The sequence below is a fragment of the Streptomyces sp. CA-249302 genome, from assembly GCF_050936785.1.
Classification (GTDB): domain Bacteria; phylum Actinomycetota; class Actinomycetes; order Streptomycetales; family Streptomycetaceae; genus Streptomyces.
In genome coordinates this window covers 3,929,204-4,043,311 of the sequence record NZ_JBNJMG010000001.1, presented here as the reverse complement: position 1 = coordinate 4,043,311, position 114,108 = coordinate 3,929,204, and the positions used below count along the sequence as shown (strand labels likewise).

The 114,108-nt window shown below is 71.0% G+C and carries 102 protein-coding genes and 1 pseudogene (2 of these 103 only partly in view); 54 read left to right on the top strand and 49 right to left on the bottom strand.

Translation table 11 applies throughout. From position 1 onward, the window contains the following. The 3 genes in view from ACQEWB_RS18085 to ACQEWB_RS18075 are tightly spaced (at most 6 nt apart) and all read right to left on the bottom strand, a layout consistent with a single transcriptional unit that may run on beyond the window. Positions 1-646: the 5' portion of a hydroxymethylglutaryl-CoA lyase gene (locus ACQEWB_RS18085; RefSeq protein WP_432832137.1), read on the bottom strand. 278 nt of this gene lie to the left of the window's left edge; only the first 646 of its 924 coding nucleotides appear in the window; its start codon is at positions 644-646; its stop codon lies beyond the left edge, outside the window. Beyond that, a complete protein-coding gene (locus ACQEWB_RS18080) occupies positions 643-2,571 on the bottom strand; it encodes an acetyl/propionyl/methylcrotonyl-CoA carboxylase subunit alpha (protein WP_432832135.1) in 1,929 nt (642 codons plus the stop codon). The genes ACQEWB_RS18085 and ACQEWB_RS18080 overlap by 4 nt, the downstream gene beginning before the upstream one ends. 6 nt (positions 2,572-2,577) lie before the next feature. Next, positions 2,578-4,194 (bottom strand): carboxyl transferase domain-containing protein, encoded by a 1,617-nt coding sequence (locus tag ACQEWB_RS18075; protein ID WP_432832133.1) that lies wholly within the window; start codon positions 4,192-4,194, stop codon positions 2,578-2,580. 95 nt (positions 4,195-4,289) lie between these two features. Between ACQEWB_RS18075 and ACQEWB_RS18070 the strand changes: the two genes are divergently transcribed. From ACQEWB_RS18070 to ACQEWB_RS18050, 5 genes are all read left to right on the top strand, one after another. Then, a complete protein-coding gene (locus ACQEWB_RS18070; protein WP_432832131.1) occupies positions 4,290-4,883 on the top strand; it encodes an SACE_7040 family transcriptional regulator in 594 nt (197 codons plus the stop codon). Positions 4,884-4,981: 98 nt separating this feature from the next. Beyond that, complete coding sequence (locus ACQEWB_RS18065) at positions 4,982-6,139, top strand: acyl-CoA dehydrogenase family protein (RefSeq protein WP_432832129.1); 1,158 nt, start codon at positions 4,982-4,984, stop codon at positions 6,137-6,139. Positions 6,140-6,174: 35 nt separating this feature from the next. Beyond that, positions 6,175-7,047 carry an acyl-CoA thioesterase gene (locus ACQEWB_RS18060; protein ID WP_432832127.1) on the top strand — a complete coding sequence of 291 codons (873 nt, stop codon included), beginning with the start codon at positions 6,175-6,177 and terminating at the stop codon, positions 7,045-7,047. A gap of 5 nt (positions 7,048-7,052) precedes the next feature. Continuing rightward, entirely contained in the window at positions 7,053-8,018 is a 966-nt protein-coding gene (locus tag ACQEWB_RS18055) for a cation diffusion facilitator family transporter (protein WP_432832125.1), read from the top strand. Positions 8,019-8,088: 70 nt separating this feature from the next. Then, entirely contained in the window at positions 8,089-8,937 is an 849-nt protein-coding gene (locus ACQEWB_RS18050; protein ID WP_432832123.1) for a DUF1963 domain-containing protein, read from the top strand. A 1-nt stretch (position 8,938) separates the two neighbouring features. On the opposite strand, the gene ACQEWB_RS18045 is transcribed toward ACQEWB_RS18050, so the two are convergent. Together ACQEWB_RS18045 and ACQEWB_RS18040 are read right to left on the bottom strand one after the other, a co-directional pair. Then, positions 8,939-9,727 (bottom strand): phosphatase, encoded by a 789-nt coding sequence (locus tag ACQEWB_RS18045; RefSeq protein WP_432832121.1) that lies wholly within the window; start codon positions 9,725-9,727, stop codon positions 8,939-8,941. Between the two features lie 92 nt (positions 9,728-9,819). Further along, positions 9,820-11,436, bottom strand: a complete 1,617-nt coding sequence (locus ACQEWB_RS18040) for a PucR family transcriptional regulator ligand-binding domain-containing protein (protein ID WP_432832119.1) — start codon at positions 11,434-11,436, stop codon at positions 9,820-9,822. Between the two features lie 136 nt (positions 11,437-11,572). Between ACQEWB_RS18040 and ACQEWB_RS18035 the strand changes: the two genes are divergently transcribed. The 5 genes from ACQEWB_RS18035 to ACQEWB_RS18015 all read left to right on the top strand — a co-directional run bounded on the left by ACQEWB_RS18035 (position 11,573) and on the right by ACQEWB_RS18015 (position 18,877). Further along, positions 11,573-13,030: a sodium:solute symporter gene (locus ACQEWB_RS18035; RefSeq protein WP_432832117.1), complete on the top strand. Its 1,458-nt coding sequence runs from the start codon at positions 11,573-11,575 to the stop codon at positions 13,028-13,030. Positions 13,031-13,044: 14 nt separating this feature from the next. Beyond that, the gene (speB, locus tag ACQEWB_RS18030; RefSeq protein WP_432832115.1) at positions 13,045-14,028 is read left to right on the top strand and encodes an agmatinase; all 984 of its coding nucleotides are present in this window, start codon (positions 13,045-13,047) and stop codon (positions 14,026-14,028) included. Then, positions 14,025-15,710: a thiamine pyrophosphate-binding protein gene (locus tag ACQEWB_RS18025; RefSeq protein WP_432832113.1), complete on the top strand. Its 1,686-nt coding sequence runs from the start codon at positions 14,025-14,027 to the stop codon at positions 15,708-15,710. The genes speB and ACQEWB_RS18025 overlap by 4 nt, the downstream gene beginning before the upstream one ends. 76 nt (positions 15,711-15,786) lie before the next feature. Then, positions 15,787-16,149: an effector-associated constant component EACC1 gene (locus ACQEWB_RS18020; RefSeq protein WP_432832111.1), complete on the top strand. Its 363-nt coding sequence runs from the start codon at positions 15,787-15,789 to the stop codon at positions 16,147-16,149. Continuing rightward, complete coding sequence (locus ACQEWB_RS18015; protein WP_432832109.1) at positions 16,136-18,877, top strand: caspase, EACC1-associated type; 2,742 nt, start codon at positions 16,136-16,138, stop codon at positions 18,875-18,877. Before ACQEWB_RS18020 ends, ACQEWB_RS18015 begins: the two co-directional genes overlap by 14 nt. A gap of 37 nt (positions 18,878-18,914) precedes the next feature. Here ACQEWB_RS18015 and ACQEWB_RS18010 read toward each other — a convergent pair whose 3' ends face one another. Both ACQEWB_RS18010 and ACQEWB_RS18005 read right to left on the bottom strand, forming a co-directional pair. After that, entirely contained in the window at positions 18,915-19,718 is an 804-nt protein-coding gene (locus ACQEWB_RS18010) for an endonuclease I family protein (protein WP_432832107.1), read from the bottom strand. Positions 19,719-19,861: 143 nt separating this feature from the next. Beyond that, the gene (locus tag ACQEWB_RS18005) at positions 19,862-22,138 is read right to left on the bottom strand and encodes an ArnT family glycosyltransferase (RefSeq protein ID WP_432832105.1); all 2,277 of its coding nucleotides are present in this window, start codon (positions 22,136-22,138) and stop codon (positions 19,862-19,864) included. 316 nt (positions 22,139-22,454) lie between these two features. Between ACQEWB_RS18005 and ACQEWB_RS18000 the strand changes: the two genes are divergently transcribed. From ACQEWB_RS18000 to ACQEWB_RS17990, 3 genes are all read left to right on the top strand, one after another. Next, positions 22,455-23,684, top strand: a complete 1,230-nt coding sequence (locus tag ACQEWB_RS18000; RefSeq protein ID WP_432832103.1) for a hypothetical protein — start codon at positions 22,455-22,457, stop codon at positions 23,682-23,684. 116 nt (positions 23,685-23,800) lie between these two features. Next, positions 23,801-24,670, top strand: coding sequence for a serine hydrolase (locus ACQEWB_RS17995; RefSeq protein WP_432832101.1), 870 nt, complete (start codon positions 23,801-23,803; stop codon positions 24,668-24,670). A gap of 53 nt (positions 24,671-24,723) precedes the next feature. Beyond that, positions 24,724-25,776, top strand: coding sequence for an esterase-like activity of phytase family protein (locus ACQEWB_RS17990; protein ID WP_432832099.1), 1,053 nt, complete (start codon positions 24,724-24,726; stop codon positions 25,774-25,776). A 27-nt stretch (positions 25,777-25,803) separates the two neighbouring features. Here the strand turns inward: ACQEWB_RS17990 and ACQEWB_RS17985 are convergent, their stop codons facing one another. Then, positions 25,804-27,006 (bottom strand): serine hydrolase domain-containing protein, encoded by a 1,203-nt coding sequence (locus ACQEWB_RS17985; protein ID WP_432832097.1) that lies wholly within the window; start codon positions 27,004-27,006, stop codon positions 25,804-25,806. Positions 27,007-27,124: 118 nt separating this feature from the next. Between ACQEWB_RS17985 and ACQEWB_RS17980 the strand changes: the two genes are divergently transcribed. Beyond that, positions 27,125-27,781 (top strand): response regulator transcription factor, encoded by a 657-nt coding sequence (locus tag ACQEWB_RS17980; protein WP_432832094.1) that lies wholly within the window; start codon positions 27,125-27,127, stop codon positions 27,779-27,781. Between the two features lie 7 nt (positions 27,782-27,788). Further along, positions 27,789-28,940, top strand: a complete 1,152-nt coding sequence (locus ACQEWB_RS17975; protein ID WP_432832092.1) for a sensor histidine kinase — start codon at positions 27,789-27,791, stop codon at positions 28,938-28,940. Between the two features lie 11 nt (positions 28,941-28,951). Here the strand turns inward: ACQEWB_RS17975 and ACQEWB_RS17970 are convergent, their stop codons facing one another. Next, positions 28,952-29,959, bottom strand: a complete 1,008-nt coding sequence (locus ACQEWB_RS17970; protein WP_432832090.1) for a terpene synthase family protein — start codon at positions 29,957-29,959, stop codon at positions 28,952-28,954. 234 nt (positions 29,960-30,193) lie between these two features. Here ACQEWB_RS17970 and ACQEWB_RS17965 point away from each other — a divergent pair, with 234 nt between their 5' ends. After that, positions 30,194-33,925, top strand: a complete 3,732-nt coding sequence (locus ACQEWB_RS17965) for an ABC transporter ATP-binding protein (RefSeq protein WP_432832088.1) — start codon at positions 30,194-30,196, stop codon at positions 33,923-33,925. A gap of 4 nt (positions 33,926-33,929) precedes the next feature. On the opposite strand, the gene ACQEWB_RS17960 is transcribed toward ACQEWB_RS17965, so the two are convergent. Further along, positions 33,930-35,429 carry an eCIS core domain-containing protein gene (locus ACQEWB_RS17960; RefSeq protein WP_432832085.1) on the bottom strand — a complete coding sequence of 500 codons (1,500 nt, stop codon included), beginning with the start codon at positions 35,427-35,429 and terminating at the stop codon, positions 33,930-33,932. A 161-nt stretch (positions 35,430-35,590) separates the two neighbouring features. Here ACQEWB_RS17960 and ACQEWB_RS17955 point away from each other — a divergent pair, with 161 nt between their 5' ends. Together ACQEWB_RS17955 and ACQEWB_RS17950 are read left to right on the top strand one after the other, a co-directional pair. After that, positions 35,591-35,986: a hypothetical protein gene (locus ACQEWB_RS17955; RefSeq protein WP_432832083.1), complete on the top strand. Its 396-nt coding sequence runs from the start codon at positions 35,591-35,593 to the stop codon at positions 35,984-35,986. Positions 35,987-36,059: 73 nt separating this feature from the next. Further along, entirely contained in the window at positions 36,060-37,478 is a 1,419-nt protein-coding gene (locus ACQEWB_RS17950) for a S28 family serine protease (RefSeq protein WP_432832081.1), read from the top strand. 35 nt (positions 37,479-37,513) lie between these two features. Here the strand turns inward: ACQEWB_RS17950 and ACQEWB_RS17945 are convergent, their stop codons facing one another. The 3 genes from ACQEWB_RS17945 to ACQEWB_RS17935 all read right to left on the bottom strand — a co-directional run bounded on the left by ACQEWB_RS17945 (position 37,514) and on the right by ACQEWB_RS17935 (position 41,344). After that, on the bottom strand, positions 37,514-38,149 hold the full coding sequence (locus tag ACQEWB_RS17945; protein ID WP_432832079.1) for a hypothetical protein: 636 nt from the start codon (positions 38,147-38,149) through the stop codon (positions 37,514-37,516). A gap of 140 nt (positions 38,150-38,289) precedes the next feature. Continuing rightward, a complete protein-coding gene (locus ACQEWB_RS17940) occupies positions 38,290-40,086 on the bottom strand; it encodes a glycoside hydrolase family 3 protein (RefSeq protein WP_432832077.1) in 1,797 nt (598 codons plus the stop codon). Positions 40,087-40,426: 340 nt separating this feature from the next. Then, positions 40,427-41,344 carry a LysR family transcriptional regulator gene (locus tag ACQEWB_RS17935; protein WP_432832075.1) on the bottom strand — a complete coding sequence of 306 codons (918 nt, stop codon included), beginning with the start codon at positions 41,342-41,344 and terminating at the stop codon, positions 40,427-40,429. An 89-nt stretch (positions 41,345-41,433) separates the two neighbouring features. Here ACQEWB_RS17935 and ACQEWB_RS17930 point away from each other — a divergent pair, with 89 nt between their 5' ends. Next, on the top strand, positions 41,434-42,348 hold the full coding sequence (locus tag ACQEWB_RS17930; RefSeq protein WP_432832073.1) for an EamA family transporter: 915 nt from the start codon (positions 41,434-41,436) through the stop codon (positions 42,346-42,348). A 4-nt stretch (positions 42,349-42,352) separates the two neighbouring features. Further along, the gene (gene aroA, locus ACQEWB_RS17925; protein WP_432832071.1) at positions 42,353-43,597 is read left to right on the top strand and encodes a 3-phosphoshikimate 1-carboxyvinyltransferase; all 1,245 of its coding nucleotides are present in this window, start codon (positions 42,353-42,355) and stop codon (positions 43,595-43,597) included. Positions 43,598-43,607: 10 nt separating this feature from the next. On the opposite strand, the gene ACQEWB_RS17920 is transcribed toward aroA, so the two are convergent. Both ACQEWB_RS17920 and ACQEWB_RS17915 read right to left on the bottom strand, forming a co-directional pair. Further along, positions 43,608-45,137, bottom strand: coding sequence for a caspase, EACC1-associated type (locus tag ACQEWB_RS17920; RefSeq protein ID WP_432832069.1), 1,530 nt, complete (start codon positions 45,135-45,137; stop codon positions 43,608-43,610). A gap of 16 nt (positions 45,138-45,153) precedes the next feature. Beyond that, on the bottom strand, positions 45,154-45,570 hold the full coding sequence (locus ACQEWB_RS17915; RefSeq protein ID WP_432832067.1) for a hypothetical protein: 417 nt from the start codon (positions 45,568-45,570) through the stop codon (positions 45,154-45,156). Positions 45,571-45,678: 108 nt separating this feature from the next. On the opposite strand from ACQEWB_RS17915, the gene ACQEWB_RS17910 reads away from it, so the two are divergent. Then, positions 45,679-46,326 (top strand): GNAT family N-acetyltransferase, encoded by a 648-nt coding sequence (locus tag ACQEWB_RS17910; RefSeq protein WP_432832065.1) that lies wholly within the window; start codon positions 45,679-45,681, stop codon positions 46,324-46,326. Here the strand turns inward: ACQEWB_RS17910 and ACQEWB_RS17905 are convergent. Together ACQEWB_RS17905 and ACQEWB_RS17900 are read right to left on the bottom strand one after the other, a co-directional pair. Next, entirely contained in the window at positions 46,297-46,539 is a 243-nt protein-coding gene (locus ACQEWB_RS17905; protein ID WP_432832063.1) for a DUF397 domain-containing protein, read from the bottom strand. The two genes, ACQEWB_RS17910 and ACQEWB_RS17905, sit on opposite strands and share 30 nt — an antisense overlap. After that, complete coding sequence (locus ACQEWB_RS17900; protein WP_432832061.1) at positions 46,536-47,354, bottom strand: helix-turn-helix domain-containing protein; 819 nt, start codon at positions 47,352-47,354, stop codon at positions 46,536-46,538. Before ACQEWB_RS17900 ends, ACQEWB_RS17905 begins: the two co-directional genes overlap by 4 nt. Before the next feature lie 121 nt (positions 47,355-47,475). Between ACQEWB_RS17900 and ACQEWB_RS17895 the strand changes: the two genes are divergently transcribed. Then, positions 47,476-47,883 (top strand): ATP-binding protein, encoded by a 408-nt coding sequence (locus ACQEWB_RS17895; RefSeq protein ID WP_432832059.1) that lies wholly within the window; start codon positions 47,476-47,478, stop codon positions 47,881-47,883. A 4-nt stretch (positions 47,884-47,887) separates the two neighbouring features. Here the strand turns inward: ACQEWB_RS17895 and ACQEWB_RS17890 are convergent, their stop codons facing one another. Next, on the bottom strand, positions 47,888-48,256 hold the full coding sequence (locus tag ACQEWB_RS17890; RefSeq protein ID WP_432832057.1) for a VOC family protein: 369 nt from the start codon (positions 48,254-48,256) through the stop codon (positions 47,888-47,890). A gap of 77 nt (positions 48,257-48,333) precedes the next feature. Here ACQEWB_RS17890 and ACQEWB_RS17885 point away from each other — a divergent pair, with 77 nt between their 5' ends. Continuing rightward, positions 48,334-48,792: a MarR family winged helix-turn-helix transcriptional regulator gene (locus tag ACQEWB_RS17885; RefSeq protein ID WP_432832055.1), complete on the top strand. Its 459-nt coding sequence runs from the start codon at positions 48,334-48,336 to the stop codon at positions 48,790-48,792. Between the two features lie 21 nt (positions 48,793-48,813). On the opposite strand, the gene ACQEWB_RS17880 is transcribed toward ACQEWB_RS17885, so the two are convergent. The 4 genes from ACQEWB_RS17880 to ACQEWB_RS17865 all read right to left on the bottom strand — a co-directional run bounded on the left by ACQEWB_RS17880 (position 48,814) and on the right by ACQEWB_RS17865 (position 52,056). After that, the gene (locus ACQEWB_RS17880) at positions 48,814-49,221 is read right to left on the bottom strand and encodes a hypothetical protein (RefSeq protein WP_432832053.1); all 408 of its coding nucleotides are present in this window, start codon (positions 49,219-49,221) and stop codon (positions 48,814-48,816) included. Between the two features lie 66 nt (positions 49,222-49,287). Continuing rightward, on the bottom strand, positions 49,288-50,484 hold the full coding sequence (locus tag ACQEWB_RS17875; protein WP_432832051.1) for an acyltransferase family protein: 1,197 nt from the start codon (positions 50,482-50,484) through the stop codon (positions 49,288-49,290). 61 nt (positions 50,485-50,545) lie between these two features. After that, positions 50,546-51,085 (bottom strand): GNAT family N-acetyltransferase, encoded by a 540-nt coding sequence (locus ACQEWB_RS17870; RefSeq protein WP_432832049.1) that lies wholly within the window; start codon positions 51,083-51,085, stop codon positions 50,546-50,548. Beyond that, positions 51,079-52,056, bottom strand: a complete 978-nt coding sequence (locus ACQEWB_RS17865) for a LysR family transcriptional regulator (protein ID WP_432832047.1) — start codon at positions 52,054-52,056, stop codon at positions 51,079-51,081. Before ACQEWB_RS17865 ends, ACQEWB_RS17870 begins: the two co-directional genes overlap by 7 nt. Positions 52,057-52,106: 50 nt before the next feature. Here ACQEWB_RS17865 and ACQEWB_RS17860 point away from each other — a divergent pair, with 50 nt between their 5' ends. Then, positions 52,107-52,697, top strand: coding sequence for an RBBP9/YdeN family alpha/beta hydrolase (locus ACQEWB_RS17860; protein WP_432832045.1), 591 nt, complete (start codon positions 52,107-52,109; stop codon positions 52,695-52,697). Here ACQEWB_RS17860 and ACQEWB_RS17855 read toward each other — a convergent pair. The 4 genes and pseudogenes from ACQEWB_RS17855 to ACQEWB_RS17840 all read right to left on the bottom strand — a co-directional run. Continuing rightward, positions 52,663-53,901, bottom strand: a complete 1,239-nt coding sequence (locus ACQEWB_RS17855) for an MFS transporter (protein ID WP_432832043.1) — start codon at positions 53,899-53,901, stop codon at positions 52,663-52,665. The genes ACQEWB_RS17860 and ACQEWB_RS17855 overlap by 35 nt on opposite strands. Before the next feature lie 110 nt (positions 53,902-54,011). Beyond that, the gene (locus tag ACQEWB_RS17850) at positions 54,012-54,812 is read right to left on the bottom strand and encodes a sugar phosphate isomerase/epimerase family protein (RefSeq protein ID WP_432832041.1); all 801 of its coding nucleotides are present in this window, start codon (positions 54,810-54,812) and stop codon (positions 54,012-54,014) included. Between the two features lie 46 nt (positions 54,813-54,858). Beyond that, complete coding sequence (locus ACQEWB_RS17845) at positions 54,859-55,794, bottom strand: bifunctional helix-turn-helix transcriptional regulator/GNAT family N-acetyltransferase (RefSeq protein ID WP_432832039.1); 936 nt, start codon at positions 55,792-55,794, stop codon at positions 54,859-54,861. A gap of 80 nt (positions 55,795-55,874) precedes the next feature. Next, positions 55,875-56,015, bottom strand: a pseudogene (locus ACQEWB_RS17840) (dihydrofolate reductase family protein); the annotation flags it as partial. A gap of 102 nt (positions 56,016-56,117) precedes the next feature. Here ACQEWB_RS17840 and ACQEWB_RS17835 point away from each other — a divergent pair. Together ACQEWB_RS17835 and ACQEWB_RS17830 are read left to right on the top strand one after the other, a co-directional pair. Continuing rightward, the gene (locus ACQEWB_RS17835) at positions 56,118-56,903 is read left to right on the top strand and encodes a class I SAM-dependent methyltransferase (RefSeq protein WP_432832037.1); all 786 of its coding nucleotides are present in this window, start codon (positions 56,118-56,120) and stop codon (positions 56,901-56,903) included. A gap of 4 nt (positions 56,904-56,907) precedes the next feature. Further along, the gene (locus ACQEWB_RS17830) at positions 56,908-57,501 is read left to right on the top strand and encodes a DinB family protein (RefSeq protein ID WP_432832035.1); all 594 of its coding nucleotides are present in this window, start codon (positions 56,908-56,910) and stop codon (positions 57,499-57,501) included. A gap of 35 nt (positions 57,502-57,536) precedes the next feature. On the opposite strand, the gene ACQEWB_RS17825 is transcribed toward ACQEWB_RS17830, so the two are convergent. The 4 genes from ACQEWB_RS17825 to ACQEWB_RS17810 all read right to left on the bottom strand — a co-directional run bounded on the left by ACQEWB_RS17825 (position 57,537) and on the right by ACQEWB_RS17810 (position 63,898). Further along, entirely contained in the window at positions 57,537-59,654 is a 2,118-nt protein-coding gene (locus tag ACQEWB_RS17825) for a protein kinase domain-containing protein (protein ID WP_432832033.1), read from the bottom strand. A gap of 27 nt (positions 59,655-59,681) precedes the next feature. Next, positions 59,682-61,859 carry a bifunctional serine/threonine-protein kinase/ABC transporter substrate-binding protein gene (locus ACQEWB_RS17820; protein WP_432832031.1) on the bottom strand — a complete coding sequence of 726 codons (2,178 nt, stop codon included), beginning with the start codon at positions 61,857-61,859 and terminating at the stop codon, positions 59,682-59,684. Further along, on the bottom strand, positions 61,856-62,710 hold the full coding sequence (locus ACQEWB_RS17815) for a hypothetical protein (RefSeq protein WP_432832029.1): 855 nt from the start codon (positions 62,708-62,710) through the stop codon (positions 61,856-61,858). Before ACQEWB_RS17815 ends, ACQEWB_RS17820 begins: the two co-directional genes overlap by 4 nt. A gap of 141 nt (positions 62,711-62,851) precedes the next feature. Next, on the bottom strand, positions 62,852-63,898 hold the full coding sequence (locus tag ACQEWB_RS17810) for a LacI family DNA-binding transcriptional regulator (RefSeq protein ID WP_432832027.1): 1,047 nt from the start codon (positions 63,896-63,898) through the stop codon (positions 62,852-62,854). A 247-nt stretch (positions 63,899-64,145) separates the two neighbouring features. On the opposite strand from ACQEWB_RS17810, the gene ACQEWB_RS17805 reads away from it, so the two are divergent. The 5 genes from ACQEWB_RS17805 (at position 64,146) to ACQEWB_RS17785 (ending at position 68,851) form a co-directional block, all read left to right on the top strand. Beyond that, positions 64,146-65,303: a Gfo/Idh/MocA family protein gene (locus tag ACQEWB_RS17805; protein WP_432832025.1), complete on the top strand. Its 1,158-nt coding sequence runs from the start codon at positions 64,146-64,148 to the stop codon at positions 65,301-65,303. Continuing rightward, positions 65,300-66,454, top strand: coding sequence for a dihydrodipicolinate synthase family protein (locus tag ACQEWB_RS17800; RefSeq protein ID WP_432832023.1), 1,155 nt, complete (start codon positions 65,300-65,302; stop codon positions 66,452-66,454). Before ACQEWB_RS17805 ends, ACQEWB_RS17800 begins: the two co-directional genes overlap by 4 nt. Positions 66,455-66,489: 35 nt before the next feature. Then, positions 66,490-67,287: a sugar phosphate isomerase/epimerase family protein gene (locus ACQEWB_RS17795; protein WP_432843873.1), complete on the top strand. Its 798-nt coding sequence runs from the start codon at positions 66,490-66,492 to the stop codon at positions 67,285-67,287. Positions 67,288-67,526: 239 nt separating this feature from the next. Beyond that, entirely contained in the window at positions 67,527-67,877 is a 351-nt protein-coding gene (locus ACQEWB_RS17790) for a hypothetical protein (RefSeq protein WP_432832021.1), read from the top strand. A 128-nt stretch (positions 67,878-68,005) separates the two neighbouring features. Beyond that, positions 68,006-68,851 carry an MOSC domain-containing protein gene (locus tag ACQEWB_RS17785; protein ID WP_432832019.1) on the top strand — a complete coding sequence of 282 codons (846 nt, stop codon included), beginning with the start codon at positions 68,006-68,008 and terminating at the stop codon, positions 68,849-68,851. A 42-nt stretch (positions 68,852-68,893) separates the two neighbouring features. Here ACQEWB_RS17785 and ACQEWB_RS17780 read toward each other — a convergent pair whose 3' ends face one another. The 8 genes from ACQEWB_RS17780 to ACQEWB_RS17745 form a co-directional block, all read right to left on the bottom strand. After that, positions 68,894-69,682 carry a type VII secretion protein gene (locus ACQEWB_RS17780; RefSeq protein WP_432832017.1) on the bottom strand — a complete coding sequence of 263 codons (789 nt, stop codon included), beginning with the start codon at positions 69,680-69,682 and terminating at the stop codon, positions 68,894-68,896. Positions 69,683-69,945: 263 nt separating this feature from the next. Next, positions 69,946-70,551 carry a hypothetical protein gene (locus tag ACQEWB_RS17775; protein ID WP_432832015.1) on the bottom strand — a complete coding sequence of 202 codons (606 nt, stop codon included), beginning with the start codon at positions 70,549-70,551 and terminating at the stop codon, positions 69,946-69,948. Positions 70,552-70,564: 13 nt separating this feature from the next. Next, entirely contained in the window at positions 70,565-71,890 is a 1,326-nt protein-coding gene (locus ACQEWB_RS17770; protein ID WP_432832013.1) for an EsaB/YukD family protein, read from the bottom strand. Positions 71,891-72,128: 238 nt separating this feature from the next. After that, positions 72,129-72,518 (bottom strand): D-ribose pyranase, encoded by a 390-nt coding sequence (rbsD, locus tag ACQEWB_RS17765; RefSeq protein ID WP_432832011.1) that lies wholly within the window; start codon positions 72,516-72,518, stop codon positions 72,129-72,131. After that, entirely contained in the window at positions 72,515-73,417 is a 903-nt protein-coding gene (locus ACQEWB_RS17760) for a ribokinase (RefSeq protein WP_432832009.1), read from the bottom strand. The genes rbsD and ACQEWB_RS17760 overlap by 4 nt, the downstream gene beginning before the upstream one ends. A 68-nt stretch (positions 73,418-73,485) precedes the next feature. Further along, positions 73,486-75,435 (bottom strand): ABC transporter permease/substrate-binding protein, encoded by a 1,950-nt coding sequence (locus tag ACQEWB_RS17755; RefSeq protein WP_432832007.1) that lies wholly within the window; start codon positions 75,433-75,435, stop codon positions 73,486-73,488. Continuing rightward, entirely contained in the window at positions 75,425-76,954 is a 1,530-nt protein-coding gene (locus tag ACQEWB_RS17750; protein WP_432832005.1) for a sugar ABC transporter ATP-binding protein, read from the bottom strand. Before ACQEWB_RS17750 ends, ACQEWB_RS17755 begins: the two co-directional genes overlap by 11 nt. Continuing rightward, a complete protein-coding gene (locus ACQEWB_RS17745) occupies positions 76,951-77,970 on the bottom strand; it encodes a LacI family DNA-binding transcriptional regulator (RefSeq protein ID WP_432832003.1) in 1,020 nt (339 codons plus the stop codon). The genes ACQEWB_RS17750 and ACQEWB_RS17745 overlap by 4 nt, the downstream gene beginning before the upstream one ends. A 200-nt stretch (positions 77,971-78,170) precedes the next feature. On the opposite strand from ACQEWB_RS17745, the gene ACQEWB_RS17740 reads away from it, so the two are divergent. The 3 genes from ACQEWB_RS17740 (at position 78,171) to ACQEWB_RS17730 (ending at position 79,789) form a co-directional block, all read left to right on the top strand. Continuing rightward, positions 78,171-78,944 (top strand): DUF5995 family protein, encoded by a 774-nt coding sequence (locus tag ACQEWB_RS17740; RefSeq protein WP_432832001.1) that lies wholly within the window; start codon positions 78,171-78,173, stop codon positions 78,942-78,944. 84 nt (positions 78,945-79,028) lie between these two features. After that, positions 79,029-79,520: a DUF2975 domain-containing protein gene (locus ACQEWB_RS17735; protein WP_432831999.1), complete on the top strand. Its 492-nt coding sequence runs from the start codon at positions 79,029-79,031 to the stop codon at positions 79,518-79,520. Further along, positions 79,520-79,789, top strand: a complete 270-nt coding sequence (locus ACQEWB_RS17730; protein ID WP_432831997.1) for a helix-turn-helix domain-containing protein — start codon at positions 79,520-79,522, stop codon at positions 79,787-79,789. Before ACQEWB_RS17735 ends, ACQEWB_RS17730 begins: the two co-directional genes overlap by 1 nt. Here the strand turns inward: ACQEWB_RS17730 and ACQEWB_RS17725 are convergent. Next, positions 79,748-80,425 carry a DUF1707 SHOCT-like domain-containing protein gene (locus ACQEWB_RS17725; protein ID WP_432831995.1) on the bottom strand — a complete coding sequence of 226 codons (678 nt, stop codon included), beginning with the start codon at positions 80,423-80,425 and terminating at the stop codon, positions 79,748-79,750. The two genes, ACQEWB_RS17730 and ACQEWB_RS17725, sit on opposite strands and share 42 nt — an antisense overlap. A 131-nt stretch (positions 80,426-80,556) precedes the next feature. Continuing rightward, entirely contained in the window at positions 80,557-81,741 is a 1,185-nt protein-coding gene (locus tag ACQEWB_RS17720; protein ID WP_432831993.1) for an MFS transporter, read from the bottom strand. A 99-nt stretch (positions 81,742-81,840) separates the two neighbouring features. On the opposite strand from ACQEWB_RS17720, the gene ACQEWB_RS17715 reads away from it, so the two are divergent. Beyond that, on the top strand, positions 81,841-82,926 hold the full coding sequence (locus ACQEWB_RS17715) for a DUF5937 family protein (protein ID WP_432831991.1): 1,086 nt from the start codon (positions 81,841-81,843) through the stop codon (positions 82,924-82,926). On the opposite strand, the gene ACQEWB_RS17710 is transcribed toward ACQEWB_RS17715, so the two are convergent. Then, entirely contained in the window at positions 82,903-83,340 is a 438-nt protein-coding gene (locus tag ACQEWB_RS17710; RefSeq protein ID WP_432831989.1) for an ATP-binding protein, read from the bottom strand. The genes ACQEWB_RS17715 and ACQEWB_RS17710 overlap by 24 nt on opposite strands. A 174-nt stretch (positions 83,341-83,514) precedes the next feature. Between ACQEWB_RS17710 and ACQEWB_RS17705 the strand changes: the two genes are divergently transcribed. Continuing rightward, positions 83,515-84,351 carry a helix-turn-helix domain-containing protein gene (locus ACQEWB_RS17705; protein ID WP_432831987.1) on the top strand — a complete coding sequence of 279 codons (837 nt, stop codon included), beginning with the start codon at positions 83,515-83,517 and terminating at the stop codon, positions 84,349-84,351. Positions 84,352-84,359: 8 nt separating this feature from the next. Then, positions 84,360-84,551 (top strand): DUF397 domain-containing protein, encoded by a 192-nt coding sequence (locus ACQEWB_RS17700; RefSeq protein WP_432831985.1) that lies wholly within the window; start codon positions 84,360-84,362, stop codon positions 84,549-84,551. A 6-nt stretch (positions 84,552-84,557) separates the two neighbouring features. Here the strand turns inward: ACQEWB_RS17700 and ACQEWB_RS17695 are convergent, their stop codons facing one another. Next, positions 84,558-85,370: an IclR family transcriptional regulator gene (locus ACQEWB_RS17695; RefSeq protein ID WP_432831983.1), complete on the bottom strand. Its 813-nt coding sequence runs from the start codon at positions 85,368-85,370 to the stop codon at positions 84,558-84,560. A gap of 261 nt (positions 85,371-85,631) precedes the next feature. On the opposite strand from ACQEWB_RS17695, the gene ACQEWB_RS17690 reads away from it, so the two are divergent. The 7 genes from ACQEWB_RS17690 to ACQEWB_RS17660 all read left to right on the top strand — a co-directional run bounded on the left by ACQEWB_RS17690 (position 85,632) and on the right by ACQEWB_RS17660 (position 93,441). Further along, complete coding sequence (locus tag ACQEWB_RS17690) at positions 85,632-86,429, top strand: transporter substrate-binding domain-containing protein (RefSeq protein ID WP_432831981.1); 798 nt, start codon at positions 85,632-85,634, stop codon at positions 86,427-86,429. A 92-nt stretch (positions 86,430-86,521) separates the two neighbouring features. Then, the gene (locus tag ACQEWB_RS17685; protein WP_432831979.1) at positions 86,522-87,265 is read left to right on the top strand and encodes an amino acid ABC transporter permease; all 744 of its coding nucleotides are present in this window, start codon (positions 86,522-86,524) and stop codon (positions 87,263-87,265) included. 1 nt (position 87,266) lies between these two features. Then, complete coding sequence (locus ACQEWB_RS17680; protein ID WP_432831977.1) at positions 87,267-87,917, top strand: amino acid ABC transporter permease; 651 nt, start codon at positions 87,267-87,269, stop codon at positions 87,915-87,917. Continuing rightward, positions 87,917-88,687, top strand: a complete 771-nt coding sequence (locus tag ACQEWB_RS17675; protein WP_432843871.1) for an amino acid ABC transporter ATP-binding protein — start codon at positions 87,917-87,919, stop codon at positions 88,685-88,687. Before ACQEWB_RS17680 ends, ACQEWB_RS17675 begins: the two co-directional genes overlap by 1 nt. Then, positions 88,684-89,706 carry a sugar kinase gene (locus tag ACQEWB_RS17670; RefSeq protein ID WP_432831975.1) on the top strand — a complete coding sequence of 341 codons (1,023 nt, stop codon included), beginning with the start codon at positions 88,684-88,686 and terminating at the stop codon, positions 89,704-89,706. The genes ACQEWB_RS17675 and ACQEWB_RS17670 overlap by 4 nt, the downstream gene beginning before the upstream one ends. Then, a complete protein-coding gene (gene recD2 / locus ACQEWB_RS17665) occupies positions 89,675-91,936 on the top strand; it encodes an SF1B family DNA helicase RecD2 (protein ID WP_432831973.1) in 2,262 nt (753 codons plus the stop codon). The genes ACQEWB_RS17670 and recD2 overlap by 32 nt, the downstream gene beginning before the upstream one ends. A gap of 215 nt (positions 91,937-92,151) precedes the next feature. Continuing rightward, complete coding sequence (locus ACQEWB_RS17660) at positions 92,152-93,441, top strand: citrate synthase (protein ID WP_432831971.1); 1,290 nt, start codon at positions 92,152-92,154, stop codon at positions 93,439-93,441. A gap of 629 nt (positions 93,442-94,070) precedes the next feature. On the opposite strand, the gene ACQEWB_RS17655 is transcribed toward ACQEWB_RS17660, so the two are convergent. The 4 genes from ACQEWB_RS17655 to ACQEWB_RS17640 all read right to left on the bottom strand — a co-directional run bounded on the left by ACQEWB_RS17655 (position 94,071) and on the right by ACQEWB_RS17640 (position 97,956). Further along, positions 94,071-96,311 carry a heavy metal translocating P-type ATPase gene (locus ACQEWB_RS17655; RefSeq protein ID WP_432831969.1) on the bottom strand — a complete coding sequence of 747 codons (2,241 nt, stop codon included), beginning with the start codon at positions 96,309-96,311 and terminating at the stop codon, positions 94,071-94,073. Positions 96,312-96,389: 78 nt separating this feature from the next. Continuing rightward, positions 96,390-96,629 (bottom strand): heavy-metal-associated domain-containing protein, encoded by a 240-nt coding sequence (locus tag ACQEWB_RS17650; protein ID WP_432831967.1) that lies wholly within the window; start codon positions 96,627-96,629, stop codon positions 96,390-96,392. A gap of 73 nt (positions 96,630-96,702) precedes the next feature. Next, positions 96,703-97,089 carry a PrsW family glutamic-type intramembrane protease gene (locus tag ACQEWB_RS17645; protein WP_432831965.1) on the bottom strand — a complete coding sequence of 129 codons (387 nt, stop codon included), beginning with the start codon at positions 97,087-97,089 and terminating at the stop codon, positions 96,703-96,705. Between the two features lie 201 nt (positions 97,090-97,290). After that, a complete protein-coding gene (locus tag ACQEWB_RS17640; protein WP_432831963.1) occupies positions 97,291-97,956 on the bottom strand; it encodes a TetR/AcrR family transcriptional regulator in 666 nt (221 codons plus the stop codon). Positions 97,957-98,086: 130 nt separating this feature from the next. Here ACQEWB_RS17640 and ACQEWB_RS17635 point away from each other — a divergent pair, with 130 nt between their 5' ends. The 3 genes from ACQEWB_RS17635 (at position 98,087) to ACQEWB_RS17625 (ending at position 101,802) form a co-directional block, all read left to right on the top strand. After that, positions 98,087-100,360: an MMPL family transporter gene (locus ACQEWB_RS17635; RefSeq protein ID WP_432831961.1), complete on the top strand. Its 2,274-nt coding sequence runs from the start codon at positions 98,087-98,089 to the stop codon at positions 100,358-100,360. Next, positions 100,320-101,363 carry a zinc-dependent alcohol dehydrogenase family protein gene (locus tag ACQEWB_RS17630; RefSeq protein WP_432843869.1) on the top strand — a complete coding sequence of 348 codons (1,044 nt, stop codon included), beginning with the start codon at positions 100,320-100,322 and terminating at the stop codon, positions 101,361-101,363. Before ACQEWB_RS17635 ends, ACQEWB_RS17630 begins: the two co-directional genes overlap by 41 nt. Positions 101,364-101,550: 187 nt before the next feature. Further along, positions 101,551-101,802: an AMP-binding protein gene (locus tag ACQEWB_RS17625; protein ID WP_432831959.1), complete on the top strand. Its 252-nt coding sequence runs from the start codon at positions 101,551-101,553 to the stop codon at positions 101,800-101,802. A 117-nt stretch (positions 101,803-101,919) separates the two neighbouring features. Here the strand turns inward: ACQEWB_RS17625 and ACQEWB_RS17620 are convergent, their stop codons facing one another. The 3 genes from ACQEWB_RS17620 to ACQEWB_RS17610 all read right to left on the bottom strand — a co-directional run bounded on the left by ACQEWB_RS17620 (position 101,920) and on the right by ACQEWB_RS17610 (position 104,493). Next, positions 101,920-102,120, bottom strand: coding sequence for a helix-turn-helix transcriptional regulator (locus ACQEWB_RS17620; RefSeq protein ID WP_432831957.1), 201 nt, complete (start codon positions 102,118-102,120; stop codon positions 101,920-101,922). A 358-nt stretch (positions 102,121-102,478) separates the two neighbouring features. Continuing rightward, positions 102,479-103,468: a helix-turn-helix domain-containing protein gene (locus tag ACQEWB_RS17615; protein WP_432831955.1), complete on the bottom strand. Its 990-nt coding sequence runs from the start codon at positions 103,466-103,468 to the stop codon at positions 102,479-102,481. Between the two features lie 107 nt (positions 103,469-103,575). Then, on the bottom strand, positions 103,576-104,493 hold the full coding sequence (locus ACQEWB_RS17610) for a sugar phosphate isomerase/epimerase family protein (RefSeq protein WP_432831953.1): 918 nt from the start codon (positions 104,491-104,493) through the stop codon (positions 103,576-103,578). A 126-nt stretch (positions 104,494-104,619) separates the two neighbouring features. Between ACQEWB_RS17610 and iolC the strand changes: the two genes are divergently transcribed. The 7 genes from iolC to ACQEWB_RS17575 all read left to right on the top strand — a co-directional run. Continuing rightward, positions 104,620-105,570, top strand: a complete 951-nt coding sequence (iolC, locus tag ACQEWB_RS17605) for a 5-dehydro-2-deoxygluconokinase (protein ID WP_432831951.1) — start codon at positions 104,620-104,622, stop codon at positions 105,568-105,570. A 56-nt stretch (positions 105,571-105,626) separates the two neighbouring features. Further along, a complete protein-coding gene (locus tag ACQEWB_RS17600) occupies positions 105,627-106,526 on the top strand; it encodes a Cgl0159 family (beta/alpha)8-fold protein (RefSeq protein WP_432843867.1) in 900 nt (299 codons plus the stop codon). A gap of 7 nt (positions 106,527-106,533) precedes the next feature. Then, a complete protein-coding gene (gene iolB, locus ACQEWB_RS17595) occupies positions 106,534-107,349 on the top strand; it encodes a 5-deoxy-glucuronate isomerase (RefSeq protein WP_432831949.1) in 816 nt (271 codons plus the stop codon). Then, positions 107,346-109,232, top strand: coding sequence for a 3D-(3,5/4)-trihydroxycyclohexane-1,2-dione acylhydrolase (decyclizing) (iolD, locus tag ACQEWB_RS17590; protein WP_432831947.1), 1,887 nt, complete (start codon positions 107,346-107,348; stop codon positions 109,230-109,232). The genes iolB and iolD overlap by 4 nt, the downstream gene beginning before the upstream one ends. Before the next feature lie 15 nt (positions 109,233-109,247). Beyond that, positions 109,248-110,750, top strand: coding sequence for a CoA-acylating methylmalonate-semialdehyde dehydrogenase (gene mmsA / locus ACQEWB_RS17585; RefSeq protein WP_432831945.1), 1,503 nt, complete (start codon positions 109,248-109,250; stop codon positions 110,748-110,750). Positions 110,751-111,053: 303 nt separating this feature from the next. Continuing rightward, complete coding sequence (locus tag ACQEWB_RS17580) at positions 111,054-112,454, top strand: APC family permease (RefSeq protein ID WP_432831944.1); 1,401 nt, start codon at positions 111,054-111,056, stop codon at positions 112,452-112,454. A gap of 113 nt (positions 112,455-112,567) precedes the next feature. Then, on the top strand, positions 112,568-114,108 hold the 5' portion of the coding sequence (locus tag ACQEWB_RS17575) for a CocE/NonD family hydrolase (RefSeq protein ID WP_432831942.1). It continues 1,192 nt past the right edge of the window; only the first 1,541 of its 2,733 coding nucleotides appear in the window; its start codon is at positions 112,568-112,570; its stop codon lies off the right edge, out of view.

The following is a 114,108-nucleotide window of genomic DNA, read 5'->3' as shown; positions in this document are numbered from 1 at the left end:
CGTGGAAGTGCACGCCCAACTTCTCGACGGGTACGTCCAGTTCGGTCAGCAGGGCCTGTACGTGACCCGGTGTCGCCACCCCGATCGTGTCGCCGAGGCTCAGCTCGTCGCAGCCCATGTCCAGCAGCGCCCGGCAGACCCGCACCACCTGGGGGACCGGGACCGCCCCCTCCCACGGGTCGCCGAAGCACATGGACAGATAGCCGCGGACATGCCCGCCGGCCGCCTTCGCCCGGCCGACCACCGGCTCGAACATGGCCAGCGCCTCGTCCACGGTCCGGTTGAGGTTGGCCTTGGCGAAGGACTCGGTGGCGCTGGCGAAGACGGCGACCCGGCGGGCGCCGAGGGCGAGGGCACGGTCCAGCCCGCGCTCGTTCGGCACCAGCACCGGAAGGTCGACGGGAAGGCCGGTGATCTGCGGGAACAGGTCCTCGGCGTCGGCGAGTTGGGGCACCCACTTCGGGTGTACGAAGCTCGTCGCCTCGATCGTGGTCAGTCCGGCATCCGCCAGCCGCCGCACGAACTCCGCCTTCACCTCCGTCGGTACGGTCGACTTCTCGTTCTGCAGACCGTCCCGCGCGCCGACCTCGTGGATCCGTACCCGCGCGGGCAGGTCCGGGGCCGGTACGACCATGGGCAGTGTCACTGGTCCTCCTCCGCTGCCGCGATGACGGCGAGCACCTGGTCCATGGCGACCGTCGTCCCGGGCGTGACGTCCAGCTCGGCGACGGTGCCCGCGTGCGGGGCGGAGACGACGTGCTCCATCTTCATCGCCTCGACCACCAACAGGCTCTGCCCGGCGGCCACTTCGTCCCCCACGGCCACCTTCACCACGGTCACCGTCCCCGGCATCGGTGCGGTCAGCGAGTCGGCCCCCGCATGCCCCGCGCCGGTGAGGGACGCGGCGACCGGGTCGTGGTCCCGCACCTGCCAGGCGTCACCGTCCCGCCCGATCCAGTCGGCGGCCCGGTGGAAGGTGTGCCGGACGCCGTCGAGGGTGACGGAGACGCCGTCGGGGGTGACGGCGTGGGTGCCGCGTGGCACGTACTCGACCGGATCCTGCACACGCAGATGGAATCCGACCGCCCGGGGAACACCCCCCAGCCGCCAGCCGCTCGGCACCGAGAAGGGGTCGACCCAGCCACTGTCGCGCGGCCTCAACCCGTCCAGCCGTACGGCCGCCGCAGCCTCGTACACCTCCTCCGGTACGTCCGTGGAGACCAGCCCGTCGACCTCCCGCTCCACCAGCCCGGTGTCCAACTCGCCCGCCACGACCGCCGGATGGGCGAGCAGCCGTCGCAGGAAGCCGGCGTTCGTCTGCACGCCCAGCGTCACCGTCTCCGCGAGCGCGGCCCGCAGCTTCCGGATCGCCGTCTCCCGGTCCGGCCCGTACGCGATCACCTTGGACAGCATCGGGTCGTACAGCGAACCGACCTCGGTGCCCTCGCTGAGCCCGGAGTCGGTGCGCACCCCGTCGCCCTGCGGCTCGTGCAGCCGCAGCACCGTGCCGCCGGAGGGGAGGAATCCACGCGCGCCCTCTTTGATGGACACAGTCTCGGCACACACGCGTGCCTCGATGGCGTGCCCGGTGAGGCTGATGTCGCCCTGCTGGTAAGGCAGTCGCTCACCCGCCGCCACTCGCAGCTGCCACTCCACCAGGTCGAGGCCGGTGATCAGCTCGGTGACCGGATGCTCCACCTGGAGCCGCGTGTTCATCTCCATGAAGTAGTACGACGACGGGTCGCCGCCGGGGACGATGAACTCCACCGTGCCCGCGCCCCGGTACCCGCAGGAGCGGGCGGCCTGGACGGCGGCCTCGCCCATGGCGGCCCTGGTCCCCTCGTCGAGGAGCACGCTCGGCGCCTCCTCGATGATCTTCTGGTGCCGGCGTTGCAGCGAGCACTCGCGCTCGCCGAGGTGGACGACGTTCCCGTGGCCGTCGGCCAGCACCTGGATCTCGATGTGCCGGGGCCGGTCCACCCACCGCTCCACGAGGAGCGTGTCGTCGCCGAAGGAGGCGCGGGCCTCGCGGCGGGCGGCGGCGATCTCCTCGGACAGCACGGCGAGGTCCCGGACCAGCCGCATGCCCTTGCCGCCACCGCCGGCCGACGGCTTGAGCAGCACCGGTGCGCCCAACTCGCGGGCCGCCCGCTCCAGTTCCGGGTCACGGCCGCCCGGCACGACCGGCACCCCGGCCGCCTCCACCGTCTCCTTGGCCCGGATCTTGTCGCCCATCAGGGAGATGGCCTCGGCGGGCGGCCCGATGAAGACCAGTCCGGCGTCGGCGCAGGCACGCGCGAAGCCGGCGTTCTCGGCGAGGAAGCCGTATCCCGGGTGCACCGCCTGGGCGCCGGTGCGGGCCGCCGCCTCCAGCAGCCGCTCCACCGACAGATAGCTCTCGGCCGCCGGCGCCGGACCGATCCGTACCGCCGTGTCGGCCTCCCGGACGTGCCGGGCGTCCGCGTCCGCGTCGGAGAAGACGGCCACCGAGCGCACGCCCAGCGAGCGGAGCGTACGGATCACACGGACGGCGATCTCACCGCGGTTGGCGACCAGCACTGTGTCGAACATCGGCCCTCACATCCGGAAGACGCCGAACTGAGGCTCACTCAGTGGCGCGTTGGCACAGGCGGTCAGTGCGAGACCCAGCACCTGGCGGGTCTCCAGCGGGTCGATGACCCCGTCGTCCCAGAGGCGGGCCGTCGCGTAGTAGGCGTTGCCCTGGCGCTCGTACTGCCGGCGGATCGGCGCCTTGAAGGCCTCTTCCTCGTCCGCCGGCCAGGAGTCCCCACGCCCCTCCAACTGGTCGCGCTTGACGGTCGCGAGGACGGACGCGGCCTGTTCGCCGCCCATGACGGAGATCTTGGCGCCGGGCCACATCCACAGGAAGCGGGGGGAGTAGGCGCGGCCGCACATCGAGTAGTTGCCCGCGCCGTACGAGCCGCCGACCACCACCGTCAGCTTCGGCACGCGCGTGCAGGCGACCGCCGTCACCATCTTGGCGCCGTGCTTGGCGATGCCGCCCGCCTCGTAGTCCTTGCCGACCATGAAGCCGGAGATGTTCTGGAGGAAGAGGAGCGGGATGCCGCGCTGGTCGCACAGCTCGATGAAGTGGGCGCCCTTCTGGGCGGATTCGGAGAACAGGATGCCGTTGTTGGCGACGATGCCGACCGGGTGGCCGTGGATCCGGGCGAAGCCGGTGACCAGGGTCTGCCCGAACTCGGCCTTGAACTCGGCGAAACGCGAACCGTCGACCACGCGCGCGATGACCTCGCGGACGTCATAGGGGGTGCGCGGGTCGACCGGCACCGCGCCGTACAGCCCGTACGGATCCATCTTCGGCTCGGCGACCGGCGCGACCTCCCAGGGCAGCGGTCCGCGCGCGGGGAGCGTAGAGACGATGTTCCGCACGATGCGCAGGGCGTGGGCGTCGTCCTCGGCCAGGTGGTCGGTGACGCCGGAGACGCGGGAGTGGACCTCGCCGCCGCCGAGCTCCTCGGCGGTCACCACCTCACCGGTGGCGGCCTTCACCAAAGGGGGCCCGCCCAGGAAGATCGTCCCCTGGTTGCGGACGATCACGGCCTCGTCGCTCATCGCGGGCACATACGCCCCGCCCGCCGTGCACGACCCGAGCACCGCCGCGACCTGCGGGATCCCGGCGCCGGACATCCGCGCCTGGTTGTAGAAGATCCGCCCGAAGTGCTCGCGGTCCGGGAACACCTCGTCCTGCATCGGCAGGAAGGCGCCGCCGGAGTCGACCAGGTAGACGCAGGGGAGGCGGTTCTCCAGGGCCACCTCCTGGGCCCGGAGGTGCTTCTTCACCGTCATCGGGTAGTACGTGCCGCCCTTGACGGTCGCGTCATTGGCGACGATCACGCACTCGCGCCCGCTGACCCGCCCGATCCCGGCGATCACACCGGCGGCCGGGGCCGCCCCGTCGTACATCCCGTCGGCCGCGAGGGGCGCCAGCTCCAGGAAGGGCGAGCCCGGGTCGAGGAGCGTGTCCACGCGGTCGCGCGGCAGCAGCTTGCCGCGCGCGGTGTGCCTGGCCCGCGCCTTCTCGCCGCCGCCGAGGCGCGCCGCGGCCAGCTTGCCGTGCAGCTCCCCGACCAGCGCGCGGTGCGCCGCCTCGTTGGCCCGCCAGGCCTCCGACGCGGGGTCTGCCGCGCTCGTCAGCTCCGGTGCCTCGTGCATCCTGCGGTCCCCTCACCCAGTGGTCGACTGTTAATGAGCGTTAACCATCTCCTTCAGGTTAACGACCGCTAACCTCCCTGTCTAGAATTACTTCCATGGCCACCAGAACCGACGCCCCCACCCGCCGCGAGCAGATCCTCAAGGAGGCCGCGCGGCTGTTCGCCGAGCGCGGTTTCCACGGGGTCGGCGTCGACGAGATAGGTGCCGCGGTCGGCATCAGCGGCCCCGGTCTCTACCGCCACTTCGCGGGCAAGGACGCGATGCTCGCCGAGCTGCTGGTCGGCATCAGCGGGCAGCTGCTGACGGGGGCGAAACGGCGGCTGCAGGAGGCCGACGGGAGCGCCGCCGACACGGTGCTCGACTCGCTCATCGAGGGGCACATCGACTTCGCGCTCGACGACCGCCCCCTGATCACCCTGCACGACCGCGAGCTGGACCGCCTCCGGGACAGCGACCGCAAGCTCGTACGGCAGCTCCAGCGGCAGTACGTCGAGCTGTGGGTGGAGGTGGTCCGCGAGGTCTATCCGGGCCTGGCCGAACCGGCGGCCCGCTCGGCCGTCCACTCGGTCTTCGGCCTCCTGAACTCCACCCCCCACCTGGGCCGCCCGGGCTCCCTCCCGGGCCGCGCGGGCACGGCGGAGCTGCTGCACCGGATGGCCAGGGGCGCCTTCGCGGCCGCGGGGGCGTGACGAGCGTTACGGGGGTTGGCCACTGGACGGCCTTGCCTACTCGCCGGTACCTTTGAGTCTGAGCAAGCGCTTAGACAGAGGACCCAGGAGGTAGCGCGGTGCGTCGTACGGTGTTCAACGAGGATCACGAGGCGTTCCGGGAGACCCTCCGGGCCTTCATCGAGGCCGAGGTCGTACCGGTCTACGACGAGTGGTTCGCCGCCGGCCAGGCGCCGCGCGAGTTCTACTACAAGCTCGCCGAGCTGGGCCTCTTCGGCATCAACGTGCCGGAGGAGTTCGGCGGCGCCGGCATCGACTCGTACAAGTTCGAGGCCGTGATGTACGAGGAGACGGCCCGCGCGGGCGTCCACTTCGGCGGCTCCGGCGTGCACGTGCTGCTCGCCCTGCCGTACATCAAGATGCTCGCCACCGACGAGCAGAAGAAGCGGTACCTGGAGAAGTTCGTCACCGCCGAGGAGATGTGGGCCCTCGCGATGACCGAGCCGGGCACCGGCTCCGACCTCGCGGGCATGAAGACCACCGCGAAGCTCTCCGAGGACGGCACGCACTACGTCCTCAACGGCTCCAAGACCTTCATCACGGGTGGCGTGCACGCCGACCGCGTGATCGTCTGCGCCCGCACCGCCGCGCCGACCGCCGAGGACCGCCGCCACGGCATCTCCCTCTTCGCCGTGGACACCAAGTCCGAGGGCTACTCCATCGGCCGCAAGCTCGACAAGCTCGGCCTGCGCACGTCCGACACCGCCGAGCTCGCCTTCGTCGACGTCAAGGTGCCGGTCGAGGACCTGCTCGGCGAGGAGAACAAGGGCTTCTACTACCTCGGCCACAACCTCGCCTCCGAGCGCTGGGGCATCGCCTTCGGCGCCTACGCGCAGGCCAAGGCCGCCGTCCGGTTCGCCCAGCAGTACGTCACGGACCGCACCGTCTTCGGCAAGACCGTCGCGTCCTTCCAGAACACCAAGTTCGAGCTGGCCGCCTGCAAGGCCGAGGTGGACGCCGCGGAGGCCGTCGCCGACCGCGCCCTGGAGGCCCTGGACGCCGGTGAGCTGACCCCCGCCGAGGCCGCCTCCGCCAAGCTGTTCACCACCGAGGTCGCGCACCGCGTCATCGACCGCTGCCTCCAGCTGCACGGCGGCTACGGCTTCATGAACGAGTACCCGATCGCCCGCCTGTACGCGGACAACCGCGTCAACCGCATCTACGGCGGCACCAGCGAGATCATGAAGACGATCATCGCGAAGGACATGGGTCTGTAAGCCGTCCGCAATTACCGGCCGGTACAACAGTTCTCATGAGCCAGGCACTACAGGATCTCCTCGATCTGCTCGACCTGGAGCAGATCGAGGAGAACATCTTCCGCGGCCAGTCGCGGTCCGCCGTCGTCCCGCGCGTCTTCGGCGGACAGGTGGCGGCCCAGGCGCTGGTCGCCGCCGGGCGTACGGTCCCCGCGGACCGGCACGCCCACTCCCTGCACGCGTACTTCCTGCGCCCCGGCGACCCGGGCGCGCCCATCGTGTACACGGTCGAGCGGATCCGCGACGGCCGTTCCTTCACCACCCGGCGGGCCGTCGCGGTCCAGCACGGCCGGCCGATCTTCGCGCTCTCGGCGTCCTTCCAGACGTACGAGGAAGGCCTCGACCACCAGGCGCCGATGCCGCCCGCGCCCGACCCGGTCAGCCTGCCCACCTCCCAGGAGCGGCTGCGCGGCTACGACCACCTCCCGGCCGAGATCACCGAGAGGTTCCTGGAGGCCCGCGAGGCCGTCGACCTGCGCTACGCCGAGGAGCCGCCGTACGGGAAGTACGGCGAGCCGCGCGAGCCGCACTCGCAGGTGTGGTTCCGCACCAACGGCAAACTGGCCGACGACCCTCTCCTGCACGTCGTCCTCGCCACCTATGTCTCCGACATGACCCTGCTCGACTCGATCCTGCTCGCGCACGGCCGCGGCGGCTGGGCGGTCGGTGACGTGGTCGGGGCCTCGCTGGACCACGCGATGTGGTTCCACCGCCCGTTCCGCGCCGACGAATGGCTGCTGTACGACCAGGAGTCGCCGTCGGCGCACGGCGGCCGGGGCCTGGGCCAGGCCCGGATCTACACGCAGGACGGAAAGCTGGCCGTCTCGGTCGTACAGGAAGGCGTGGTGCGCGTCCCTCGGGAAGACTGAGGGGCATGACCTCAGCAGCGGAGAGCGGCGGCGAGAGCACCTTCACGGTGATCGTCGCCGCCGTCGCCAACCTCGGGATCGCGGTCGCCAAGGCGGTCGCCGGCGTCATCAGCGGCTCCAGCGCGATGCTCTCCGAGGCCGCGCACTCGGTCGCCGACACGGTCACCGAGGTGCTCCTGCTCACCGCCCTCAAGCGCAGCGAGAAGCCCGCCGACGAGGAACACCCGCTGGGCTACGGCCCCGAGCGGTACATCTGGGCCATGCTGGCCGCCGTAGCCACCTTCGTCGGTGGCGCGGTCTTCTCGGTCTACGACGGGATCCACACCCTCGTCGCGGGGGAGGAGCTGGGCGATCCGCTCGTCTCGTACGTCGTCCTCGGCGTCGCCTTCCTGCTGGAGGGCTACTCGCTGCGGACGGGACTGCGGCAGGCGCGCGGGGAGGCGGCCCGGTTCAAGGCGCCGTTCAGGCTCTATCTGCGGCACACCCCCGACACCGCCGTGAAGGCCGTCGTGCTGGAGGACTCGGCCGCGCTGATCGGCCTGGTGCTGGCGGCCGGCGGTCTGCTCGGCGGACAGCTCACCGGCTCCGGCGTCTGGGACGGCATCGCCTCGCTCCTCATCGGCCTGCTTCTGCTCGTCGTCGCCTGGGTGCTGGGGCGCTCCAACGCCGAACTGCTCATCGGGCGGCCGCTGCCGGGGCCCATGCGGGAGCGGATCCGGGCCGAACTGCTGGCGATCGAGCACGTCGAGGCCGTACTGGAACTGACGACGCTCGTGCAGGGGCCGCGGGAGGCGCTGGTGGCCGCGAAGGTGGACTTCCGGGACGTGTCCACGGCGGCACAGATCGAGTGGGCCTGCGAGCAGGCCGAGCTGCGGATCCGCGAGGTGTACCCCGCGGTGAGCCGGGTGTACCTGGACCCGACGCCGGGGTTCGCGCAGCGGCGCGAGGAGGGGCTGAATCCCTGGCCGTGAAAGTCGGTCCAGGGGGTTCGCGGCGGGCACATCCCCACCTGGGGCGACCGGTCCCCTCTACGGTGTGCGCATGACTCCTGAGACGTGGGACCGCTTAAGTCCCTTTCGTGACAAGGCCATCGCGCAGGGCATACCGGCCGAGGACGTGGAGCGGTGGCTGTCCGCCGCCGCCCGTCCGTGCGCGACGCTGACCCTGGACGGGGACGGGCCGGTCGTGGGCGAGTTCGGCGGTCCGCTGCTGCTCCCGGCCGACACCCCGGACCCGAAACACCCCTACCTCGGCTCCGTCGACCTCGCGGCCCTGCCCGCCGACGCCACGGACCTGCCCCTGCCGCCCGACGGCCGGCTGCTGTTCTTCGCCTTCCCCGAGAGCGACGGTTACGACAGCCAGGGCAGCGTGGTGTACCTCCCCGCCGGCACGGCCGTGGTCGAACGGGACAAGAACGCCTGGGACCCCTTCGAGTGGGACGACAACTTGGCGATGTTCGCGAAGTACCCGCAGGGGCCGATGCGGATGACGGCCCAGGTGTCGCTGCCCTTCCACGAAGAGGTCGTGCTGCCCGGCCCGCCGCTGCCCGGACCGGACCGCTCCGAGGAGTTCGTCGCGGTCTGGGACGGCACCCGTGACGACATCGCCCCCGCGGGGACGCTGCAGCTCGGCGGGTACGCCGACGAGGAGTGCATCGACGGCGACCCGGTCGCCACCGCGGTCGAGTGGGTCACCCACGCCGCGCAGGCGGGCCACTGGGACGGACCCGTCTCGGACGACGTCGCGGACTGGGTGCTCCTGGCCGACTGGCAGGCCCGCGAGGACGTGGAGGGCTGGGAGAGCTCCTCCGTCCACTTCGTGATCCAGCGCGACGACCTGGCCGCCCGGCGCTTCGACCGCGCCTACACCAGCGTCTTCTGGAATCCCTGACCTAGCCCAGTTCGGCTTCCGCCAGCAGGAACGCCGTCATCGGGTCGTAGTACCGGGGGCTGACCACGTGGTCGTCGAGCGGGACCGTCACCTGGACGGTCCCCTCGGCCTCGGCGAGGAACAGCGCCGGGTCGTTGCAGTCGGCGTAACCGACCGAGTCGACACCGTGCTGACCGGCGTAGCCCGCCCAGCCGTGGTCGGCGACGACGAGGTCCGGCAGCGGGCGGCCCTCGCGCTCAAGTCCCGTCAGGATGGCCTTCATCGGCTCGCCCGAGTGGGTGTGCCACAGCGTGGCGCCGTGCTCGAGGACAGCCACGTCCGCGAACTGCATGACGTACCCCTCGTCCGTCTGCAGCCCGTCCGGAATGACCACGATCTCGCAGCCTGCGGCCCGCAGCGCGACCGCCGTCGCCCGGTGCACGTCCAGCAGGCCGCCCGGGTGGCCGGTGGCGAACAGCACCCGCTGCCGGCCCTCGGCCGCCTTGCGCAGCCGCCCGGCCAGCCGCTCCAGGGCGGCGACCGTCAGCTCGGGGTCGATGGTGTCCTGGCCGTACCGGTACTCCGGGTCGTCGTTCACGCCCACCCGCTCCGCCATCACCGCGAGCACGTCCTGCTCGTCGCTCCAGCGGTCGCCGAGCTCCAGGCCGAGCCAGTAGTGGCGGTCGCCGTTCGCCAGCTTGCGGTAGTGGTTCAGGTTGTTCTCGCGGGGCGTCGCGACGTCGCCCGCGATGCGGGTCCGTACGAGGTGGTCGACGAGCTCGGCGCGGCTGGGTGTCCCGGGTATCGGCATGAAACCCATTGTGAGGCAGCGGACTGTGCACGTCCCTGGCGTCCCGGACGCTGCGACGTGGGTCACGTACTCATGGCGTTGAGCCGCGGTACCTATTGCCGGCGCAGGACCTGTGGCTGCCGCAGCGCGAACCACAACTCCATGCGTACGTCGGGGTCGTCGAGGTCGGTGTCGAGCAGCGCGGCGCAACGGGCGATCCGCTGGCGGACGGTGTTGCGGTGGACGGCCAGGGCGACGGCGGTACGGTCCCAACTCCCGTGCAGCGACAGCCAGGTGCGCAGCGTCTCGGTGAGCGCCGGGGAGTCGCCGATCGGCGCGAGGAGGGTACGGGCGTGCGCGGCGGCCTCGTCCGGCGACAGCAGGTCGGCGAGCCCGGCGCGGTCGCTGTGCCGGACCAGGGCGGTACGGGTGGCACAGGCACGGGCCAGCGCACGCGCGGCCTGGGTGTCGGCGGACGCCCAGGCATCGGGAGTGACGGCGGCACTGATGCCGAGGGTCCAGCCGGGGGGCGGGGCGGGGTCACGGTCGGCGGGGAGGAGGACGCGGACGATGTCGCCGGCCAGATCGACGAGGGGGGATCCGAGGGCGGCGCCGAGGGCGGAGGCGGACACCGGGTCGGGGGTGGGCGAGGGGCGGGCGGCCGGGCCCGCGGAGGCGGCCCTCGCGCCGGAAGCCTGCGCGTCGAGGCCTTGGGCGGGGCGGGTGGCACCCGGCCCGGCGGATGCGGCCGCCGCACCGCCCGTCTGCGCGTCCGGCCGCGCGTGCACCACCAGCCACCGGCCCGCGCCGCCCTCGCCCGCCCCGAGCAGCGGCGCCACCTCCTCCGGCGCCGCCCCCAGCAGCACCCGTACCAGCGCCGAGGACCGGGCCGCACCCGTGCCGCTCTGGTGCTCGCCGGTCAACAGGGACAGCAGTACCGCTGCCACCGAGGCGATCGTGTGGTCGCCCGGTTCGCGGTGCGGGGAGGCGACGGCGAGGACGAAGCCCTGGCCGGCGCCGAGGGCGTAGGCGGCGAGGTGGGTGCCGGCGGCGGAGTCGGTCGCGGAGGTGGGGGTGCCGGGGCCCGACGGGCGTACCACCTCGGCGAGTTCGGCGAGGGATTCCCGGATGGCGGCGCCCGCCAGGCGGCCCGCCGCCGCGACCTCCACGCCCTCCGGGCCGTACAGCACCGCCCGGCCGCCGACCCGCTGGGCCAGCTGCCGCAGTACCGACGGGACCGGGTCCGGGCGGGAGGCCGCGGCCGCCAGGCTCTGCTGGGCCTCCGTCACCCGGCGCAGCTCCGCGAGGCGGGCCTGGGCCATCAGCTGCCAGACCGCGCGGGCCACGCCGGAGAAGGTCGTCTGCGGCGGCACCTCGATCAGCGGCAGCTCGTAGGTGTCGCAGGCCGCCACCAGCGCCCGCGGCACCGTGTCGTGCACCGGCGCCACCCCGAAGCCGAGGGCCGCGCCGCCCGCCGCCACGATCCGCGAGACGTAGTCGTCGAAGTAGGCACCGGTACCGGCGGCCTCCGGGACATGCACCCCGGCGGTGAGCAGCAGCTCGCCGCCGAGCAGATACGGGTACGGGTCGGCCATCTCCGAGGTGTGCGCCCAGTGGACGACGACGTCGGGGTCGACGGGGCCCGCGATCTGCTTCAGGGCCAGGTCCTCACGGGCCAGGAGCGCCGCGAGGGGCACGGGTGGCGTAGGGGGAACCGTGGGTTCCGGCATGGTGTGCGTTCCCTCCATCCCGTACGGCTCGAATGGATGAAACGTACACTTCGCAGTCGCTTTCCGGCCACCTAGTGTCGTGCCACGTCACCCGCCGGCGAACCCACTGCGACTTCGAAGCGAAGGAGGCCCTCCCATGGCCGTCGACTACACAGTGATCGTCGTCTATCTGGCCGGCATGCTGGCCATGGGCTGGTGGGGCATGCGCCGCGCCAGGTCGAAGAGCGACTTCCTGGTCGCCGGGCGCCGCCTCGGGCCCGCGATGTACTCCGGCACCATGGCCGCGATCGTCCTCGGCGGCGCGTCCACCATCGGCGGCGTCGGCCTGGGCTACCAGTACGGGCTCTCGGGCGCCTGGATGGTCTTCACCATCGGCCTCGGCCTGCTCGCCCTCTCCGTCTTCTTCTCCGCCCGCATCGCCCGCCTCAAGGTCTACACCGTCTCCGAGATGCTGGACCTGAGGTACGGCGGCCGCGCGGGCGTCATCTCCGGCGTCGTCATGTGGGCGTACACCCTCATGCTCGCCGTCACCTCGACCATCGCGTACGCCACCATCTTCGACGTCCTCTTCGACATGAACCGGACCGTCGCGATCATCCTCGGCGGTTCGATCGTCGTCGCGTACTCGACGCTCGGCGGCATGTGGTCGATCACCCTGACCGACATGGTGCAGTTCGTGGTCAAGACGATCGGTGTGCTGCTGCTCCTGCTCCCTATCGCGGTCGTCAAGGCCGGCGGCTTCAGCGAGATGAAGGCCAAGCTGCCCACCGAGTACTTCGACCCGCTGGGCATCGGCGGCGAGACGATCTTCACCTACGTCCTGATCTACACCTTCGGCATGCTCATCGGCCAGGACATCTGGCAGCGCGTGTTCACCGCCCGCAGCGACCGGACGGCGAGGTGGGGCGGCACGGTCGCCGGTACGTACTGTCTGGCGTACGCCCTCGCCGGTGCCGTCATCGGTACGGCCGCCCGGGTGCTCTACCCCAGGCTCGGCAGCCCCGACGACGCCTTCGCGACCATCGTCAAGGACGAACTCCCCGTCGGTGTACGAGGGTTGGTGCTGGCCGCCGCCCTGGCCGCCGTGATGTCGACCTCCTCCGGTGCGCTGATCGCCTGCGCCACCGTCGCCAACAACGACATCTGGTCCCGGCTGCGGGGGAAGGCCACCTCGGGTGACCATGATGAGGTGCAGGGCAACCGGGTGTTCATCCTGATCATGGGCCTGGGGGTGATCGGTACGGCGATCACGCTGAACAACGTCGTGGAGGCGCTGACGGTGGCGTACAACCTGTTGGTCGGCGGTCTCCTCGTCCCGATCCTCGGCGGACTGCTGTGGAAGCGCGGCACGGTTCAGGGGGCACTGGCCGCCGTGACCGTCGGCAGCCTGGCGGTGATCGGCCTGATGGCGGGTTACGGCATCCTCGCCAACGAACCCGTCTACTACGGCCTGCTGGCGTCCCTGGCCGCCTACGCCGTCGTGTCCCTCGTGACGAAGCCGACCGACGCGACCGTGCTGGCCACCTGGCGTGAACGGCTCGCCGGCCACGCGGCTCCCGAACCCACATCCGAAGCGATCCCGGCTTCCCACTAGAAAGGTACTCCACCATGAGCAGCAACGAGACGCCCCGCGGCCCCGTCGACTCCTCCCGCGTCCCGCGGTACGCCGGGCCGGCGACCTTCGCCCGGCTGCCCCGCCTCGACGAGGTCGGCCGCGCCGACGTCGCCGTGGTGGGCGTGCCGTTCGACTCGGGCGTCTCGTACCGGCCGGGCGCCCGCTTCGGCGGCAACGCGATCCGCGAGGCGTCCCGGCTGCTGCGGCCCTACAACCCGGCGCAGGACGCGTCCCCGTTCGCCCTCGCCCAGGTGGCGGACGGCGGGGACATCGCGGTCAACCCCTTCAACATCAACGAGGCCGTCGAGACCGTCGAGGCGGCCGCCGACGAACTGCTCGGCACCGGCGCCCGGTTGATGACCCTGGGCGGCGACCACACCATCGCCCTGCCGCTGCTGCGGTCCGTGGCGAAGAAGCACGGCCCGGTCGCGCTGCTCCACTTCGACGCCCATCTCGACACCTGGGACACGTACTTCGGCGCGGAGTACACGCACGGCACCCCGTTCCGGCGGGCGGTCGAGGAGGGCATCCTCGACACGTCGGCGCTGTCCCACGTGGGTACGCGCGGGCCCCTCTACGGCAAGCAGGACCTCACCGACGACGAGAAGATGGGCTTCGGCATCGTCACCTCGGCGGACATCTACCGCCGCGGGGCCGACGAGGTCGCCGACCAGCTGCGTCAGCGCATCGGCGACCGCCCGCTGTACATCTCGATCGACATCGACTGCCTTGACCCGGCCCACGCGCCCGGCACGGGTACGCCGGAGGCGGGCGGCATGACCTCCCGCGAGCTGCTGGAGATCCTCCGCGGTCTGGCGGGGTGCAACCTCGTCTCGGCCGACGTCGTCGAGGTGGCCCCCGCGTACGATCACGCGGAGATCACGTCGGTGGCCGCGTCCCACACGGCGTACGAACTGACCACCATCATGTCCCGCCAGATCGCAGAGGCGAGGACTCAGGAGAAGGCTGCGAAGTGACCCACGACCACGACCTGGAACTGCGTCCGACGGCCGCCCAGACGGAGGCGGCACTGAATCCCCCTCCGGGCCGCAACGGCGGAGACCTGGTGGTGGAGACACTGGCCGGGCTCGGCGCGACGACCGTCTTCGGCCTGCCCGGCCAGCACGCCCTCGGCATGTTCGACGCCCTGCGCCGCTCCTCGCTGCGGTACATCGGCCTGCGGGTGGAGAACAACGCGGGGTTCGCGGCGGACGCGTACGGCCGGGTGACGGGCGAGGCGGCCCCGCTGCTGCTGTCCACCGGCCCCGGCGCGCTGACCTCCCTGGCCGCGCTCCAGGAGGCGGCCGCGGCCTCCGCCCCCGTGCTCGCGATCAGCAGCCAGATCCCGACGCCCGGGCTCGGCGGCGGCCGCCACGGCTACCTGCACGAACTCCCGGACCAGTCGGCCTCGTTCAGAGGGGTCGTCAAGTCGGTCCACACGGTCCGCACCCAGTCCCAGATCCCGTCCGCGATCGCGGCGGCCTGGAAGTCGGCGCTCACGGCTCCGCACGGCCCGGTGTGGGTGGAGATCCCGCAGGACGTGCTGCTGGCCGAGACGTCGATCCCGGTCGTGACCGGCGGCGACGCCTTCCCCGAGGACCTGCCCCCGCGCCCCGAACTCACCGCCGTGGCCGCCGACTTGCTGTCCCGCGCCGAGCGCCCGGCGATCATCGCGGGCGGGGGAGTGGTACGGGCGGACGCGAGCGGCAAGCTGCGACGGCTGGCGGAGCTGCTGCGGGCGCCGGTCGTGACGACACCGGGCGGCAAGGGGGCCTTCCCGTGGCAGCACCCGCTGTCCCTTCAGTCCTGGATCGAGGACCGGCACACCACGGACTTCCTGGAGGACGCCGACGTACTGCTGGTCGTCGGCTCCGGCCTGGGTGAACTCTCCTCCAACTACCACACGTTCAAGCCGCGCGGCCGGGTGATCCAGATCGAGGCGGACCTGGGCAAACTGGAGTCCAACCACCCGGCGCTGGGCATCCACGCGGACGCGCGGCCGGCCCTGCAGGCGCTGCTGGAGACGGTTTCGCCCCGCGAGGACGAGTCGGCCCCGGAGCGCGTACGGGCAGTGCTCACCCGCGTCGCCGACCGCATCGCCGCCCAGGAACTCACCCTGGAACAGGACGTGTTGGCCTCGGTCCGTCGCGCCCTCCCCGCCGACTCCCCGTCCTTCTGGGACATGACCATCCTGGCCTACTGGGCCTGGTCCGCCTTCGACGCCAAGGGCCCCAACCTGCTCCACTCCGCCCAGGGCGCCGGCGGCCTCGGCTACGGCTTCCCGGCGGCCCTCGGCGCGGCGGCGGCCGACCCGACCCGCCCGGTCCTCGCGGTCTCCGGCGACGGCGGAGCCCTGTACTCCATCGCGGAGTTGGCGACGGCGAAGCAGTACGGGCTCGACGTCACCTGGCTGATCGTCGACGACGGCGGCTACGGCATCCTCCGCGAGTACATGACGGACGCCTTCGGCGAGCCGACGGCGACGGAACTGACCCGCCCCGACTACGTGGCCCTGGCCGAGTCCTTCGGGGTACCCGGTGTCCGGACGACACCGGAGACCCTGGAGACGGACCTGACCAAGGCGCTTACGACGCCGGGGCCCTGCGTGGTCGTACTCCCCGCGGTGCTGCGGATGTTCGCGCCTACGCACCTTGGCTGACCGTGCCCTGGACTGACGCCGTGTGACGATCTAACCTCGATGCGCATCTACGCTTCGGGGGAAGTTGCTACTGCGCATGACAGTCGAACTGCGTGTTTACGTGAACGGCGTCGGGCGGCTCGACGGGCTGCGCGACTGGATGGGTGGACATCCGGGCGTCGAGGTGGACGTCGTGGAGCCGCCGCCCGAGCGCAACAGCCAGGGCACCGTGTGGGACTTCCTGTCGGTGGTGTGTGCCGCCGGCGGGCCGATCGTCGCCGCGGTGAGCGCCCTCCAGCTGTGGATCGGGGCCCAGACCACCGAGATCGAGGTCGAGGTCGGCGGCAAGCGCTTCCGGGTGAACGGGCGCAACGCCGAGGTCAAGCTCCGCGAGGTCATGGAGGCGGCCAGGGCCCTGGAGACACCGGCACCGGCGGAGGCTCCGGATGACCCGGCGTGACGACATCGACTTCGGTCGGTCGCGCGCCATCCTGCTGGGCACCTCGAAGTACACGGCCGGCTTCCAGGACCGCAGCCCCATGCCCGCGGCGCTCAAGAGCCTGGAGGAGATGCGCCGGGTGCTGACCGGGCCTGCGGAGTGGCCCGCGAAGCGCATCACCTCCTTCGCGGACCGGCGCGACAGCAGCAAGGTCCTGAGGGACATGGCCAAGCTGATCGACGACGTCGACGACGTGCTGCTGTTCTACTACGTCGGCCACGGCCAGCTGCTGACGAGCAACAGCGGCCGTTACGACCTCGGGCTCGCCCTCACCGACACCAGCGAGGACCCCGCGCAGCGCGCCCTGACCTCGCTCCGCTTCCGCGAGGTGCGGGAGCTGCTGGAACGCGGCAACGCCCGCATGAAGATCTTCGTCCTCGACTGCTGCTGCGCCGGCATCGCCACCCGCTACGCCGAGCCCTCCGCCGGCCTCACCGGCCACGCCGACGGCTCCAGCCCGACGCGCGGCGCCGGCACCTACATCTGGACCGCCTGCAAGCACACCCAGAAGACGTACTTCGAGGAGAAGCCGGGCGGCCTGACCTACTTCACCAAGTTCCTGTCGGAGGTGGTCCGCGAGGCACACGCCGAGGACTCCCTTGGGGCGACCGTGGCCGACCTGCACGACGACGTCAGGAGCCGGCTGCGCGGCACGAGCCTGCCGGACGTGAGCACTCCGCCGATGCCGGATCTGCACTACAGCGGGCGGCCGGACCAGTTCCTGTTCGTGCGCGGCCAGGCCGCGGTGCGGGCCGCCGACGAGTTCCGCTTCGAGCCGCTCAAAGACGTCGACCCCCGCAAGATAGGCCCGTACGTCCTCAAGGCGCGGCTCGGGGAGGGCGGGGCCGGCCGGGTCTTCCTGGCGTTCACGCCCGGCGGGCAGCCCCTCGCCGTCAAGGTCCTGCACGCCGACCTGGCCCAGGACCCGGAGTTCGCGAAACGCTTCGCCCGCGAGGTCGACATCGCCCAGCGGGTGCGCGGCAACCATGTCGCCCAACTCGTGGCCGCCGACCCCTGGTCGGACCCGCCCTGGCTGGCCGGCACCTATGTGTGCGGGCCGTCCCTGCTCGAACTCGTCAGGGAAGCCGGTCCGCTGCCCACCCGGGACGTGATGCTGATCGCCTCGGGGATGGCCCGGGGACTCGGTGACATCCACGCGGTCGGCGCCATCCACCGCGACCTGAAGCCGGCCAACGTCATGCTGGACGAGACCGGGCCCAAGGTCATCGACTTCGGCATCGCCAAGTCCGTCACGGCCACCCGCATGACCCACACGAACACGCAGCTGGGCACGCCGGCCTACCGGTCCCCGGAGCAGGCGACGGGACGGCAGCCGGTCACCCCCAAGTCGGACATCTTCACGCTGGGCGCCACGATCTACCACCTCGCCACCGGCAAGGACGCCTTCGCGGCCGAGGACCCGCTCGGCGTCATCAACCTCATCGCGCACGAAGAGCCCGACCTCGACGCCCTGGACCCGGTGGTCCGCGACCTCGTCCGGCAGTGCCTGGCCAAGGACCCCGACCAACGGCCCACCGCGGCACGGGTGGTGGAGATCTGCGCGGCGGCCACCGGCCCGGTCAAGCCCGGCGCCTACCTGCCCGTCGAGAAGGCGGCACCCGGCATCCACGCCCGCAACCAGTCGCTGCGCCGCCTCATGCAGAACGAGGCCGTCAAACGACCACCGGTCGCCACCCCGCCGCCGCGGCCCCCCGACCCGGGCTCCGGCACCCCTCCGCTGCCCCCGCCACCCCCGCCGCCGTCCCCACCGGCGGGACGCGGCGCCCTGGTCGCCCTGCTGGCACTGGTCTGCCTGGCGCTCCTGATCTGGCTGCCGGTCCACTTCGCCGACGCGGGTTCGAGCGACGACAACCGCAGCTCCGGTTCCACCCGGTCGGCGCCGGACACACCCTCGTACACCGAACCGGAACCGGATCCGACGACGTCCGACAGCGAGACACCGGACGATCCCACGACGGAGCCCGAGGACACCCCGACGCCGAGTCCCAGTCCGACGAGTTTCTGGGAGACGACGGGTACCGGCGACTGCCTCGCCAACGAGGGCACGTACGAGAAACCGGTGCTGCGGAAGGTCGGTTGCACGGGCGGGGACTTCAAGGTGGTGCAGGCGTTCGACGACACCACGGATTCCGGGGAGTGCTCCGGTACCGCGGACAGCGACTACAACGTGAGCAACGCCTACTACGACCGGGTGCTCTGTCTCTCCTACAAGGCCACCAGCGCCTATCACGCGCGGGTCGGCGAGTGCGTCTTCGGCCCCAACTCGGCGGCCAGCGCCTGGTACCGGCAGTCCTGCGCCACGGGCAACTTCACCGTGAAAGCGCGGCTCACCGGCACGGACGACTCGTCCCGCTGCCAGTCGTACGCCAATGTCGAGGAGACCATCAGGACCACCACCAAGTGGAGCCAACTGAACGTCGTGCACTGCCTGTCGATGAACTACCCCGACGCAGCCGGTCGCGCCCCGGTCGGGTCCTGTCTGCTGATGACCGGCTCCGGGCAGCAGCACACCTTCCAGGCGGCCTCGTGCAGTGTCGCCAACGTCGTGGTCACCGGCCGCGTTTCCGCGTACGACGACACCGCCTACTGCGGCTCCAACGGCTGGACCACCTGGCGGTCCAACGCCTTCCCGTCGATCGCCTACACCGTGTGTTTCAGGCGCAACTGAGCGGTCCGCCCGCCCAGTTGCGCCCGACGCGCGGTGCCTACCAGATCGCCTCGACCCACTCCGGGTGGTCGATGAACGGGTTGCGGTTGTGCTGGTAGGTGTCGTAGATGACCTGGTTGCGGTTCTCCTCGAAGGCGCTCGGCGGGTCCGCCTCGTTCCAGGCCTTGAGGACGGAGAGCTTGCCCATGTAGGGGTTGGAGCCGTTGTTGACCTTCTCGTTGGGCTCCAGGTCGGCGAAGCCGTCGTCGCCCTCGTAGCGCACGGCCATGTAGAGGATCATGCGGGCCACGTCGCCCCGGTCCGCGGCGCGCGGCGCGAAGGAGTCGGAGTCGACGGTGCTGCCGCCGCCGTTGGTGACCGCGCTGCCGCCGTTGTCGAAGTCCAGGTTGCCGCGGATGCTGTTGACCTGGACGTCGGCCGGGCGCAGGTGGTGCAGGTCGGTGCCGGGGCCGGTCACCTCGCCGAAGTCGCCGTGGGACTTGGCCCACACGTGCTCGCGGTTCCAGTCGCCGACGTCGCCGCCGTTCAGGGACTTGGCACGGGAGACGCCGCTGTACAGCAGGATCACGTTGTTGCTGTTGTTCGGATCCTGGTCGGTGACCTTCAGCGCGTTCCAGACCGCGGAGTACGAGATCTTGGTCTGGCTGCTGATGATTGTGTGCAGGGCCGACTTGAGGCTCGTGCCCGACTTGCCGATCGCGTTCTTGTAGTACGTCGAGTCGTAGTCGGTCGTCGTGGCGGCGGCCGGGGTCGCGGAAACGGCCGGGACGGCGAGGCCCACCAGGACGGCTGCCGTGGCCAGGGCCACCGACTTCCAGCGCCGTATGCGTGTCGCCAGCATAAAGGTTGTCCCATCTACGCGGGTTGAATGGAGGCGGCAAGAGGGAGGGTGACATGGACATGAGGTCTTGGAGGTTAACGGGATGTTAAAAAAGGCCCCCGACCGTGTGGTCGGGGGCCTTTGGCCGGATGCCTACGTCGGGGTCACTTCACGTCCGACGGGTCCAGGCGGTAGATCGAGGCGGTCGTGCTCGTGCTCGACGACGAAGCCGAGGAACTCGACGAACTCGACGTCGAACTCTTGCTGTACGCGCTCTCCTTGACCGCCGTGCCGTGCGCTTTCACCCAGTTCGCGACCTCGGTGGCGAGCGTGTTGTTGCCGCCCATTCCACCGCCCATGCCGCCGCTGCTGATCTGGATGTAGTGCAACTCGCCCTTCTTCACGATCTCCTTGAGCTTGGCGACCGTCATGCCGTTGTCGGAGCCGGTGAAGCCCCACATGGAGATGACCGGTTCCTGGGCGCTCAGCTCGATCTGCGCGGAGCTCTGCGAGTTGGACACCGCGAGCAGCCACTTGGCGCCGTCCTGGTGCTTCTTCAGGTACGCGATGAGCTCGCTGGAGGCGCCGCCGCCCATGCCGCCGCCACCGCCGCCGCCGAAGCCGCCGCGCTGACCGGTCGTACCGCCGCCGGGAGCCGTACCGCCCGCCTCGCCGGTGCCGCCCGGAGCCGTACCGCCGGCTTCGCCGGTGCCGCCCGGGGCCTGGCCGTTGCCGCCCTGGGGCAGCTCGCCGTTCCCGCCGCCCGGCATCTCACCGTTCTGCTGGCCCCCGCCGGGGAAGCCGCCCTCGGGCGCGCCGCCGGCCTGGTTGTTCTGGCCGCCCTGCTGGGTGCCGCCCGGCATCTCGCCGCCGCCGGGGAAGCCGCCGCGGGTGCCGCCGCCACCGCCTGGGCCGCCGCCCATGCCGCCGCCCGTCGAGGGGCCGGCCGTCGGGTTCGAGCCGCCCATGCCGCCGCCGGTCGAGGAGTCGAACGCCGGCGAGACGGCGTACGCCGTCGGGCCCGCCAGGGCCGCCACCAGCGCCGCGGCGACGGACGCGGTGAGCAGCCGTGCCTTGTTGCCGGACCGGAAGACGAGCAGGCCCGCGATCGCCAGGGCCGTCACCAGCGCGATGGCCGGCCACAGCCAGGTGTTCCAGCCGGAGGCCCGGCGCAGCAGCACGATCGCCCAGATGCCGGTGACGCCGAAGGCGACCGGCAGGACCCAGGCCCAGCGCTTGTCGTTGCGGTAGGCGTCGAAGAGCATCACGCCACCGCCGCCGCACAGCGCCGCGATGCCCGGGGCGAGCGCGGTCGTGTAGTACGGGTGCATGGTGCCCTGGGCGGTCGCGAAGATGACGTAGTGGAGCAGGGTCCAGCCGCCCCACAGGACGAGGCCCATCCGCTTGAGGTCGGTGCGCGGTGCGCGCCCGCACAGCACCAGGCCGCCGATCAGGGCGATCGCGGAGAAGGGCAGCAGCCAGGAGATCTGGCCGCCGAGGATGTCGTTGAACATCCGGCCCAGGCCCGCGCTGCCGGAGAAGCCGCCGCCTCCGCCGCCACCGCCGCCGTTGCCCTCGCCGCCGAAGACGCGGCCGAGACCGTCGTAACCCATGATCAGGTCCCAGGCGGTGCCGTCCGTCGAACCGCCGATGTACGGGCGGTCGGAGGCGGGGACCAGGGAGACCGCGAGTGCCCACCAGAAGCTGAAGACGGCGAGGACCACCGCGGCCAGCAGCAGGTTGACGGCGCGCTTCACCCAGGGGGCCTTCGACGCGTACAGGTAGAGCGCGAAGACGGCCGGGAGGGCGATCCAGCCCGCCAGCAGCTTGGTGTTGAAGGCCAGGCCGAAGCAGGCCGCCGAGCCGAGCAGCGGCAGCAGCTTCTCGTCACGGGTGGCGCGCAGTGCGAGCGCCGCGCCCGCGACCATGAGGAAGACCAGGATGGTGTCGGGGTTGTTGTCGCGGTTGATCGCGACGGTGATCGGGGTCAGCGCGAACACCAGCGCGGCGACGGTCGCCGCGACATGGCCCCACACACGCTTCACGGAGGAGTGCAGGATCCAGATCGCGCCGAGTCCGGCCAGGACCTGCGGCAACATCATCTGCCAGGTACCGAAGCCGAAGATCCGGGCCGACAGGCTCATGACCATCGTCGCGAACGGCGGTTTGTCGACGGTCATGAAGTTGCCCGGGTCCAGCGAGCCGAAGAACCAGGCCTTCCAGCTCTTCGTGCCGGCCCAGATGGCCCCGCTGTAGAAGGTGTTCAGGCTGGAGCCGGACAGGTTCCAGGCGTACAGGACCGCCGCCAGGACCAGGATCGCGAGCAGGGCGGGCAGCGACCAGCGTGGCGCCTTGTCCGGGGGCGACGCCGGTGGAGCGGGCGGCGGCCAGTCGGCGGACACGGTCTCGGTGTGGGGGTGCGGATCGGTGGCAGATGTCACGAGCGTCATGGTGCAGGCGCGGGGTGGGTGAGAGCTGTTCCGCGCCTGGCAGTTGGCTGTGAATGTGCCAAGGAGTCCGTAAGGGGCGGGTCATGGCTCATGCAAGGAAGCCGGGCGGCTGGATATTCCGGTGCATTATCCGGATCCCTGCGCCGAACTTCTGTCAACTGATGGGACCCTTCCATTTCCCGATGCATCGAACCCCTATCGGACTTACTTCTCCCGCTCTATGGTTTGGGTCCGGCACGTCGGCAATCCATCAGGTCTGGGGGACTTAATGGCCGACATTAAGAACGTTGTCGTTCTCGGCGACAGCATGTCCGACATCGGGAACAAGTGGATCTGGCCGTGGGGTGAAATCGGCCGGCTCACCCGGAGGATGCGCGTAAACGAGACGGGTCGTTTCAGCGACGGCCGGAACTGGGCCGACTTCCTGGTCGAATGGGCCACCGGCGAGACGCTCATGTGGGGAAACCGTGAGCTGTCGATCCGCAAGTCCAACGACTACCGCACGCTGTCGAAGTATTCGACACTGGAAGTCGGCAGCTGGGACCGGCCGGTGGAAATGCGACCGTGGAAAACCCTGGAGGACTATATCGCGGAGCTGAAAAGGCCGCAGCCTCCGAAACCCGCGCCGCCCGAGCTCAGGTACGTCAACTACGCCATGGGCGGCTGCATCGTCACCATGGACTGGACGTTCCCGCCCAAGTTCGGTGCGCTCAGTTACCTCAGGGGGCAGGTGGAGGACTACATTCTCCAGCGCCGCGAGATGGGCACGCAATTCGGCGGCCCCACGCTGCACGTCGTGTGGATCGGCCTCAACGACTTCGTCACCGTGCTGCGGCCCGACTACGACCCGGCGAAGACCCAGAACCTGCCGGCCACGGACGACTACGCGGCCTGGCGCACCTGGAGTCAGAACAACCCGGGACAGCTCACCGGCGGTGTGGGCGTCTTCCCGGCCGTCGCGGAGATCCAGTCCCTGGTCGAGCTGATCAACTCCAGCTTCACGGACGGCGAGGGCCGGGGCGACCACCACTTCATGGTGGTGGACCTGCCCAGCGTCTACAACGCCATCAGGTACATGGAGGGCCTCGCCGAGCCGAACATGATCGAGGAGGCGCGGAAGATCGAGCCCGTCACCCGCCGCTACAACGCGATGCTGGCGAGCCTCGTGCAGCACTGGCCGGACGGGCCGAACGCGCCGCTGCCCAACAACGTCCAGCTCGTGCAGATGAGCCGCTGGATGAACTCCATCAGCGCCAACCTGCCCACCTGGCATCTGGAGCGGGAGCCCCAGGACAGGGGAGTGCCGGTCCACTACGAAATCAGCATGCCACCGGGGGCGAAGGACCCGGTCCCCTCGAACATGCGCCGGCGCATCACCACCAGCGACCTGGGGCATCCGACCGAGGCGGTCTACCACCTCATCGCCCGCTACTTCGTCAGCGAGATGCTGAAACGCCACACCCTGGGCAGGCTCGACGCCGCCACCTGGACGAAGAACAAGCCCTTCCCGGACCTGCCGGACGAACCACAGGGCTGAGACCGGGCGGTTCCGCAGGAGAATCCGGGCGGTTCCGCAGGAGAAGCGGATAACGGATCGCACATCTCTTCGCTCCCCGTGCAACCTTTCGCAGGTGTCGGTGGGTCAACTGGGGCATGAGAAACCGGATATCCGGCGAGCGACTCAACGGGTCCGGCCGCGCGAGAGTGCTCGTGGCGGCCGGACTCGGTGTGTCAGCGCTCGTGACGGCCCTCGCCCCCGCCGCCGCGGCGGCCACACCCACCGTCAGCTGTACGTCCTCCAAGGCGGCCCTCGCCACCAAGCTGAAGAAGGACATCACCGCCGCCCTGGCCGACCGCAAGGGCACCGTCGCGGTCGGCCTCTACGACCGCTCCACCAACACCACCTGCTCGCTGCGGGCCACCAACTCCTACGACTCCGCGAGCGTGGTGAAGGTGACCGTGCTCGCGACCCTGCTCTGGGACGCGAAGAAGCACAACCGCTACCTGACCGACACCGAGGCCGCCCGCGCCAAGGCCATGATCACCAAGTCGGACAACGACGCGACCAGCAAGCTCTGGAAGCAGCTCGGCCTGACCAAGATCAAGGGCTTCCTCTCCGCCGCCGGCATGACGAAGACCGTCCCCGGCGCGAACGGCTACTGGGGCCTGACCCAGATCAACGTCACCGACGAGCAGAAGCTGCTCAAGCTGGTCACCGCGAAGAACTCGGTGCTGAGCGACAACTCCCGCGCCTACATCCTGAAGCTGATGGGCCAGGTCATCTCGTCGCAGCGCTGGGGCACCCCGTACGGCCGCCCGGCCGGCGTCACCTGGCACGTCAAGAACGGCTGGCTGCAGCGCTCCACGCACGGCTGGCGGGTGCACAGCGTCGGCACCTTCACCGGCGGCGGCCACGACTACATGATCACGGTGCTCACTTGGGACAACAGCACCATGAACTACGGCATTACGACCATCCAGGGCGTCGCAAAGGCAATTCACAAGGATCTGGCCGCAAGCTGACGCTTCACGCGTCGGACTCCCGTGCGTCACCGACCCGTCCTACGGTGACGCCCATGCGCCTGAGAAACGTACTCGCGACCGCCACCGCGGCCCTGGCGGCGGCCACCTGTCTGTCCGCCGCCGGGCCCGCCGCGGCCACCGATGTTGTGGCCGCCAACTCCCTTCCGGGGAACGCCTGTTCACCGTCCGTCTCGATCGACCGCTTCTCCGACGCGCTCGACAAGACGACGTACCAGGGCACCTTCGTCGGCAACTTCTCCGCGCTCGCCGTGGACAAGGACGGCTCCCTCGCAGCCCTGGAGGACCGCTCGTCCCTCTTCGACCTGGACGCGAAGACGCTCGCGCCGAAGCGGGTCGTGCAGCTCGCCGACGAGAACGGCGCCGCGCTGGACTCCGAGGGCCTGGTCATCGACGGCGACGGCACCCGCCTGATCACCTCGGAGACCGAGCCGTCGATCCGCCGCTACAGCGCCGACGGCAAGATCCTGGACCGCCTCCCGGTCCCGTCCTCGCTGCTGGTCGCCCCCGCCGGCCGGGCCACCACGAACCAGACCTTCGAGGGCCTGACCCTCCTCCCCGGTGGCCACACCCTGCTGGCGTCCATGGAGTACGCGATCTCCGGCGACTCGACCGGCATCGTCCGCTTCCAGACCTGGACCCGCACCAAGGGCGACCACTGGAAGCTCGGCGCCCAGTACGCCTACCGCACCGACGAGGCCATCCTCGGCGTCCCCGAGGTCCAGGCCCTGCCCGACGGCCGCCTCCTCGTCCTGGAGCGCGGCTTCACGTCCGGCGTCGGCAACACGGTCCGCCTCTTCGTCGCCGACCCGCGGCACGCCACGGACACCAGCGGCATCGAGAACCTCACGGGCCAGTCGGACGTCCGCCTGATCAGGAAGACGCTCCTCACGGACATCGCCGACTGCCCGTCCCTCGGCGCCACCGCCAAGCAGCCCCAGCCCAACCCGCTCCTCGACAACATCGAGGGCATGGTGATCACGGGCCATGACAAGGGCCGCTTCAAGGTCCTGCTGGTCAGCGACGACAACGCGGGCGCGACCCAGACGACCCGGTTCTACTACCTGACGGTCAGGCCGGGGCACTAACCTGCCGATACCGGCCGGGCGTGGACCTCACCGCCCGGCCGTGATCAGCTTCCGCGCGAGGCTCGCGATCTCCGGGACCAGGGCGCCCGCGTAGTTGGACAGCACCACCACGCCCCAGCCGGTCTCCGGGAACACCTCGACCGACGTCGACACGCCGAGGGTGCTGCCCCCGCCGTGGCTGAACGTCCACCGGCCCGAGACGAGCGCCCCGACGGGGCCGTAGCACTGGAAGAGCGCCTGTGCGGGGACGCCGGTGTCGTCGCCGGTCGGGGCCGTGGGCGCCGGGGGCAGCGGCACCTTGCCGCTCAGCATCAGCGGCGTCCAGCCCGGGTCGAGGAGCCGCCCCCGCCACAGCAGACGTCCGAAGCGGTCGAGGTCGGCGCAGGTGGTGAACGCGTCCCCCGCCGGATCGCCCACCACGTACCGGGCCTCCGGGACGCCGTCGGTCCAACTGCCCTGTCCGTCCGGGTAGTAGGGGTGCGCGATGTTCCGGCCCGCCTGCCACTGCGGTCTGGTGAGGAAGCGTGTCCGGGTCATTCCGGCCGCGGCGAAGACGTACCGCCGCACGTAGTCGTAATACGACATCCCGGTCACCTTCTCGACGATCGCGCCGAGCAGGACGTAGCCGGAGTTGCTGTAGGCCCAGCCCGCGCCCGGCTGGAAACCGGGCTCGGACTGCCGGATGAGGTCGACGAGGCCCTTCATGGTCTGCTCCGGGGTGGTCCAGCCGGCCTCGGCCGCCTGGTAGCCGGGCAGCATGTGGACGTCGCCGAACCCCGAGGTGTGGGTGAGGAGTTGGTGGACGGTCACGTTGTCGGCGACGGAGGAGGGGAAGCCGTCGAGGTAGGTGCCGAGGCGGGCGCCGTAGGTGACCTTGCGCTGCTGTGCCAGCTGGTGCACGGCGACCGCGGTGAACAGCTTCGTCACCGAGGCCAGGGCGAAGAGCGTGTCCGGCCCGTTCGGGACGGATCGCTGCTTGTCGGCCATGCCGTACGAGCGGGCCAGTACGGTCCGGCCGCCGCGGGTCAGCAGCAGCGAGCCGGAGAACTCGTCCGCCGCCGCCTCGGCCGCCACGTAACGGTCGAACTCGCCGCCGGGCCGCAGACCTTCGGGCACCGGGCCGGACCGGTCGTCCGCCGCGGCCGGGACGGCGGCGCCGGTCACCAGCCCGCCGGCCGAGGCCGCGCCGAGCGCGCCGATCACTGAACGCCGGGAGGGACTGGCCGACATGGTTGATTCCTTTCGCAGTCGAGGTGGAGCGGCAGCAGGTCTACCGGGCCGCGGGTATGCGTGATCGTTCGTCCGCCCATACGGGATCCATAGGTCCCGGTGGCGATAATCCGGGCCCATGAGGGTGCTCTTGGTGGAGGACGAACAGCCCTTGGCCGGATACATCGCGACCGGCCTGCGCAAGCACGGCTTCGCCGTCGACCTCGCCGGGGACGGCGCGGTGGCGCTGGAGAAGAGCGAGGTCAACTCGTACGACGTCGTGGTCCTCGACCGGAGTCTGCCGGTGGTGCACGGCGACACGGTGTGCCGGCGCCTGGCGGCCCGGGGAGCCACCCGCATCCTGATGCTGACCGCCTTCGGCGCGGTCGAGGACCGGGTCGACGGGCTCCTCCTCGGCGCCGACGACTACCTCGGCAAGCCGTTCGCGTTCGCCGAACTGGTCGCCCGGGTGCACGCGTTGGCCCGGCGCAGCGCCCCCGCCCGGCCAACGGTGCTGCGGGCCGCCGACGTGACCCTCGACCCCGCGCGGCTCACCGCCGAACGGGCCGGGCGGCTGCTCTCGCTGGCACCCAAGGAGTTCGGCGTGCTCACCCAGCTGCTGTCGGCGGGCGGTGCGGTGGTCAGCGCCGAGACCCTGTTGGAGAAGGTGTGGGACGAGCACGCGGATCCGTTCACCAACGCGGTCCGGATCACCGTCGGCACACTGCGCCGCAAGCTCGGCGACCCACCGCTGATCGAGACGGTGACCGGCGCGGGCTACCGGCTGCGGGCGTGACGCGTCGATGTCCCTGCGCCCGACCGCGCGCAGCCGACTCACCCTGCTCTACACCGCGTTGGTGCTGATCACGGGAGCGCTGCTCAGCCTCTTCACCTATCTGCTGACGCGCCGGAGCCTGGGTGAGCGCAGGACCGTCGTGCGGTACACCGCCACACCGAGCGGCACCGAGCCACCGCCACCGCTGGACTCCTCGGAGCTGGCCCGGCAGGTCCGCGACGACACCCTCGCCACCCTCGTGCGCCAGGAGTGGATCGCGCTGGCCGCCGTGACCCTGCTGGCCATCCTGCTCGGCTGGCTGCTGGCCGGCCGGATACTGCGGCCGATCCGCACGATCTCCGCCACCGCGCGGCGCCTGTCCGCGGAGAACCTGTCCGACCGGATGCCGGTCAGTCCCGCGCGCGACGAGCTCGCGGCGCTGGCCGAGACCGTCAACGGGATGCTGGACCGCATCCAGCGCGGCATCGCCGAACGCGACCGGGCGCTGGAGAGCCAGCGGCTGTTCACCGCCAACGCCGCGCACGAGCTGCGCACCCCGCTCGCCACCATGCGCACCGCGATCGACGTGACCCTCGACGGCGAACCCGACCGGACGGAACTGCTGGCCATGGCCGAGGACGTCCGGACCGCGGCCGAGCGCAGCCGCCGCACGCTGGACGGCCTGTTCGCGCTGGCCCACAGCCACGCGGGCCTGGGCGAGTCCCGCGCGGTGGACCTCGCCACGGTCGCCGCGGGCGCACTGGCGGCCGCCACCACGGGGCTGACCGCGAAACACCTCACGGCCCACCAGGACCTGCGACCCGCGCCGACGCACGGCGACCCGGTGCTGCTGGAACGCATGGCGGCCAACCTGATCGGCAACGCCGTCCGGCACAACCACCCCGAGGGCCGGATCACCGTCACGACCGGCCACACGCCGGCCGGCGGCTTCCTCCGGATCACCAACACCGGCCGGACCGTCCCGGCGGAACGGGTGGACCGCCTCCTCCACCCCTTCGTCCGCGGCGACGACGGCCGCACCGCCCCCGACGAGGGCGCCGGCCTCGGCCTCTCCATCGTCCGCGCGGTGGTCCTCGCCCACCACGGCGAGATCACGGCGACCGCCAACCCCGACGGCGGCCTGGACATCAGGGTCTGCCTGCCGTCTCGGCCGCGGTGAGGCGCCCGCGTTCACGAGGGCACCGGATAGCGGAGGGCCCCGGCGTCGGGGCCGTCCGTGTCCGCGAAGTCGTAGCGTGTGCCCGCGAGATGCCACCGGTAGGTTCCGTCCACCCACGCCAGCAGTGCGTCGGCCTGGCGCCGTTCCGTCGCGCCGACCCTGGCGTCGGCGTGCAGTGCGGTGACCAGGGCCCCGAGGTCGTGGTGGACGGCGGAGACCAGGGCGAGGGCGCACGGGAAGGTCTGCTCCGGGCGGATGCCGTACTCCTGGGCCAGGACCCTGAAGAGGGTGAACTCCTCGCCCCGGCGGATCTCCATGGGATAGGAGATCAGGTCGTTGACCAGGCTGGTGAGCAGCCCGGTCGCCGCCGAGATCCGGGCCAGGCCGTAGGTGTACGGCTCATGGGGGTCCAGCAGATCCGGCTGGAGCCGTTGCAGCAGGGAGGCCTCGTCGATGGCCAGGCAGAGCGCCCGGTAGTCCAGGTACTCCGCCAGCGAGGGCAGCCGACCGGTGCGTACCCAGTGCCGGCGGCGGCACCAGGCCCCCAGAATGCCGAGGACTCCCCGGGCGAACCCGGGGACCAGCGACGCGTCGAGCCGCAGCACACGCTCCCGGATGTCGGCAACGGCCCGGACCAGGCGGTGCGCGCCCTCGGGCGGCTCCCCTCGGCGCATGACCCCGTCCACGGCGTCCGTGAAGGCCTCGATGGTGACGTCGGCGTAGATGAGCTCGTCGTTCACCGCCGCGAGCCACGCGTAGTAGCGGGCGAGGATGCCGACCACCTCGACCGGGGCGTCCGGCATCACATAGCAGGGCACCAGCATGGACTGGTCGAGCCGGTGTCCGCCGGGCGCCGCCCCGTCCGCGATGTGGAACTCCTCGGCCCACTCCCGCACCGCGGCCGCGATGTCCCCGGTGTCCGGATGGACACGCGCCGGCCCGTGCAGCCGTTCCAGATGGGCGCGGAACCAGATCAGCAGTTCACGTGCCCGTTCGAGATCCGCAGGTCTGCCGCCCATCGCACCGTTCCCCGTCCGCCCGTCGCGACCCGTCCGCTCCACTGAACCGGCCCGCCCCACGGCACGCCAGGCCCTGCTCGGGGGCGTACGTGCTTGTGGTGAGGCACGGGGCGCGTCAGGGCGGTCCCGAAGAGCGCCGGTTTCCGCCCCCGATTGTTGCGGCGGGATGAAATCACCGCTCCCCGGCGTTGTGCCCTTCCGGCAGAGTGCGACGTGGCGACGGAGGGTACCGGCGTGGGACAGCGGCAGGGATGGGCACGGCGGCTCGCCGGATACGCCTGGCGGTATCCGAAGGACGTCGTGCTGGCCCTGGGGTCGAGCCTCGCCGGCATGGCGGTCATGGCGCTCGTCCCACTGGTCACCAAGGTGATCATCGACGACGTCATCGGTGACCACTCCCGTTCCATGGCCCCCTGGGCCGGCGTCCTGCTGGCCGCCGCGGTGGCCGTCTACGCGCTCACCTACATCCGCCGCTACTACGGCGGCCGCCTCGCCCTCGACGTCCAGCACGACCTGCGGACCGAGATGTTCGAGACGATCACCCGGCTCGACGGCCGGCGCCAGGACGAGCTGTCCACCGGCCAGGTCGTCGGCCGCGCCACCAGCGACCTCCAGCTGATCCAGGGCCTGCTCTTCATGCTCCCGATGACCATCGGGAACGTCCTGCTCTTCCTGATCTCCCTCGTGATCATGGCCTGGCTGTCGCTCCCGCTGACCCTGGTCGCCCTCGCCGTCGCGCCCGCCCTCTGGTGGATCGCCAAGCGCTCCCGCTCCAAGCTCCACCCCGCCACCTGGTACGCCCAGGCCCAGGCCGCCGCGGTCGCGGGCGTGGTCGACGGCGCCGTCAGCGGCGTACGCGTGGTGAAGGGCTTCGGGCAGGAGGACCAGGAGACCGGGAAGCTGCGGGAGGTCGGCCGGAAGCTCTTCGCCGGGCGGCTGCGCACCATCCGCCTGAACAGCACGTACACCCCCGCCCTCCAGGCCGTCCCCGCCCTCGGCCAGGTCGCCATGCTGGCACTCGGCGGCTGGCTCGCCGTCCGCGGCCACATCACCCTCGGCACCTTCGTCGCCTTCTCCACCTACCTCGCCCAGCTGGTCGGCCCGGTCCGCATGCTGGCCATGGTCCTCACGGTCGGCCAGCAGGCGCGGGCGGGCACCGAGCGCGTGCTCGAGCTGATCGACACCGAGCCCTCGATGACGGACGGGACGAAGGAGCTTCCCGCCGACGCGCCTGCCACGGTCGAGTTCGACGACGTCTCCTTCGGGTACGAGGGCGCCCCCGGCAAAACCAGTCCCGTCCTCGACGGGCTCAGCTTCGAGATCCGCCCCGGCGAGACCCTCGCGGTCGTCGGCTCCTCCGGCTCCGGCAAGTCCACGGTCTCCCTCCTCCTCCCGCGCTTCTACGACGTCACCCACGGCGCCGTCCTCGTCGGCGGCCACGACGTCCGCGAGCTGACGCAGGACTCCCTCCGGGCCGCGATCGGGCTGGTCCCCGAGGACTCCTTCCTCTTCTCCGACACCGTGCGCAACAACATCGCCTACGGGCGCCCCGACGCGACCGACGAGGAGATCGAGAAGGCCGCCCGCGCCGCGCAGGCGGACCGTTTCATCAGAGAGCTCCCGGACGGTTACGGCACCACGGTCGGCGAGCACGGCCTCACCCTGTCCGGCGGCCAGCGCCAGCGCGTCGCCCTGGCCCGCGCGATCCTCACCGACCCGCGCCTCCTCGTCCTCGACGACGCCACCTCCGCGGTGGACGCGAGGGTCGAGCACGAGATCCACGAGGCCCTGAAGGAGGTCATGCGGGGCCGGACCACGCTGCTCATCGCCCACCGCCGCTCCACCCTCAACCTCGCCGACCGCATCGCCGTCCTCGACGCCGGCCGCCTCGCCGACATCGGCACCCACGAGGAGCTCCAGCAGCGGTCCGCCCTCTACCGCCGCCTCCTCACCGACCCGGACGAGCTCGGCGGCGTCTCACCCGGCCACACCCCGCCCGCCTGCCCCCAGGAGGACACCTCCGTACGGGACGAGCTGGACGCCGAGTTCGACGCCGAGCGGGGCATCACCCCGCGGCTGTGGGCGGGCGAGCGCGTCCCCCGGGACACCGCGATGGAAGGCATGCCGGCCACGCCCGAACTCCTCTCCCAGGTCGAGGCGTTGCCCCCGGCCACCGACACCCCGGACATCGACGAGGCACGGGCGGTACGGCCCGAGGAGTCGTACGGACTGACCCGGCTGCTACGAGGCTTCGGGCTGCCCCTGCTGGTCAGCCTCGGGCTCGTCGCCGTGGACGCCGGGATGGGGCTGCTGCTCCCGGTCCTGATCCGGCACGGCATCGACAAGGGCGTCTCCGCGATGGCGATCGGCGCGGTGTGGGCGGCGGCGCTGCTCGGGCTGGTCGCGGTGGTCGTGCAGTGGGCGGCGCAGATCGGTGAGACCCGGATGACCGGCCGCACCGGCGAGCGGGTGCTGTACTCGCTCCGGCTGAAGATCTTCGCGCAGCTCCAGCGGCTCGGACTCGACTACTACGAGCGGGAGTTGACCGGCCGGATCATGACCCGGATGACGACCGACGTCGACGCCCTCTCGACCTTCCTGCAGACCGGTCTGGTCACCGCGTTCGTCTCGGTCGTCACCTTCTTCGGCATCATGGTCGCCCTGCTGGTGATCGACGTGCAGTTGGCGCTGGTCGTCTTCGCGACGCTGCCGCCGCTGGTCGTCGGCACGTTCTTCTTCCGCCGGGCGAGCGTGAAGGCTTACGAACTCGCCCGTGAGCGGGTGTCGTCGGTCAACGCCGACCTCCAGGAGTCGGTGTCCGGGCTGCGGATCGTGCAGGCCTTCCGGCGCGAGCGGGACGGCGGGGCGCGGTTCGCGGAGCGCAGCGACAGCTATCGCCGGGCCCGCATCCGGGGCCAGTGGCTGATCTCGGTCTACTTCCCGTTCGTGCAGCTGCTGTCCTCGGTCGCCGCCGCGGCCGTGCTGATCGCGGGCGCCGGGCGGGTCGACGACGCCACGCTCACCACCGGCGCGCTGGTCGCCTACCTCCTCTACATCGACCTGTTCTTCGCGCCGGTCCAGCAGCTCTCCCAGGTCTTCGACGGCTACCAGCAGGCCACCGTCTCCCTGGGCCGCATCCAGGAACTCCTCCAGGAGCCGACCTCCACCAAGGCCGCCGACGAGCCTCTCGAAGTCCTCTCCCTGCGCGGCGAAGTCGCCTTCGAGGACGTGCACTTCGCGTACGGCGAGGACGAAGAGGCGCTGGGCGGCATCGAGTTGAGGATCCCGGCCGGGCAGACGGTCGCGTTCGTCGGCGAGACCGGCGCCGGGAAGTCGACCCTCGTGAAGCTCGTCGCACGGTTCTACGACCCCACCGGCGGCCGGGTGACGGTCGACGGCACCGACCTCCGTGCCCTCGACATCACCTCGTACCGCCACCGGCTCGGCGTCGTCCCGCAGGAGGCGTACCTCTTCCAGGGCACCGTCCGGGACGCCATCGCCTACGGCCGCCCCGACGCGACCGACGCCGAGGTGGAGGCGGCCGCCCGCGCGGTGGGCGCCCACGAGATGATCGCGACCCTCGACGGCGGCTACCTCCACGAGGTCGCCGAACGCGGCCGCAACCTCTCGGCCGGCCAACGCCAGCTCATCGCACTCGCCCGCGCCGAACTCGTCGACCCCGACGTCCTCCTCCTCGACGAGGCGACGGCCGCCCTTGACCTGGCCACGGAAGCCCAGGTCAACCAGGCCACGGACCGCCTGGCGGGCCGCCGTACGACCCTCGTGGTCGCCCACCGCCTGACCACCGCGGCCCGCGCGGACCGGGTGGTCGTGATGGACCACGGGCGGGTCGTGGAGGACGGCACGCACGACGAACTGCTGGCCCTTCAGGGGCGGTACGCCGAGCTGTGGCGGACGTTCGTCGGCGCGCCGGACCCCGAGGAGCCGGTCGGCGCGGCGCGGTGAGCGGTCAGGTGTCCTGCTTCTCCCACTTGGGGCCGCGCTGCTTCCAGCGGGCGAGGACGGGCGCGGAGATGATCGCGCCGCCGTGCTCCTTCTCCTGGATGCGCTGCGCCTGAGCGAGCTTGTCCGCGACGGCCTGCCAGTCGACGGTCGGCTGACCCGCCAGGCTCAGCGCGTCGTTCAGCGCGCTCGACCGAGGCGTCATCGCGCCCGATTCGATGTTGAAGTCGGTGCCGGAACCGGGGTCGCCCGTCCGTGTGTCGCTGGCCGGCCCCATCTCCAGGTTGGCGGGCATGTTGTGCAGCGCCTTGACGTCCTCGGCCGTGGAGGCCAGCACGGCCCGGATCCTGTCCAGGAAGACGAAGAGCGGCGCCGCCTGCGGCCCGTCCCGCTCCGCCGCCGCCATGATGCGGTCCAGTTCGCTGCGGGAGATCTTGTGGTGCAGGGTGGTCCGGTCGCCCCAGTGCGGATAGGCGATGCGCAGCTTCGCGTGCGCCGAGGTCACCGCGCCCGCCGCCCATTTGCTGCTCCTGCCGTTCCCCTCGCCGGCGGTCTGGAAGCCGGGCTCGTGCTCCGCGTTCCCCAACTCCTCGCGGAACGCCCCCGGCAGGTCCTCGTCCTCCAGTACGGCGTCGAGGGTCTTGTAGGCGGTCCCGATGCCGAGGTTCTCCAGGATGAGTTCCTTCTCGTTCGGCGGCTTCGCCTTGAACCCCTCGTCGAGGGCGTCGAAGAAATCGACGATCTTCTCCTGCTCGCTCTTCTCGGCCACCGGCTCCGCCTCCGGCTCCTGGGCCGCCGCGGCCTTCTTGCCCTTCCTGGCCGTCTTCTCCTTCATGCGCTGGATCGTGCCGGGTTCCCCGTCCGCACCGGTCGCGACCGAGCGCTGCACCGCCGCCCCGCCGGACATCACCTGGTCGGCCACCCGCTCCGCCGACTGCTCGAAGTGGTCGGAGGGGTCGCTGATCCGCACCCCGCTGCCGTCGTCGGTGCCGGCCACCGCGCCGGCGCGCTGCTGGCGTACATGCTCCAGCTCATGGGCGAGGGTCTTCTTGTCGACCGTGCCGCGGAACACGATGTGGTTGGTGTGCGTGGTGTACGCCTCGGCCCCGACGGCCTCGCTGGAGGCGCGCGCCGCGGTGCCGGTGTGCAGGGAGACGTCGGAGAAGTCCTCGCCGCCGAACCTGCCTTCCATCTCCCGCTGCAGCGAGGCGTCCATCCGGCTGCCCCCGGAGCGCACCAACGAGCCCACGTCGTCGGCGACCCGCCGCTGCACGGTGGGCTCATGGCCGCAGCCGGCCCCGTGCCGGTGCTCCTCGCCGGCCGCCCGCTCCCGCTGCAGCTCGATCATCCGCGTCACCGCGGCGTTGCCGGCGGTGCGCTGCAGAGCGGCGACCGCCTGCGGGGAGTGCGTCCCGGCGGCGGCCTCGGCCACCCCGGCCACCAGGGGCGACGGGGCCGGCGGACGGTGGGCACCGGTGTTCTTCTCCGGCAGTTCCTTGGCGTGCACGGCGGGACCTCCTCGGGACTCCCCTGCATCTCCACACAGTCGGCGGGCCGCTACAAGAGCCGGGAGGGCAGACCCGAGTGCACGAAGGTCCCGCAACCATCCGACGTACGTCATGCGTCCGTACACCCGTACGCCCATAGACGGTGCACGGGAGGGACACAGTGGACACTGGTGCGATACGTCGGCGGATCGCGCTCGGCATGGCCGTGCTGACCGCGTCCGGACTGCTCGCGCTCGCCGCGCCGGGCAGCGCGCAGGCGGCCGACTCGTACTGCCCCGGCCGCAAGGTGAAGGAGCTGCCCTTCTCCACCGGCACCGTGTACGTCTACAAGTCCGACGGGGGGTACGTCTGCGCCGTCACCTTCCCCAAGCACTCCTCCTCGGCCAAGCGCTCCATGTCGGTCAGCGTCCAGGCCCGCGGCAACCGCCCGGTCGTCGACAAGGGCAAGTACAGCCACCACGCCGGACCGATCACCGTGCACGCCGGACACCGGTGCGTGCGGATCAAGGGGTCGGTGGGGTCGGGCAAGGTGAGCTCCGGCTGGATTCTGTGCTGACGCAACATCCCCTGGTGTGACGGCAGTTGCTCCGATAGCTTCCGGTTCACAACTGCCTCACAGGGGAGGGTGCATGCGCAAGGCGCTCAGATGGCTGCTCGCGCTCGTCGTGCTCATAGGCACGCTGAGCACGGCCGGGGCGGCCACCGCCGCCCAGTCGGAGGCCACCGGCACCGACATCAAGGATCAGCTGCTCGCGATACCCGGGATGAGCCTGATCGAGGAGAAGCCCTACACCGGCTACCGCTTCTTCGTCCTGAACTACACCCAGCCGGTCGACCACCGGCACCCGTCCAAGGGCACCTTCCAGCAGCGGATCACCGTGCTGCACAAGGACGTCAGCCGCCCGACGGTCTTCTACACCGGCGGCTACAACGTCTCCACCAACCCCAGCCGCCGTGAGCCGACCCAGATCGTGGACGGCAACCAGGTCTCCATGGAGTACCGCTTCTTCACGCCCTCCCGGCCCGACCCGGCCGACTGGTCCAAGCTGGACATCTGGCAGGCGGCCAGTGACCAGCACCGTATCTTCAAGGCGCTGAAGAAGATCTACACCAAGAACTGGATCTCGACCGGCGGTTCGAAGGGCGGCATGACCGCCACGTACTACGAGCGCTTCTACCCGAAGGACATGGACGGCGTGGTCGCCTACGTCGCCCCGAACGACGTCGTCAACGACGAGGACTCCGCCTACGACCGCTTCTTCACCAAGGTCGGCACCGCGGAGTGCCGCGACCGGCTGGACGCGGTGCAGCGCGAGGCGCTGGTGCGCCGGGAGCCGCTGGAGAAGAAGTACGCGGCCTACGCGGCCGAGAACGGCTACACCTTCACCACCATCGGCAGCCTGGACCGCGCCTACGAGGCCGTCGTCCTCGACTACGTCTGGGGCTTCTGGCAGTACAGCCTGCTCTCCGACTGCGCCACCATCCCGGCGGACGCGAAGACCGCGAGCGACGACGACATCTGGAACTCCGTCGACACGATCTCCGGCTTCTCCTTCTACACCGACCAGGGCCTGGAGCCGTACACGCCGTACTACTACCAGGCGGGCACCCAACTCGGCGCGCCCACCATCCACTTCCCGTACATCGAGAAGAAGTACATCCGGTACGGCTACCAGCCGCCCCGGAACTTCGTGCCGCGGTCGATCCCGATGAAGTTCCAGCCGTACGCGATGCGCGACGTCGACACGTGGGTGAAGCACAACGCCCACCACATGCTCTTCGTCTACGGCCAGAACGACCCTTGGGGCGCGGAGCGCTTCCGCGTCGGGAAGGGCTCCAAGGACGCGTACGTCTTCACCGCGCCCGGCCTCAACCACGGCGCCAACGTCGCCGGTCTGGTGGCGGACGAGAAGACGCTCGCCACCGCCCGCATCCTGGCGTGGGCCGGCGTCCCGGCCGCCTCCACCGCCCAGGCGAAGCCGCTGGCCGCCTTCGACAAGAAGCTGGACGTGCGTGACGTGCAGCGCGAGCCCACGCTGCGGCCGTAACTCCCGTGCTGCGCCCGGCCGTTGACCGGATCAGGTCACACCGGCCGGGCGCAGCCCACCGGTTCCCCGCCCTTCAGCCGTACGTACAGCGCGGTCCCCGTCGGACACAGTGACCGTTTCGCGACCGCCTTCACCACCCGGTACTGCGGCTTCTGCTTCGCGCTGCCGTCGCAGGCCGTCTCGCGGACCTGTCCGCTGCCGGAGCCGTAGACGCAGTCGCCGACGATGGTGCGCGGGCCGCCCCCGCCGCCCGGGTCGCCGGGGTGCGGTGGCTCCAGGTTGCGCATACAGGCGTAGCCCTGCGGCACCGTGCCGTCGCCGTCCTCGTCGGAGGACGGGCTCTGCTCGCTGATGTGCAGCACGAAGTCCGTGGTCGCCGGACACAGCGGACCCTTGTCCACCTGGCCGTCGTAGCGCGCGATGACCCGCGCCGCCGCCCGCTCGCTCGTGCACGGCACCTCGGTGAAGCTCGACGTGCCGAACGAGCTGCACTCGTCGACCGCGAGGAACACCGCCCCGTAGCCCGAGGGCTGGGTGGCGGTGGCCCTCGGCGTCGAACTGGGCTCGTCGTCCTTCTCGGCGGCCGACGAGAAGGCCTGGCAGCCGGTCAGCAGAGCGGCGACCAGTACCAGCAGTGCGCAGACCACCCCCGCGGAACATCTCTCACGCATCGCAATCCCCCCGGGCACCTCCCCAGATGACCCGCATCCAGCGTGACCCGCCACAGCGGGCGCACGCCAGACGCGCGGGATGCTTTGAGCACTATGGGGGTCGTACGCCCGTTGTGTGGCGTACGCCCCCTGCGCCGCCTCTAGTACGACAGCCCGTACCCGATGGGGTACAGCACCTGCGTCGGATCGTCCGCCCGCTGCACCGGCACCGGCAGCTTCCCGCGCGGCGCCACCTTCCCGGCGATCACGCGCGCGGCCGCCCGGAGCTCGACGTCGGTCCAGGAGTATGCGGCCAGATGAGCGGGAACGGAAGGGAGTTGGGCCACGTCGTACGGATTCCGGATGGCGACCGCCACCACCGGCTTCTCGGTCGCCACCAGCTGCTCGGCGAGCGTCTTCTGGGAGCTGTTCGCGGTGACGTTGTACGTCCCGACGACGATCGCGTCCGCATCCTTGGCCGCCGCGACGGCCTGCGCGATGGTGGCGGCGGACGGAGCCGTGCCGGTACTCAACGCCGTTGCCGTGAAGCCGAGTTCGGTGAGGGCGCCGGCGAGGACGCCGGTCGGCGGGCCGGTCGTGCCCGACGGGGAGGCCGGATCGGCGCCCACGACCAGCACCTTCTGCTGCGTCCGCCGGGACAGCGGCAGCACACCGCCCTTGTTGACCAGCAGGGTGGTGGTCCGCTCGGCGATACGGTCGGCGGTCGCGAGGTGCGCGGCCGTGCCGACCACCCGGTCCACGCCCGCCCGGCTGACGTAAGGCTTCTCGAAGAGTCCGAGCCGCGCCTTCAGCCGCAGGATCCGCAGGATCGACTCGTCGAGCCGCGCCTCGGTCAGCTCTCCCCCCTGTACGGCCTTGAGGACGGCGTTCCAGGCGGTGGCGAGGTCGGGCGGGTTGAGGAGCTGGTCGACGCCGGCCTTGAGGGCGAGCACCGGCACGCGGTCGTCGCCGTACTTCGTGCGTACGCCCTCCATGCCCAGGGAGTCGGTCACCACGACCCCGTCGTAGCCGAGTTCGCCGCGCAGGATGCCGGTGAGGATCGGGTGGGAGAGGGTGGCCGGGTCGCCGGAGTCGTCCAGGGCCGGGAACTGGATGTGCGCGGTCATGATCGAGCCGATGCCGGCCTTGACCGCTGCCCGGAAGGGGACCGCGTCCAGCTTCTCCCAGACGTCGCGGGTGTGGGTGATGACCGGGAAGCCGTAGTGGCTGTCGACGGCGGTGTCGCCGTGCCCCGGGAAGTGCTTGGCCGTGGCCGCCACCCGCGACTTCTGGTACCCGGCGACCTCGGCGGCGACCAGACCGGCCACCGCGTCCGGGTCGGCGCCGAAGGAACGGACGCCGATGACCGGGTTGGCCGGGTTGATGTTCACGTCGGCGTCGGGGGAGTAGTCCTGGTTGACGCCGATCGCGCGCAGCTCGGCGCCCGAGATGCGGCCGAGGGTGCGGGCGTCCGCGCGGGAGCCGCCGGCGCCCATCGCCATGGCGCCCGGGAAGAGGGTGGCGGGCCTGCCGACGCGGCACACTATCCCGTGCTCCTGGTCGGTGGTGACGAGCAGCGGCAGCCCGCGCGGCTGCGTCAGCGAGGCCTTCTGGATGCCGTTGGAGAGGTCGGCGATCTGGTGCGGGTTCTCGGTGTTGTGCGCCCAGGTGAAGTAGATGATGCCGCCGACCCGGTACCTGGCGATCAGCTCCGCGGCCGTGCGGACGCCGATCTCCTTGAGGTTGGCGTCGACGTCGGCCTGGGCGGGATCGGTGGCGGAGTCGCCGTACACCCGCATGACGAAGAGCTGGCCGACCTTCTCCGGCAGGGTCATACGGGCGATGAGCGAGCGGAGCTTCTTGTCGTCGGTGGTACCGGCGTCGGCGGTGGTGGTGCCGAGGGCCAGAGCCGCGGAGACGCCTGCCGTGGCGGCGAGGACGGTACGTCTGGAGGGCACGTGCGCTCCTTCCGGGGTGATCCGCAGTGATCCAGAGTGATCCACTGAAGGAAACTTCCGTCCGGGAAGCAATATCCGGGAAGTTTCTGCCAGTCAAGGGAGCGCGCAGATGCCGGCGGAGAGAGAGGTGCCGCCATCGGCGCTGTTGGAGGGGGGCGCGCCGATGGCGGCTGTGCTGCCGGCCGCAGTACGGCGGAGAGGGTAGGTCAGCGATCGCAGCCAGCAGCGAGGGCCGACACCGCACGGCGGAGACTCATCCGGCAGCTTGCGGGTTGGACGAACGCTAGTCGGGCGGGGTTCCCGCCTTCCCGACGAATCCCGGAAGTAGGTGCCGGAGGGGTCAACGGGACGGATGTGCCGTGACCTTCGGCCACTGCTCCTGCAAGGTGCGTACGGTCTCTGCGATTGCCGGACGACGCGCGGCTCCTTTGCGCCACAGGGCGTACAACCGCCGAACGGGGGTGGGATCGAGCCGCACCTCGACGACCCCGGCCGGCAGCGGGCCCCGGCCGAGCCGTGGCACCAGGCAGATTCCCAGCCCGCCCGCCACCAGTGCCACGAGGGTCGGATTCTCGTCGGCCTGGTGGACGATCTCCGGCTCGTGGCCCGCGGCGCGCATCGTGCGCACCAGCCAGTCGTGGCAGACCCGGCCCGGCGGCTGGCACACCCAGCGCTGGCCGCCCAGCTCCTCCCGCCGCACCGACTCCCGCCCGGCGAAGGTGTGCCCGAGGGGTACGAGCAGGGTGCTTTGGTCGTCGCCGATCTTCGCGCTCTCGACCCCGGCCGGCACGGACAGCGGCGCCACGTCCCAGTCGTGCACGACGGCCAGGTCCACGGCCCCCTTGGCGACGAGATCGACGGAGAGATGCGGATCGACCTCGGTGAGCCGGGCGTCGAGGGCCGGATGCCGTACGGCGAGATCGGCGAGCACGGCGGGCATCAGCCCGCGCGCGGCGGACGCGAACGCCCCGATCGTCAGCCGCCCGGACGGCACTCCTCGCCGCTCCTCCATCTCGATCTCGGCCCGCTCGACGATGGCGAGCAACTCCTTGGCCGTATCCACGAGTTGATGAGCCTCCGGGGTGAGCCGCACCCCGCGCCCCTCCCGCTCCAGCAGCACGGTCCGGGTCTCCCGCTCCAGCTTGGTGATCTGCTGGGACACGGCGGAGGGCGTGTACCCGAGCGCGGCGGCGGCCGCGCCGACGGTGCCGTGGAGGGAGACGGCGTGCAGGGCGCGGAGACGCTGAAGATCGAGCACGGGAACCCCTGACCAATTAGCTTTGCTTCATCCGACCATGCAGCAATCATCGCTGGTGCTTCACGGTTGTGGGAAGTGATGCTCGACGCATGAAACCCGCACACCTCGTTCTCGCCGTCGTGGTGGCCGCCGTCTGGGGCGTGAACTTCACCGTCATCGAGATAGGCCTCGACCACTTCCCGCCCCTCCTCTTCTCGGCCCTCCGCTTCTTCACGGCCGCCCTCCCCGCGGTCTTCTTCGTGGGCCGCCCGAAGGTGGCGTGGAGGTGGGTGGTGGCGGTGGGCCTGGTCCTCGGGGTGGCGAAGTTCGGCCTGCTGTTCGTAGGGATGGACGCGGGGATGCCGGCGGGCCTGTCGTCGCTGGTCCTCCAGATCCAGGCGGTGTTCACGGCGGGGGTGGCGTTCGTGGTGCTGGGCGAACGCCCGTCCCGCGTGCGGCTGTTGGGCATGCTGGTGGCCCTCTCCGGCATTGGAGTGGCGGCACTGGACGAAGGCACATCGGGCCCCCTCGGAGCCTTCGCCCTCGTCGTCGCGGCGGCAGCCTGCTGGGGCGTCTCCAATGTCCTGACCCGCAAGGCATCCCCACCCGACGCCCTGAACTTCATGGTCTGGGTGAGCACGGTCCCGGTCCTCCCCCTCCTCGGCCTCTCCTTGCTGCTGGAGGGCCCGAGCCGCGATTACGACGCCCTGCGCGCCCTGGACTGGCAGGGCGCGGGCACGGTCGTCTACGTCGCCTGGGTCACGACGGTCTTCGGCTTCGGGGCATGGGGCTGGCTGCTGCGCCGCCACCCGGCGTCGACGGTGGCGCCCTTCTCGCTCCTGGTCCCGGTGTTCGGGATGTCGTCGGCGGCGCTGTTCCTGGGCGAGTCGGTGAGCCCGCTGCGCTGGTGCGCGGCGGCGCTGCTGGTGGGCGGGGTGGGGCTGGCGTCGGTGACGCGCAGGCGACCGGAAGGGGTCCATCCCGTGGACGCGGCGGCACAGCGGCCCGCGCCCGTCCGATCATGAGGACATGCCCGTAGCAGCCATCCCCGGTTCCAAGTCCATCACCGCCCGCGCCCTCTTCCTGGCCGCCGCGGCCGACGGTGTCACCACCCTCGTACGCCCGCTGCGCTCGGACGACACGGAGGGCTTCGCCGAGGGCCTGGTACGGCTCGGCTACCGCGTCGGCCGCACGCCGGACGCGTGGCAGGTGGACGGCCGGCCGCAGGGCCCTTCGGTGGCCGAGGCGGACGTCTACTGCCGGGACGGCGCGACGACGGCCCGCTTCCTGCCCACACTGGCGGCGACGGGCCGGGGCACGTACCGCTTCGACGCCTCACCGCAGATGCGGCGCCGCCCCCTGCTCCCGCTGAGCCGCGCCCTGCGCGACCTGGGCGTGGACCTGCGGCACGAGGAGGCGGAGGGCCATCACCCGCTGACGGTACGGGCGTCGGGGGTCGAGGGCGGGGAAGTGGTCCTGGACGCGGGCCAGTCGTCCCAGTACCTGACGGCGCTGCTGCTCCTGGGCCCGCTGACGCGGAAGGGCCTGCGCATCCGGGTCACCGATCTCGTCTCCGTCCCGTACGTGGAGATCACGATCGCGATGATGCGGGCGTTCGGGGTGGAGGTGGAACGGGAGGGAGACGTCTTCGCGGTCCCGGCGGGCGGCTACCGCGCGACGACGTACCCGATCGAGCCGGACGCGTCGACCGCCGGCTACTTCTTCGCGGCGGCCGCGGTGACGCCGGGGGCGGAGGTCACGGTGCCGGGGCTGGGGTCGGGGGCGCTCCAGGGCGACCTGGGCTTCGTGGAGGTGCTGCGCCGGATGGGCGCGGAGGTGGAGGTCGGCTCGGGTGGCACGACGGTCCGTGGCACGGGTGCGCTGCGCGGCCTGACCGTCAACATGCGGGACATCTCGGACACGATGCCGACACTGGCGGCGATCGCGCCCTTCGCTTCCGGCCCGGTACGGATCGAGGACGTGGCGAACACGCGGGTGAAGGAGTGCGACCGCTTGGAGGCGTGCGCGGAGAATCTGCGGCGGCTGGGGGTGGAGGTGGCGACCGGCCCGGACTGGATCGAGATCCGGCCGGGGGTACGTGCGTCGGGCGGGGCGGAGATCAAGTCGTACGGGGATCACCGGATCGTGATGTCGTTCGCGGTGACGGGGCTGCGGGTGCCGGGGGTTTCGTTCGACGATCCGGGGTGCGTGCGGAAGACGTTTCCGGGGTTCCATGAGGCGTTCGGGGAGTTGCGGGCGGGGCTCGTGGGGTGAGGCGGGTTCGTCAGGGGCGGACGGCGATGTGCACCAGGAAGTCGCCTCTTCCCTGCTTCTGGAGGTGGGTGACGCCGAGCTTGGCGAGCCGCAGCGACTGGCCGGCGCGGATGCCCTTGGGGATGCGGACGGTCTTGGGGCCGTCCAGGGTCTCCACGGAGACCGTGCCGCCGTTCACCGTCGTGGACAGCGGGATCGTCATGTCGTAGTGCAGGTCGTCGCCGACGCGCCGGAGGGCGGGGTGCGGGCGTTCCTCGATCTCGACGAACAGGTCGCCCGCCTCGCCGCCACCGGGACCGATCGGGCCCTGGCCGGCGAACTGGATACGCGTTCCGGTCTCCACACCCGCCTGGATCTTGACGCTGAGCGTGCGGGTGGCGCCGACCCTGCCGTCGCCGTCGCACCCGGGGCAGCGGGCGGGAAGGACCGTCCCGTAACCCTCGCACTTCACGCAGGGGCCGGATTCGACACGTTCGCCGAGAAAGCTGCGCACGGTTCTGGTCGTCTGTCCGGCGCCGCCACACGCCTCGCAGCGGACGGGCCGGGTTCCCGGCGCCGTTCCCGAGCCCGAGCAGCCCTGGCACACGACCTTGGTGTCGATCGTGATGTCCTTGACCGTGCCGAACGCGGTCTCCTTCAGGTCGAGTTCGAGGGGGAGCGTGATGTCCGCACCGCGTCGACGGCGGGAGCGCGGGCCGCCGTCCGCCGACGTCGCGAAGAACGCGTCCATGATGTCGGTGAAGGACTGGTTCTCGGGGTTCTTGGCAAGCCGCTCGTCGCCCGCCCCGACCACCCGCGCCACCGTCACCTGGTACTCCAGGTCCGCCCACATCCGCGGCCGTTGCCGTACCCCCGCGCGCTGCAGTGACTCGTACACGTACTCGTAAAGCTCGGTGACGGTGATGCGGCCGTCCCCGTTCAGGTCCGCCGCACCCGTGCTCAGCCCCTCGATCAGCGCGCCCGTGAAGCGGGACGGCTGCGGTTCCTTGGAGTTGACGTGGTCGCCCTCCCAGGCGTACTCCGTGCGGTTGGTCGCGGTGAGTACCGCCCGCCCGTGGCCCCCGAGTTCGTCGCGTACGTGGATCTGGTCGTCGCCCTTCGCACCCGGCAGGAAGGCACCGCTGTAGCAGCAGTCGAGGAGTACGACCACGGTATGGGCCCGGCAGCGTTCCATCCGGTCCCGCAGGAACGCAGCCGGGACCGCCGTGGACGCCGGCAGGTCGCGGTCCGTGTCGCGGGCGGCGAAGTACAGGTGGCCGTCGTCATCCTTGATGCCGTGGCAGGAGATGTGCAGCAGGAGCAGGTCGTCGCGGCTGCGGTTCATGAAGAATCGCTCCACGGCACGCATCACCTGATGCGCCTGCGCGTCCTTCAACTGCTCGGTGCGGAAGCCACCGATGCCCGGGTCGGCGAGCACCCCGGCGAGGCTCGCGCAGTCCTGTCCCGGGGAGCGCAGCGTGCTGAGGGTGCGGTCGTCGTACGCGCCGGTCGCGATCAGCAGGGCGTCCCTGCGGCCCGGGCCGAAGGGGAAGTCGGTCATGTGCGGTCCGCTCCCGTCACTCCGGGTCGGCGGGCGGCTGTGCGGCGGAGTCGGCACGGATGCCCTCCAGGAAGGCCTCGACCAGGAGCCGTTGCTCTTCCGGGGAGGCCTGGCCGAGTTCGAGGGTGCGGCCGTCGACCTCGACCTTCACCGTGCGTACGGGACGGTTCTGCAGCCATGTCTCCACCACGCGCAGAGCGGGCCGGAAGACGGCGGGTGCGAGGGTCACGGCGAGCGCGCCGACGGTGATGAGCTCACCCGGCTTGGCGCCGGAGGGCGGCGACCCGTCCGACCGCTCCGGCCGTACGTCGTCCACGTCGTCCAGTTCGAGCAGCCACTTCCTCAACTGCGCGGTGAGCGAGTCGAGTTCCTCGGGGTCCAGCTCGTCCCACTCGTCCCCACCGGACAGCACCAGACGCATACGGTCGGCCACGGCCACCTCGTCCCCCAGTTCCCCCTGCTCATCTGCGCAGTCAGTCTAGGCGCGCGGGCCCCTTGAAATCCGTTCGACGGAGCAAGGCGGTACGGGCAGACTCCCGCCGTGACCTTCACATGCGAAGCACCGCTGCTCCAGGGCCGGTTGGTGCGACTGGAACCACTGACCCACCGGCACGCGGCCGACCTCGCGGTCGCCGCGGAGGAGGAGCGGGGGACCTACGAGTTCACCTGGGTGCCGAGGGCGGCGGAGGTCGGGCAGTACGTCGACGCGCAGCTCGCCCGCGCGGAGACGGGACGCCTGCTGCCCTACGCCCAGGTGTCCGTCGCGACCGGGCGGGCCGTCGGTGCCACGTCGTACTGGGAGCCGCGGTGTTGGCGGGACGAGGAGCGGTTGGACGCCGTCGAGGTCGGGTTCACCTGGCTCGGGGCCTCCGCCCAGGGCACGGGGATCAACGCCGAGGCCAAGTTGCTGCTGTTCCGGCACGCCTTCGAGGTGTGGGGTGTGGCGCGGGTCGACCTCAAGACGGACGCGCGCAACGAACGCTCCCGCGCGGCCATCCAGAGCGTCGGCGCCCGCTTCGAGGGCGTGCTGCGGAACTGGTCGCGGTCCTGGGCGCCGGGGGAGGACGGGCGGTTGCGGGACTCGGCGATCTTCTCCATCACCGGGGAGGAGTGGCCTGAGTGCCGGGGGCGGTTGGAGGAGCGGGTGGCGCGGGCGCGGTCACTGGTGGAGGTCGGCGAGGAAGGCTGACCAGGTGGTGGGGGAGACGGTGAGGTGGGGTGCCGCGGGGGTCTTGGAGTCGCGGATGTGGATGGCGGTGACGGGGGTGGGGGCGGCGACCTCGACGCAATCGCCGCCGGAGCTGTCGCTGTAGGTGCTCTTGCGCCAGGTGAGGGCGACTTCGAGGCAATCGCCGCCGGTGTTGTCGCTGTAGCTGCTCTTGAACCAGGTCAGCTCGTTCACAGTTCACCCGCCAACTGCTCGATGAAACTCAGGGATTCGTCCGGGCCCAGGGCCTGTGAGCGGATCATCGCATATCGCCGATTGAGCACTCCGACCTCGTCGCGGTCGGAGACCAGCACGCTGTTCCCCTGTCCCTCCAGGTAGACGAGGGGCAGCTGTTCCGGGGTCTCGATCAGCTTCATCGGCCCGGCGAGGCAGGCGTGTCCGGCCCGTGCGGCGGGCATCACCTGCAGCGTCACGTTCGGGCGGGCCGCGCAGGCAATGAGGTACTCGTACTGGGCGCGCATCACTTCAGGACCCCCGATCAGCCGTCGCAGGGCGGACTCCTCCAGGATGACGTGAATCATGCATACCGGCCTCCGGTCGAAAAGAGCCTTCCGCTCCATGCGAGCCGAGACATGCTGCTCCACCTCCTCGGGGTCCAGCGGTGGAACCGCGTGGTCGTAGAGCGCCCGGGCGTATTCCGGGGTCTGCAAGAGGCCGTCGATCAGCATGACGCAGTACGAGGACACGCTGAGTGCTTCCTGTTCCAGTTGCACGAACCCCTGGAAGTGAGCGGGATACCGCTCCAACCGCAGATACTTCGCCGCCGCCGAGACCAGCCCCCCAGCCCCCAGCGCCTTCTCCGCCGCCCCGATGAACTCGTCCGTCGCCGGTTTCGCGCACGTCTCCACCGCGCTCACCGCCGCCCCCGAGTAACCCATCACGTCGCCCAACTCGTTCTGGGAAAGCCCCTTCGCCGTACGCAGCAACCGCAGCACCTCCGCGAAGTACTGCGCCGCAGGCGAGGCGGCCTTCTTCTTCGGTTGCCCCATCGCAAGCGACCCCCTCAACGCGGCTCAACGACATTCAACGCGCCCTCAACCTCACTCACCGTTCCCGATCGTCGAGGCGCGATCTCTATCGAAGTTAGCCACCAGGACCGACAGTCGTACCGTGAACACGGAAAGTCACCCCCACCACTGGCACCGCTCCTTCATGCCGGTCGTCGAGAACATCCCCGAGGCCCGCCACGGTGCCCAACTGGTGCTCGTCTCCTGGGACGTGCCGGACGACCTCTCCGACACCGTCGCCCTGATCCTCACGGAGCTCGCCACCAACGCCGTCCGGCACGCGCACGCCCACCGACCCGGCCGTACCTTCACCGTCGCGCTCGCGCACGACGGCCGTAAGACCATCGAGGTCGAGGTCTACGACGGCTCTCCCCGCCACCCCGTCCTGAACGGCTACGACCCCGACGCCACCTCGGGCCGCGGCCTGCTCCTCGTGGACGCCCTGTGCGAGGAATGGGGCGTCCGGGAACGGGAGTTCGGCAAGTCCGTATGGGCGCGAGTCGTCGGCTGACCGCTCAGGCGCGGTCGTGCAGCGTGATCCGGTAGCCATCGGGGTCGGCGAAGGTGAAGGTCCGGCCGAAGGGGCCGTCGACCGGTGCGGAGGCGATGGTGTGGCCGTCGGCGGCGAGCGCGTCGTGGATGGTCTGGACGTCGGTGGCGTGGAGCCAGATCGCGGTACCGATGCCGGGCTGGGCGACGGAGGCGAGGTCGGTGCCGGGGATGACGTCGCGGAGTGCGAACGCGATCGGCTTGGTCTCGAAGACGACGGCGTGCGGAGGTCCGGCCGGCGAGCGGACGAGGCCCAGGTACTGCTCGTAGAACGCCTGTGAAGCGTCGAGGTCGCGCACTTGCAGCGAGATGAAGTCGGGGCCGGTGGCGGGCATGGTGACGCTCCTTCTGTCGTGGCAGCTCGTGCTCGTGTCAGTTTTCTGACATGGGCAAGCTATGTCAGAATACTGACATGAGTCAAGAAGGTGTCGGCGTCGACCTGGAGACGTCACTGGGCTACCTGCTCAAGGAGGCGTCGAGCGCGCTGCGCGCGGCCATGGAGGAGGTGCTGCGGCCGCTCGGGATGAGCGTCACGCACTACTCCTGCCTGGAGCTGCTGGCGCAACGGCCCGGACTGTCGAACTCCGAGCTCGCGCGGGGCGCGTTCGTGACCCGGCAGACGATGAACGTGCTGCTCCAGGCCCTGGAACGGGACGGCTATGTGACCCGGCCCGCGGCGGCGCCCGTCGGGAAGGTGCTGCCCACGCGGCTCACGCCCAGTGGCCGGCGGAGCCTGGAGAAGGCGAGCGCGGCCGTCCGCTCCGTCGAGGCCAGAATGCTGGCCGGTCTGACCGAGACCGAGCAGTCGGCCGCGTTCCGGATCCTTCAGGGCATGGTCCGTTCCCTGCGCGACGGCGACGAGGGTCCGTAGCGTCGCGCAGGGAGCGGCCGGTCACCCGCCGGAGACGGTCCAGTTGTGCCACTTCCCGCCGGAGAAGCAGTTCTGGTAGTGGGTGTTGTTGCTGGTCACGTAGACGATGACGCAGCGCCGGACCCCGTCCCAGAACAGGTAGCCGGTCGTGTTGTCGGCGCGTCCGCCGCCGGGCATCTCCTGCCACCCGCCGGCGTTCTTCCAGACGTGGTAGATGTGGCGGTTCGTGGCGACGACGAAGACCTCGTCGACACTGCCGTTCGCCGTCCAGTCGGCCTCCACCACGTGGGACCCGCACTTGTAGTGCCCGGTATAGCCCCACTTCTTGATGGCGCAACTCGTCCCCGACGCCTGGGCACTGCCCGCCGATGCGACGGTGCCGCCCAGACAGAGCATCGCCGCTGCCGCCCCGGCCATCGCCTTCGTCATGATTTTCACTCGATACCCCCAGTTCTCGATGTGTCGGGAGCATCGCAGTCGGCGTGGTCGGAGTCGTCAGACGAGTGGCTTACTCCGGGAGTCAACTTCTGCGGTAGTCGGCGCTGGAGAGTCAACCGGCAGGTGTAGGGGAGCAGAGCGGTACCGGCGAGAACGGCCTGCCGCGACCAGCGAGTTCCAGGACCGGTTCCGTTGGAAAGGCAGCTCGAAGAGCTCGGCGAACAGCCGGGCCGCCAGGAGTGACGCCGGCAGTCCCACCGATACCGCGAACAAGAATGTCGGGACGCCGGGTGCCACGAAATGCGGGGCGATTCGCCGGATGACCGTCATGACGATCGGCAGATGGATCAGATAGAGGCTGTACGAGGATTTGCCGAGGGTGCGAATGGCTCGCGTGCCCAGCGTGCGCATCAGCGGGGCGGGCCGGCCCGTGGCGACCGCCGCCAGGAGCATCGTCATGGCCGGCACGATCGCGAGGTCCACCCAGAAGTAATGCCTCGCCGTCCAACCCGGTCCCCTCACGACGACGAGGGCGCAGACCGGCAGGGCGGCCAGGGCGGCGAACCAGTGCCACGGCAGGCGCCGTACCTTCTCCGCCGCGACGACGATTCCCGCGCCGACCAGACCGGCGACGAATGCGGGGGCCAGATTCGGGGTCAGCCAGTTCGTCGCCTCGACCGGGGTCGCGTGGGGTGCCAGCAGGCCACGCGCGACCACGAGCAGCGTCACGCCCGCGACCAGGACCGCCGCGCCCAGCCGCCGCCGGATCAGCAGGAGGAGCGGGAAGAGGAGATAGAGCTCGGCCTCCACGCCGATCGACCAGAAGGCTCCGTTCGGTGTCGGCGCCATGAAAACGTCCTGGAGGACGAGTCCGTACACCAGGATTGATTTCTCGCTCGGCGGCCCGAAATGCGATGCGGGTACGACGAACCAGGCAATGAGCAGGCTGAATACGAGCGCTGCCCAATACGGCGGCAGAATTCGCCAGGCGCGGCGACGAAGGAATCGGGCGGTGCCGCCCGTACGCCAGCCGTTGCGTGCCGCGGAGATCGCCAGGGAAAAGCCGGACAGCACCAGGAAGAAGACGACGGCGAGGCGCCCGTACATCAGCCACCCCGTCCAGAAGGGGCCGGAGTTCCTGGGAAATCCGGGAAAGGTGTACAGCCAGCAGTGGAACAGGACGACGTACAGGGCGGCCAGGCCGCGGAGTCCGTCGAGCCCCTGAACATGAGGCTCGCCCGGCTTCAAAGACATCGTTCGGCCCTTTCTGGCATCCCACCCGTGGTGACTGGTACGTCGCTCACGGCCAGGAGGTTCAACGAGGTCCGGGCTTCCACTCCTCGGCCAGGAGCCCGAGCAGGACCTCGTCCAGGAACTCGCCCATCACCCAGGCCGAGGAGCGCAGCACGCCCTCGCGGACGAAGCCGTTGCGCTCGGCGGAGCGGAGCATGGCGAAGTTGTCGGCCAGCGTCTCTATCTGCAACCGGTGCAGACCGCGGACGACGAAACCGTAGTGGCACAGGGTCGCGACCACGTCGGTGCCGTACCCCTTGCCGCGGGCGGCCGGCAGCAGGCCGAGGCCGATGTGCGCGACCCGGTTGTGGGTGTCGATGCCCCACAGGTTCGCGGTGCCGATCAGCGTCCCGTTCTCCAGCTCCACCACGGAGAACGGGACGGAACCCTCCTTGGTGTCGTCCACCACGAGCCGCGGATCCTTGGTGGAGGGCGAGAGCGGCCGCCACGGCCCGCCCTCGGCCCGCGAGGCGTTGACCACGTCGTCGTAGAGCTCGTCCAGCAGGACCGGGATGTCGTCCTCGTGGCGGGCCCGCAGCCCGACCTTGTTCCCCTTCAGCATGCTGGTTTCCTATCCGACGGACCGACCTGCGGCAACCGAATAGAAGGCGACCGACCACCGGCGCGCAGCCGGTCCCGCACCGCCGTCAGTACCGCGTCCCCCTCCGCCCCCGCCCGTACCGCCGCGAACACGTTGCGGGACGGTGCCTCGCCGAGCAGTGGGACCACGGACACCCGGCGCCGCTCGTACAGCTCCCGGACCAGACGCGGGACGAGAGCCACCCCCTGTCCCGCCTCCACCAGCGCCGCCAGCGCACCCCAGTCGTTCACCGCGTGCCGTACGTCCGGAGTGAACCCCGCCGCCGCGCACACCGACCGTGCCACCGCCCCGCAACAGCTCTCCGCGGCCCCCACGATCCACACGTCCCGGGCCAGCTCCCGCAGGGGCACCGGATCTTGACCGGCCAGCCGATGTCCGTCCGGTACCACCAGGTCCAGTACGTCCGTGAACAGGTCCACCCGTTCGTACCGCCCGTCCGTGTGCGGCGGCGCCGCGGCGAAGTCGACGGCCACGGCCACATCCACCTGACCGGCGTCGAGCGCGGTGAACAGGTCCGGCGGCTCCGCCTCGACCACGTCCACGCGTACGTGCGGCAGGCGTTCGGCCAGGTCGCGCAGCACGCCCGGCAGCAGCCCCAGGATCCCGCTGGAGAAGCAGCCGATCGTCACCGAGCCGCGCCCGCCCTGCCCGTACGCCGCCAAGTCGGCCCGGGCCCGCTCCAGTTGGGCTCCGATGACCTCGGCGTGCGCGAGCAGCACGCGGGCCTGACCGGTGAGCCGTACGCCCCGGCCGTCCTTCTCCGTCAACGGTACGCCCGTCTCGCGGGCCAGCGCGGCGATCTGCTGGGAGACCGCGGAGGGGGTGAGGTGCAGGGCCTCGGCGGTGCGCGCCAGGCTGCCCCGGCGCTGCAGCTCGCGCAGGACGGTCAGGCGGCGCAGGTCGACCGTGAAGGTCTCGCTAACCCATTCCACCGTAAAAGATTAACTGGACGCGAGGTCGGGCGCCCGGAACCATCGACCCCATGACCTTCCTCATCCTTCACGGCTGGCAGAACCACCGGCCCAAGGACCACTGGCAGCACTGGCTCGCCGACCGGCTGACGGCGCTCGGGCACCACGTCGTCTACCCGCAGCTGCCCGACCCCGACGACCCGAGCCTGGAGGTCTGGCTCGGTGAGCTCGACCGGTGTCTCGGTGGACTCGCCGGTCCCGAACGGGTCGTGATCGCGCACAGTGCCTCCGCGCTGCTGTGGCTGCACGCCGTGGGCCGGGGGATGGTGAAGGCAGGGACCGTGGACCGGGTGCTGCTGGTCGGGCCGCCGTCCGCGTCGATCCTCGCCCCGCTCCCCGAGGTCGTCGAATTCACCCCGCCCGCCCTGGACTTCACCCTCCCCAACCCCACCCGTCTGGTCTCCGGCGACGACGACCAGTACTGCCCGGAGGGGGCGCGGGAGACCTACGGGGATCCGCTCGGCATCCCCACCGACCTCCTGCCCGGCGCCGGGCACCTCGACCTGGACGCGGGTTACGGCTCCTGGCCGTCCGTGCTGGAGTGGTGCCTGGATCCCGCCGCCGAGCTCACGGTCCGCCCAACGGACGGCCCCCGCCCCTGAGTTCGGGAGTCGTGGCGCTTACGGCGGCGACCGCGAGCAGGCACATCAGGCCGCCGGTGACGATGGCGGTCGTGCCGGAGGTCCAGCCGGCCAGGAGGCCGCCGCGGACGTTGCCGAGGCTGGGGCCCGCCTGGCCGACGATCGCCTCGGCCGCGGTGACCCGGCCGAGCAGGGCGTCCGGGGTGCGGGTCTGCACGATCGTGGAGCGGGAGACGACGGAGGTGGCGTCGGCGGCGCCGGCCAGGACCAGGAGGGCCAGGCCGCTCCAGGGGTTCGTGGCCAGGCCGAACAGGACCAGGGCGGCGCCCCAGGTACCGGCGCCGCAGAGCATGACCAGGCCGGGGCGCCCGAGCCGCGTCACCGGGCCGGACAGCGCCGTCGCCGTGATGCCGCCGAGCGCCATCGCGGAGAGGAACAGGCCCAGGGTGCGCGGGTCGTCGCCGAAGCGCTCGGCGTTGACGAGGGGGTAGAGGCTGACCGGGAAGGAGAGGACGGTCGCGGCCAGGTCGGTGATCAGGGCGCCCCGCACCACCCGGTGGCCCGCCAGGAACCGCAGGCCGTCCAGGACGCCGTGCAGGCCCGCCCGCGACGGCTCGCCGTGCGGCGGCAGCGCGGGCAGGCCGAAGGCGCCGTAGAAGGCGAGACCGAAACTGGCCGCGTCCAGCAGGTAGCAGACGCCGACGCCGAAGCGGGCGAGCAGGAGGCCGGCCAGGGCGGGGCCGAGGAACATCATCGCCTGGGCGGCCGCGTGGTTGAGGGCGAGACCGGCGCCGACCTGATCCTTGGGCAGCAGCCGTGGGACGAACACGCCGGCCGCGGGGGCACCGAGCGCGCCGAAGGCCGACTGGACGGCCACCAGGCCGAGTACGGCGGCCACCGGCACGTGACCGGTGAACCCCTGCACGGCGAGCAGCACGGAGCAGGCCGCCTGTCCGACGGTGGCGGCGAGGAACACGCGGCGGCGGTCGGCCCGGTCCACCCACGCTCCGGCGAACAGCCCGAACCCCACGAGCGGCAGGGCCTGAGCGAGCCCCACCGCGCCGGTCCACGCCGTGCTGTGCGTCATCGCCCACACCTGGTACATGACCGTCACCATGGTCATGAACCCACCCAGGATCGACACCGTGCGCCCGATCAGCAGCCGCCGGAAGAGAGGGGAGCTGCGCAGCGGCCGGACGTCGAGAAACGTACGGCTGAGACTCATGAGGGCATACGGGGGCAGGGTGGGGCGGGGTGCGGGTTCACGGCGGGGACGCTATCCGGCCACGCGCGTGTCCGGCGAGCGAATTACCTGTGGCTGTGCACCCCGTAAGGCTAGGCACACTCGTTGAGCAGCCGTCCCAGATGCTCGCGCCCCGCGGCCAGCTGATCGGCGAGCGGCGCGGCCTCGTCGTACCACCGCTTCTCGTACTCCCAGCACAGCCACCCGTCCCAGCCGTGCCGGGACAGGACGTCCACGACCTCGGTGAGCGGCAGGACACCGGCGCCGAGCGTGAGGGGGGTCTTGTCCTCGGCGGAGGCGATGTCCTTGACCTGGACGTACCCCAGGTACGGCGACAGCGCGGCGTAGCTCTCGGAGGGCTGTTCGCCGCCGAGCCAGGTGTGCATGACGTCCCAGAGGGCGCCGACGTGCCGGTGGCCGACGCGGCCGAGGACGCGGATCGCGTCGGCGCCGGTGCGATGCGAGTCGTGGGTCTCCAGCAGGATGCGTACGCCGAGGTCGGCGGCGTACTCCGCGGCCGTGCCGAGCCGCCGCGCGGCCGCCGCGTCGGCCCGCTCGCGGCTCTGCTCGTGGCCGCCGCCCGGGAAGACGCGGATGTAGGGGGCGCCGAGGTCGCGGGCGAGGTCGAGCAGCTCGCGCATCTCGTCGATGACCGGGCCGTCGTCGCCGGGCGCGGCCACCCGGGCGTACCCGGCGAGGCCGAGCACCTCGATGCCGCCGGCCTTGAACTCGGCGGTCACGTCCTCCCGTTCGGTGAGGCCGATGCCGGGATGGACCGGCTCCTCGGGGTGCGCGCGCAGTTCGACACCGTGGTAACCGTGGGTGGCCGCGAGCCGGATCACGTCGGTGATGGGCAGGCCGGGGACGCCGAGGGTGGAGAACGCCAGTCTCATGACCCCTACTCTCACTCGTACGCCCGGTGCAGGTCCAGGCTCCCACTCATTCCTGCGCGCCGCCGTGCAGATCCAGCCGCCAGTCCTGCCCGTTGAGGTCCTTCCCGAACGACCGGTGGGGTTTCTCGGCGACCAGGACGAAGCCGTGGCGCTGGTAGATGCGGCGGGCGGCGGCGAGGACGTCGTTGGTCCACAGGACCAGGTCGCGGTAGCCGACGCCGCGGGCGAAGTCGATGACGGCCCGGGTGAGCCGGTCGCCGACGCCGAGGCCGCGGGCCTCCGGTTCGACCAGCAGGAGCCGCAGCCGCGCGGTGGCGGGAGCCTCGTCCCGTACGCACATCACGCACCCCACCGGCCGCCCGTCCAGCTCGGCGATCCACACCCGCTCCAGATGCGGGTCGTGGTCCTCGGCGAAGTCGGCGACGATCCGGGCGACGAGCCCCTCGTAGTCGGCGTTCCACCCGTACTCGGCGGAGTACACAGCGGCGTTCCGCGCCACGATCCAGCCCAGGTCCCCGGGCCCGGGCTCGCGCAGGATCACGTCCTCGCGGCGCGGCGGCCGCCCGTCGGAGAGCAGTTCGCGGACCGTCCGCATCGCCTCCGACAGCCGCGGCCGGTCGTCCGGCGGCACGGTGGCGAGGAGCGCGCCGACGGACTCGTTGGCCCGCTCGGCGAGCAGCGCGGCGGTCTCCCGGCCGCGACCGGTGAGGGTGACGTGCCGCCGCCGCGGGTCCTCGGTGGAGGCCGTGCGCTCGATCAGCCCGGACTCCTCGAACTTGTTGAGGATCCGGCTCAAGTACCCCGCGTCGAGGGAGAGTTCGGTCCGCAGGTCGGCGGCATCTGTCCGCGGCGAATGAGCCAGCTCGTACAGCACACGCGACTCGGTGAGGGTGTACGGCGCGTAGAGCTGGCGGCTGTAGTCGAGGGCGCCGATGACGTTCGTGTAGAAGCGGTTGAAGGTGCGGATGTCCTGGACGGTCATGGTCGTCGCCCCCGGTCCCGATAGTTGACTCAGTCAGAGATACCGTCGGCCCGAGCCTAGGACACCCGCACCGTCCGGGGCTACCCCTCGGCGGCCGGCCGGTAGACGCTCACCTGCACGCCGGTCCTGGACTTGCCGCCGCAGAGAATCACCGGCATGTGGATGAGCCGGAGCTCGTCGACGAGGCCCTCCTGGATCAGCGTCCGCACGAGGGTCGAACTCGCTCCCTCGTTTCGTGCGGGGGCCTCTTGAGCAGTGTTACGGCAGTCGGACCGGGGCGCGGCACGGAAGCCATCGGTGCGGCGGCGAGGGGAAGGGTGGCCATGGCGGTGGCGACGGCGGCGTACGACGAACACGCCGACTGGTACGACGAGCACATGTCCGCGGACGGTGCCTCGGCCTACGTCCAGCGCGTCCACGACACCCTGTCCGGCCTGCTGGGACCCGGCACCGGAACCTGCCTGGACGTCTGCTGCGGCACCGGCGCCCATGTCCGCCCGCTCGCCGGGCTCGGCTGGACCCCGGTGGGCGTGGACCTCTCCCGCAACCAACTCCGGCATGCCGCGGCCCGGTTGCCGGTCGCGGTGGCGGACGCCACGGCACTCCCGCTGGCCGACGGCTCGGTACCGGCCGCGGTGTGCGTCCTGGCCAGCACGGACGTGCCCGACTACGCGGCCGTCCTGCGGGAGATCGGGCGGGTGCTCGCTCCCGGCGGACGGTTCGTCCACCTGGGTGTGCACCCGTGCTTCGTGGGCGCGTTCGCCGAGCGCGTCGAGGTGTCGAAGGTCGTGCTGGACGGCGGGTACGCCGACCGTGCCCGCCGCTTCGACGGAAACCCCGCAGGGGTACGGGTCCGGGTCGGTGCCTGGCACACCCCACTGGCCGACCTGCTGAACGCCGTCACCGCCGCGGGCCTGCGCCTCGTACGCACCGCTGAGGCCGGTGAGGGCGGGATTCCCGAGCTGTTCGGGTTCGCCGCGGTGAAGGACTGCGTGCCGGTGAAGGACTACGCGCCGGTGCCGGAAAGCGTGCCGGTGCCGGAGAGCCCGCCGTGGCAACGTGGCGTGGAAAAACGCCGTGCGCCCACGGTCACCCCCGCCGCACACTGACCCGATGACCGACCCAGACGCCGAATCCGACCTGCGCCGCTACCTCCAGGACGCCCGGGACTGCCTCCTCCGTAAGCTCGACGGCCTCTCGGAGTACGACGTCCGCCGCCCCATGACGCCGACCGGCACCAACCTCCTGGGCCTGGTCAAGCACCTCACGGGCGCGGAGGCGATCTACTTCGGCGAGACCTTCGGCCGCCCCTTCGAGGGGGGCCCGCTGCTGTGGGTCACGGGCGCCGCCGAACCCAACGCGGACCTGTGGGCGACGCCGGACGAGACGCGGGAGCACATCGTGGGGGAGTACCGGCGCTCCTGGACCCACGCGGACGAGACGATCGCCGGCCTGCCCCTGGACACCCTCGGCCGCGTCCCCTGGCCCCCGCACCCCGAACTCACCCTCCACCGCATCCTCGTCCACATGATCGGCGAGACCCACCGGCACGCCGGCCAGGCGGACATCGTGCGCGAACTGATCGACGGCGAGGTGGGGTTGCGGGGCCCGGGCGACAACTTGCCCTCTGGGGACGTGAATTGGTGGGCGGAGCACCGGGAGCGGGTGGAGCGGGCGGCGAAGGAGGCGGCGGCCACCGGCACTTGACGCCGGTCGGTATTTCCGGTCGGCCCGGGGTCGGGTCACGCCTTCTTGCCGATGTCGGCGGACCGGGCCACGAAGCGGGCGGCTCCCCCGGTCACCCGGAACAGGAACCCGCCGCCGTCGTCGCCGGCCTGGAAGTACTGAGTCGAGGCGTCGAAGCTCATGAGGCGGGTGATGCCCTGCCAGGGGCGGCGCAGGAGTTCCGAACGCAGCGCGGTGCGGCCGTCGTCGCCGACGGCGGCGAGGCCGTGGGCGGCGAACCGGACGGCGTCGTAGGCCTCGGCCGCCCACGGCCCCGGCGCATGTCCGTGGCGGGCGCGGAACGCGGCGGCGAACGCCTTGGTACGGGAGTCGGCGCTCGCGTCGGTGTAGCCCGTACCGATCCGCCAGTCCTCGCCGACGGCGAGAAACGGGGCGTCCAGGACGTGCTCGCCCGCGACCCGGACGCCCCTGTGGCCCGCGTCCCGCAGCGCGCGGGCGCAGGCGGCGGCGCGGTCGGGGCTCGCCCCGGCGAAGAGGACGGCGTCGCGGGGGCGGGCGGCGATGCGGCCGGCGGCCCCGGTGAAGTCCTCGTCCGCGGCGACCTCCTCGACCGACGTCCCGCCTTCGAGCTTGCCGTAGACGGTGGTGAGACGGACCGTGGCCAGGCTCTCCACCTCGGTGGCCAGGTCGTGCACGATCACCGTGCGGGCCGATTTGACGACCCGGTTCAGATAGATGATCGCCGCGAACGGGCCGAGGGTCTGGGTGGCACGCAGCACGAGCGCGGTGGAGGTGTTGACGGTGTCGAGGTCCTCGGTGTCGGCCCGGGTGACCAGCAGGGTCAGCCGGGCCTTCGTACACGCGGGCAGGGCCGCGGGAACGGTCGTGTTCGAACCCGCGGCGATCACCACGGACACGTCCGGGTCCGCGGCCAGCCGCGTGGCCGCGGCGGCGGAGCCTGCCGCGGTGCCGCCGTCGTCCGCGGTGCGCAGCACGAGGTCGACCGTGCGCCGGGCGTCCTGGTTGTGCTGCTCGACGGCGAGGAGGGCGCCGCGCCGGTGGTCGGTGAAGAAGGGGTCGGCCGGGCTGCCGAGCAGCGTGATCACGTGGCGGGAGCGCCGTACGGAACCGGCGTCGCCCGACGCTCCGGCCCGCCCCCACCGCCACCACGCGCCCGCCCCGGCCACCGCGGTGACACCGAGGACGGCCCCGGAGACGAGCAGGCGCCGTCGGGTGGGCGAGGGAGGTGCGTCCACGGGGGAGGGCCCGGTGAGCCGGGTGGGGTCGGGAACGGGCAGGTCGAGGACGTGTGCGGCGCGGGCGGCGACCAGGGCCGGCAGCCCTTCGGGCAGCCACTCGTCCACGGCGAACTCGCCGAGGACGTCGCGGAGTTCACGGACGCTCAAGCGCCGCTCCGGTTCCTTCGCCAGACACCGCCGTACGGTCGGGGCGAGGTTTTCCGGTACGCCGTCCAGGTCCGGTTCCTCCTGCACGGTCCGGTACAGCACGGCCGCGGCACCACCGGTGCCGAACGGCGGGCGGCCGGTGGCCGTGTGGGCGAGGACGCAGCCGAGCGAGAAGACGTCGCTGGGCGGACCCACGGTGCGCCCGCGGGCCTGCTCGGGCGAGAGGTAACCCGGGGAGCCCACGACGGAGCCGTCCGTGGTGAGCGCGGTCGCACCGACGGCCCGGGCGATCCCGAAGTCGATCAGTCGTGGCCCGTCGGCGGCCAGCAGTACGTTCGCCGGCTTGACGTCGCGATGGACCAGCCCGGCCGCGTGCACCCCGTCCAGTGCCTCGGCCAGCACGGCACCGAGGCCACGCAGCTGCGCCTCGGGCCAGGGGCCGCGCAGCGCGACCGCCTCGGCGAGGGACGGGCCGGGCACATAGGCGGTGGCCAGCCACGGGGAGCGGGCGTCGGCGTCGGCCGCGACGACCGGCACGGTCCACCGGCTCGTGAGGCGCGCCGCGAGTTCGGCCTCGCGGCGGAAACGGGCCCGGAAGCCGGGGTCGTCGGCGTACTCGGCGCGGATCACCTTCAGCGCGCACCAGGCGCCGTGCGGCGAGCGCGCCAGATAGACGACGCCCATGCCGCCCGCGCCGAGCCGTCCGGCGAGCCGGTGGCCGCCGATCAGGGACGGATCGGAGGGCAGGAGCCGTTCCACGTCAGCCACCCCCCGTTTCCGTATGGTTCCCGCCCGTCAGCTCTGGCCCTCCGACGCGCGTTGCAGATCGCCGAGCGATCCCACCTGCCGGAACCGCCCGCCGCGGACCTCGTGGACGAAGGTCTCGTCCGCCCAGCCCGCCGCGCTGTTGTCGTACTGGTGGTAGTCGCCGAAGGCGTAGGTCCGGGCGATGCCCTGGTACTTGACCTTCGCCAGCCGCACGGCGAGATCGGCCCGCACCGGCCGCCGACGTGTCCCGGCGGGGACCGTGCGGGCGAACTCGGTGAGCAGCATGCCCACGCTGTCGTACGCCTCGGTGGCGTAGGGCTCCGGAGTGCTGCCGTAGCGCTTCCGCCAGGCCGCGGTGAAGTCCTTGGCCCGCTTCGTCGTCAGTACGGACGGGTCCACGGCGTCCGTCACCACGTACCAGCCCTCGCCCGCCGCGCCCGCGAGGCGCGGGAAGTCCGAGCCGTACAACTGGTGCTGCATCCAGCGCGGCCCGGTGAAGCCGGCCGCGGACAGGTCCTGGGCCGTGCGGACGGTGGCGTCCAGGGGGCCGAGGTACGCGAAGGCCGCGACGCCGGCGGCGAGCAGTTCGCGCACCGCCTTCGGGCCGTCGTCCGTCTCCTCCGCGACGACGCGGGCCACGACCTCGCTCTTGAGGATGTCGCGCCAGTTGTTGACCACCTGGGTGCCCTGGTCCTGGACCACCGAGCCGCCGGCCCGGTCGATCACGACGCCGGCCCGCACCACCTGTCGCGTGACGAAGGCGTGCAGCGCGATCCAGCTGCCGAGCGCGGAGTGGGCGGGGCCGCTCTGGAACGAGGTCTTCGGCGACGTCAGGAAGTAGTCCTGCTGGCCCGTGCTGCTGGAGACATGGGTCAGCCCCGCCTCACCGTAGACGGCCGCGGCCGTCCGCATGGGGATCTCGGCGACCGGCCCCAGTACGGCGACGACGTCCCGGTCGGCGGTGAACCCGCGGGCCACCTCCTGGGCGGTGTCCGCGTCACCCCGGTCGGCGAGGACCTTCACCTTCAGGTCGTAGGAGCGCTTCCGCGTGGCGTTGTGCTCGGCGACGGCGAGGCGGGCGGCGCGTTCGGCGGCCCGGCTGACGGCGGCCTCGGCCGTGCCGGTGGTCGTGTGCACACCGAGGACGTACACGGGACGCCCGGCGCTCGCGGACGGTTTCCCGTCGTCCCCCGACGCCCACACCGCGGCTCCGGTCCCGCCGCCCGCGAGCAGCAGCGCACCGCCGGCCAGCAGCAGGCGGCGCCGTGCCGGGTGCCGGGCGGGGGCGGCCGGATCGTCCACGACCGTGGGTTCGACATCCGGGAGGGCGAGGCTCTCGGCGGCCCGGGCGGCGACCATCCGGGCGACCGGGTCGGGGAGCCAGCCGCCGGACGCGTCCGGAGCGTCGTCGGCGAGCAGACTCCGTAGGTCGTCGGCCGTGGGCCGGGCGGCCGGGTCCTTGGCCAGACAGCGCTCCACCAGGGTCCGCAACTCGCCCTCCACCCGGCCGAGTTCCGGCTCGTCGTGGACTGTGCGGTAGATCAGGGCGTCCGGCGTCCCGGTACCGAAGGGAGGAGCGCCGGTCGAGGCGTACGCCAGCACGCAGCCCAGCGCGAAGACGTCGCCGGCGGACGTGGCGGGCTGTCCCTGGGCCTGCTCCGGGGCGAGGAAACCGGGGGTGCCGACCACGAGTCCGGACGCGGTCAGTGCCGTGTCGTCGGCGGCGCGCGCGATGCCGAAGTCGATCAGGCGCGGCCCGTCCAGGGCGAGCAGGACGTTGCCCGGCTTGACGTCCCGGTGGACGAGCCCGGCCGTGTGCACGGCGTCCAGTGCCTCGGCCAGCCGCCCGCCGAGGACGCGTACGGCATGCGACGGCAGGGGGCCGTGCGCGCCGACCGCCTCGGCGAGGGAGGGCCCGGGGACGAACGCGGTGGCCAGCCACGGCTCGTGTGCCTGGGCGTCCGCGTCCAGGACGGGAACCACCCAGGGGTCGTCGACCCGCCGCGCCAGCTCCACCTCCCGCGCGAACCGGGCGCGGAAGCCGTCGTCACCGGCGCTCTCGCCCCGGATCACCTTGACCGCGGCGAGCGCCCCGGAGTCGGTGCGGCCGAGGTAGACGACGCCCATGCCGCCCGCGCCGAGCCGCCGCAGCAGCCGGAACCCCGCGATACGGGACGGGTCGGACGAGCGCAGCGGTTCGCTCACTGCCCCGCCCCCTTCGTCCCGGTCGGTTCGGGGGTGGCACTCGCATCGCCCGTATCGCCCGCCTTGCCCTGCCGGTCGATGTCGGCGGCGACGAAGCTCACTCCCTTGGCCATGTCGGTGGTGACCGTGGAGTCCTCGGCCTTGCTCCGGCCCGAGCCGTGCCGCGCGGTCGCGGCCACGGTGACCGGCCCCAGCCGGAACTTGGACCAGTCGAAGGGATGCGCCGTGCCGCCTTCGGTGAGCCAGTCACCGGTCTCCGTCAGGTCGTCGTCGGAGATCACGGACCGCGCGTCGGCGAACGCGTCGACCCGCGAGTACAGGCCGCGCACCCGGTCGGTGGCGTTCAGCTGCTGCTCGGGGCAGCGCAGTGCCTCCTCCAGGGATCCGGCCATGTCGCGCCGCGCCGCCACCACGTCCTGGTGCACGGTGACGGTCAGCGACACGTACACCGGACCCTTGCCGTCCTTCGCCGGCAGCTCGAACGCCCGCGTGAGGCTGGCCAGTACGGTGCCGGGCAGCGTCTCGCGCCGCCACAGGCAGTCGTCGCCGAGTACGGCCCACTCGGCCGGATCGCTCTCGAAGGGGTCGCGCTTGCGATACCCGGTGCCGAAGTAGTCGGGGCGCACGTCGAGTTCACGAACGAACTCGACCGCCTCGGCCCGTGTCCTCGGCGCCCGGTTCTCGGCGAGCGAGTACGGCTCGTTGACGGGCGACTCCGAGGCCGACGGCGACGCGCCGGAACTCTTCTCCGGCGTCCCCTGAGCCTTGGGCTCGTCGCCCGACCCGCTGCTGCACCCCGCCAGCAGCAGCACCCCCGCCGCCGAGGCTAAGACTGGTCTCCACCCGGACATGCATCACTCCCACCCCAGTGCCCGCACCCTTGAAATCAGTGTGGCGCACGGCAACATCCTGGAGGCCTTAACTACCCATATAAATATGAGTAGTTAAGGGCCCGGACGCCACGCGGGCGTGGGGGGCAGATCAGGAGCAACTCAAACTCGAGGCCCCCCGGAAGACCCCCGGACCATCAACTCCCCCCGGATCGCCGCAATCCCTCCCGGCGGCGGCTCCTCCCGGCCCATCGCGATCCGCCCGGCCCGAGCCCCCGCCTCCCCCAACGGCAATCGCACGGTCGTCAGCGCGGGCACCGCGTCCACACTGAACGGCAGATCGTCGAACCCGGCGACCGACACGTCCTCCGGAATCCGCAGCCCCGACTCCCGCAGCGCCGCACACGCCCCCAGCGCGACGGAGTCGTTCGCCGCCACCACGGCCGTGAGCGACGGATCCCGCCGCAGCAGCTCCAGCGTCGCCTCGTACCCCGCCTGCCGGTCGTACCGCCCCCACACCGTCCACCGCGGATCCTCCTCGATCCCGGCCGCGGCCAGCGCGGAGCGATGCCCCTCCAGCCGGTGCCGGGTGGTCGTCCGCTCCTCCGGTCCCGCGATGTAGCCGAGGCGCCGGTGCCCGAGCCCGATCAGGTGCTCGGTCAGCCGCTGCCCGCCGCCACGGTTGTCGAAGGTCAGCGCGATCGCGCCGGTGTCCGGCGCCGGCGGCCGCCCGCACAGCACCACCCGCGTCCCCGCCTCCGCCAGCTTCCGCAGCTTCGACGCCACGGCCGCCGCGTGCGGCTCGTTCTCCACGGCCCCACCGGTCAGGATGACGGCCGCCGCCCGCTGCCGCTGCAACAGGGTCAGATACGTCAGCTCGCGCTCCGGCGATCCCCCGGTGTTGCAGACCACCGCCAGCCGCTCGCCCCCGGCCCGGCCGCCCGGCCCCCCGATCTCCGCCTGGATCGCGCTCGCCATGATCCCGAAGAAGGGATCGGCGATGTCGTTGACGAGGATTCCCACCAGGTCGGACGTCGCCGCGGCCAGCGCGCTCGCCGGACCGTTCAGTACGTAGTCCAGCTCGTCGACCGCCTTCAGCACCCGCTCACGGGTGGAGGCTGCCACGGGGTAGTTCCCGTTCAGCACGCGCGACACCGTCGCGGGCGAGACCTGCGCGCGGGCCGCCACGTCCGCCAGGGTCACCGTCATCTCGTCGTCCTCCGGTCGCGCATCGCTTCGTCGTTGGCCGGGCAGCCTTGGGGAGGCGTCCCGGCGGGGTTTCCTTCGCGGAGGTGTCCCAAGGAGCAGACCATACGGCCCCAGCCCCCCATTGTTCGCCCCCTCGAACAACTCGACCCCGTCACAGCCTTGTACAGACCACCGGTCAGAGGCTAGCTTCTTCTTGGATAGAAAGCGCTTGCTGCATAGGTGGCTAGGGCGAACGAAGGGACAGCACGTGACACGCAAGACGGTGCGCATCGCCATGAACGGCGTGACCGGACGCATGGGCTACCGCCAGCATCTGGTCCGCTCCATCCTGGCCATCCGCGAGCAGGGCGGCCTCGACCTCGGCGACGGCACCGTGCTGTGGCCCGAGCCGATCCTGGTCGGCCGCCGCGAGCACGCCCTCAGGGCACTCGCCGAACAGCACGGCCTGGCTCCGGAGAACATCTCGACCGACGTCGACGCGGTCCTCGCCGACCCCACCGTCGACATCTACTTCGACGCCCAGGTGACCTCGGCCCGCGAGGAGGCGATCAAGAAGGCGATCGCCGCGGGCAAGCACATCTACACCGAGAAGCCGACGGCCACCGGTCTGGACGGTGCCCTGGAACTCGCGCGGCTGGCGAACGACGCCGGCATCAAGCACGGCGTCGTCCAGGACAAGCTCTTCCTCCCGGGCCTGCTCAAGCTCAAGCGCCTGATCGACGGCGGCTTCTTCGGCCGGATCCTGTCCGTCCGCGGCGAGTTCGGCTACTGGGTCTTCGAGGGCGACTGGCAGACCGCCCAGCGCCCGTCGTGGAACTACCGCTCCGAGGACGGCGGCGGCATCGTCGTCGACATGTTCCCGCACTGGGAGTACGTGCTGCACGAGCTGTTCGGCCGGGTGAAGTCCGTCCAGGCCATCGCCACCACCCACATCCCGCAGCGCTGGGACGAGAACGACAAACCCTACGACGCCACCGCCGACGACGCCGCCTACGGCATCTTCGAGCTCGACGGCGGCGCGATCGCCCAGATCAACTCCAGCTGGGCGGTGCGCGTGAACCGCGACGAGCTCGTCGAGTTCCAGGTCGACGGCACGGAGGGCTCGGCGGTCGCCGGCCTGCGCAACTGCCGTGTCCAGCACCGGTCGTTGACCCCCAAGCCGGTCTGGAACCCCGACATCCCCGCCACCTACTCCTTCCGCGACCAGTGGCAGGAGGTCCCGGACAACGACGAGTTCGACAACGGCTTCAAGGCCCAGTGGGAGCTGTTCCTGCGGCACGTCTACGCCGACGCCCCCTACCACTGGGACCTCCTGGCCGGCGCCCGCGGCGTCCAGCTCGCCGAACTGGGCCTGAAGTCCTCGGCGGAGGGCGTCCGTCTCGACGTACCGGAGATCGCGCTGTGACCATCCGACTCCCGGACTTCCAGGGAGGGTTGAGGTCGTACGACCCCCGACCCGAACCCCTCGCCGTCACCCCCGGCACCCCCTTCACCTCTCGTACGGTCTTCTCGGCGGCCCATGTCGTCGCGGACCCCCTCGCCGACGTGTCGCCCGACTCGCCCGCCGCCGTCGACTGGGACGCCACCCTCGCCTTCCGCCGCCACCTGTGGTCCCACGGGCTCGGCGTCGCGGAGGCGATGGACACCGCCCAGCGCGGCATGGGCCTGGACTGGGCGGGCGCGGCCGAGCTGATCCGGCGAAGTGCCGCGGAGGCCAAGGCGGTCGGCGGCCTGATCGCCTGCGGCGTCGGCACCGACCAGCTCACCGGCCCGGCGACCCTCGCCGAGGTCCGGGCGGCCTACGAGGAGCAGCTCGCCCTCGTCGAGGCGTCCGGCGCGCGGGCCATCCTCATGGCCTCCCGCGCGCTGGCCGCCGCGGCCGCCGGCCCCGAGGACTACCTGGAGGTCTACGGCCACCTGCTGAGCCAGGCCACCGAGCCGGTGGTCCTGCACTGGCTGGGCCCGATGTTCGACCCGGCCCTGGAGGGCTACTGGGGCTCGTCCGACCTGGACACGGCCACCGACACCTTCCTGGAGGTCATCGCCGCCCATCCCGACAAGGTCGACGGCATCAAGGTGTCGCTCCTGGAGGCTCAGCGGGAGATCGACATCCGGCGCCGCCTCCCGAAGGGCGTCCGCTGCTACACCGGCGACGACTTCAACTACCCCGAGCTGATCTCCGGCGACGAGCAGGGCTTCAGCCACGCCCTGCTCGGCATCTTCGACCCGCTGGGCCCGCTGGCCGCGGAGGCGGTACGGGTCCTGGACACGGGGGACGTGGCCGGTTTCCGCGGCTTGCTGGACCCCACGGTCGAGCTGTCCCGCCACCTCTTCCAGACCCCGACCCGCTTCTACAAGACCGGCGTCGTCTTCCTCGCCTGGCTCGCGGGCCACCAGTCGCACTTCACCATGGTCGGCGGCCTCCAGTCGGCCCGCTCCCTCCCGCACTTCGCCCGCGCCTACGAACTCGCCGACGGACTGGGCCTGTTCCCGGACCCGAAGCTGGCGGAGGAGCGGATGAAGACCCTGCTCGCCCTGTACGGAGTGAACCAGTGACGACCGGAGACCTCTCCCGCTTCTCCGTCAACCAGATGACGGTGAAGCAGCTGTCGATGCCCGAACTGGTCGACGCCTGCCTGGAGTTCGGCGTCCCGGGCGTCGGCCTGTGGCGCGAACCCGTCCAGTCGTACGGTGTGGAGGCGACCGCCAAGCTGGTCCGCGACGCGGGCCTGACGGTCACCACCCTGTGCCGCGGCGGCTTCTTCACGGCGATCGACCCGGCCGAGCGGGCCGCCGCCCTGGCCGACAACCGCCGCGCGATCGACGAGGCGGCGACGCTCGGCACGGAGGTGCTGGTCCTGGTGTCGGGCGGCCTGCCCGCCGGCTCCAAGGACCTGCACGGAGCCCGGGAACGCATCGCCGACGCGCTGGCCGAGCTCGGCCCGTACGCGGAGGACCATGGGGTGAAGCTGGCCATCGAGCCGCTCCACCCGATGTACGCCGCCGACCGCTGTGTGGTCTCGACGCTCACCCAGGCCCTCGACCTGGCGGAACGCTTCCCGGCCCACCAGGTCGGCGTCACCGTGGACACGTACCACATCTGGTGGGACGACAACGCGCCCGCGCAGATCGCGCGGGCCGGCGCGGGCGGCCGTATCCACACCTTCCAACTCGCCGACTGGACCACCCCGTTGCCGGAGGGTGTGCTCAACGGCCGCGGGCAGATCGGGGACGGCTCGATCGACATGCGGGAGTGGAAGGGGTACGTGGAGGCGGCCGGCTACACCGGTCCCATCGAGGTCGAGCTGTTCAACGACGGCCTCTGGGCCAGGGACGGCCGCGAGGTGCTGGCGGAGACGGCCCGCCGCTTCGTCGAGCACGCGACCTGACGAATCCAATTGTGAGGACACCTTCACACAGGTCTCGCTAATCAATGCAGTTCACGGCGTATCGGCTCATTCGAATTCCTGTGATTGGGCTGTCAATTCAATTCTTTCTAACCAGAGGGAACCGAGTCTGACCTGCATGTGTCTATAGGATCAGGCTCGCCGCAGGGGCCGGGTAAAGCTTCCGGAATTTGCGGCCGAATTGACATCCCCTATCACAGGAAAAGGAGTTCGCTGTGAACGTGCGTATTGCAGCCGTCGCCGTCCTCTCCGCCGCCGCGGTCGCGACCGGTGCCACCGCCGCCGTCGCCGCCCCGGCGCCCGCGCCGGCCATCACCGTCAAGGCGAGCAAGACCGCCGTCAAGCTGGGCGACGTCGTCACCTTCACCGGCAAGACCACCGGGGTGAAGGAAGGCAGCAAGGTGACGCTCCAGCTCAAGGACGGCAAGAAGTGGGTCGCCCTGCCCGCGACCACCAAGGTCAGCAAGAGCGCCTACAAGCTGACCGACAAGTTCGAGAAGAAGGGCGTCGAGGTCCTGCGCGTCAAGGACGGCGACGCGATCTCCAAGACGGTGACGATCACCGTCAAGTGACGGCGGCCACAACTCGCTGACACCCCATGAACCCTGCCCCACCCCGTCCGATCCGGGGTGGGGCAGGTTCGTAGATTGTCCGTCACATCGGCTGGACCTGCCCAGAGGCGTATGCAGAATGTGATCTCGTGAGCCAGAGCCCCGGACCCGTCGCCGCCCTCTACCGCTACCCCGTGAAGTCGATGCTCGGCGAGCGCCTGGACGCCGTCCGGGTCACCGACCGTGGTCTGACCGGCGACCGCGGGTACGCGCTCCTCGACGAGGAGACGGGGAAGGTGGCGAGTGCCAAGTCCCCGCGCCTGTGGCGGCAGTTGCTCACCTGCACGGCGACGCTCACCCGGACGGGCCCGCGCATCACGGCCCCCGACGGCACCGAACTCCCCGACGCCGACGCCCTCTCGGCCCTCCTCGGCCGCAAGGTCACCCTCACCGACGTACCCCCACCGGACGGCGCGCTGGACCGCTCCCGACCGGACGAGGTGCTGGCGGCGGGCCTGGAGGCCCAAGTCACCGCCGACATCGTCCAGTTCGGCTCGGCCTCCCCGCCCGGCACCTTCTTCGACTTCGCGCCGGTGCACCTGATCACGACGTCGACGCTGGCCCGGATCGCCGAGCTGAGCCCGAGGGGGACGGCGGAGCCGGAACGCTACCGCCCCAACCTCCTCATCGACACGGGCGAGGGCGAGGGCGAGGGCGACGGCAACGGCAACGGCTTCGTGGAGCATGCCTGGATGGGCGAAGAGCTGCACATCGGCGGGGAGCTGACCCTCCGCGTCATCGCCTCGACGCCTCGCTGCGCCGTCCCCACCCTCGCCCACGGCCACCTGCCCCGCGACCCCGACGCCCTCCGCGTCCCGGCCCGCCACAACCGGGTACCGGCCCTTCCGGGACGGGCGGCGGAGCCGTGCGCCGGGGTGTACGCGCAGGTGGTACGGGGCGGATGGGTACGGGAGGGCGACACCGTCCGGATCTGACGGCCGCGGCGCCCGCGGACACGCCGTTGGGCCCGCCGGTTCTCAGCCGCCCCGTACCGCGCGGCGCAGCACCTCGGCGCCGAGTTCGAGCGTGGCGTCGCGGGTGGCCGTGCCCAGGAGATCCGTGTGGATGGGGCCGCCGGCGGCGAGATGACGGTCGTAGGGCAGGACGACGACGCTGACGCCGGTCTCCTTCAGGTGCGCGCGGGCCGCCTTCACGTCCAGGGTCGTGTCGGGGGAGTGCGCGGTGAGCGCGACGACGGTCGTGGACAGCGCGGAGTGCGGCAACTGGCCCAGCCAGTCGAGGACTTTACGGGTGCCGCCGACGCCCTCGGCGGTCGTCGGCGCGACCACGACCCGGGCGTGGGCGGTGTCCATCGCGGTACGGGCGACATCGCCGGGCAGGGTCTCGCAGTCGACGACGGTGACGGCGAAGTAGCGGCGCAGGGCGAGCGTCACGGTCCGGTAGGTCCGTACGTCGAGGGGTGCGCCGACCCGTCCCTGGCTGGCCGGCAGCAGCCACCCGCCGTTCGACACGGGCACCAAGTAGCCGATGACGTCGGTCAGTTGCATGGCCGGGGTGAGGATCCGGGCGAGGTCGGCACAGGACCAGCGCACCGACTCGGCCCCCATTCGCACCGGCAGCGTCCCGAGCGCGGCGTCGGCCTCCAGGGTGAGCACCGGATCGTGCCGGTAGTGGTTGAAGGTACGCCCGAGCAGCGCGGCCACGGTCGACTTCCCGACGCCCCCGCGGATGGAGGTGACGGCGATGACCCGCCCGGTCGTCACGGGCTGCTGCAACTCCCGTGCGACACGCGTCTGTTCGGCCACGTCCTGCGAGACGGAGGAAGTGAGCCGACGGAGGGTGCGGGTGGTCCGGTGGGCGAGCGAGTCACCGTGATGGGGCCGACCGAGGGCGAGGGCCAGACGGGGGTCGAGGGTGCGGACGGATTCGGGGGAGGGGAGGGGGACGGCGGGGGTTGAGGTGGTGCGGGGGGCGGGTGGCCCGGGGGTGGTTGCGGGTCTGGAACTGGGGGTGGGGGCGGGGGGTGCCGGCGTGGGGGCCGGGGGTACAGGGGCGGCTGGAGTCGGGGCTATGGGGGTGGCGGCAATCGGGGCCGGGTGCGCGGGGGTGGCGGCCAGGGGGGCAACCGGGTGCGGGGGAAGGGGGCGAGCGGCGGGGTGGGCGCGGGTGCGGAGGGCATGGCTGTGGAGTGAGCCGGTGCCGGTGCCGGTGCCGTGGGCGCGGGAGCGGGCGGCGGGAGCGGGTAGCCCATGGCAGGCGTGGGTGGGGAGGCGGTGGTCTGCACGGGGTGGTGCTGGGCAGGCGGGACGGCAGGCGGGAGCGGCAGCGCATGTTCGGCGACCGGACCGGCCTGCTCGGCGGCCTCCGACGACCTCACGAGCCGCAGCGCAGGCTCGGCCGGTTCGACCACCTGCGGCCCCGGCCCCTCGGCCACACCGCCCTGCGCCAAAACCCCGCGCCCCTGCGCCTCTTCAAGCTGCCGCAGCACTTCGAGCTGCCAGTCGCCACCGCCGTGCGCGGCACCACTACCGCCGGCCTCACCACCGCCGTGCGCGGCACCACCACCGTAGGCATCGCCGCCGCCGCCGTCGCCCCGCGCCCCGCCCTGCCAGTCCCCGGCGTCCACACCCTCCCGCGCCCGTTCCTGACCCCGTTCCCCCTGACCCTCACCCATGCCGTCCCGTCTCCTAAGCGAAGGTGTCGAGCAGCCGCCCGTACACGCCGAAGACCCCGATGAGCAGCGGCAGCAGCGCGCTGACCCCGGCGGACTCCAGCAGGTCACCCGCCCTCCGCAGTCGTACCCGTACACCTTCGCCGGGCTTCACGACGAGCCCGGCGAGCGTCACCACGGCCAGCACCACCAGCACGGCGACCGCCCCGCCCGCCCCGGCCCGTTCCGCCCACGCGCTCAACAGCCGTACCGTCACCAGTGAACCGCCCGCCAGCAGCACCACGACCTCGGCCGCCAGCGGAAAGGCCCTGGCCCGCAGCGCCATCACCACCGCCGTGACCGCGGCGAGCAGCACCGTCCACACCGTCGGCGCCCGTAGCACCCACACAGCGGCCGCCGCCCCGCACCCGGTCACCACGACCGTGGCGAGCACCAGCCCGCGATGAGCTGCGGCCAGCGCCGAGGACGCCTGGTGCAGGCTCACCGAGACCCCGCCGGCCCGCCGGTCGTCGAGTCCCGCCAACCCGGAGGCCATGAGCGCCAGCCGAGGCAGCACACCGAGGCCGACGACGGACACGACGGCGAGTACCGCCCCGACCCGCGCCTGTTGTACGTCCGTCGAAGCCCCCGACTGAAGGGCGACGACCGCCTCCCAGGCGAGCACGAAGACCGCCACGGCGGCGGCCCCGACCAGCCCGCCACGCCCCAACCCAGTGAAGAGCCCCAGCAGTACGAGGGTCACGACCCCCACGGCGGACAGCACGGCCACGTGCGCCGGCAACGACCACCCCCAGGAGTCCGCGAGCGCGGAACCCCCGACCACCCCCAGCACCCCGGCGACACACAGCAAGGTCGCCCCGAGCCCACGCGGCTCCCGCCCGACCGACGCCCCCGCGAGTCCGGCGACGACAGCCACGGCGAACAGCACACCCGCGACGACACCGGCCCCGTACGCGGAACCGGCGAACATGCCGGCCGCACCGGCCCAGCCCACCGCGAGCACCCCCGCGGCGACGCGCCCCGCACCCGGTCCCTCGACGGGCCCGTCGGTCACCTCGGACGAAGCGCCCCCGACCCGCACGAGCCGCAGCACCGCCCCGTCCAGCACACCCGCGGACTCAAGGCTGCTGTCATGATCGAGCGCGGCCCCGTCCACGGTCACGAGCCGCCGTTCACCGGCGCCATCGTCCAGCACTCGCAGAATCTCGGGCATCAGCGCCCCGACCGGCTCCCGCGCCGGCAACACGAGATCGATACGCCGCCGCTCCCCGACCAGGGTGACGCGACTCAGAACGACCGCGGTCCCACTGGCCGCCGTACGACTCAAGGCCCCCGCAGACATCACGTGCCCGAACTTATCACCGGCTGGTCAGCGAACCAGCGGCCTCGGCGCCCCCGCCCGAAGGCTGCACAGACTCCCCCCGAAAAAATTCTCAGGATGCCGTGCAACCCTTCCCCCACCTCGCGGGTCGTACTTGGCATCAGGACTCTTGGAGGGGGATCTGGGGGGATCGCGGGGGTTCTGATGTTGGAGGGGAAAAGCCGAGGGGGCCCGGTCGACGGATCGGGCCCCCTCGAATTCAGAAGAACACTCCGCACTTCAGCAGCACGTTCGCGTACGGCTGTGCCTCGCCCGTCCGTACCACCAGCCGCGCCCCCGCCGACAGCTCCTTGAGCTTCTCGTGCGAGACGAGTTCGAGGTCCGGGAACTCGTCCTCCAGGAGCGAGGTGGCCGAGGGATTGGCCGCGCGGATCTCCCGCGCCGCCGTGGCGCCCTCCACCACCAGCTCCGCCAGCAGCCCGTCCAGCACCTCCGCGAACGACGGCACCCCGGCCCGGAACGCCAGGTCCACGACCCTCGGTCCCGCCGGTATCGGCATGCCCGCGTCGCAGACCAGCACCCCGTCGCCGTGGCCGAGTTCGGCGAGCGCCCCGGAGAGATGACGGTTCAGGATCCCCGCCTTCTTCACAGTGCCTCGACCTCCTGCGCGGTCGGGAAGGACACCTGCGCGCCCTCCCTGGTCACGGCGGCCGCTCCGACGCGGGCCGCGTAGGCAGCGGCCTCGGCCAGCGACGCCCCCGCGCCCAGCCGGAACGCCAGCGCCGCCGTGAAGGCGTCGCCCGCACCCGTCGTATCCACCGCGTCGACCTTCACCGAAGGCACCCGCTCGACCCCGTCCGCGGAGGCCACCAGCGCCCCCTCCGCGCCCAGGGTGACCACGACCGAGCGCGGGCCCTTGGCGAGCAGGAGGCGCGCCCAGTCCTCGGGTCGGTCGGAGACACACGCCTCGCCCAGGACCACCTTCGCCTCGTGCTCGTTGACGATCAGCGGGTCGCAGGCCGCCAGCAGCTCGGAGGGGAGCGGGCGGGGCGGGGACGGGTTGAGGACGAAGCGGCTTTCGGCGGACAGGTTGCGTACCACCTCCACCACCGTCTCCAGCGGGATCTCCAGTTGCGTGGAGACCACCTTCGAGGCCTGGAAGAGGCTCGCGGCGGCCCGGACGTCGCCCGGCGCCAGCTTCCCGTTCGCGCCCGGCGACACCACGATGCTGTTGTCCCCGGACGGGTCCACGGTGATCAGTGCGACCCCGGTCGGCGCCCCGCCCACCAGCACGCCCACCGTGTCGACCCCGGCCGCCCGCTGCGAGTCGAGCAGCAGCCGGCCGTGCGTGTCGTCGCCGACCCTGGCCAGCAGGACCGTACGGGCCCCGAGGCGGGCGGCGGCGACCGCCTGGTTGGCGCCCTTGCCGCCGGGGTGGACGGCGAGGTCACCGCCGAGCACCGTCTCGCCGGCGGCCGGCCGCCGCTCGACCGCGATCACCAGGTCGGCGTTGGCCGAACCGACGACCAGGAGGTCGTAGTCGTACATGAGAGAAACTCCCCAGATAAGTGACTTGGGGCGGACGGTCCCCCTGACCGCCCGCCCGTTCCCCGTCGTCAGCCGCTGAAGCCGGCCACGTTCTCCTTCGTGACCACCTTCACCGGCACCTTCACCGTCTCCTCGACCTTCTTGCCCTGAAGGGCCTTGAGCGCGTTGTCCACAGCGATCCTGCCCAGCTGCGACGGCTGCTGCGCCACCGACGCGTACAGCGTGCCCTTCTCAACGGCCGTCAGGCCGTCCGGAGTTCCGTCGAAGCCGATGACCTGCACCGACTTGCCGGCCTTGGAGCCCAGCGCCTTGATCGCGCCGAGCGCCATCTCGTCGTTGGCGGCGATGACGCCCTGGACGTCCGGGTGGGCCTGGAGCAGGTTCGACATCACGTCGAGGCCCTTGGTGCGGTCGAAGTCGGCGGGCTGCTGGGCGACGACCTGGATGCCCGGGTAGGCCTTGAGTCCGGCGGCGAAACCGGCCGCGCGCTCCCGGGCGGCCGACGTACCCGCCTGGCCCTGAAGGATCACGATCTTGCCCTTGCCGCCCAGCTTCTCGCCGAGGGTCCGCGCGGCGAGTTCACCGCCCTTGACGTTGTCGGAGGCCACAAGGGCGTCCACGGTCGCCTTGTTGACGCCGCGGTCGACCGCGATGACCGGGATCTTCGCCTTGTCGGCGGCCTTCACGGAGTTGCCCGCCGCGTCCGAGTCCACCGGGTTGACGATGATCGCGCCGAGGTTCGAACTGGTGAAGTTCTGCAGCTGGTTGGCCTGCTGCGAGGCGTCGTTCTGCGCGTCGGTGACGGTCAGGTCGATGCCCAGCTTCTTCGCCTCGGCCTGTGCGCCGGAGCGGATCTGCACGAAGAAGGGGTTGTTGAGGGTGGAGAGGGACAGGCCCATCTTCGGCGTGGTGGAGGACGAACCGCCGTTGTGGAGGAAGGAGGTCGCGCCGACGAGCGCCACGGTGACGACCGCCGCGAGCGCGTACGTCCCCGCCTGCTTGCCCTTGCCGCCACCCGCAGCGGCGGCGAGCGGGGTCGCCCCCGCCTTGCGCCGCAGCGTGTCGAGGAGCACGGCCAGCGCGATGACGACACCGATGACGACCTGCTGCCAGAAGGCGGAGACATTGAGCAGGTTCAGGCCGTTCCTGAGCACCGCCAGGATCAGCGCGCCGATGAACGTGCCGGACGCCTTGCCCGTGCCGCCGGCCAGGGAGGCGCCGCCGATGACGACCGCGGCGATGGCGTCCAGCTCGTAGCCGTCGGCGGCCTGCGGCTGCGCGGAGGAGAGCCGGGAGGCGAGGACGATGCCGGCGACCGCGGCGAAGACACCCGACAGCGCGTAGATCGCGAGCTTCTGCTTCTTGACCCGGAGACCGGACAGCCGCGCGGCCTCTTCATTGCCGCCGATCGCGTACATGGAGCGGCCGATGTACGTCCGTCCGAGCACGAAGGCCGCGATGAGCCCCATGACGACCATCACGAGGACCGGCACCGGCAGCCAGCCGCCGAGCGTGTCGCCGAGGTGCGAGACCGAGTCCGGGAAGGGGATCGGGGAGCCCTCGGAGATGACCAGGGACAGACCGCGGGCCACCGACAGCATGGCCAGCGTCGCGATGAACGGGGGCAGTTTGCCGTATGCGATGAGGAAACCGTTGACGAGACCGGCCGCTATGCCGGTGGCGACGGCCAGGATCACGGCGAGGAAGACCGGGACGCCGTGCGAAGTGGCGCTCCAGGCGAGGACGGTGGCGGAGAGGGCGGCCACCGAGCCGACCGAGAGGTCGATGCCCGCCGAGACGATCACGAAGGTGACGCCGAAGGCGAGGACGGCGGTCACGGCCGCCTGGACGCCGACGTTGAGCAGGTTGTCGGTGGTCAGGAAGTCCCCTGACATCGCCGACAGGGCGATGACCAGGACGATCAGCGCGGTGAGCGCGCCGTTGTCGAGGAGCAGGCGGCGCAGGCCGCTGGTGGTGCTGCCGGCGCCCGCCCGGCTCTTGAGCGTGTCAGTGGCCACGGCTGGCCTCCGTTTCGGTCTTCTCGTTCGTGGGGTTGCTGACGGCGAGGGCCATCACGGCGTCCTGGGTGGCGTCGGCGGCGGCGAGTTCGCCCGCGATCCGCCCCTGGGCCATCACCAGCACCCGGTCGCTCATGCCGAGCACCTCGGGCAGATCGCTGGAGATCATCAGTACGGCGGCCCCGGCGGCCGTCAGTTCGTTGATCAGCTGGTAGATCTCGACCTTGGCGCCGACGTCGATGCCACGGGTCGGCTCGTCGAGGATGAGCACCTTGGTGTCGGCGAGGAGCCACTTGCCGATGACGACCTTCTGCTGGTTGCCGCCGGACAACGTCCGTACGTGCTGCCCGAGTCCGGCCATCCGCACCCCGAGCTGCCCGGCGATCCGCGCGGCGGCCTCGTGCTGCCCCTTGAGATCGACGAGCCCCGCGCGGGTGGCGGCCCGCATGGTCACGAGCCCGAGGTTCTCCTCGACGGTCTGGTCGAGCACCAGCCCCTGCCCCTTGCGGTCCTCGGGCACCAGGCCGATCCCCGCGGCCATCGCGGCATTGACGTCATGCCCCTTGAGCCGCGCCCCGGAGACCTTCACGTCCCCCTTGTCGTACGGATCCGCCCCGAACACGGCCCGCACGACCTCGGTCCGCCCGGCCCCGACGAGCCCCGCGATGCCGACGACCTCACCGGCGTGCACCTCGAAGCCGACGTCGTGGAAGACCCCGTCCCGGGTCAGCCCCTCGACGGTGAGCAACGCGCCGCCCTTCTCGGGCACTTCACGCGGGTACTGCTGCTCGATCGACCGCCCCACCATGAGCCGTACCAGCTCGTCCTCGGTGGTCGTGGCGGGCACCTGCCCGACGGACTTCCCGTCCCGGATGACCGTGACGCGATCCCCCAGGGCGGCGATCTCCTCCAGGTGATGGGTGATGAACACGACCCCCACCCCGTCCGCGCGCAGCTGCCGCACGATGACGAAGAGCTTCTCCACCTCCTCGGAGGTGAGCACGGCGGTGGGTTCGTCCATGATGAGCACGCGCGCGTTCAGGCTGAGCGCCTTCGCGATCTCGACCATCTGGAGGCGCGCGATGCCGAGTTCACGTACCCGCGCGCGTGGCGACACATTGACCCCGACGCGCTTGAGCAGCACCTCGGCGTCGGCCTCCATCGTCTTCCGGTCGATCATCCCGTAGCGGCGCGGCTGCCGCCCCAGGAAGATGTTCTCGGCGACCGTCAGGTCGGGTACGAGGTTGAACTCCTGGTAGATGGTGGCGATGCCGAGCCGCTCGGCGTCCTGCGCCCCGCGGATGTGCACCTCCTCGCCGTCCACCAGGACGCGGCCCTCGTCGGGGTGGTAGGCGCCCGACAGCATCTTGATCAGCGTGCTCTTGCCGGCGCCGTTCTCACCGAGCAGCACGTGCACCTCGCCCCGGCGCAGGTCGAAGTCGACGCCGTCGAGCGCGACCACGCCGGGGAAGGACTTCCGGATGCCTTCGATGCGCAGCAACTCGTCCCGGTTGCTCACGACTTGCTCCTTCGTACTGGGATGGCGTCCTCGCCGCAGGAGCGGCGGACGACGAGACGGGCGGGGAGGGTGACGGACTGCGGGGGCCGTCCCTCGATGCGGTCGACCAGGGCGCGTACGGCGGCCCGGCCCAGTTCGCCCGTGGGCTGGGCGATCGCGGTGATCGGCGGATCGGTGTGCACGAACCACGGGATGTCGTCGAAGGCGGCCAGTGCTATGTCACATGGCACTGACAGCCCCCGCGCCCGGATCGCGTCCAGCGCGCCGAGCGCCATCAGGTTGTCGGCGGCGAAGACGACCTCGGGCGGCTCGGGCAGGTCGAGGAACCCCTCGGTGACCCGCCGCCCGCTCTCGGCCTGGAAGTCGCCCTGCCCGATGTAGGCGTCGGGCAGATCCAGGCCGTACGCCTGGAGCGCCTCCCGGAAGGCCGCCACACGCTCCTGTCCGGTCGTGGTGGCCGCCGGCCCCGCGATGATCGCGAGCCGCCGGTGCCCGAGCCGGTGCAGATGCGCGACGAGGTCCCGAACGGCGGCCCGCCCGTCGGCCCGCACCACGGGCACGTCCACGCCCGGGATCCAGCGGTCGACGAACACCATGGGCGTCCCGGCCCGAGCGGCGTCCAGCATGAGCGGCGAGCCGCCGTCGGTGGGGGAGACGAGCAGTCCGTCGATACGGCGGTCCAGCAGCGTCCGTACGTGGTGGTCCTGGAGCTCGGGCCGCTCGTCGGCGTTCCCGATGATCACGCTGTAGCCGAGCGCGCGGGCCTCTTCCTCGACCGATCGGGCCAGCTCGGTGAAGTACGGGTTCATCACGTCGCTGATGACCAGCCCGAGGGTGTGGGTCTGGTCGGTGCGCAGCGAACGGGCGACGGCGTTCGGGCGGTAGCCCAGCGCCTCGACGGCGGCCAGCACGCGTGCACGTGCGTCGGCGCTGACCGACGGATGGTCGTTCAGGACCCGCGACACCGTGGCGACGGAGACGCCCGCCTCGGCAGCGACGTCCTTGATGCTCGCCATCGCCGCCCCACCTCCTCGTGGAATCGATTACACGGCTCTGTGTATCGAGGATTGGAATCGATTACACGGCGGTGACGCAAGGCCTTGAGACCGGATCGTGATGTTCGCCGGTGTGCGGGGGCGGGGCGGCGCTTTAATCGCCTCTACGGGCAGCGGCCGGGGCCCGGTCCGAACTGTCGTGCCGGGAGAGGGAGTTGGGTATGAAGGCAGACAACATCGACGAGGTCGTGGACGGTCTCGTCGGGATCGTGGGGGAGGCCCGCCGGGCCGGTGACCGGGTCGGCTACTTCGCGGCGCTGTACCGGCAGGTGACGGTGGAGGTCCGGGCCGCCATTCGTGCCGGGCAGTTCGAGGACGGCGCCCGGATGGACCGCTTCGACACGCACTTCGGCAACCGCTACTTCGAGGCGTACGACGCCTGGCGCCGGGACCGGAGTGGGCCGCGCTGCTGGCGGGAGACGTTCGGGCTGCTGGACGACGCCGACACGATCATCGTCCAGCACCTGCTGCTGGGCGTGAACGCGCACATCAACCTGGACCTGGCCGTGGCGGCGGCGCGCACGAGCCCGGGCGCGGACATCCGGGCGCTGCGCCACGACTTCCTGCTGATCAACGACATCCTCGCGAGGGTGGTGCTGGCGGTGCAGGACTCGGTGGACTCCCTGTCGCCGTTCATGTCCCTGCTGGACAAGGTCGGCGGCCGCACGGACGAGCAGATCCTGGACTTCAGCATCCGCCAGTCCCGGGAGGAGGCCTGGTACAACGCGGTCCTGCTGGCCGGCCAGACCGAGGAGCAGCAGGCGACGACGATCGACCGCCTCGACATCAGGGCAGCCGTCCTGGCCCGGCTGATCGCCCGCCCGGGAGGCCTGGTCCGACCGGCCCTGGAGTTGATCCGCAGAACCGAGGAGGACGACGTGCCCACGGTCATCAGGCACCTGGACGGCGCGACGGGGGGTGCCTCGGCAGGCTAGCGGCGATCACGCCACCCCTGCCCCCCTTGCCTTGGCTATCGAAATTCGATAGATTCCCATCGCAATTCGATGGAAGGGTGGGTCATGGGAAAGCTTGCGGTGCGGGCGCTGTGTGCCGTGCTCGGGGTGGTGTTCGTCGGCACCCTGTTCGTGCAGGCGGGGATGGTGTGGACGCTGGTCGGCGGGAACGATCCGGAGGACGGGAAGCTCCCGCTGACCGCGTTCCGCGTCATCACGATCCTGGGCATGGTGTCGGCGCAGGTCGTCGTGGTCTGCGTATGGCGGCTGGTGACGATGGTGCGGCGCGGGACGGTGTTCTCGCACGCCGCCTTCCGGTACGTGGACATCGTGATCGGCGCGATCGTGGCGGTCTCCCTCCTGTGGTTCACCGTCACGGCCATCAACGCGCCGGGCCAGCGGGACGACCCGGGCGTCAGCGTCATCATGGCCGGGATCGGCCTGGCCATCCTGGGGGTCGCGCTCATCGTGCTCGTACTGCGGATGCTGCTGGCCCAGGCGGTCGCGCGGGATGTCGAAGCGACGCAGATGCAGGCCGAGTTGAACGAGGTCATCTGATGCCGATCACCGTCGACATCGACGTGATGCTGGCCAAGCGGAAGATGTCCGTGGGGGAGCTGGCGGACCGGGTGGGGATCACGCCCGCCAACCTGGCGGTCCTCAAGAACGGCCGCGCCAAGGCGGTCCGCTTCACGACGCTCGCCGCGCTGTGTGAGGTGCTGGAGTGCCAGCCAGGGGACTTGCTGCGCTGGGAGGCGGAGGAAGGGGCGGAAGAGGGTGCGGAGTCAGTCGCCGGTGGAGGGGAACGCGGGCCTGCGCCGCAGTAGCCACTGGCCGAAGGTCCGCCGTGGGGGCCGTACCACCACACGGCCGTGCGCCTTCTGCCCGACGAGTTCCACACGCAGGACGACCGGCGCACCGGAATCCGTCGGAGCCGGACGGGACTTGACCTTCGTGTGCACGAGCTGCAGACCGTCGGTGTCGACGAGGATCCCCGGCCGCGTGACGAGCGTCAGGGTCTTGCCGGTCATGGCCAGGTCGATCCGCAGGGTGTCGTGCGTGATCACGGCCTCGCTGAAGTCGAGCGTCACCTCGCAGTACGTCACCGCGAGTTCCATTCTCCGCGGCACGACCCAGCGCCCCACGCGCTCGATGGCCCCGCTGTGGACCTGCTCGATCCGGACCACGTCCTTGACCTCGACGCCGGTCGCGCCGGCCATGGCGGAGACGGACGGCAGGTCGGCGGTGAGCGGGGCGAGTTCGCTCAACGTCCGCGCGGACAGGGCGGCTTCGACGCGCTCGTCCAGCTCGTCGGAGGTCAGCCGCCCGTCCCCCGCCGCGACCCGCAGCACGTCGACCACCCGGTCCCGGTCCGCATGAGAGGCCCGCAACTCGGGCGCCGGGCCGGCGTCGCCGGAGGGGTTCCCAGCGGACTTCCCGATGGGCGAGACATCTCCCGACATGCTTCCGTCCTGGTCCGACATCGTTGTTACGTGTGTACGGCGTCGTCCATCATGCCGAGGCCGGGGCGCCACAACAACCGGGTCCCGGGGGCCGGTTCGGCCGCCGCGCGGTGCCTCGTGATCGAGCCTGCTCAGTGGGCGACGGCGGCGGCGGAGAGGAGCGTCGCGGTGGCGAGGGTGCCCCAGAGGGCGGTCGGGCCGTGGGGTGCGAGGGCGGTGATGACCGCGGGGGACGCGGCGAGGCCGAAGCCGGTGGAGAGCTGGAAGCGGGCGAGGGTGCGGCCCAGGACGTGCGCCGGGGCGAGGGCGGTGACGAGCGCGGTGGCGCTGCCGGCGTAGACGATCTCGCCGAGGGTGCAGACCACGGACACGGCGGCGACGGCCGGGGCACCCCAGCCGTGTCCCAGCGAGGTGGCCGCGAGGAAGCCGAGGTAGGACGCGGTGAGCACCACGCCGGCGACGGCCAGCACGGACCGGCGGGGGAAGCGGGACATCAGGATGGTGACCGGGACCTGGATGGTGACCACCAGCACCGTGTTGGCCACGAAGACGGCCGCCGACCACACCGGGGAGGCGTGCAGCTGTGTCACCAGGACGAGCGGGAGCGCGATCTCGGGGACGTTGAGGCAGAAGACGTAGATCACGTTGGCGGCGAGCAGCGCGCGCATCCGGGGCGCGGGCTCGTCGTCCCGGTGGCTGTCCTTGGCCGTCGCCGGTCGGGCGCGCACATGAACCGACCACGCCAGGCCCGCCGCGGCGAGATAGGCGAGCCCGGTGACGACGGCGAGGGCCTCCAGTGCGGTGGTGCCGCCGGTGAGGCACGCGGTGGCGACGAGTGCGCCGACGCCCAGCCCGGCGTTGCGCAGGGCGCGGCCCCCGGCGAGGGCGGCGTCGCGATCCCGGCCGTGGGCGACCGTGGCCACGAGGGCGGCGTGGGCGGCGGGCCAGGCCTGGTTGCCGATGCCGAGGAAGAGCGCCGCAGCAGCGAACAGCCAGACGTTCCCCGTAGGGGTGGCCGGCAGCAGGGCAACTCCCAGCACCCGTACCAGCATCGACGCCGCCACGACCGTGCTCCGTGCGCCCCGGTCCAGCCACCGGCCCACCGGCGGCATGCAGCCGAGACCCGCGAGGACGCCGACCGTCATGGCGGTGCCGGTGACGGGCGCGGACAGCCCGAGCACGGTCACGCCGTAGAGGAGCAGAAAGGGGCGGAGCAGGCCGGTGCCGAGGGCGTCCACGGCGAGGGCGACGGCGTAGCGGGGGCCGCCGGAGGCACGTACGAGACCGCGGGGCCGGATCGTGGTGGTGGTTGGCATGGCGCCAACGGTCATGTCGGCCGCCGGATGCGGCACGCCGGTTGACGGACATCGTCAACAGACGCAGCCACCGGCCGTCCGACCAGCGATGCTGGGGTGATGACGCTGCGCATCGACATCTCCGGGCTGCCGGCCGAGCGGCTGCGGTTCGCCGCCTCCCCGCTGGCCGAGCTGACCGCGATGCTGCACGTCCTGGCCGAACCCGGGCATCACCCGCGCCTGGCCGCCTGGGCCGGGGACGTCTGGTCCGACATGCCGCCGGAGCTGGCCGAACGACTCCGGGAGGCGGAGTTCCTCTGGCGCTCGTCACGAGCCGACTTCCTGGTCCCCGCCCGACCGCGGCAGACCCTCGCCGAAGAACTGGACGACGTCGACCGGATCGACGACGAGACCTATGTGACGGCCGCGCTCATCACCACGTGCGGCAGCAGCCGGGTCCACTTCGCGGCGTCGTCGCCGCTCGCCGACGCGGCCGCGCGCGAGCGGGCCCTGGACCTGGCGCAGGCCCGCGGCGCACTCCAGGAGGCGTTCGCGGAACGGCTGCTCGCGGACCCGGCGGCGGTACGGGCGCGGGTGCGCCACACCCTCGAAGAGTGCGCCGAGACGTTCTTCGACGCGGCCTGGACGGGGGTCGCCGCACAACTGGCCACCGATCTCCGCCTGAAGAACGACCTGCTGAAGCGCCAGGGCATCGAAGCGGCACTCACCTCGGTGTCGGGGGCGGTCACCCTGGCACCGGACGGCGACTGCATCGTCGTGGACAAGCTCCAGGACAACGCGACCGCCGCGCACGGCACCGGGGTCACCTTCATCCCCAGCGTCTTCGGCCGCCCGCACCTGGTGGCGGTGCACGCGCGCGGCTGGCGGCCGGTGGTGCAGTACCCGGTGGCCGAGCCGACCCCGTCGGACCCGGTACCGCTGGAAACGGTCACCCTCCGCCTGGAAGCACTGGCCCACCCGGTACGCCTCCGACTCCTGCGAACCCTGGCCCGCGGCCCACACACCAACGGCGAACTGGCCCACGCCTGGGAACTCTCACCCCCGGAGGTCTCCCGCCACCTCGCCGTCCTGCGCCACGCGGGCCTGCTCACCGCCACACGCCAAGGCCGCTACGTCCAATACACCGTCAACCTGCCCGAGTTGACGACCCTGGGCACAGACCTACTGACGGCCGTCCTGCGCTGAGCAACCGGCAAGTTCGCACCACACGTACTTGCCCCGATTGCCGTGTCTCGACAGCGGATGCCACCCCCATACGTCCGCACAGGCCCGCACCAGCAGCAGCCCTCGCCCGGCCTCCGCCTCGCCCAGCCGCGTCAACGGCACGGGTGGCTCGGGCGGTTCGGGGTCGGCATCCCACGCGCCGATCCGCAGCGTGCCGGGCGGCGACCAGCGGACTCGTAGCGCGGCGGGGCCCTTTGTGTGGCGTACGGCGTTGGTCACCAGCTCCGTTGCGAGCAGTTCGGCGACGTCGACGAGGCCGATCAGTCCGTGCGCGGTGAGGATCAGGCGGAGGGTGCGGCGACTGACGGTGACGGCGCGGGGGTCGTTGGGGATGGAGAGGCAGTACTCCCAGGGTTCGGGCTCGTTTTCGGGCATGCGTCAACTCCGTTTGGGTGAGGGGTAGTTGGCGGTGGCATCGCCGCGGCCGTCGGAGCGGGCAGGACGGAGCGGTGCACTTCCGCAGAGTGTGCGTCGCGTCACCGACGGTAGGGCTAACATGTGTGACCAAGCAAGCCGATCGCGTAATCCGACCCGAACGAGGAGCAATTGATGCCCCTGAGGCGCGAAGCAACCGCACGTCAGATGCGCTTGGGCGTCGAACTGCGCAGGCTCCGTGAGGCTGCGGGCCTTACTGCCATCCAGGCGGCGGCGTTGCTCGGGGCGAATCGCGCGCAGATGAGCCACATCGAGTCCGGACTCGCGGGCGTGAGCGAGGAGCGGCTGCGACGCCTCGCATCCCACTACGCCTGTACGGACGCGGAATTCATCGACGCCCTGGTCGCGATGGCCGGCGATCGGACGCGTGGTTGGTGGGAGGAGTACCGGGGGCTGCTGCCCACGTCGTTCCTGGACCTGGCGGAACTGGAGCACCACGCCACATTCATGCGCGAGGTGGCGGTCCTGTACGTTCCGGGCCTGCTGCAGACGGAGGACTACGCCCGCGGCGTCTTCTCGTCCAGGGTGCCCGAACTCACCGATGGCGAACTCGAGTTGCGTCTACGTCACCGCTTGCAACGCCAGCGGTTCACCATCCCGTACGAGTTGGTGATCCACGAGTGCGCCCTACGCATCCGGGTCAGCGACCGGGCCGCCGCCCGAGCGCAGCTTCTGAAACTCGCAGAGCTCTCCGGGGCCGAGAACATCACCGTGCGAGTCATCCCGTTCGACCTGGACGGTTTCGGCAGGGCGGCCAGCACTATGACGCATGTCGGCGGCCCCCTCCCCAAGCTGGACACGGTCGTACGCGACGTGCCCCATGGCTCCGCCTTCATCGACTCCGAGGCACAGCTCAGCGCCTTTCGAACGCGCTTCCGTAAGGTGGAGGCTGTGTCACTCGACTCCGAACGGTCGCGTGACTTCATCCACCGGCTGGCGAAAGAGCTGTGAGGCACCCCATGGACAACTGGCGGAAGTCGTCCTATTCAGGCCCCGACGACGGCAACGCCTGCGTGGAGATAGCGAACTCCCCCACCCACACCGCCGTCCGCGACTCCAAAACCCCCACCACCGGCACCCTCACCTTCCCCACCCCCACCTTCACCACCTTCCTCGAAGCCCTGAAGAAGGACCAACACCCCTGCCCCTGAGGCAGATCAAGACGTCGGCGCAATCCCGCCCAACAGCTCCGTAAGCTCCCGTGCCGTCTCCGTGACCCGGCGCCCGATCTCCGGCAGGCGCTCATGCGTCACCCGGGACGCCGGCCCCGAGATGCTGATCGCCGTGACCACCGCGCCCGCGTGGTTGAAGGCGGGAGCCGCCACGCAGCGGATGTCGAGTTCGTTCTCGACGTCGTCGATGGCGTAACCGCGCTCGCGGATGACCGCGAGGTCGGCGCGGAGCTGGTCCGGGGACGTGATGGTGGCCGGCGTGCGGGCGGGGAGGCCCGCCGCGAGGACCGTGTCCAGGACGTCGTCGGCCGCGTGTGCGAGGAACGCCTTGCCGGTCGCCGTGCAGTACGCCGGCTGGCGTCCGCCCACGCGGGAGTGCATGCGTACCGCCTGCGGGCTCTCCACCTTGTCGATGTAGACGATCTCCGGCGGGTCGAAGCTGACCAGGTGCACGGCCTCGCGCGCGTCCTGGGCGAGCCGGTGCAGCAGCGGGGACGCCGTGCGGCGGATGTCGAGGCGCTCCAGGTAGACCTGCCCGAGCAGGGCGTTCTGCGGGCCGAGCCGGTAGTGGCCGTTCTCCGGGTCCTGGTCGACCAGGCGGGTGTCGCGGAGGGGGGCGAGGAGCCGTAGGACCGTGCTCTTGCTCAGTTGGAGGCCGGTCGCGAGGTCCGTGAGGGACGTGCCGTGCGGATGGCCGTCGTCCTCGGCCAGGTACATCAGGATGCTCAGCGCGCGCCGCAGGGAGGACGAGGAGTTGCGGCGGGGCTCGGGGGAGTCCGGGGTGTCGTCTCGGGTCACGCGGCGCACCCTACCGTACTGCATTGCAAAACTGAATGTTACATATTGAAATCCACCGTTGACGGTCCCGGGGGTCCGGGCTAACTTCTCGCCAACGCAATGCGAAACGTCGTTTTGCATTGCAGGACACTCTTCGACGCTCTTCAGCTTTTCGGCTCCCCGGCCCCCCGCCTCCCGGCTCCCCTCGCACCCTCCCGGAAGGGAACTCATGTGATGAGATTTCGTCACGGTACCCGCAATCTCGTAGCGATTTGTATCGGTGTGACCGCTGTCGCATCCCTGTCCGCCTGCACCTCCGCCTCCGCGGGCACCAGCGGCTCGGCCTCCGGCTCGCAGTCCTCGACGCTCCAGGACGTCGTCAAGCGCGGCACCCTCAACGTGGCCAGCTGCCTGACGTTCCCGCCGTTCGGCTCGATGGACAAGAACAACAAGCCGCAGGGTTTCGACGTCGACGTGGCCACCGCGATGGCCACCGCGCTCGGCGTCAAGGTGCACATCGTCGACACCACCTCCGCCAACCGCATCCCGAACCTCCAGACCAAGAAGGTCGACGCGGTGGTCTGCAACTTCACGACCACCGCCGAGCGGGCGAAGCAGGTCGCCTTCAGCGACCCGTACATCGTCGCGGGCGAGGTACTGCTGGTGAAGAAGTCCAGCGGCATCGACACGCTCAAGGACCTCACCGGCAAGACGGTCGCCGTCACCAAGGGCTCCACCAACGGCGACGCGGTCAAGGCCGGCAACCCCAAGGCGAAGATCCAGGAGTACGACACCTCGTCCGCCGCCGTCCTCGCGGTGAAGCAGGGCCAGGCCGACGCGATGGTCGAGGACTCCAACTTCCTCAACTACCAGGCCAAGCAGGACCCTTCGCTGAAGGTCACCAAGGAGTCCGTCGTACCGCTGGAGTACAACGGCATCGGCGTCCCGCTCGGCGACGCCACCTGGCTTCAGTGGGTCAACACCTGGCTGCGGGAGTTCAACACCTCCGGGCAGGCCGCCGACCTCTACAAGAAGTGGTTCGGCGTCAGCCGCCCGTACCCGCTCAACCCCTCCTACTGACCTCGACCTTCACCTCGGTCCTCACCTTGACCCACTGAGTCCCGGTCGGGCGGCGGGATCCTTCCCGCTTCCGCCGCCCCGGGAGGAGTCCCATGTTCGTCGACTGGAGCTACGCCCTCCGGGACTGGCCCACCTATCTGGACGCCGCCTGGCTGTCCCTGCGGCTGTCGCTGGAAGCCTTCGTGCTCGCCTTCGCCCTCGGCCTGCTCGGCGCGCTCGCCCGCGGATCCCGTCTCCGCGTGCTGCGCGCACCCGCCGCCGTCTACGTCGAGGTCATCCGCAACACCCCTGTGCTGCTACAGATGTTCGTCGCCTACTTCGCCCTTCCCTCGGCGGGGCTCCGGCTCAGCCCGGTGGAGGCGGGCGTGCTCGCCCTCGGCGTGAACGTCGGCGCCTACCTCACCGAGATCTTCCGCGCCGGCATCCAGGCCGTCCCGCGCGGCCAGCGCGAGGCCGCCCGGGTGCTCGCCCTGAGCCCGGCCCGCACCTTCGCGCACGTCGTACTCCCGCAGGCGCTGCGCAACGTCTACCCGGCCGTCGTCAACCAGCTGGTGCAGATCATCCTCGGCTCGTCCCTGCTCTCCGCCATCTCGGTGCCCGAACTCACCGGCACCTCCATGGTCATCAACTCCCGCACCCTGCTGACCGTCCAGGTCTTCGGCATCGCCGCGATCCTCTACCTGGTCCTCACCAACGCGGTGGTCGTGGTGGCGGGGCTCGTCGGCCGCGTCGCCTTCAAGCCCCCGCTGCGGCCCGCCGCCCGGCCGCGCGCGCTGAGCGCCGTACGACGTCTGCTGCCGGCCCGGCCCACTCCGCCCGCCCCGAAGGAGGCCTGAGATGGACTGGTCTCTCATCTGGTCCAACCGCGAGCTGTATCTGTCCGGGCTGTGGTCCACCGTGCAGCTCTCGCTCGCCGCGATCGCCACCGGCACGCTGCTCGGCCTGGTCGTCGCCGCGATCCGCACCAGCCGCCTCCCGGTGCTGGCCCAGCTCGCCCGCGGCTATCTGGAGGTCTTCCGCGGGACCCCGCTGCTCATCCAGATGCTGTTCATCTACTTCGGCGCCGCCTACCTGAGCGGCTTCGGCATCACCATCTTCGGCGCCGCCCTGCTCGCCCTCACCCTCTACCAGGGCGCCTACATCGCCGAGATCTTCCGGGCCGGCATCGAAGCCGTGCCGCGCGGCCAGTGGGAGGCGGCGCGGGTGCTGGGGCTGGGCCGGGCGCGTACGTTCGTGAGCGTCGTACTGCCGCAGACCCGCGCGATCGTGCTGCCGCCACTGGTCGGCCAGTACCTCTCCCTGATCAAGGACACCTCCATCGCCGTGGTCATCGGCTACGTCGAACTGGTCCGCCAGGGCCAGGCCGTCATCGACCGCATGGGCGACCCGGCGACCTCCTACCTCGCCGTCGCCGTCCTCTACTTCGTCATCTGCTACCCGCTGTCGCGGCTCGTGCGGCACATGGAGCGAAAGGCCGTCACCGCATGATGATCACCGACCCCGCCGCGCAGCAGCAGGCGGTGACCCCCGCCCGCATCTCCCTGTCCGGCGTCCACAAGCGCTTCGGCGACCTGGAGGTCCTCAAGGGCGTCGACATCGACGTGGAACCCGGCGAGGTCGTCGTCCTCATCGGCGCCAGCGGCTCCGGCAAGAGCACCCTGCTGCGCATCATGTGCGACCTGGAGCGCGCCGACAGCGGCGAGGTGTGGGTGAACGGCGTACCGCTGCACGACCGGGGGCGCGCCCCGGAGATCTTCGGCCATGTGGGCATGGTCTTCCAGCAGTTCAACCTCTTCCCGCACAAGACGGCCCTCGGCAATGTCACCCTCGCCCTGCTCAAGGTGCGCAAGCTGCCGCGTGCGGAGGCCGAGGAGCGCGGCCGGGCCGCCCTGAAGCGGGTCGGGCTCTCCGAGAAGGCCGACGCCTATCCCGCCCAGCTCTCCGGCGGCCAGCAGCAGCGCGTCGCCATCGCCCGCGCGCTCGCCATGGACCCCGCGATCATGTTCTTCGACGAGCCGACCTCCGCCCTCGACCCCGAACTCGTAGGCGAGGTCACCGGTGTCATGCGCTCCCTCGCCGAGGACGGCATGACCATGGTCGTCGTCACCCACGAGATGCGCTTCGCCAAGGACACCGCCGACCGTGTCGTCTTCATGGACGGCGGCGTGGTCCTCGAACAGGGGCCTCCGGAGCAGGTGTTCGGCAGCCCGGCCGAGCAGCGCACCCAGCAGTTCCTGCACCGGGTCCTGGACACGTGAGGGGCGGTGCCGGGGACGACACGGGCACGGGCGCCGGCACCGGTACGGACGTGGTCTGCATCGGCGAGACCATGGCCGTCCTGAGCCCCGCCGACGCCGCCCGCCCCCTCGCCCACCAGACCACCCTCGCCCTCTCCGTCGGCGGTGCCGAGTCCAACGTGGCCTGCACCCTGGCCGCCCTCGGGCACCGCGCCGCCTGGCTCGGCCGGGTCGGCGACGATCCGCTCGGCCGACGCGTACTCGACGAGCTGGCCGACCGGGGCGTGGACGTCTCGGCCGTCCGGACCGACCCCGACCGGCCGACCGGCGTCTACTTCAAGGACCCCGGCCCCGCAGGCACCGGCGTCCACTACTACCGCCGAGGCTCGGCCGCCTCCGCCATGGGCCCGGATCTGGCCGCCCTGCCCCTCCTCCGGCACGCCCGCATCCTCCACCTCTCCGGCATCACTCCCGCCCTCTCGGACGGCTGCGCCGAACTCGTCGACCGTCTCGTCGTCCGCCGGGCCGTCCCCGGCCCACTCGTCTCCTTCGACGTCAACCACCGCCCGTCCCTGTGGCGTGGCCGCCCGACCGACGCGGCCCCCGTCCTCCTCGAACTGGCCCGCGCCGCCGACCTGGTGTTCGTCGGCCGCGACGAGGCCGAGACCCTGTGGGGCACCCGCACCCCCGCAGCCGTCCGCGACCTGCTCGGATCGCGAGACCCCGGCCGCACTCTCGTCGTCAAGGACGACGGGTACGGCGCGACGGCGTACGGCGCCGACGGCACCGAGGCCTTCGTCCCCGCCCCAGCCGCCCGGATCGTCGAACGGGTGGGCGCCGGTGACGCGTTCGCCGCCGGCTACCTGGCCGCCGTCCTCGAAGGCCGCACCTCCGAGGCCGGCCTGCGCCTGGGTCACCTGGCCGCCGCCGCGGCCCTGGCCACGCGTGAGGACGTCCCGGCCGTCCATCTGGCCCCTGGGTGTCAGACCTCCCCGGTACCGTCGGATCATGGCTCAACAGGCGGGGGACCCCACGGGTGAACGGCGACTGGCCGTGCTCGAAGGCGTACTCGAACGCATCACCTACGCCAACGAGGAGAACGGCTACACGGTCGCCCGCGTAGACACGGGAAGAGGCGCCGGCGACCTCCTCACCGTCGTCGGCGCGCTGCTGGGTGCCCAGGTCGGTGAGTCCCTCCGCATGGAAGGCCGTTGGGGCTCGCACCCCCAGTACGGCAAGCAGTTCACCGTCGAGAACTACACGACACTGCTCCCGGCCACGGTCCAGGGCATCCGGCGCTACCTCGGCTCGGGCCTGGTCAAGGGCATCGGACCGGTCTTCGCCGACCGCATCACCCAGCACTTCGGCCTGGACACCCTCCAGATCATCGAGGAGGAGCCCAAACGCCTCATCGAGGTCCCCGGCCTCGGCCCGAAGCGCACCAAGAAGATCGCCGACGCCTGGGAGGAACAGAAGGCGATCAAGGAGGTCATGCTCTTCCTCCAGACCGTCGAGGTCTCCACCTCCATCGCGGTCCGGATCTACAAGAAGTACGGCGACGCCTCCATCTCCGTCGTCAAGAACCAGCCGTACCGCCTCGCCTCCGACGTCTGGGGCATCGGCTTCCTCACCGCCGACAAGATCGCCCAGTCCGTCGGGATCCCGCACGACAGCCCGGAGCGCGTCAAAGCGGGCCTCCAGTACGCCCTCTCCCAGGCCACCGACCAGGGCAACTGCTTCCTCCCCGAGGAACGGCTCATCGCCGACGCGGTGAAGCTGCTCCAGGTCGACACAGGCCTTGTCATCGAGTGCCTCGCCGAGCTCGCCGCGCCGCCCGAGGATGGCGAGGACCCCGGTGTCGTACGAGAAAAGGTCCCCGGCCCCGATCCGGGCTCGGACCCCGTCACCGCCGTCTACCTCGTCCCCTTCCACCGCGCCGAACTCTCCCTCTCCGCCCAGCTGTTGCGCCTACTGCGCGCGGACGAGGACCGGATGCCGGGCTTCCACGACGTCGCCTGGGACAAGGCGCTGGGCTGGCTCAAGGACCGCACCGGCGTCGACCTCGCCCCCGAACAGGAGGCCGCCGTCAAGCTCGCGCTGACGAAGAAGGTCGCCGTGCTCACCGGCGGCCCCGGCTGCGGCAAGTCCTTCACCGTCCGGTCGATCGTCGAGCTGGCCCGCGCCAAGAAGGCGAAGGTCGTCCTCGCCGCCCCCACCGGCCGCGCCGCCAAGCGCCTCGCCGAACTCACCGGCGCCGAGGCCTCCACCGTCCACCGCCTGCTGGAGCTGAAGCCCGGCGGCGACGCGGCGTACGACAAGGACCGTCCGCTGGATGCCGATCTGGTGGTCGTCGACGAGGCCTCCATGCTGGACCTCCTCCTCGCCAACAAGCTGGTGAAGGCCGTACCGCCCGGCGCCCATCTGCTCTTCGTCGGAGACGTCGACCAGCTGCCGAGCGTCGGCGCGGGGGAAGTGCTCCGCGATCTCCTCGCCGACGGCGGGCCCATCCCGGCGGTCCGGCTCACACGCGTGTTCCGGCAGGCCCAGCAATCAGGGGTGGTGACGAACGCGCACCGGATCAACGCCGGCCAACACCCCGTCACCGACGGCATGAAGGACTTCTTCCTCTTCGTCGAGGACGACACGGAGGAGGCCGGGCGGCTCACCGTGGACGTCGCCGCCCGTCGGATTCCGGCCAAATTCGGGCTGGACCCGCGACGGGATGTGCAGGTCCTCGCGCCCATGCACAGAGGCCCCGCGGGCGCCGGAAACCTCAACGGGCTGCTCCAGCAGGCCATCACGCCGGGCCGTCCCGACCTCCCCGAAAAGAGATTCGGCGGCCGGGTCTTCCGCGTCGGCGACAAGGTCACCCAGATTCGCAACAATTACGAGAAGGGCAAGAACGGTGTCTTCAACGGCACCGTGGGCGTTGTCACCTCGCTCGACCCGGTCGACCAGCGCCTCACGGTGCTGACGGACGAGGACGAGGAGGTTCCGTACGAATTCGACGAGCTGGACGAGCTGGCCCACGCGTACGCCGTGACCATTCACCGCTCGCAGGGGAGTGAATATCCCGCCGTGGTGATCCCGGTCACCACGGGCGCCTGGATGATGCTCCAGCGGAATCTGCTGTACACGGCCGTGACCCGCGCCAAACAGCTGGTCGTGCTGGTCGGTTCGCGGAAGGCGATCGGGCAGGCGGTACGCACGGTGTCGGCGGGGCGGCGGTGTACGGCGCTCGACTTCCGGCTCGGCGCGACTCGACTGTGACTCATCTCGAAAAATGATCGATCAAATGAGTCGTGAAGGTCACAGAGCTCTTCCGGATGGGCAGGACAGGGGGCAGGATGAGCAAGTTGGCGGCACTCAGTGCCGCCGATAGGCCCGATGGTCGACCCCGAGTGCACTCTCCTGAGCCAATTGGGGGATGGTAGAGACAGTCAGGGCAACCTCGAAGATGAGGCACTACGTCGGTGAGGGAAGACGTGAGCGACAACTCTGTAGTACTGCGGTACGGCGACGGCGAGTACACCTACCCGGTGATCGACAGCACCGTCGGCGACAAGGGCTTCGACATCGGGAAGCTCCGCGCCCAGACCGGTCTGGTGACACTGGACAGCGGTTACGGGAACACCGCCGCCTATAAATCCGCCGTCACCTATCTCGACGGCGAGGCGGGCATCCTCCGGTACCGCGGCTACCCGATCGAGCAGCTGGCGGAGCGCTCCACCTTCCTGGAGGTCGCCTACCTGCTGATCAACGGTGAGCTGCCGACCGTCGACGAGCTCTCCGTGTTCAAGAACGACATCACGCAGCACACCCTGCTGCACGAGGACGTCAAGAACTTCTACAAGGGCTTCCCGCGCGACGCCCACCCGATGGCGATGCTGTCGTCGGTCGTCTCGGCGCTGTCCACGTTCTACCAGGACAGCCACAACCCCTTCGACGAGAAGCAGCGCAACCTCTCGACGATCCGGCTGCTCGCCAAGCTCCCGACGATCGCGGCGTACGCGTACAAGAAGTCGATCGGCCACCCGTTCGTCTACCCGCGCAACGACCTCGGTTACGTCGAGAACTTCCTGCGGATGACCTTCTCGGTGCCGGCGCAGGAGTACGACCTCGACCCGGTCGTCGTCGCCGCGCTCGACAAGCTGCTGATCCTGCACGCGGACCACGAGCAGAACTGTTCGACGTCGACGGTCCGCCTGGTCGGCTCCTCGCAGGCCAACATGTTCGCCTCGATCTCGGCCGGTATCAACGCGCTGTGGGGCCCGCTGCACGGCGGCGCCAACCAGTCGGTGCTTGAGATGCTCGAGGGCATCCAGGCCAATGGCGGCGACGTCGACTCCTTCATCCGCAAGGTGAAGAACAAGGAGGACGGCGTTCGCCTGATGGGCTTCGGCCACCGGGTGTACAAGTCCTTCGACCCGCGCGCGAAGATCATCAAGGCGGCGGCGCACGACGTCCTCTCGGCCCTCGGCAAGTCCGACGAGCTGCTGGACATCGCGCTGAAGCTGGAGGAGCACGCGCTCTCGGACGAGTACTTCGTCCAGCGCAACCTCTACCCGAACGTCGACTTCTACACCGGCCTGATCTACCGCGCCATGGGCTTCCCGACCGAGATGTTCACGGTCCTCTTCGCCCTCGGCCGCCTCCCCGGCTGGATCGCCCAGTGGCACGAAATGATCAAGGAGCCCGGCTCCCGCATCGGCCGCCCCCGCCAGATCTACACGGGCGTGGTCGAGCGCGACTTCGTACCGGTCGAGGAGCGCTGACAGCTGCTGTCGAGGGGCGCCCTTCGTGGTGCCCCGTAGGCGCGCGGTCGTAGCACGCACGCGGAATGTAGAAGGCGCCCTGGCGTCAGTCCCCCCACGGGCCGACGTCCAGGGCGCCTTCCCATGTCCCGGTGCGGATTCCCCCCACGGGATCCGGCCGGGCGCTGAGAGGACAGCGCCTGAATCGCTGTCTGTACTGCATGGTTCGAACAATCTGTACTGCGATTGAGCAGAACGAGCAAAACTCCTCGTACTACTCCTGTGTGCGGTCTGCCGGGACAACGCACGCTCGGGAGGGCCGCTCAAAGCTTCCCGAAGTACGTGCCCCGGCAACGCAACTCTGAGGAAGTCCCCCAAGACATCCTCAGATGCCAGTTCGCGCCCCCCAAGACGCTCCCTGACATCGTCAACTTAGACCTTCGAACCCCTTCGATGGTTACGTTCACATCACTGTGATCTGCGTCTCTTGCATTTGTCCGTTTGATACGCAAGAGCCCCGGTGCGATGATCGGGGCCCAAGCGTAAGGATGATGCGCGAGCCTTGTGAAGAGCTTATGTGAGCCCGGCCCAGGACTCCAAGGGGGCCTTCGTCTCGACTTGGGCCTAACCGCCGGTAACTTTCCCGCTGTTCAGCGGAACGTCCGCAATCTGAGACTGTTCGTGACCACGAACACCGAAGAGAAGGCCATCGCGGCCCCCGCGATCATCGGATTGAGTAGCCCCGTGGCGGCCAGCGGCAGCGCCGCCACGTTGTATCCGAAGGCCCACACGAGGTTGCCCTTGATGGTCGACAGCGTCTTCCGGGACAGCCGGATCGCGTCCGCCGCCACCCGCAGATCCCCGCGCACCAGCGTCAGATCGCCGGCCTCGATCGCCGCGTCCGTCCCGGTGCCCATCGCGAGCCCCAGATCGGCCGTGGCCAGCGCGGCCGCGTCGTTCACCCCGTCCCCGACCATGGCGACGACCCGCCCCTCGCCCTGCAGCCGCCGTACGGCGTCCACCTTGTCCTCGGGCAGCACCTCGGCGATCACCTGCTCGATGCCGACCTCCCGCGCCACCGCCTCCGCGACGGCCCGGTTGTCCCCGGTCAGCAGCACCGGCGTCAGCCCCAGCGCGCGCAGCGAACGCACCGCCTCCGCGCTGCTCGGCTTCACCGCGTCCGCGACGGCCACGACACCGCGTGCCACCCCGTCCCAGCCGACCACGACGGCCGTACGACCGCCCCGCTCGGCCTCGTCCTTGGCGCGGGCCAGCTCCTCGGGAAGCGTCGCGGTGTACTCGGCGAGTCGCCCGACGGCCACCTCGCGGCCCTCCACGCGCCCGCGCACGCCGCGACCGGGCACGTTCTCGAACTCCTCGACCTCGGGGAGCCCGCCGACCCGCTCCTCGGCGCCCACGGCGACCGCCCGGGCGACCGGATGCTCGGAGGCGTGCTCGACGGCGCCCGCGAGCCGCAGCACCTCCTTCTCGTCGGCGCCCTGGGCGACGTACACCTGCTGGAGGGTCATACGGCCGGTGGTGACCGTTCCGGTCTTGTCGAGTACGACGGTGTCGACGCGGCGCGTGGACTCCAGTACCTCTGGGCCCTTGATGAGGATGCCGAGCTGGGCGCCGCGGCCGGTGCCGACCATCAGGGCGGTCGGCGTGGCCAGGCCCAGCGCGCACGGGCAGGCGATGATCAGCACCGCGACGGCCGCGGTGAACGCGGACACCGTGTCACCGGTCACGGCCAACCAGACCCCGAAGGTGCCCAGCGCGATGGCCATGACGATCGGCACGAAGACCGCCGAGATGCGGTCGGCGAGGCGCTGCACCTCCGCCTTGCCGTTCTGCGCGTCCTCGACCAGCTTCGCCATCCGCGCGAGCTGTGTGTCGGCGCCCACGCGCGTGGCCTCGACGACCAGCCGTCCGCCGGCGTTCACGGTCGCCCCGGTGACGGTGGAGCCCACCGTCACGTCCACCGGCACCGACTCACCCGTCAGCATCGACGCGTCCACCGCGGACGCGCCCTCGACGACGGTGCCGTCGGTCGCGACCTTCTCGCCGGGGCGTACGACGAAGCGGTCGCCGACGGCCAGCTGGGAGACGGGGACGCGGACCTCGCGGCCGGCGCGCAGCACGGAGACGTCCTTGGCACCCAGTTCCATGAGTGCCCTGAGCGCGGCGCCCGAGCGGCGCTTGGCGCGGGCCTCCAGATAGCGGCCGAGCAGGATGAACGCGACGACCCCGGCGGCCACTTCGAGGTAGATCGTGGACGCGCCGTCCATGCGCGAGACGGTCAGCCGGAACTCGTCGTGCATGCCGGTCATGCCCGCGTCGCCGAAGAACAGCGCCCACAGCGACCAGCCGAACGCGGCCAGCGTGCCGACCGAGACCAGCGTGTCCATGGTCGCGGCGCCGTGCCGGGCGTTCGTCCAGGCGGCCCGGTGGAGGGGCAGGCCGCCCCAGACGACCACGGGCGCGGCGAGGGTGAGCGCGAGCCACTGCCAGTTGTCGAACTGGAGGGCCGGGATCATCGAGAGCAGGATCACGGGGACCGCCAGCAGCGCCGAGACCGTGAACCGCTCGCGGTAGGCGGCGAGTTCGGGGTCCTCATCGGTCGCAGGGGTCTCCTCCGGTACCGGCGGCGCGGGCTCCTCGGCCGTGTACCCCGTCTTCACCACGGTGGCGATCAGGTCGGCGACCTGGATGCCCGCGGGGTAGCTGACCTTCGCCTTCTCCGTCGAGTAGTTCACCGTGGCGGTCACGCCGTCCATGCGGTTGAGCTTCTTCTCGACGCGGGCCGCGCAGGAGGCGCAGGTCATTCCGCCGATCAGCAGCTCGACTTCCGCGGGCTCGGCTATCGGTGACTCTGTGGTCGTGCTGGTCATGTCCGGACTCCAGACATCGGACCGGACCGTACGGATCCAGTATCAGCTGGTCGGCACGGCCCGGTCGAGGAACAGGTTTCAGACCGTGCCGACGAGCTCGAAGCCCGCCTCGTCCACCGCGGCGCGCACCGCGGCCTCGTCGAGCGGGGCCTCGGAGACGACGGTGACCTCGCCGGTGGACGCGACCGCCTTCACCGAGCTGACACCGGGGAGCTCGGAGATCTCGCCGGAGACGGAGCCCTCGCAGTGTCCGCAGCTCATCCCGGTCACCTTGTAGACGGTGGTGACGGAACCCTGGGTGTCGGTCTGGGCGGTCATGTCGTTCTCCTCGTGGAGGCGGGTGGGGCGGACGGGACCCACGATCGGTTCCCGTACTCCCCACACTATACCCCTAGGGGGTATTTCTCCAAGAAGGGTCGCGCCGCGCCGGCCGCCGCTCGGTCGGCCGCGGGATGTATCCCTGGGCGAACAACTGTCCGTCCAGATCCGTTCCGGCCGGCCGCGCCACCAGCCAGATCGCGATGCCGTGCGTCGAGTCCCGGCTCTCCAGCGCGGCGAAACCGAAGCCGACGGTCGCGCCGAGCACCAGTCCCGCGCGCATACCCCGGATCCGTACCTGCCGGCGCAGTACGAGCATCAGCGCGCCCAGCTTCACGGCCTCCTCGATGAGACCGACGCCGACGAACATCCACAGGGAGGGGTGCAGGAGGTAGTACTCCATGACCGAGGTGCCGAGGACCCCGAGCGCGCGTACATGACGAGCGCGGTCAGCACCCACAGCGCGAGCCCGCCGCCCAGGCCGTGTTTCCACAGGCCGGGCCGGATCCGGGGATACGTCGGCGGGGGTTTCTGCGGTCCGGGGGTGCGGGCGCGGGGCGCGCCGGGCGGCGGGGGTGGGGGGTGGGCCACGGCAAATCCACTCGTACTGGTGCAGGGTGGATTTATCGGAACTTTAGGTGGTCGGCGGCGCGGTCGCCCGTCAGGTGGACCGGGCGGTGGTCACCGCTTCCGTGCGGCCGAGGCGGTCGCCGACCAGGGGTTCCAGGTAGCGGATCAGTACGTGCTTCAACTCCCGGACGTAGGCGTCCCGTTCGGCGCCCTCGTGGGCGAGGATCAGCTCCAGGCCCGCCTTGTAGACGCCGAGGCAGACCTGCGCGGTGCGGGTGAGGTCGGCGGGCGGCGCCTCGGGCAGGAAGCTGCCGAGCAGGTCCTCGATCCGGGCGAGCAGCGTCGCGTGCAGGGCGTCGTGCTCCTCGGTGATCCGGCCCGGCATGTCCGGCCCGTGCATCAGTGCGAAGAACACCGGGTGGTCGCAGTTGAAGGCGATGAACCGGTCGACGGCCGCCCCGACCGCCTCCTCGAGCGGGGTCGCGGGGTCGACCGGGGCGAGCGCCTCGCCGTACGTCTCCCGCATCTCGTGCATCAGCCGCTCGCCCAGCTCGATCGCGATCGCTTCCTTGTTCGGGAAGAACTGGTAGAGCGTGCCCGGTGAGACGCCCGCCTCGCGGGCGATCGCGTTGGTGCTGGCGGCGGTGTAGCCGGTGGTGCAGAAGACGTTCGCGGCCGCTTCGAGGAGCTGGGCGATACGGCGCTCGCCGCGGGCCTGGCGGCGCCGCGGCTGTTCCTTCTGCTCGTTCTCGGACACGCGTTATCCCCAGCTCTCCGAACGTCATTGACAAACACGAGTGCTCGCTCGCATTCTGGATCCAGCTGAAACGCGAGCGATCTCTCGTATTTGCACTTTCATGGTGCCACGAAGAAGGGGACACCGCAGGATGACCGAAGTCAACAAGCCCCCGAGGCCCGGAGGCTGGACCCGCTTCGTCACGGCCCGCCCGCGACTGTCCCTGCTCCTGGCCCTGCTCATCACGGCACTCGCCGTGATGGCCGGCAGCGGAGTCGCCGACCGTCTCGGCAGCGGCGGCTGGGAGGACCCGGCCGCCCAGTCGACGTACGCGACCAAGGCCCTGGAGCGCGAGTTCCCGGCCTCCCAGCCGAACCTCCTGCTCCTGGTCGACTCGGGCGACTCCTCGGTCGACGCCCCCGGGGTCGCGGCCGAGGCCGAGCGCCTGACCGCTCGGCTGGCCGGCGAGAAGGGCGTGACGGGCGTCGGCTCCTACTGGCGGTCCAAGTCGCCCGAGCTGCGCGCGAAGGACGGTCACGAGGCGCTGATAGCGGCGCACATCTCGGGAGACGAGAAGGCGGCGGCCGACACCCTGGACCGCATCGCCCCGCACTACCGGGGCACCCACGGCCCGGTGGAGGTCAGGGTCGGCGGCCTGGTCGCGGTGCGCCACGACATGCAGACGATCATCAAGGAGGACCTGGCCAAGGCCGAGATGATCGCCCTCCCGGTGACCCTCGTACTGCTCGTGATGGTCTTCGGCTCGGCGATCGCGGCCCTGCTCCCGCTGGGCATCGGCATCGTCGCGATCATCGGCACGAACGCGGTCCTGCGCGGCCTCACCGAGTTCACGGACGTCTCGGTCTTCGCGATCAACCTGACCACGGCCCTGGGCCTGGGCCTGGCCATCGACTACGCGCTCTTCATCGTCCGCCGCTTCCGAGAGGAACTGACCACAGGGTCCGACCCGTTGACGGCCGTCGGCACCACCCTCCGCACGGCCGGCCGCACGGTCCTCTTCTCGGCCCTGACCGTCGCGGTCTCCCTCGCCGCGATGCTGCTCTTCCCGCAGTACTTCCTGCGCTCCTTCGCGTACGCGGGTATAGCGGTCGTCCTGCTGGCCGCGGCAGCCGCGCTCGTCCTCCTCCCCGCCGCCCTGGTCCTCCTCGGCCACCGGGTCGACTCCCTCGACCTGCGCCGCCTGTTCCGCCGCGGCCGCCCGCCCAGGACCTCCGGCGAGGAGGGCACGACCTGGGCGCGCATGGCCACCCTGGTGATGCGCCGGGCCCCGTTCTTCGCGGTGGCGACGACGACGGTCCTGATCGTCCTGGGCCTACCCTTCCTGGGCGTTAAGTTCGGCACCGCAGACGACCGCCAACTGCCCTCCACCGCCCAGTCGCACGTGGTCCAGCAGCACATCCGCGACGGCTTCCCCGGCAACCCGGGCGGCGGCCTCGAAGTACTGGCGGAAGGAAAGGCGACCCAGGCGCAGTACGCGACCTACAAGAACCGGATAGCGGCCCTGCCCGGAGTCCTCCGCGTGGACGGCCCGCTGGTGAAGGGAGACGCGGCCTACTTCACGGTCCTCCCGAAGGGCGAGTCGGTGGACGACACGGCCCAGCACCTGGTCGGCGAACTGCGCACCACCGACGCCCCCTTCGACACCAAGGTGACCGGCACGGCGGCGGTCCTGGTCGACTCCAAGCACGCGATAGGGGAACGCCTCCCCTGGGCGGCCGCCTTCATAGCGATCGTCACCCTGATCCTGGTCTTCCTCCTGACCGGCAGCGTCCTGATCCCGATCCAGGCGGTGGTCCTGAACGCCCTCAGCCTGACGGCGATGTTCGGCGCCGTGGTCTGGGTCTTCCAGGACGGCCACCTCTCCTCCCTCCTGGGCTTCACCAGCCCCGGCTCGATCGAGACGACCCTCCCGGTCCTGATGTTCTGCGTGGCCTTCGGCCTCTCCATGGACTACGGCGTCTTCCTGCTCTCCCGCATCAAGGAGGAGTACGACAGCACGGGTGACCACAACGAGGCGGTCCGCCACGGCCTGCAACGCACGGGCGGCCTGATCACGGCGGCGGCGGTGATCCTGGCGGTGGTGATGGTGGCGATAGGCACGTCCCGGGTCACCAACACCAAGATGCTGGGCCTGGGCATAGCCCTGGCGGTCCTGATGGACGCGATGATCGTACGGAGCTTGTTGGTACCGGCGGTGATGCGCCTGACGGGCAGGGCGACTTGGTGGGCGCCGGGCCCGCTGCGCAGGTTCCACGAGCGGTTCGGTCTGAGCGAGGGTGAGCAGGAGCGCCCCTTCAGGGGCGCGGGGAACTGCGCGACCAGCCACGACGAACCCGCAGACGAAAACGGCGATGGGATGGCAGATGCGAGCGGTGGTCTTCGAACAATACGGCGAACCGGCTGAGGTACGAGAAGTCACCGACCCTCACCCACCCACCCACGGCGTGGTTGTCCGCGTAGAAGCCACCGGCCTCTGCCGAAGCGACTGGCACGGCTGGCAGGGCCACGACCCCGACATCACCCTCCCGCACGTCCCCGGCCACGAACTCGCAGGCACAGTCGAGTCCGTCGGCCCAGGCGTAGGCAACTGGCACCCCGGCGACCGAGTGACCGTCCCCTTCGTCTGCGCCTGCGGCACCTGCGCGACATGCGCCTCCGGCAACCACCAGATCTGCGAACAGCAGACACAGCCCGGCTTCACCCACTGGGGTTCCTTCGCCCAGTACGTGGCACTGGACCATGCCGACGTGAACCTGGTCGCGATCCCGGACGGCATGTCCTACGCCACCGCCGCCTCCCTGGGCTGCCGTTTCGCAACGGCGTTCAGGGCGGTGGTCCAGCAGGGCAGGGCCGCCGCAGGCGAGTGGGTCGCGGTGCACGGCTGCGGCGGCGTAGGCCTCTCCGCCGTGATGATCGCCGCCGCGTCCGGCGCGAGGGTGGTGGCCGTCGACGTGTCACCCCAAGCCCTGGACCTGGCGCGGAAGTTCGGCGCGACGGAGTGCGTGGACGCGTCGCGGACGCCGGACACGGCCGCGGCGATCCTCGAACTGACCGGCGGCGGCGCCCACTTGTCGCTGGACGCCCTGGGGTCGCCGATCACCTGCACCGCCTCCGTGAACGGCCTGCGCAGAAGGGGCCGGCACGTCCAGGTGGGCCTGCTCCCGTCGGCGGACGGCACGACCCCCGTCCCCATGGCCCGCGCGATCGCCCTGGAGCTGGAGATCCTGGGCAGCCACGGAATGGCGGCGCACACCTACCCGGCGATGCTGGAGCTGGTACGGGCGGGCGTACTGCGACCGGACCTGCTGGTCACCTCCACCATCACCCTGGACGCGACCCCCACCGCGCTGGCCGCGATGGGCACGGCACCTGGAGCGGGGGTGACGGTCATCGAACCCTGGGCCTGAGGTCGACTCGCCGTCGCGACCGTCACCTGGAGACCGGGTCGGACGTCTCCTCCAGGTCGGATGCCCCATCCGGATCGGCGACTTCCACCCCGCGGACCCGGCGCCGCGAGGGCACCGACGCCGGCACTGGCACTGCCGCCGGCACCAGATGCGCCGCGCCCCCGCGCAGCTTCTCGCAGGTCTCCTCGTGCTCCCGTTCGGGCCGGGACTGCCCGACGATCCCCGCGCTGGCCTGGACTCCCCGGCCCTGTGGCTCTACACCTCCGGCACCACCGGCACCCCCAAGGCCGCCATGCACCGGCACACCTGCATCCGCTTCGTCGCCGAGCACTACGGCGAACAGGTCCTCGGCCCGCGCCCGAGGACCGCTGCTTCTCCGTCGCCAAGCTCTTCTTCGCAGACGGCATCGGGAACTCCTGCTTCTTCCCGCTCGCCGTGAGCGCGGCCGCCGTACTCGACCCGGCCCCGGGCCGCCCGATCCACAGAGCACCCATGACGAACGGGTGCCGGCGCCGCAGCGCACAGGCACCCGAAGTCGTCCTCGTCCGAATCCTCGTCAGTCCTCTCTGCGCCCGCGGTTGCCAGGCCGGGACGCCACCCACTTCCGCACGGTGTCGGCGTACCAGAAGGGCTTGCCGCCCTCGACGTGGTCGGGCGGGGGCAGCAGCCCGTGCTTGCGGTAGGAGCGCACGGTGTCGGGCTGCACCTTGATGTGCGCCGCGATCTCCTTGTAGGACCAGAGCCGTCGGTCGGTCATGGGCTGCACCTCCCTGCGCGCACCGCGGGGGCGGCCGGGGGGTGGCCGTCGGGGGAGCCGGGCGCTGCGCTGGCGATCACAAAGCGTGTGCCCCGTGAACGACGGAGAGTGAGGGCAGGTCAGGGCCTGTGCACGGGGTGTGACGCAGGACCCGCGTACACGCGACATGTGTGACACAAGGGGGGCGTTTGTGACACGAGTGCAGCAAGGGCGTACGCGGGCTCAAAGGCGCGGCGCGTTGACATTCAAGGCGAGACGGTCCGGCGAGGTGGGCCGGACCCGCTGCGCCGGGCCCGGCCCACCGGCTCCCCCGCCCCCCTTGGCTGTGCTGTGGCCGTGGGAGACCGCTGTCCGGGGATCAACCGGCCGGACGACGATCAGCGTGCACGGACCGCACCCGGCCGGTCTTGGAGAAAACCGCACTCCGGGCAGACGTGAGCAAGAGGCTCGTGGCCTCCCCTGCCATCCGGTCGGCGGCCGGCACCCCGGGCTGCGAGACCGGCGCGACACCCCGGGCCATGGTGAACTCGCGCGGGGTGCAGCCGGTCATCGTGCGGAACTCCCCGCTGAGATGAGCCTGGTCGTAGAACCCGCACATGGCCGCGGTCTCCGCCTGCCCGTGCCCCGCCGCCAGCAGCCGCCGCGCCCGCTGCAACCGCAGCACCCGGGCCGCGACCTTCGGCCCCAGTCCGATCTGCTCCCGGAACCGGTTCTCCAACTGCCGTACGCTCCACCCCACTTCATCGGCGAGCGACCGCACCGGAACGGCACCCCAGGTCCGTACGAGTTCCGACCAGGCGGCCACCACGCGCCCCGAACTGGGGGTCCCGGCCTCGGACCACCGCACCAACACGTCATCGAGCAGCCCGAACCGCTGCTCCCAGGTGGGCAGGGAGGCGAGCGCCGTGGAGAGTTCACGGACACTGCTGTTCCGCCGGGTCCCCAGTGCATGGGGCAGATCATCGGGATCGATGGTCCGGTCGATGACCTCGTACAAGGGAGTCCCGAAGAGCCCGAAGGACGCCCAGGGAGTCATCAACACCTCGATCCCCGACAACCGCCCATTGTGTTCGCCGAGCGCGGGGGTGGTCGTGGGCCCGGCGAACACGGACACGAGAGTCGCCGGGGGCCGACCCATGCGGGTGACAGTGACCGGCTCCTCGAACCCGAGCAACAGGGTCGCGGCCCCGATGGGAGCCTCCAACCGCCGCCGGGGCCGGTCCAGGCGGAGCCGCAGCCCGCGATAACTGATCACGCCGGGCCGCAACCGAGGATCGGGCCGGGCAAGCACGGTCTCCCAGGACCCCCAGGCCCCTTGTCCCGACCTGCGTCGCACAGCTTCCGACATGCACTTATAGTCCTACGCCCACAGGGAGGCGCCTAGGGGCGCGGGACAGTATCAATTTGCGGCTCCGCCGCGCGGGCGCGACAAGCCCCCACGCACCCGCAGCCGAACTACGCCCCGCAGGACCTCAAAAACGCCCGAGTCCGCTGAGCAATCGGCAACGGCTTGTCCGGCGCACAGGGATACATGTCCTGCTCGACGATCGCGAACAGATCCACGTCCAGCCGCCCCGCAGCCTCCAGCACGGGCCCCAACGCGGGCACACCGGCAGGCGGCTCACACATCACACCCTGCGCAACAGCGGGCCCGAACGGCGTTCCCTTCGCCCGCACGTCCGCCAGGATCTCCGGATCCACCTGCTTCAGATGCAGATACCCGATCCGGGACCCGTACGTCTCGATCAGCTTGACGCTGTCCCCACCGCAGTACGCGTAGTGCCCCGTGTCCAGACACAGCGACACGAGCGAGGAATCCGTCGCGTCCAGGAACCGTACGACGTTCTCCTCGCTGTCGATGTGCGTGTCCGCGTGCGGGTGGACGACGATCTGAAGGCCGTACTCCTCCTGCACCCGCTGCCCCAGCCGCTCGGTCAGCGAGCTGAGATTGCGCCACTGCTCCGGCGTCAGCGTGTCGGACTCCAGCACCTCGCCCGTCTTGTCGTCCCGCCAGAACGACGGGATCACGACCAGATGCTTCGCCCCCATGGCCTGCGCGAGCACCGCGTTGTCGGCGACGTGCGCCCACGTCTTGTCCCACACGGACTCGCCGTGGTGCAGCCCCGTGAAGACGGTCCCGGCCGACACCTTCAGCCCCCGGCGCGTGACCTCCTCGGTCAGCACCGCGGGATCCGTCGGCAGGTACCCGTAAGGGCCAAGCTCGATCCACTCGTACCCGGAGCCGGCCACCTCGTCGAGGAACCGCTGCCAGGGGACCTGCTGGGGATCGTCGGGGAACCACACACCCCAGGAGTCGGGAGCCGACCCGATCCGGATGCGGGACAGTGAGGACTGGGGCGCGGGTGCGTTCATGGCGGCCAGCCTCCGCGGCAGCGGTAAGCGCTGTCAAGGTCTCGTCCGAATGTCTGGACAAAACATTGACAGGGCTCGGGGCTCGGGACTACAAACGCGGGGGAGAGCCGTAACGAAGGGAAGTCGATGGCGTACGACCTGATCACCATGGGACGGATCGGGGTGGACCTGTATCCGCTCCAGACCGGTGTCCCATTGCCGCAGGTGACGAGCTTCGGCAAGTTCCTCGGCGGCTCGGCCAGCAACGTCGCGGTCGCCGCGGCCCGCCTCGGCCGCCGCACCGCGGTCATCACCCGCACCGGCGACGACCCCTTCGGCGCCTACCTGCACGAGGCCCTCCAGGGCTTCGGCGTGGACGACCGCTGGGTCACCCCGGTCCCGGGCCTGCCCACCCCGGTCACCTTCTGCGAGATCTTCCCGCCGGACGACTTCCCGCTGTACTTCTACCGGCAGCCCAAGGCCCCGGACCTGGAGATCGACGCCCACGAGCTGGACCTCGACGCCGTCCGGGACGCCCGTATCTTCTGGGTCACCGGCACCGGCCTGAGCGAGGAGCCCAGCCGTACGGCGACGCTCGCGGCCCTCGCCCACCGGGCCAAGGCCGGCACGACGGTCTTCGACCTCGACTGGCGCCCGATGTTCTGGCGGGACCCGGACTCGGCCCGCCCCTTCTACACCGAGGCCCTGCGCCACACCACCGTCGCGGTCGGCAACCTCGACGAGGTGGAGGTCGCGACTGGTGTCCGCGAACCGCAGGCCGCGGCGCAGGCGCTGCTGGACGCCGGTGTCGAGCTCGCGGTCGTCAAGCAGGGCCCCAAGGGCGTCCTCGCCGTCAACAGCAAGGGCGAGTCGGCCGAGGTGCCACCCCTTCCGGTGAACGTCCTCAACGGCCTCGGCGCCGGCGACGCCTTCGGCGGCTCCCTCTGCAACGGCCTCCTGGAGGGCTGGGACATCGAGACGATCATGCGGCACGCCAACGCGGCCGGCGCGATCGTCGCCTCCCGCCTGGAGTGCTCCTCCGCGATGCCGACCCCGGACGAGATCGAAGCCGCCCTCAAGGCCGGAGCGGTCCTGTGAGGGCCGGCCGGGTCCACGGGGCCGGGGACGACGAGACGGGCGGCACGGATACGGCCGTGACGCCCACGGCGCCGAAGAGCGTCGACGTCGGTGAACTGGTCCGCCTGCGCGCCCAGCGCCCCGAGGCCGTCGCCGAGGCCGCCGCCCGCCGCACCCGCAGACCGCTGCTCGGCGACTCCGGCCGCCTGATGATCGTCGCCGCCGACCACCCGGCCCGCGGCGCGCTCGGCGTCGGCGACCGCAAGTTCGCCATGGCCAACCGCGCCGACCTGCTGGAACGCCTCTGCCTGGCGCTCTCCCGCCCCGGCGTGGACGGCGTCCTCGCGACCGCCGACATCCTCGACGACCTGCTGCTGCTCGGCGCCCTGGACGGCAAGGTCGTCATGGGCTCCATGAACCGCGGCGGCCTCCAGGGCGCCAGCTTCGAACTCGACGACCGCTTCACCGGCCACCGCGCCGAGGACATCGAGCGGTTCGGCTTCGACGCCGGCAAGCTGCTCGTCCGTATCGACTACGACGACCCGGGCTCCCTCACCACCCTGGAGTCCACCGCCCGCGCCATCGACGACATGGCCGCGCGCAGACTCCCCCTGTTCGTCGAGCCGTTCATCAGCCGCCGCACCGACGAGGGCAAGCTGAAGAACGACCTCTCCGCCGAGGCCGTCACCAAGTCCATCGCCATCGCCAGCGGGTTGGGCGGCACCTCCGCCTACACCTGGCTGAAGCTCCCCGTCACCGAGAACCCCGACGACATGGCTGAGGTCATGGAGACGTCCACCCTCCCCGCCGTGCTGCTGGGCGGCGAGGTCGGTGACGACCAGGACGGCGCGTACGAGAAGTGGCGCGGCGCCCTCCAACTCCCCACCGTGCGCGGCCTGGTGGTCGGACGTTCGCTGCTGTACCCGGCGGACGGCGACGTGGCCGCCGCCGTGGACACCGCCGTAGGACTGCTGTGAGGGCCGCATGAGCAGTACGGAGCTGTACATTCCGCGAGGCGCCACCACCGACGCCAACTACGTGCTCGACGTCGACCCCAAGAAGGCCGGCTGGGAGTACTCGAGTCTGCGCGTCGTCGAGCTGGGGCCGGACGGCACCCACACCTTCACCACCGGTGACAGCGAGTGGATCGTGCTTCCGCTGGAAGGCGGATGTACCGTGCAAATAGCGGATGAACGGTTCCAACTCCTGGGCAGGGAAAGCGTGTTCGCGTCGGTCACCGACTTCGCGTACGCACCCCGGGACACCCAGGTCCAGATCGCCTCCGGCGCGGGAGGCCGCTTCGCCCTGGCAGGAGCGAAGTGCGAGCGACGACTCCCCGCCCGCTACGGCCCCGCGCCGGAGGTCCCCGTCGAAGAGCGCGGCAGCGGCACGCAGTTGCGGCACGTCCGCAACTTCGCCTCTGCCGACGCCTTCGACTGCGCCAAGCTGATCGCCGTCGAGGTCATCACCCCTGGCGGCAACTGGTCCTCGTATCCGCCGCACAAGCACGACGAGCACCGGCCGGGCGTGGAAGCCGAGTTGGAGGAGATCTACTACTTCGAGGTCGACGGCCCGAACGGTTTCGGCTATCAGCGCGTATCTCCCTCCCGTGAGGGCGGATCCGACGTCCTCGCCGAGGTCCGCTCCGGCGACGCCGTCCTCGTCCCCGACGGATGGCACGGCCCGTCCATCGCCCAGCCCGGCCACGACATGTACTACCTGAACGTCATGGCGGGACCGGGTGAGACGCGGGAGTGGCGGATCTGCTTCCACCCGGACCACACGGAGGGTTACCGATGACGACCTCGACGACGAGGCTCACGGTCGCGCAGGCGCTCGTCCGCTTCCTGTCCGCCCAGTACACCGAACGCGACGGCGTACGGCGGCGGTTGATCGACGCCACCTGGGGCATCTTCGGCCACGGCAACGTGGCGGGCATCGGCCAGGCGCTCATCGAGTACGCGGATGTCATGCCGTACCACCAGGGCCGCAACGAACAGTCCATGGTCCACGCGGCAGTCGGCTACGCGCGACAGTCGGGCCGCCTCTCCGCCCACGCGGTGACGACCTCCATCGGCCCGGGCGCCACCAACCTCGTCACGGGCGCCGCCCTCGCCACGATCAACCACCTCCCGGTCCTGCTCCTCCCCGGCGACGTCTTCGCCACCCGCCCCGCCGACCCGGTCCTCCAGCAGCTCGAAGTCCCGTACGCCGGCGACGTGTCGGTCAACGACAGCCTGCGCCCGGTGTCGAGGTACTTCGACCGGATCAACCGCCCCGAGCAGCTGATCCCTTCGGCCCTCCAGGCGATGCGGGTGTTGACCGACCCCGTCGAGACCGGCGCCGTGACTCTGGCTCTGCCACAGGACGTTCAGGCCGAGGCCCACGACTGGCCGGACGAGTTCTTCGCCGAGCGCACTTGGGCGGTACGACGTCCAGGTGCCGATCCGGCCGAACTCGCCGAGGCCGTGCGGGCGATCAGGGACGCGCGGCGGCCGCTGGTCGTCGCGGGCGGCGGCGTCCACCACAGCCGGGCCGAGGAGGTCCTCGCCGAGTTCGCGGAGACCACCGGGATACCCGTCGCCTCCACCCAGGCCGGCAAGGGCTCCCTGCGGCACGACCACGCCCAGGACGTCGGCGGGATCGGGCACACCGGCACGGCGACCGCGAACGAACTCGCCCGCACCGCCGACCTGGTGATCGGGGTGGGGACGAGGTACACCGACTTCACCACCGCCTCCGGCACCCTGTTCACCGGCGACGGAGTCCGCTTCCTCAACCTCAACATCGCGCCCTTCGACGGCCACAAGCTGGCCGGGGCGCCGCTGATCGCGGACGCGCGCAGCGGCCTCGCCGAGCTGACCCAGGCGCTGGAGGTTCACGAGCACCGGGTCGACGCCTCCTATGTCGCCGAGTACACGGAGGACAAGGAGCGCTGGGAGCAGCGCGTCGACGCCTGTTACGAGGCCGACGAACCGGACGTACGCCCGACGCAGCCGCAGGTGCTGGGCGCCCTCGACGCCCTGGTGGACGAGAGCGACATCATCATCAACGCGGCCGGTTCCCTCCCCGGCGACCTGCACAAGCTGTGGCGGGCGCGCTCGCGGGACCAGTACCACCTGGAGTACGGCTACTCCTGCATGGGCTACGAGATCCCGGCCGCGATCGGCGTGAAGCTGGCCGCCCCCGAGCGCAATGTCTGGGCGCTGGTCGGCGACGGCACCTACCTGATGATGCCGACCGAGATCGTGACCGCCGTGCAGGAGGGCATCGCGATCAAGGTCCTGCTGATCCAGAACCACGGGTACGCGTCCATCGGCGGGCTGTCCGAGTCGGTCGGCGGCGAGCGCTTCGGCACCGCCTACCGCTACCAGTCCGACGACGGCACGTACACCGGTGCCCCACTGCCCGTGGATCTCGCCGCCAACGCGGCCAGCCTGGGCATGCGGGTGCTGCGCGCGAAGACCGTCTCGGACCTGCGCGAGGCGCTCGCCGAGGCCCGCGCGACCGACACGCCCACATGTGTCTACGTCGAGACCGAAACGGCCGACACTGTGTCGGGCCCGCCACCGGCGCAGGCCTGGTGGGATGTACCTGTGGCCGAGACCGCGACCCGACCGTCGGCGGTCAAGGCACGTGAGCTGTACGAACGGCACGTCTCTACCCGACGCCGCCATCTGTAAAAGGAGTAACTGGGCATGACGAAGATCGTCAACCACTGGATCGGCGGCAAGACCGTCGAAGGCGCGTCGGGGAACTACGGGCCGGTCACCGACCCGGCGACCGGCGCGGTCACCACGAACGTCGCGTTCGCCTCGGTGGAGGAGGTGGACTCGGCGGTACAGGCCGCCAAGGACGCCTTCGCCTCCTGGGGCACCTCCTCGCTCGCCAAGCGGACCACCATCCTCTTCAGGTTCCGGGCGCTGTTGGAGGCGAACCGGGACGCGATCGCCGAGCTGATCACCGCCGAGCACGGCAAGGTGCACTCCGACGCGCTGGGCGAGGTCGCGCGCGGCCTGGAGATCGTGGATCTGGCCTGCGGGATCACCGTGCAGCTGAAGGGCGAGCTGTCGACCGAGGTGGCCAGCCGGGTGGACGTCTCGTCCATCCGCCAGCCGCTGGGTGTGGTGGCGGGTATCACGCCGTTCAACTTCCCGGCGATGGTCCCGATGTGGATGTTCCCGATCGCCATCGCGACCGGCAACACCTTCGTGCTCAAGCCGTCGGAGAAGGACCCGTCGGCGTCGATCAAGATTGCCGAGCTGCTTGCCGAGGCGGGTCTGCCGGACGGTGTCTTCAACGTTGTACACGGTGACAAGGTGGCCGTGGACCGCCTGCTGGAGCACCCGGACGTCAAGGCGGTCTCCTTCGTCGGCTCGACCCCGATCGCCCGCTACATCCACACCACGGCTGCCGCCAACCACAAGCGTGTGCAGGCGCTGGGCGGTGCCAAGAACCACATGCTGGTCCTCCCGGACGCCGACCTGGACGCGGCCGCCGACGCGGCGGTCTCCGCGGCCTACGGCTCCGCGGGCGAGCGCTGCATGGCCATCTCGGCCGTGGTCGCGGTCGGCTCCATCGGCGACGAGCTGGTCGACAAGATCCGCGAGCGCGCCGAGAAGATCAAGATCGGCCCGGGCAACGACCCGGCCTCCGAGATGGGCCCGCTGATCACGAAGGTGCACCGCGACAAGGTGGCCTCCTACGTCTCCGGTGCCGCCGCCGAGGGCTGCGAGGTCGTCCTGGACGGCACCGGTTACACGGTCGAGGGCTTCGAGGACGGCCACTGGATCGGCATCTCGCTGCTCGACAAGGTCCCGACCTCGGCGAAGGCCTACCAGGACGAGATCTTCGGCCCCGTCCTGACCGTCCTGCGCGTCGACACCTACGAGGAGGGCCTGGCGCTGATCAACGCCTCCCCCTTCGGCAACGGCACCGCGATCTTCACCCGGGACGGCGGCGCCGCCCGCCGCTTCCAGCTGGAGGTCGAGGCCGGCATGGTCGGCGTGAACGTCCCGATCCCGGTCCCCGTCGGCTACCACAGCTTCGGCGGCTGGAAGGACTCGCTCTTCGGCGACCACCACATCTACGGCAACGACGGCACGCACTTCTACACCCGCGGCAAGGTCGTCACCACCCGCTGGCCCGACCCGGCGGACGCCCCCTCCGGCGTCGACCTGGGCTTTCCGCGCAACCACTGAGCGTGACCTGATGCCCTGACGGGGCCGTCCGATATACGGACGGCCCCATTTTTTTATGCCCCCGCGCTGCGGTTACCGCACCCCCGAAAGTCGCTCGTTGTTGGCCTTGACGCAACGTTAACGCGCGGGAAAGGGCCTTTCGGCAACGAATTCCGAAGACCAAAGGCCATTGACGCACCGGTTTTCGTCGGGGTTCCATTCAAGCGCCGGGAGCGGACGAAGACACCCAGAACGCGATCCGCCGGAGGCGATAGCGCTCCCGAGCCTCACCCTCAGTTCCACGAGTCGATCGGACCCAGCCGCATGACCGACACGCTCCGCCCTGTCGCCACCGACGTCGCAGAGGCAGCGGACAGCAGTCCCCAGAAGCTCAAGCGCTCCATCGGGGTGGTCGGCGGGACCCTGCTGACCCTCTCGTGCGTGACGCCCGCCTCCACGCTGTTCGTGGTCGTCCCGGACCTGTTCGGCTCCCTCGGCACCGCCACCGCCCTGACGATCGCCATCGGCTCCCTCCTCTGTATCGCCGTGGCGTTCTGCTACTCGGAGCTGGGCACCCTCATCCCCAGCGCGGGCGGCGAGTACGCCATGGTCTCGACGATGGCCGGCCGCCTCGCCGGCTGGCTCGTCTTCGTCCTCTCCCTCCTGGTCGTGATGATCGTCCCGCCGGTGATCGCGATGGGCACGGCGGACTACCTCGCCCCGGTCGTGCACCTCGACCCGTCGATCGCGGGCGCCGGCGTGATGCTCCTGGCGACCCTCGCGGGCCTGCTCGACCTGCGCGCCAACGCCTGGATCACCGGCATCTTCCTGGTCCTGGAGGTCATCGCGGCGGGCGTGGTCGCGGTCCTGGGCTTCGCGCACAGCGAGCGCGGCCTCGGCAGCCTCACCTCGATGCAGGTGACCGGCTCGAACGGCCACACGGACACGGTCACCGCCATGCTGGTCGTCTCCGGCCTGGCGATCGCCCTCTTCGTCACCCAGGGCTTCTCGACCGCGGTCTACCTCTCCGAGGAACTGGAGCACCCGCGCCGCAACGTCGCCCGTACCGTCCTGGCCACCCTCGCCATCTCCACGGTGATCATCCTGGTCCCGGTGGTCGCGATCACCATGGGCGCCTCGGACCTCGCCACCCTCACCGGCGGCGACATCAGCTCCATGGTCACCGCCTGGTCCAACTCCGCGGTCGGCACCTTCGTCAGCCTCTGCGTGGCCCTCGCGATCATCAACGCGGGCATCGTCATGGTCATCCAGAACTCCCGCGTCCTGTTCGCCTCGGCCCGCGACAAGGCCTGGCCCCAGCCGGTCAACAACGTCTTCTCGAAACTCGGCCGCTTCGGCTCCCCCTGGGTCGCCACCCTCGCGGTGGGCGTCCCCGGCGCCCTCCTGTGCTTCGTCAACCTCGACACCCTCTACGGCGTCACAGGCGTCTCGGTGACGGGCATGTACCTCCTGGTGGCGGTGGCGGCCCTCCTCTCCCGCCGCGGCACCCACAAGCACACCCCCGCGTGGCGCATGCCCCTGTGGCCGGCGATGCCGATCGTGCTGATCGCTGTCCTGGCGTACATCCTCAGCCAGCAGGAGACGAGCTACCTCCTGTGGACGGGCGGCATCACGGCGGCGGCGACCCTGTACTGGGCCCTGTATCTCCGCCCGCGCCGCGAGACGCGCTGGCTGGTGTCGATCCCCGAGGACGCCCAGGCATAGCTCTTCCTACCGCGCCTGGTGTACGTGCCGAGTGGTCCGTACGCCCGTGGGAGGTCCGGGGGTTCAACCCGGGGGCTGCATCGGTTGTCGGTGGCGGCCCGTACCGTTGATGCATGGATCTTCGACTGCCCCGTCTGCGAGGGCTGCTGCGGAGGCCCCGGAGGCTGCTGGCCGCCGGGGCCGCCGTCGTCGTACTCGCGGGCGCGGGGACGTGGACGGCCGTCGCCTCGGACGGCAAGGCCCCGGTGCACCGGACGGACCGAGTCATGGCCATCGACGGCGTGCACATCGACACCTCGTACTTCACGTCCGGCTCAAGCGGCCGCAGGCCCGCCGTCCTCCTCGCCCACGGCTTCGGCGGCACCAAGGACGACGTTCGCGAGGAGGCCCAGGACCTGGCCAGAGACGGCTACGCGGTCCTCACCTGGTCCGCCCGCGGCTTCGGCAGGTCCACCGGGAAGATCGGCCTGAACGACCCCAAGGGCGAGGTCGAGGACGTCTCCAAGCTCATCGACTGGCTCGCCGAGCAGCCCCAGGTCCAGCTCGACAAGCCCGGCGACCCGCGCGTGGGCGTCGCCGGTGCCTCGTACGGCGGCGCGATCTCCCTCCTCGCGGCCGGCTACGACCACCGCGTGGACGCCATCGCCCCGGCGATCACCTACTGGAACCTCGCCGACGCCCTGTTCCCGAACGGCGTGTTCAAGAAGCTGTGGGCCGGCATCTTCATCAACTCCGGTGGCGGCTGCGACAAGTTCGAACCGCAGCTGTGCCGGATGTACGAGCGCGTCGCCGAGTCGGGCAAACCGGATGCCGCCGCACGCGCGGAGCTGGAGTCCCGCTCTCCGTCGGCCGTCGGCGACCGCATCAAGGTGCCCACACTCCTGATCCAGGGCCAGACCGACTCCCTCTTCCCGCTCGGCCAGGCGGACGCGGCCGCGAAGGCGATCCGCGCCAACGGCGCCCCCGTCGACGTCGACTGGATCGCCGGCGGGCATGACGGCGGCGACCTGGAGACCAGCCGCGTCCAGTCACGCGTGCAGTCCTGGTTCGACCGCTACCTCAAGGACGACAAGGCCACCGACACCGGCCCGGCCTTCCGCATCACCCGCACCGGAGGCGTCGACTCCACCGACGGCGCGGCCCTGCTGCGCGGCGCGAGCGACGGCACCTACCCGGGCCTGGAGAGCGGCGTGAAGTCCTTCGCCCTCGCCGGCCGCGAACAGGACTTCGCCAACCCGCCCGGCGCCAGCCCACCCGCCGTCTCCGCCCTGCCCGGCCTCGGCGGCGGCGGCCTCGCCCAGCTGTCCTCGCTCGGCGTCGGCGTCTCGCTCGACTTCCCCGGCCAGTACGCCCAGTTCGACTCGGCCCCGCTCACCCGCGGCCTGCGCATCACCGGCTCGCCGACGGTCACGGTCCACGTGAAGTCCACGACCGACGACGCCGTCCTGTTCGCCAAGGTGTACGACGTCGGATCCGTCGGCACGACCCCGGTACTGCCCTCCCAACTGGTCGCCCCCGTCCGCATCGAGGGCGCGAAGGCCGGCAAGGACGTCACCCTCACCCTCCCGGCCATCGACCACGAGGTGGAGCAGGGCCACCACCTGCGCCTGGTCCTCGCCTCCACCGACCTCGGCTACGCCTCCCCGGCCGCCCC

Bases quoted from the DNA above. Each gene is read 5' to 3' on its own strand.
- ACQEWB_RS18080 (WP_432832135.1), bottom strand. From the start codon at position 2,571: ATGTTCGACACAGTGCTGGTCGCCAACCGCGGTGAGATCGCCGTCCGT.
- ACQEWB_RS18075 (WP_432832133.1), bottom strand. From the start codon at position 4,194: ATGCACGAGGCACCGGAGCTGACGAGCGCGGCAGACCCCGCGTCGGAG.
- ACQEWB_RS18070 (WP_432832131.1), top strand. From the start codon at position 4,290: ATGGCCACCAGAACCGACGCCCCCACCCGCCGCGAGCAGATCCTCAAG.
- ACQEWB_RS18060 (WP_432832127.1), top strand. From the start codon at position 6,175: ATGAGCCAGGCACTACAGGATCTCCTCGATCTGCTCGACCTGGAGCAG.
- ACQEWB_RS18055 (WP_432832125.1), top strand. From the start codon at position 7,053: ATGACCTCAGCAGCGGAGAGCGGCGGCGAGAGCACCTTCACGGTGATC.
- ACQEWB_RS18050 (WP_432832123.1), top strand. From the start codon at position 8,089: ATGACTCCTGAGACGTGGGACCGCTTAAGTCCCTTTCGTGACAAGGCC.
- ACQEWB_RS18045 (WP_432832121.1), bottom strand. From the start codon at position 9,727: ATGCCGATACCCGGGACACCCAGCCGCGCCGAGCTCGTCGACCACCTC.
- ACQEWB_RS18040 (WP_432832119.1), bottom strand. From the start codon at position 11,436: ATGCCGGAACCCACGGTTCCCCCTACGCCACCCGTGCCCCTCGCGGCG.
- ACQEWB_RS18035 (WP_432832117.1), top strand. From the start codon at position 11,573: ATGGCCGTCGACTACACAGTGATCGTCGTCTATCTGGCCGGCATGCTG.
- speB (WP_432832115.1), top strand. From the start codon at position 13,045: ATGAGCAGCAACGAGACGCCCCGCGGCCCCGTCGACTCCTCCCGCGTC.
- ACQEWB_RS18020 (WP_432832111.1), top strand. From the start codon at position 15,787: ATGACAGTCGAACTGCGTGTTTACGTGAACGGCGTCGGGCGGCTCGAC.
- ACQEWB_RS18015 (WP_432832109.1), top strand. From the start codon at position 16,136: ATGACCCGGCGTGACGACATCGACTTCGGTCGGTCGCGCGCCATCCTG.
- ACQEWB_RS18010 (WP_432832107.1), bottom strand. From the start codon at position 19,718: ATGCTGGCGACACGCATACGGCGCTGGAAGTCGGTGGCCCTGGCCACG.
- ACQEWB_RS18000 (WP_432832103.1), top strand. From the start codon at position 22,455: ATGTCCGACATCGGGAACAAGTGGATCTGGCCGTGGGGTGAAATCGGC.
- ACQEWB_RS17995 (WP_432832101.1), top strand. From the start codon at position 23,801: ATGAGAAACCGGATATCCGGCGAGCGACTCAACGGGTCCGGCCGCGCG.
- ACQEWB_RS17990 (WP_432832099.1), top strand. From the start codon at position 24,724: ATGCGCCTGAGAAACGTACTCGCGACCGCCACCGCGGCCCTGGCGGCG.
- ACQEWB_RS17985 (WP_432832097.1), bottom strand. From the start codon at position 27,006: ATGTCGGCCAGTCCCTCCCGGCGTTCAGTGATCGGCGCGCTCGGCGCG.
- ACQEWB_RS17980 (WP_432832094.1), top strand. From the start codon at position 27,125: ATGAGGGTGCTCTTGGTGGAGGACGAACAGCCCTTGGCCGGATACATC.
- ACQEWB_RS17975 (WP_432832092.1), top strand. From the start codon at position 27,789: ATGTCCCTGCGCCCGACCGCGCGCAGCCGACTCACCCTGCTCTACACC.
- ACQEWB_RS17970 (WP_432832090.1), bottom strand. From the start codon at position 29,959: ATGGGCGGCAGACCTGCGGATCTCGAACGGGCACGTGAACTGCTGATC.
- ACQEWB_RS17950 (WP_432832081.1), top strand. From the start codon at position 36,060: ATGCGCAAGGCGCTCAGATGGCTGCTCGCGCTCGTCGTGCTCATAGGC.
- ACQEWB_RS17945 (WP_432832079.1), bottom strand. From the start codon at position 38,149: ATGCGTGAGAGATGTTCCGCGGGGGTGGTCTGCGCACTGCTGGTACTG.
- ACQEWB_RS17930 (WP_432832073.1), top strand. From the start codon at position 41,434: ATGAAACCCGCACACCTCGTTCTCGCCGTCGTGGTGGCCGCCGTCTGG.
- aroA (WP_432832071.1), top strand. From the start codon at position 42,353: ATGCCCGTAGCAGCCATCCCCGGTTCCAAGTCCATCACCGCCCGCGCC.
- ACQEWB_RS17920 (WP_432832069.1), bottom strand. From the start codon at position 45,137: ATGACCGACTTCCCCTTCGGCCCGGGCCGCAGGGACGCCCTGCTGATC.
- ACQEWB_RS17900 (WP_432832061.1), bottom strand. From the start codon at position 47,354: ATGGGGCAACCGAAGAAGAAGGCCGCCTCGCCTGCGGCGCAGTACTTC.
- ACQEWB_RS17890 (WP_432832057.1), bottom strand. From the start codon at position 48,256: ATGCCCGCCACCGGCCCCGACTTCATCTCGCTGCAAGTGCGCGACCTC.
- ACQEWB_RS17885 (WP_432832055.1), top strand. From the start codon at position 48,334: ATGAGTCAAGAAGGTGTCGGCGTCGACCTGGAGACGTCACTGGGCTAC.
- ACQEWB_RS17880 (WP_432832053.1), bottom strand. From the start codon at position 49,221: ATGACGAAGGCGATGGCCGGGGCGGCAGCGGCGATGCTCTGTCTGGGC.
- ACQEWB_RS17875 (WP_432832051.1), bottom strand. From the start codon at position 50,484: ATGTCTTTGAAGCCGGGCGAGCCTCATGTTCAGGGGCTCGACGGACTC.
- ACQEWB_RS17870 (WP_432832049.1), bottom strand. From the start codon at position 51,085: ATGCTGAAGGGGAACAAGGTCGGGCTGCGGGCCCGCCACGAGGACGAC.
- ACQEWB_RS17860 (WP_432832045.1), top strand. From the start codon at position 52,107: ATGACCTTCCTCATCCTTCACGGCTGGCAGAACCACCGGCCCAAGGAC.
- ACQEWB_RS17855 (WP_432832043.1), bottom strand. From the start codon at position 53,901: ATGAGTCTCAGCCGTACGTTTCTCGACGTCCGGCCGCTGCGCAGCTCC.
- ACQEWB_RS17850 (WP_432832041.1), bottom strand. From the start codon at position 54,812: ATGAGACTGGCGTTCTCCACCCTCGGCGTCCCCGGCCTGCCCATCACC.
- ACQEWB_RS17845 (WP_432832039.1), bottom strand. From the start codon at position 55,794: ATGACCGTCCAGGACATCCGCACCTTCAACCGCTTCTACACGAACGTC.
- ACQEWB_RS17835 (WP_432832037.1), top strand. From the start codon at position 56,118: ATGGCGGTGGCGACGGCGGCGTACGACGAACACGCCGACTGGTACGAC.
- ACQEWB_RS17830 (WP_432832035.1), top strand. From the start codon at position 56,908: ATGACCGACCCAGACGCCGAATCCGACCTGCGCCGCTACCTCCAGGAC.
- ACQEWB_RS17815 (WP_432832029.1), bottom strand. From the start codon at position 62,710: ATGTCCGGGTGGAGACCAGTCTTAGCCTCGGCGGCGGGGGTGCTGCTG.
- ACQEWB_RS17810 (WP_432832027.1), bottom strand. From the start codon at position 63,898: ATGACGGTGACCCTGGCGGACGTGGCGGCCCGCGCGCAGGTCTCGCCC.
- ACQEWB_RS17795 (WP_432843873.1), top strand. From the start codon at position 66,490: ATGACGGTGAAGCAGCTGTCGATGCCCGAACTGGTCGACGCCTGCCTG.
- ACQEWB_RS17775 (WP_432832015.1), bottom strand. From the start codon at position 70,551: ATGGGTGAGGGTCAGGGGGAACGGGGTCAGGAACGGGCGCGGGAGGGT.
- ACQEWB_RS17770 (WP_432832013.1), bottom strand. From the start codon at position 71,890: ATGTCTGCGGGGGCCTTGAGTCGTACGGCGGCCAGTGGGACCGCGGTC.
- ACQEWB_RS17760 (WP_432832009.1), bottom strand. From the start codon at position 73,417: ATGTACGACTACGACCTCCTGGTCGTCGGTTCGGCCAACGCCGACCTG.
- ACQEWB_RS17745 (WP_432832003.1), bottom strand. From the start codon at position 77,970: ATGGCGAGCATCAAGGACGTCGCTGCCGAGGCGGGCGTCTCCGTCGCC.
- ACQEWB_RS17740 (WP_432832001.1), top strand. From the start codon at position 78,171: ATGAAGGCAGACAACATCGACGAGGTCGTGGACGGTCTCGTCGGGATC.
- ACQEWB_RS17735 (WP_432831999.1), top strand. From the start codon at position 79,029: ATGGGAAAGCTTGCGGTGCGGGCGCTGTGTGCCGTGCTCGGGGTGGTG.
- ACQEWB_RS17730 (WP_432831997.1), top strand. From the start codon at position 79,520: ATGCCGATCACCGTCGACATCGACGTGATGCTGGCCAAGCGGAAGATG.
- ACQEWB_RS17725 (WP_432831995.1), bottom strand. From the start codon at position 80,425: ATGTCGGGAGATGTCTCGCCCATCGGGAAGTCCGCTGGGAACCCCTCC.
- ACQEWB_RS17720 (WP_432831993.1), bottom strand. From the start codon at position 81,741: ATGCCAACCACCACCACGATCCGGCCCCGCGGTCTCGTACGTGCCTCC.
- ACQEWB_RS17715 (WP_432831991.1), top strand. From the start codon at position 81,841: ATGACGCTGCGCATCGACATCTCCGGGCTGCCGGCCGAGCGGCTGCGG.
- ACQEWB_RS17710 (WP_432831989.1), bottom strand. From the start codon at position 83,340: ATGCCCGAAAACGAGCCCGAACCCTGGGAGTACTGCCTCTCCATCCCC.
- ACQEWB_RS17705 (WP_432831987.1), top strand. From the start codon at position 83,515: ATGCCCCTGAGGCGCGAAGCAACCGCACGTCAGATGCGCTTGGGCGTC.
- ACQEWB_RS17700 (WP_432831985.1), top strand. From the start codon at position 84,360: ATGGACAACTGGCGGAAGTCGTCCTATTCAGGCCCCGACGACGGCAAC.
- ACQEWB_RS17685 (WP_432831979.1), top strand. From the start codon at position 86,522: ATGTTCGTCGACTGGAGCTACGCCCTCCGGGACTGGCCCACCTATCTG.
- ACQEWB_RS17680 (WP_432831977.1), top strand. From the start codon at position 87,267: ATGGACTGGTCTCTCATCTGGTCCAACCGCGAGCTGTATCTGTCCGGG.
- ACQEWB_RS17675 (WP_432843871.1), top strand. From the start codon at position 87,917: ATGATCACCGACCCCGCCGCGCAGCAGCAGGCGGTGACCCCCGCCCGC.
- recD2 (WP_432831973.1), top strand. From the start codon at position 89,675: ATGGCTCAACAGGCGGGGGACCCCACGGGTGAACGGCGACTGGCCGTG.
- ACQEWB_RS17655 (WP_432831969.1), bottom strand. From the start codon at position 96,311: ATGACCAGCACGACCACAGAGTCACCGATAGCCGAGCCCGCGGAAGTC.
- ACQEWB_RS17650 (WP_432831967.1), bottom strand. From the start codon at position 96,629: ATGACCGCCCAGACCGACACCCAGGGTTCCGTCACCACCGTCTACAAG.
- ACQEWB_RS17635 (WP_432831961.1), top strand. From the start codon at position 98,087: ATGACCGAAGTCAACAAGCCCCCGAGGCCCGGAGGCTGGACCCGCTTC.
- ACQEWB_RS17630 (WP_432843869.1), top strand. From the start codon at position 100,320: ATGCGAGCGGTGGTCTTCGAACAATACGGCGAACCGGCTGAGGTACGA.
- ACQEWB_RS17620 (WP_432831957.1), bottom strand. From the start codon at position 102,120: ATGACCGACCGACGGCTCTGGTCCTACAAGGAGATCGCGGCGCACATC.
- ACQEWB_RS17615 (WP_432831955.1), bottom strand. From the start codon at position 103,468: ATGTCGGAAGCTGTGCGACGCAGGTCGGGACAAGGGGCCTGGGGGTCC.
- ACQEWB_RS17610 (WP_432831953.1), bottom strand. From the start codon at position 104,493: ATGAACGCACCCGCGCCCCAGTCCTCACTGTCCCGCATCCGGATCGGG.
- iolC (WP_432831951.1), top strand. From the start codon at position 104,620: ATGGCGTACGACCTGATCACCATGGGACGGATCGGGGTGGACCTGTAT.
- iolB (WP_432831949.1), top strand. From the start codon at position 106,534: ATGAGCAGTACGGAGCTGTACATTCCGCGAGGCGCCACCACCGACGCC.
- iolD (WP_432831947.1), top strand. From the start codon at position 107,346: ATGACGACCTCGACGACGAGGCTCACGGTCGCGCAGGCGCTCGTCCGC.
- mmsA (WP_432831945.1), top strand. From the start codon at position 109,248: ATGACGAAGATCGTCAACCACTGGATCGGCGGCAAGACCGTCGAAGGC.
- ACQEWB_RS17580 (WP_432831944.1), top strand. From the start codon at position 111,054: ATGACCGACACGCTCCGCCCTGTCGCCACCGACGTCGCAGAGGCAGCG.